At 66.6% G+C, this 115343-nt stretch carries 96 protein-coding genes (2 of these 96 cut by a window edge); 73 read left to right on the top strand and 23 right to left on the bottom strand.

What is annotated here, in order from left to right:
• From AB4079_RS01565 to AB4079_RS01510, 12 genes are all read left to right on the top strand, one after another.
• On the top strand, positions 1-625 hold the 3' portion of the coding sequence (locus AB4079_RS01565) for a carbohydrate ABC transporter permease (RefSeq protein ID WP_441785519.1). 308 nt of this gene lie to the left of the window's left edge; the window shows 625 of its 933 coding nt (coding positions 309-933); its start codon lies beyond the left edge, outside the window; the stop codon is at positions 623-625.
• Entirely contained in the window at positions 622-1554 is a 933-nt protein-coding gene (locus AB4079_RS01560; protein ID WP_441785518.1) for a carbohydrate ABC transporter permease, read from the top strand. Before AB4079_RS01565 ends, AB4079_RS01560 begins: the two co-directional genes overlap by 4 nt.
• A gap of 3 nt (positions 1555-1557) precedes the next feature.
• Entirely contained in the window at positions 1558-2526 is a 969-nt protein-coding gene (locus AB4079_RS01555) for a glycosyl hydrolase family 32 (RefSeq protein ID WP_441785517.1), read from the top strand.
• Between the two features lie 150 nt (positions 2527-2676).
• The gene (locus tag AB4079_RS01550) at positions 2677-3708 is read left to right on the top strand and encodes a 3-oxoacyl-ACP synthase III (protein ID WP_441785516.1); all 1032 of its coding nucleotides are present in this window, start codon (positions 2677-2679) and stop codon (positions 3706-3708) included.
• Between the two features lie 7 nt (positions 3709-3715).
• Positions 3716-6376 (top strand): alpha/beta fold hydrolase, encoded by a 2661-nt coding sequence (locus AB4079_RS01545; RefSeq protein WP_441785515.1) that lies wholly within the window; start codon positions 3716-3718, stop codon positions 6374-6376.
• Positions 6373-7344 carry an NAD-dependent epimerase/dehydratase family protein gene (locus tag AB4079_RS01540; RefSeq protein ID WP_441785514.1) on the top strand — a complete coding sequence of 324 codons (972 nt, stop codon included), beginning with the start codon at positions 6373-6375 and terminating at the stop codon, positions 7342-7344. The genes AB4079_RS01545 and AB4079_RS01540 overlap by 4 nt, the downstream gene beginning before the upstream one ends.
• A 114-nt stretch (positions 7345-7458) precedes the next feature.
• Positions 7459-8718, top strand: coding sequence for an ABC transporter substrate-binding protein (locus tag AB4079_RS01535; protein ID WP_441785513.1), 1260 nt, complete (start codon positions 7459-7461; stop codon positions 8716-8718).
• 68 nt (positions 8719-8786) lie between these two features.
• Positions 8787-9734: a carbohydrate ABC transporter permease gene (locus AB4079_RS01530; protein ID WP_441785512.1), complete on the top strand. Its 948-nt coding sequence runs from the start codon at positions 8787-8789 to the stop codon at positions 9732-9734.
• A complete protein-coding gene (locus tag AB4079_RS01525) occupies positions 9731-10612 on the top strand; it encodes a carbohydrate ABC transporter permease (protein ID WP_441785511.1) in 882 nt (293 codons plus the stop codon). Before AB4079_RS01530 ends, AB4079_RS01525 begins: the two co-directional genes overlap by 4 nt.
• Positions 10612-11886, top strand: a complete 1275-nt coding sequence (locus AB4079_RS01520) for a family 1 glycosylhydrolase (protein ID WP_441785899.1) — start codon at positions 10612-10614, stop codon at positions 11884-11886. Before AB4079_RS01525 ends, AB4079_RS01520 begins: the two co-directional genes overlap by 1 nt.
• Before the next feature lie 62 nt (positions 11887-11948).
• Positions 11949-13463 (top strand): arabinosylfuranosidase ArfA, encoded by a 1515-nt coding sequence (arfA, locus tag AB4079_RS01515; protein ID WP_441785510.1) that lies wholly within the window; start codon positions 11949-11951, stop codon positions 13461-13463.
• A 79-nt stretch (positions 13464-13542) separates the two neighbouring features.
• On the top strand, positions 13543-15657 hold the full coding sequence (locus AB4079_RS01510) for an RICIN domain-containing protein (protein ID WP_441785509.1): 2115 nt from the start codon (positions 13543-13545) through the stop codon (positions 15655-15657).
• A gap of 59 nt (positions 15658-15716) precedes the next feature.
• Here AB4079_RS01510 and AB4079_RS01505 read toward each other — a convergent pair whose 3' ends face one another.
• The 3 genes from AB4079_RS01505 to AB4079_RS01495 all read right to left on the bottom strand — a co-directional run bounded on the left by AB4079_RS01505 (position 15717) and on the right by AB4079_RS01495 (position 17659).
• The gene (locus AB4079_RS01505; protein ID WP_441785508.1) at positions 15717-16742 is read right to left on the bottom strand and encodes a formylglycine-generating enzyme family protein; all 1026 of its coding nucleotides are present in this window, start codon (positions 16740-16742) and stop codon (positions 15717-15719) included.
• On the bottom strand, positions 16720-17322 hold the full coding sequence (locus AB4079_RS01500; RefSeq protein ID WP_441785507.1) for a helix-turn-helix transcriptional regulator: 603 nt from the start codon (positions 17320-17322) through the stop codon (positions 16720-16722). The genes AB4079_RS01505 and AB4079_RS01500 overlap by 23 nt, the downstream gene beginning before the upstream one ends.
• 127 nt (positions 17323-17449) lie before the next feature.
• The gene (locus tag AB4079_RS01495; protein WP_441785506.1) at positions 17450-17659 is read right to left on the bottom strand and encodes a hypothetical protein; all 210 of its coding nucleotides are present in this window, start codon (positions 17657-17659) and stop codon (positions 17450-17452) included.
• Here AB4079_RS01495 and AB4079_RS01490 point away from each other — a divergent pair.
• Genes AB4079_RS01490 through AB4079_RS01460 form a run of 7 tightly spaced genes read left to right on the top strand, consistent with a single transcriptional unit; the run spans position 17649 to position 27773 of the window.
• On the top strand, positions 17649-19055 hold the full coding sequence (locus AB4079_RS01490; RefSeq protein ID WP_441785505.1) for an ABC transporter substrate-binding protein: 1407 nt from the start codon (positions 17649-17651) through the stop codon (positions 19053-19055). The two genes, AB4079_RS01495 and AB4079_RS01490, sit on opposite strands and share 11 nt — an antisense overlap.
• 57 nt (positions 19056-19112) lie before the next feature.
• Positions 19113-20054 (top strand): ABC transporter permease, encoded by a 942-nt coding sequence (locus AB4079_RS01485; protein WP_441785504.1) that lies wholly within the window; start codon positions 19113-19115, stop codon positions 20052-20054.
• Positions 20051-21910, top strand: a complete 1860-nt coding sequence (locus tag AB4079_RS01480; protein ID WP_441785503.1) for a dipeptide/oligopeptide/nickel ABC transporter permease/ATP-binding protein — start codon at positions 20051-20053, stop codon at positions 21908-21910. Before AB4079_RS01485 ends, AB4079_RS01480 begins: the two co-directional genes overlap by 4 nt.
• On the top strand, positions 21907-22776 hold the full coding sequence (locus AB4079_RS01475; RefSeq protein ID WP_441785502.1) for an ATP-binding cassette domain-containing protein: 870 nt from the start codon (positions 21907-21909) through the stop codon (positions 22774-22776). The genes AB4079_RS01480 and AB4079_RS01475 overlap by 4 nt, the downstream gene beginning before the upstream one ends.
• A 26-nt stretch (positions 22777-22802) precedes the next feature.
• Positions 22803-24563 (top strand): sulfatase, encoded by a 1761-nt coding sequence (locus AB4079_RS01470; protein ID WP_441785501.1) that lies wholly within the window; start codon positions 22803-22805, stop codon positions 24561-24563.
• A complete protein-coding gene (locus tag AB4079_RS01465) occupies positions 24560-26224 on the top strand; it encodes a sulfatase-like hydrolase/transferase (protein ID WP_441785500.1) in 1665 nt (554 codons plus the stop codon). Before AB4079_RS01470 ends, AB4079_RS01465 begins: the two co-directional genes overlap by 4 nt.
• Positions 26225-26264: 40 nt before the next feature.
• Positions 26265-27773, top strand: coding sequence for a sulfatase family protein (locus tag AB4079_RS01460; RefSeq protein ID WP_441785499.1), 1509 nt, complete (start codon positions 26265-26267; stop codon positions 27771-27773).
• 138 nt (positions 27774-27911) lie between these two features.
• Here AB4079_RS01460 and AB4079_RS01455 read toward each other — a convergent pair whose 3' ends face one another.
• From AB4079_RS01455 to AB4079_RS01435, 5 genes are all read right to left on the bottom strand, one after another.
• The gene (locus AB4079_RS01455; protein WP_441785498.1) at positions 27912-28700 is read right to left on the bottom strand and encodes an ATP-binding cassette domain-containing protein; all 789 of its coding nucleotides are present in this window, start codon (positions 28698-28700) and stop codon (positions 27912-27914) included.
• Positions 28697-29797, bottom strand: a complete 1101-nt coding sequence (locus AB4079_RS01450) for an ABC transporter permease (protein WP_441785497.1) — start codon at positions 29795-29797, stop codon at positions 28697-28699. The genes AB4079_RS01455 and AB4079_RS01450 overlap by 4 nt, the downstream gene beginning before the upstream one ends.
• A gap of 90 nt (positions 29798-29887) precedes the next feature.
• The gene (locus tag AB4079_RS01445) at positions 29888-30907 is read right to left on the bottom strand and encodes a substrate-binding domain-containing protein (protein WP_441785496.1); all 1020 of its coding nucleotides are present in this window, start codon (positions 30905-30907) and stop codon (positions 29888-29890) included.
• Positions 30908-31038: 131 nt separating this feature from the next.
• Entirely contained in the window at positions 31039-32133 is a 1095-nt protein-coding gene (locus AB4079_RS01440) for a transaldolase family protein (RefSeq protein WP_441785495.1), read from the bottom strand.
• Positions 32130-32543, bottom strand: coding sequence for a tautomerase family protein (locus tag AB4079_RS01435; protein WP_441785494.1), 414 nt, complete (start codon positions 32541-32543; stop codon positions 32130-32132). The genes AB4079_RS01440 and AB4079_RS01435 overlap by 4 nt, the downstream gene beginning before the upstream one ends.
• 133 nt (positions 32544-32676) lie before the next feature.
• Between AB4079_RS01435 and AB4079_RS01430 the strand changes: the two genes are divergently transcribed.
• From AB4079_RS01430 to AB4079_RS01390, 9 genes are all read left to right on the top strand, one after another.
• Complete coding sequence (locus AB4079_RS01430; RefSeq protein WP_441785493.1) at positions 32677-34119, top strand: sugar porter family MFS transporter; 1443 nt, start codon at positions 32677-32679, stop codon at positions 34117-34119.
• A gap of 76 nt (positions 34120-34195) precedes the next feature.
• A complete protein-coding gene (gene iolC, locus AB4079_RS01425) occupies positions 34196-35170 on the top strand; it encodes a 5-dehydro-2-deoxygluconokinase (RefSeq protein ID WP_441785898.1) in 975 nt (324 codons plus the stop codon).
• Positions 35157-36077, top strand: a complete 921-nt coding sequence (locus AB4079_RS01420; RefSeq protein ID WP_441785492.1) for a class I fructose-bisphosphate aldolase — start codon at positions 35157-35159, stop codon at positions 36075-36077. Before iolC ends, AB4079_RS01420 begins: the two co-directional genes overlap by 14 nt.
• A gap of 11 nt (positions 36078-36088) precedes the next feature.
• Positions 36089-37627 carry a CoA-acylating methylmalonate-semialdehyde dehydrogenase gene (locus AB4079_RS01415; protein WP_441785491.1) on the top strand — a complete coding sequence of 513 codons (1539 nt, stop codon included), beginning with the start codon at positions 36089-36091 and terminating at the stop codon, positions 37625-37627.
• A gap of 19 nt (positions 37628-37646) precedes the next feature.
• Positions 37647-38558: a 5-deoxy-glucuronate isomerase gene (gene iolB, locus AB4079_RS01410; protein ID WP_441785490.1), complete on the top strand. Its 912-nt coding sequence runs from the start codon at positions 37647-37649 to the stop codon at positions 38556-38558.
• Positions 38555-40465, top strand: coding sequence for a 3D-(3,5/4)-trihydroxycyclohexane-1,2-dione acylhydrolase (decyclizing) (gene iolD, locus AB4079_RS01405; protein ID WP_441785489.1), 1911 nt, complete (start codon positions 38555-38557; stop codon positions 40463-40465). The genes iolB and iolD overlap by 4 nt, the downstream gene beginning before the upstream one ends.
• Before the next feature lie 37 nt (positions 40466-40502).
• The gene (locus AB4079_RS01400) at positions 40503-41447 is read left to right on the top strand and encodes a sugar phosphate isomerase/epimerase family protein (protein ID WP_441785488.1); all 945 of its coding nucleotides are present in this window, start codon (positions 40503-40505) and stop codon (positions 41445-41447) included.
• A gap of 37 nt (positions 41448-41484) precedes the next feature.
• Positions 41485-42513 (top strand): Gfo/Idh/MocA family protein, encoded by a 1029-nt coding sequence (locus AB4079_RS01395; RefSeq protein ID WP_441785487.1) that lies wholly within the window; start codon positions 41485-41487, stop codon positions 42511-42513.
• 9 nt (positions 42514-42522) lie between these two features.
• On the top strand, positions 42523-43392 hold the full coding sequence (locus tag AB4079_RS01390) for a sugar phosphate isomerase/epimerase family protein (RefSeq protein WP_441785486.1): 870 nt from the start codon (positions 42523-42525) through the stop codon (positions 43390-43392).
• Positions 43393-43408: 16 nt separating this feature from the next.
• Here AB4079_RS01390 and AB4079_RS01385 read toward each other — a convergent pair whose 3' ends face one another.
• Positions 43409-44167 carry a GntR family transcriptional regulator gene (locus AB4079_RS01385; protein WP_441785897.1) on the bottom strand — a complete coding sequence of 253 codons (759 nt, stop codon included), beginning with the start codon at positions 44165-44167 and terminating at the stop codon, positions 43409-43411.
• A 217-nt stretch (positions 44168-44384) separates the two neighbouring features.
• Here AB4079_RS01385 and AB4079_RS01380 point away from each other — a divergent pair, with 217 nt between their 5' ends.
• From AB4079_RS01380 to AB4079_RS01355, 6 genes are all read left to right on the top strand, one after another.
• Positions 44385-46172: a family 43 glycosylhydrolase gene (locus AB4079_RS01380; protein WP_441785485.1), complete on the top strand. Its 1788-nt coding sequence runs from the start codon at positions 44385-44387 to the stop codon at positions 46170-46172.
• Positions 46173-46410: 238 nt separating this feature from the next.
• Positions 46411-47973 carry an ABC transporter substrate-binding protein gene (locus tag AB4079_RS01375; RefSeq protein WP_441785484.1) on the top strand — a complete coding sequence of 521 codons (1563 nt, stop codon included), beginning with the start codon at positions 46411-46413 and terminating at the stop codon, positions 47971-47973.
• Between the two features lie 54 nt (positions 47974-48027).
• A complete protein-coding gene (locus AB4079_RS01370) occupies positions 48028-48969 on the top strand; it encodes an ABC transporter permease (protein ID WP_441785483.1) in 942 nt (313 codons plus the stop codon).
• Between the two features lie 113 nt (positions 48970-49082).
• Positions 49083-50849: a dipeptide/oligopeptide/nickel ABC transporter permease/ATP-binding protein gene (locus AB4079_RS01365; RefSeq protein ID WP_441785482.1), complete on the top strand. Its 1767-nt coding sequence runs from the start codon at positions 49083-49085 to the stop codon at positions 50847-50849.
• Positions 50846-51676: an ATP-binding cassette domain-containing protein gene (locus AB4079_RS01360; RefSeq protein ID WP_441785481.1), complete on the top strand. Its 831-nt coding sequence runs from the start codon at positions 50846-50848 to the stop codon at positions 51674-51676. The genes AB4079_RS01365 and AB4079_RS01360 overlap by 4 nt, the downstream gene beginning before the upstream one ends.
• Before the next feature lie 25 nt (positions 51677-51701).
• Positions 51702-52694, top strand: a complete 993-nt coding sequence (locus tag AB4079_RS01355; protein ID WP_441785480.1) for a Gfo/Idh/MocA family protein — start codon at positions 51702-51704, stop codon at positions 52692-52694.
• A gap of 58 nt (positions 52695-52752) precedes the next feature.
• Here the strand turns inward: AB4079_RS01355 and AB4079_RS01350 are convergent, their stop codons facing one another.
• Positions 52753-53136, bottom strand: a complete 384-nt coding sequence (locus AB4079_RS01350) for a Rid family detoxifying hydrolase (protein WP_441785479.1) — start codon at positions 53134-53136, stop codon at positions 52753-52755.
• A gap of 111 nt (positions 53137-53247) precedes the next feature.
• Between AB4079_RS01350 and AB4079_RS01345 the strand changes: the two genes are divergently transcribed.
• Positions 53248-53592 (top strand): antibiotic biosynthesis monooxygenase family protein, encoded by a 345-nt coding sequence (locus tag AB4079_RS01345; RefSeq protein ID WP_441785478.1) that lies wholly within the window; start codon positions 53248-53250, stop codon positions 53590-53592.
• A 132-nt stretch (positions 53593-53724) separates the two neighbouring features.
• On the top strand, positions 53725-54996 hold the full coding sequence (locus AB4079_RS01340; RefSeq protein WP_441785477.1) for a Glu/Leu/Phe/Val family dehydrogenase: 1272 nt from the start codon (positions 53725-53727) through the stop codon (positions 54994-54996).
• A 16-nt stretch (positions 54997-55012) separates the two neighbouring features.
• Here the strand turns inward: AB4079_RS01340 and AB4079_RS01335 are convergent, their stop codons facing one another.
• The 3 genes from AB4079_RS01335 to AB4079_RS01325 all read right to left on the bottom strand — a co-directional run bounded on the left by AB4079_RS01335 (position 55013) and on the right by AB4079_RS01325 (position 59365).
• Positions 55013-56401 (bottom strand): APC family permease, encoded by a 1389-nt coding sequence (locus AB4079_RS01335; protein WP_441785476.1) that lies wholly within the window; start codon positions 56399-56401, stop codon positions 55013-55015.
• 144 nt (positions 56402-56545) lie between these two features.
• Positions 56546-58375 carry a hypothetical protein gene (locus AB4079_RS01330; protein ID WP_441785475.1) on the bottom strand — a complete coding sequence of 610 codons (1830 nt, stop codon included), beginning with the start codon at positions 58373-58375 and terminating at the stop codon, positions 56546-56548.
• A 102-nt stretch (positions 58376-58477) separates the two neighbouring features.
• The gene (locus AB4079_RS01325; RefSeq protein ID WP_441785474.1) at positions 58478-59365 is read right to left on the bottom strand and encodes a LysR family transcriptional regulator; all 888 of its coding nucleotides are present in this window, start codon (positions 59363-59365) and stop codon (positions 58478-58480) included.
• Between the two features lie 116 nt (positions 59366-59481).
• On the opposite strand from AB4079_RS01325, the gene AB4079_RS01320 reads away from it, so the two are divergent.
• The 6 genes from AB4079_RS01320 (at position 59482) to AB4079_RS01295 (ending at position 66111) form a co-directional block, all read left to right on the top strand.
• Positions 59482-61077, top strand: a complete 1596-nt coding sequence (locus AB4079_RS01320) for an ABC transporter substrate-binding protein (RefSeq protein ID WP_441785473.1) — start codon at positions 59482-59484, stop codon at positions 61075-61077.
• 70 nt (positions 61078-61147) lie between these two features.
• Entirely contained in the window at positions 61148-62164 is a 1017-nt protein-coding gene (locus AB4079_RS01315; RefSeq protein ID WP_441785472.1) for an ABC transporter permease, read from the top strand.
• On the top strand, positions 62161-63084 hold the full coding sequence (locus tag AB4079_RS01310; RefSeq protein WP_441785471.1) for an ABC transporter permease: 924 nt from the start codon (positions 62161-62163) through the stop codon (positions 63082-63084). The genes AB4079_RS01315 and AB4079_RS01310 overlap by 4 nt, the downstream gene beginning before the upstream one ends.
• Positions 63081-64064, top strand: a complete 984-nt coding sequence (locus AB4079_RS01305) for an ABC transporter ATP-binding protein (RefSeq protein ID WP_441785470.1) — start codon at positions 63081-63083, stop codon at positions 64062-64064. The genes AB4079_RS01310 and AB4079_RS01305 overlap by 4 nt, the downstream gene beginning before the upstream one ends.
• Positions 64061-64939 carry an ABC transporter ATP-binding protein gene (locus AB4079_RS01300; RefSeq protein WP_441785469.1) on the top strand — a complete coding sequence of 293 codons (879 nt, stop codon included), beginning with the start codon at positions 64061-64063 and terminating at the stop codon, positions 64937-64939. The genes AB4079_RS01305 and AB4079_RS01300 overlap by 4 nt, the downstream gene beginning before the upstream one ends.
• A complete protein-coding gene (locus AB4079_RS01295) occupies positions 64936-66111 on the top strand; it encodes a serine hydrolase domain-containing protein (RefSeq protein ID WP_441785468.1) in 1176 nt (391 codons plus the stop codon). Before AB4079_RS01300 ends, AB4079_RS01295 begins: the two co-directional genes overlap by 4 nt.
• Before the next feature lie 439 nt (positions 66112-66550).
• Here the strand turns inward: AB4079_RS01295 and AB4079_RS01290 are convergent, their stop codons facing one another.
• Positions 66551-67693, bottom strand: coding sequence for an ROK family protein (locus AB4079_RS01290; RefSeq protein ID WP_441785467.1), 1143 nt, complete (start codon positions 67691-67693; stop codon positions 66551-66553).
• A 276-nt stretch (positions 67694-67969) separates the two neighbouring features.
• Here AB4079_RS01290 and AB4079_RS01285 point away from each other — a divergent pair, with 276 nt between their 5' ends.
• From AB4079_RS01285 to AB4079_RS01250, 8 genes are read left to right on the top strand one after another with little or no spacing between them, the layout of a single operon-like run.
• Positions 67970-68386, top strand: a complete 417-nt coding sequence (locus AB4079_RS01285; protein ID WP_441785466.1) for a C-glycoside deglycosidase beta subunit domain-containing protein — start codon at positions 67970-67972, stop codon at positions 68384-68386.
• The gene (locus tag AB4079_RS01280; RefSeq protein ID WP_441785465.1) at positions 68386-69357 is read left to right on the top strand and encodes a sugar phosphate isomerase/epimerase family protein; all 972 of its coding nucleotides are present in this window, start codon (positions 68386-68388) and stop codon (positions 69355-69357) included. The genes AB4079_RS01285 and AB4079_RS01280 overlap by 1 nt, the downstream gene beginning before the upstream one ends.
• Entirely contained in the window at positions 69354-71054 is a 1701-nt protein-coding gene (locus AB4079_RS01275; RefSeq protein WP_441785464.1) for a GMC oxidoreductase, read from the top strand. The genes AB4079_RS01280 and AB4079_RS01275 overlap by 4 nt, the downstream gene beginning before the upstream one ends.
• 50 nt (positions 71055-71104) lie before the next feature.
• The gene (locus AB4079_RS01270; RefSeq protein WP_441785463.1) at positions 71105-72856 is read left to right on the top strand and encodes a CocE/NonD family hydrolase; all 1752 of its coding nucleotides are present in this window, start codon (positions 71105-71107) and stop codon (positions 72854-72856) included.
• 43 nt (positions 72857-72899) lie between these two features.
• On the top strand, positions 72900-74153 hold the full coding sequence (locus AB4079_RS01265; protein ID WP_441785462.1) for an alpha-hydroxy acid oxidase: 1254 nt from the start codon (positions 72900-72902) through the stop codon (positions 74151-74153).
• 21 nt (positions 74154-74174) lie between these two features.
• Positions 74175-75473, top strand: coding sequence for an ABC transporter substrate-binding protein (locus AB4079_RS01260; protein ID WP_441785461.1), 1299 nt, complete (start codon positions 74175-74177; stop codon positions 75471-75473).
• Positions 75474-75513: 40 nt separating this feature from the next.
• The gene (locus AB4079_RS01255) at positions 75514-76479 is read left to right on the top strand and encodes a carbohydrate ABC transporter permease (protein ID WP_441785460.1); all 966 of its coding nucleotides are present in this window, start codon (positions 75514-75516) and stop codon (positions 76477-76479) included.
• A gap of 1 nt (position 76480) precedes the next feature.
• On the top strand, positions 76481-77317 hold the full coding sequence (locus AB4079_RS01250; protein WP_441785459.1) for a carbohydrate ABC transporter permease: 837 nt from the start codon (positions 76481-76483) through the stop codon (positions 77315-77317).
• Here the strand turns inward: AB4079_RS01250 and AB4079_RS01245 are convergent.
• Positions 77307-78608: an isochorismatase family protein gene (locus AB4079_RS01245; protein WP_441785458.1), complete on the bottom strand. Its 1302-nt coding sequence runs from the start codon at positions 78606-78608 to the stop codon at positions 77307-77309. The genes AB4079_RS01250 and AB4079_RS01245 overlap by 11 nt on opposite strands.
• On the opposite strand from AB4079_RS01245, the gene AB4079_RS01240 reads away from it, so the two are divergent.
• Entirely contained in the window at positions 78598-79365 is a 768-nt protein-coding gene (locus AB4079_RS01240) for an LLM class flavin-dependent oxidoreductase (protein ID WP_441785457.1), read from the top strand. The two genes, AB4079_RS01245 and AB4079_RS01240, sit on opposite strands and share 11 nt — an antisense overlap.
• A 575-nt stretch (positions 79366-79940) precedes the next feature.
• On the opposite strand, the gene AB4079_RS01235 is transcribed toward AB4079_RS01240, so the two are convergent.
• Entirely contained in the window at positions 79941-80966 is a 1026-nt protein-coding gene (locus AB4079_RS01235; protein ID WP_441785456.1) for a LacI family DNA-binding transcriptional regulator, read from the bottom strand.
• A 179-nt stretch (positions 80967-81145) separates the two neighbouring features.
• Between AB4079_RS01235 and uxaC the strand changes: the two genes are divergently transcribed.
• The 3 genes from uxaC to AB4079_RS01220 are packed head-to-tail and all read left to right on the top strand — an operon-like array spanning position 81146 to position 85130.
• On the top strand, positions 81146-82534 hold the full coding sequence (gene uxaC / locus AB4079_RS01230; protein ID WP_441785455.1) for a glucuronate isomerase: 1389 nt from the start codon (positions 81146-81148) through the stop codon (positions 82532-82534).
• A complete protein-coding gene (locus tag AB4079_RS01225; RefSeq protein ID WP_441785454.1) occupies positions 82531-83916 on the top strand; it encodes a mannitol dehydrogenase family protein in 1386 nt (461 codons plus the stop codon). Before uxaC ends, AB4079_RS01225 begins: the two co-directional genes overlap by 4 nt.
• Positions 83913-85130, top strand: coding sequence for a glycoside hydrolase family 1 protein (locus tag AB4079_RS01220; protein WP_441785453.1), 1218 nt, complete (start codon positions 83913-83915; stop codon positions 85128-85130). The genes AB4079_RS01225 and AB4079_RS01220 overlap by 4 nt, the downstream gene beginning before the upstream one ends.
• A gap of 71 nt (positions 85131-85201) precedes the next feature.
• Here AB4079_RS01220 and AB4079_RS01215 read toward each other — a convergent pair whose 3' ends face one another.
• Positions 85202-87865, bottom strand: a complete 2664-nt coding sequence (locus AB4079_RS01215) for a family 78 glycoside hydrolase catalytic domain (RefSeq protein WP_441785452.1) — start codon at positions 87863-87865, stop codon at positions 85202-85204.
• A 127-nt stretch (positions 87866-87992) separates the two neighbouring features.
• Between AB4079_RS01215 and uidA the strand changes: the two genes are divergently transcribed.
• The 5 genes from uidA to AB4079_RS01190 are packed head-to-tail and all read left to right on the top strand — an operon-like array spanning position 87993 to position 94609.
• Positions 87993-89792, top strand: coding sequence for a beta-glucuronidase (gene uidA, locus AB4079_RS01210; protein ID WP_441785451.1), 1800 nt, complete (start codon positions 87993-87995; stop codon positions 89790-89792).
• Between the two features lie 32 nt (positions 89793-89824).
• A complete protein-coding gene (gene manD / locus AB4079_RS01205) occupies positions 89825-91063 on the top strand; it encodes a D-mannonate dehydratase ManD (RefSeq protein WP_441785450.1) in 1239 nt (412 codons plus the stop codon).
• Positions 91064-91108: 45 nt separating this feature from the next.
• Entirely contained in the window at positions 91109-92482 is a 1374-nt protein-coding gene (locus AB4079_RS01200; protein ID WP_441785449.1) for an MFS transporter, read from the top strand.
• A 1-nt stretch (position 92483) separates the two neighbouring features.
• On the top strand, positions 92484-93032 hold the full coding sequence (locus AB4079_RS01195) for a gluconokinase (protein WP_441785448.1): 549 nt from the start codon (positions 92484-92486) through the stop codon (positions 93030-93032).
• Positions 93029-94609 (top strand): hypothetical protein, encoded by a 1581-nt coding sequence (locus AB4079_RS01190; protein ID WP_441785447.1) that lies wholly within the window; start codon positions 93029-93031, stop codon positions 94607-94609. The genes AB4079_RS01195 and AB4079_RS01190 overlap by 4 nt, the downstream gene beginning before the upstream one ends.
• Positions 94610-94620: 11 nt before the next feature.
• Here the strand turns inward: AB4079_RS01190 and AB4079_RS01185 are convergent, their stop codons facing one another.
• Positions 94621-95238, bottom strand: a complete 618-nt coding sequence (locus AB4079_RS01185; protein WP_441785446.1) for an acyl-CoA-like ligand-binding transcription factor — start codon at positions 95236-95238, stop codon at positions 94621-94623.
• A gap of 83 nt (positions 95239-95321) precedes the next feature.
• Between AB4079_RS01185 and AB4079_RS01180 the strand changes: the two genes are divergently transcribed.
• Positions 95322-96155: an SDR family NAD(P)-dependent oxidoreductase gene (locus tag AB4079_RS01180; RefSeq protein WP_441785445.1), complete on the top strand. Its 834-nt coding sequence runs from the start codon at positions 95322-95324 to the stop codon at positions 96153-96155.
• A gap of 6 nt (positions 96156-96161) precedes the next feature.
• On the opposite strand, the gene AB4079_RS01175 is transcribed toward AB4079_RS01180, so the two are convergent.
• Positions 96162-96791: a TetR family transcriptional regulator gene (locus tag AB4079_RS01175; RefSeq protein WP_441785444.1), complete on the bottom strand. Its 630-nt coding sequence runs from the start codon at positions 96789-96791 to the stop codon at positions 96162-96164.
• 187 nt (positions 96792-96978) lie between these two features.
• Here AB4079_RS01175 and AB4079_RS01170 point away from each other — a divergent pair, with 187 nt between their 5' ends.
• From AB4079_RS01170 to AB4079_RS01155, 4 genes are read left to right on the top strand one after another with little or no spacing between them, the layout of a single operon-like run.
• Positions 96979-98295 carry a sugar ABC transporter substrate-binding protein gene (locus AB4079_RS01170; protein ID WP_441785443.1) on the top strand — a complete coding sequence of 439 codons (1317 nt, stop codon included), beginning with the start codon at positions 96979-96981 and terminating at the stop codon, positions 98293-98295.
• Positions 98292-99230 (top strand): carbohydrate ABC transporter permease, encoded by a 939-nt coding sequence (locus AB4079_RS01165; RefSeq protein WP_441785442.1) that lies wholly within the window; start codon positions 98292-98294, stop codon positions 99228-99230. The genes AB4079_RS01170 and AB4079_RS01165 overlap by 4 nt, the downstream gene beginning before the upstream one ends.
• Positions 99231-99249: 19 nt before the next feature.
• Positions 99250-100149, top strand: a complete 900-nt coding sequence (locus tag AB4079_RS01160; RefSeq protein ID WP_441785441.1) for a carbohydrate ABC transporter permease — start codon at positions 99250-99252, stop codon at positions 100147-100149.
• A gap of 38 nt (positions 100150-100187) precedes the next feature.
• On the top strand, positions 100188-102254 hold the full coding sequence (locus tag AB4079_RS01155) for a beta-galactosidase (RefSeq protein WP_441785440.1): 2067 nt from the start codon (positions 100188-100190) through the stop codon (positions 102252-102254).
• Here AB4079_RS01155 and AB4079_RS01150 read toward each other — a convergent pair.
• Positions 102233-102979 (bottom strand): GDSL-type esterase/lipase family protein, encoded by a 747-nt coding sequence (locus AB4079_RS01150; RefSeq protein WP_441785439.1) that lies wholly within the window; start codon positions 102977-102979, stop codon positions 102233-102235. The two genes, AB4079_RS01155 and AB4079_RS01150, sit on opposite strands and share 22 nt — an antisense overlap.
• Before the next feature lie 58 nt (positions 102980-103037).
• On the bottom strand, positions 103038-103187 hold the full coding sequence (locus tag AB4079_RS01145; protein WP_441785438.1) for a hypothetical protein: 150 nt from the start codon (positions 103185-103187) through the stop codon (positions 103038-103040).
• A gap of 214 nt (positions 103188-103401) precedes the next feature.
• Between AB4079_RS01145 and AB4079_RS01140 the strand changes: the two genes are divergently transcribed.
• The 4 genes from AB4079_RS01140 (at position 103402) to AB4079_RS01125 (ending at position 107426) form a co-directional block, all read left to right on the top strand.
• Complete coding sequence (locus AB4079_RS01140; protein ID WP_441785437.1) at positions 103402-104298, top strand: family 43 glycosylhydrolase; 897 nt, start codon at positions 103402-103404, stop codon at positions 104296-104298.
• Between the two features lie 16 nt (positions 104299-104314).
• Entirely contained in the window at positions 104315-105583 is a 1269-nt protein-coding gene (locus AB4079_RS01135; RefSeq protein ID WP_441785436.1) for an ABC transporter substrate-binding protein, read from the top strand.
• 116 nt (positions 105584-105699) lie between these two features.
• Positions 105700-106611: a carbohydrate ABC transporter permease gene (locus tag AB4079_RS01130; RefSeq protein ID WP_441785435.1), complete on the top strand. Its 912-nt coding sequence runs from the start codon at positions 105700-105702 to the stop codon at positions 106609-106611.
• Positions 106608-107426 carry a carbohydrate ABC transporter permease gene (locus AB4079_RS01125; protein WP_441785434.1) on the top strand — a complete coding sequence of 273 codons (819 nt, stop codon included), beginning with the start codon at positions 106608-106610 and terminating at the stop codon, positions 107424-107426. Before AB4079_RS01130 ends, AB4079_RS01125 begins: the two co-directional genes overlap by 4 nt.
• Before the next feature lie 29 nt (positions 107427-107455).
• On the opposite strand, the gene AB4079_RS01120 is transcribed toward AB4079_RS01125, so the two are convergent.
• Positions 107456-108460, bottom strand: coding sequence for a LacI family DNA-binding transcriptional regulator (locus AB4079_RS01120; RefSeq protein ID WP_441785433.1), 1005 nt, complete (start codon positions 108458-108460; stop codon positions 107456-107458).
• Between the two features lie 95 nt (positions 108461-108555).
• Between AB4079_RS01120 and AB4079_RS01115 the strand changes: the two genes are divergently transcribed.
• The 3 genes from AB4079_RS01115 (at position 108556) to AB4079_RS01105 (ending at position 112684) form a co-directional block, all read left to right on the top strand.
• Positions 108556-109539, top strand: a complete 984-nt coding sequence (locus AB4079_RS01115; RefSeq protein ID WP_441785432.1) for a glycoside hydrolase family 43 protein — start codon at positions 108556-108558, stop codon at positions 109537-109539.
• Positions 109512-111818: an alpha-L-arabinofuranosidase C-terminal domain-containing protein gene (locus AB4079_RS01110; RefSeq protein WP_441785431.1), complete on the top strand. Its 2307-nt coding sequence runs from the start codon at positions 109512-109514 to the stop codon at positions 111816-111818. The genes AB4079_RS01115 and AB4079_RS01110 overlap by 28 nt, the downstream gene beginning before the upstream one ends.
• Before the next feature lie 98 nt (positions 111819-111916).
• Positions 111917-112684, top strand: a complete 768-nt coding sequence (locus AB4079_RS01105; RefSeq protein ID WP_441785430.1) for an SDR family NAD(P)-dependent oxidoreductase — start codon at positions 111917-111919, stop codon at positions 112682-112684.
• A gap of 13 nt (positions 112685-112697) precedes the next feature.
• Here AB4079_RS01105 and AB4079_RS01100 read toward each other — a convergent pair whose 3' ends face one another.
• The gene (locus tag AB4079_RS01100; RefSeq protein ID WP_441785429.1) at positions 112698-113339 is read right to left on the bottom strand and encodes a hypothetical protein; all 642 of its coding nucleotides are present in this window, start codon (positions 113337-113339) and stop codon (positions 112698-112700) included.
• A 536-nt stretch (positions 113340-113875) separates the two neighbouring features.
• Here AB4079_RS01100 and AB4079_RS01095 point away from each other — a divergent pair.
• Together AB4079_RS01095 and AB4079_RS01090 are read left to right on the top strand one after the other, a co-directional pair.
• Entirely contained in the window at positions 113876-115075 is a 1200-nt protein-coding gene (locus tag AB4079_RS01095) for a hypothetical protein (protein WP_441785428.1), read from the top strand.
• Between the two features lie 110 nt (positions 115076-115185).
• A protein-coding gene (locus AB4079_RS01090; protein ID WP_441785427.1) for a hypothetical protein crosses the window boundary here: on the top strand, positions 115186-115343 show its start. Its footprint extends 664 nt past the window's final position; the window shows 158 of its 822 coding nt (coding positions 1-158); the start codon lies at positions 115186-115188; the stop codon falls past the right edge of the window.

The following is a 115343-nucleotide window of genomic DNA, read 5'->3' as shown; positions in this document are numbered from 1 at the left end:
GACCCTCGCCTTGATACTCGCCGTCCTGGTCAATAGCCGCACCCGGGGGACGACGTTCTTCCGCACCGTGTACTTCCTACCGGTCGTGACGTCGATCGTCGTCATCTCGATGCTGTGGCTGTTCATGTACCAGAAGGACGGCCTGATCAACGTCCTCCTCGCCAAGCTGGGCATCCAAGGTCCGGACTGGCTCGCCGACCCGCACTGGGCTCTGGTGGCGATCATCCTGATGTCCGCGTGGCAGGCGATGGGCTTCCACATGATCATCTGGCTCGCCGGCCTGCAGACCATCCCGGAAGAGCTGTACGAGGCGGCCGCCCTCGACGGGGCCACCCGCTGGCAGCAGTTCACCAACATCACCTGGCCGGGCCTCCGCCAGACCAGGACGTTCATCCTGATCACCATCACGATCGCCGCATTCGGACTGTTCTCGCAGGTCAACATCATGACCCAGGGCGGACCGATCAACTCCACGTCCACACTGGTGTTCCAAGCGGTACGGAGCGGCTTCCAGCAGCAGCAGACCGGCTACGCTTCCGCGATTTCGCTGGTGTTCTTCATCCTCGTGCTCGTGGTCACCCTGATCCAGCGCTACCTCACCCGCGACAAGGAGGCACAACGATGACCACCTCCGTCACCGACATCAGCCACGCACCGGTGGCGCCCGCCATTCCGGTAGAGCCCGAACGAAAGCCTCCCCGATCCGGCCGCGGTGTGCTCCTACTGGTCCTGAAGATCGCGTTGGCGCTCGTCTTCGGATTGCCGCTCGTCTTCATGATCGTGTCCAGTTTCAAACCGGATCAGCAGATCTTCGGCGACCTGGGAGGGATCCAGGCGTTCCTGCCCGTCGGGAACCTGAGCTTCAGCAACTATCTCGGGGTGTTCGACCGCGTCCCGTTCGCACAGTTCCTGCTGAACTCGATCATCATCTCCGTCTCCACCGTGGTGCTCGGCATCATCATCAACTCGATGGCAGCCTTCGCACTGTCACGGATGCGGATGCCCGGCCGCAAGTGGGCACTCGGGGTGGTGCTGGCGACGCTCATCGTGCCCTTCGAGGTGATGGCGCTTCCGCTGCTCTGGGAGGTCAACCAGCTGCCGTACTTCGACGGTACCCAGATCATCCAGGGATGGCTCGACACGTACACCGTGCAGATCGTGCCCTTCGTCGCGAGCGCGTTCTCGATCTTCCTCTTCTACCAGTACTTCGACTCCATCCCGCGGGAGCTGGACGAGGCGGCCCGCGTCGACGGCGCCGGGTGGTTCCGCATCTACCGGTCGATCATCATGCCCTTGGCCGGTCCGGCGATCGCCACCGTGGCGATCCTCACCTTCCTGCCGGCGTGGAACCAGTACCTCTGGCCGCTCATGGTCACGCAGAGCGAATCGGTCCGCCCCGCGATGGTCGGCATCGACTACTTCAAACAACTCAACACGTCGTGGGGTCAGATCATGGCCTACGCGACCATCATCACCGTCCCGGTGCTGGGACTGTTCATCGCGTTCCAGCGCTCGTTCGTCAACTCCATCGCCTCACAGGGCCTGAAAGGCTGATCCATGTTCACACTCCCCGACAGCTACGTCTGGGACTTCTGGCTCGTTGACGACGGGGACCAGTACCACCTCTTCTTCCTCTACGCCTCCGTGGCACTCCAGAACCCGGACGCGCGGCATCACCGTGCCTCGGTCGGTCATGCCGTGTCCCCGGACCTGCGTTCGTGGGAGCGGATCGAAGACGCGCTCGTACGGAGCGACGCGCCGGCGTTCGACGACCTCGCCACCTGGACCGGCAGCGTCGTGCGCGCCGATGACGGCACGTGGCACATGTTCTATACGGGAGCGACTCTGACATCCCTCGGGAACGTCCAGAGCGTGGGGGTCGCCACCTCGAGGGACCTCATCCGCTGGACCAAGGGCGGGTCCAACCCGGTGCTGGAGGCCGACTCGCGCTGGTACGAGGTGATCACCGATGGAACGTGGAACGATCAGGCGTTCCGGGACCCGTTCGTCTACCGGCAGAAGGACGGCACCTGGCGGATGCTGATCACCGCACGCTCCAACCACGGCCCCGTGGACGATCGAGGCGTCATCGGAACCGCGACGTCGACGGATCTGACGGACTGGAGGTTGGAACGACCGTTGACCGAGCCGGGTGCCGGCTTCGGGCAGCTGGAGGTCTTGAACACCGCAGAAATCGGCGGTCGGTCCGTGCTGTTCTTCTCCTGCCTTCGTGGCGAGCTCTCAGCGGAACGCCGCGCCTCGGGCTCCACCGGCGGCGTCTGGGCCGTCGTGGCCGACGGAGCCGGCGCATGGGACCCGAGTAACGCGCAGCAGATCACCGACGACGACCTCTACGTGGGCCGGGTCGTGGAGGACCGCGAGTCGGGTCAGCCGATGTTCCTCGCCTTTCGCAACAGCGCGTTGTCAGGCGACTGGCTCGGGGGCGTCATCGACCCGCAACCCATCCGAGTCGTTGACGGACGTGTCGTCGTCGAGCCGGCGGGTCTGATGACGATCACGCGATAAACCCGTCTCGCCTTCCTCCACCATGAGCCGGTCGCAGCCAGTTGACCCGGCGGCTCCGGAGGCGATCCCGGTCACCCCGTACCGGCACCCTCACTGGGCGCTGCTGGCAACCCCCCGGTCAAACTCGGTTTTCAGAACTATGGTGTGGAAATGGCCCACATTCCCGGAAACGCAACCACCCGGCATAGCAACGTTTCGTTGCTCTCGGTCGCGACCACTCTGGCGAAGCGCGTCACCACCTCCGAGGAGATCGAGCGGAACCTGGTGCCCGTGCTGGAGCGACTGAAATTACCGACGGGGCTGTTGGAGAGGGTCGCGGGGGTTCGCGAGCGCCGCAACTGGGAAGAGGGCGCGACGTTCGACTCGGCAGCCGTGGACGCCGGACGTCGTGCGCTCGCCGAGGTGGGCGTGCGACCGGACCAGGTCGGACTGCTCATCAATACGTCGATCACGCGCCCGCACCTCGAACCGTCGGTCGCGGTCCGCATCCACCACGGGCTCGGCCTGCCGTCGTCGGCCATCAACTTCGACATCACGAACGCCTGCCTCGGGTTCGTCAACGGGATGACCCTCGCCGCCGGCCTTGTCGACTCCGGGCAGATCGACTATGCGGTGGTGGTCGACGGCGAGGACGCCGACCAGGTGCAGCTCAACACGATCGAGCGCCTGAAGCGGGCGGGGATCGGACGTGCCGAGTTCATGAGCGAGTTCGCGAGCCTCACCCTGGGGTCGGGAGCGGCGGCCGCGGTGATCGGCCGGACGGACCAGCATCCCGACGGCCATCGCATGCTCGGCGGCGTCACACGAGCGGCCACACAATTCAACGCACTGTGCGTCGGGAGCGTCGACGGCATGTTCACGGACGCGAAAGCGCTCCTGAAGGGCGGCATGGACCTCGTGACCGCGGCATGGCGAGAAGCCCGCAAGCACTGGAACTGGGGCCAGATGGACCGGTACATCATGCACCAGGTCTCCGACGTGCACACCGACGCGATCGTGAAGGCCGTGAAGCTGGACCGCTCGCGCATCCCCCTGACGTATCCGACGCTCGGGAACATGGGTCCCGCCTCGATTCCGATCACCCTGGCGCAGGAGGCCGCTTCGCTGCGACGCGGCGACCGGGTGCTGCTGATGGGAGTGGGCTCCGGGCTCAACACCTCGATGCTCGAGATTGCCTGGTAGCGCGCGCGTGGGGGCAACCGTACCGCCGCCCGGCCTCCCCGGCCTCGGCGGGGACTTCTCGCGAATCGTCGCCGCCGCCGGCGCAGAATGGCACCTCCTCGACACGGGTCCGACGCTCGACGCGGCGGGTATCACCCCCGTCGGCACCCTGCTGTGCGTGCACGGCAACCCCACCTGGTCGTACTTGTGGCGCCGTCTGGTCGCGGAGGCGGCGGCGGCCGCCCTGGGCGCTCCCACCCGGGACGCGTGGCGGGTGATCGCCGTCGACCAGCTCGAGATGGGCTTCTCGGAGCGGACCGACCGCCTCCGACGTCTCGCCGACCGGGTCGCCGACCTCAGCGCCCTCACGGACACGCTGGGTCTCGCGGGTCCGGTCGTCACTGTCGGGCATGACTGGGGTGGGCCGGTGAGTCTGGGATGGGCGGTCGACCATCCGGAGTCGCTGTCCGGGGTCGTGCTGCTGAACACCGCGGTGCACCAGCCGGACGGTCGGCCGATTCCTGCGCCCCTGCGCGCCGCCCGTGCGCCGGGCGTGCTCGACGTCGCGACAGCGGCGACGCCGGCGTTCCTCGAGACGACGTTGTCGCTCGCGCGGCCGCGACTCGAGCCGGAGGTCGGCGACGCCTTCCGTTCGGCCTACCGGTCACCCGCACGCCGGCGCGGCATCCGCGATTTCGTCGCGGACATCCCCGTCGATGCGTCCCACCCGAGCTTCACCGAGCTCGACCGCATCGCGACGGGGGTCGCCGCTCTCACGGTCCCGGCGCTCATCCTCTGGGGTCCGCGGGATCCCGTGTTCGGCGAGGTCTACCTGCGCGACCTGCTCGAGCGGATGCCGCACGCCGACGTCCATCGCTTCGAAGGTGCGGGTCACCTCATCGCCGAGGAGGTCGACTACGCGCCGATCGTGCTGGATTGGCTGGATGCGAGAGTCCAACGGCCCGGTGCGGGCGCGGCGGAGACCGGCTCCACGGAGTGGTCGAGCGATCCCTTGTGGGCGGCGGTCGTGCGCAACGCCGGCAGCGACGCACCCGCGCTGATCGACATGGGTGCAGGCCCGTCGGGCGCAGCTCGCGTCATCCCCTGGTCGCAGCTCGCCCGACGGGTCGACGAGCTGGCGCAGGGCTTGCTCGCCGCGGGCGTGCGGCCCGGCGACCGGGTGAGCCTCCTCGTGCCGCCGTCGGCCGATCTCACGGCCGTGCTCTACGCGGCGGTGCGCATCGGCGCCGTCGTCGTCGTCGCGGATGCCGGTCTCGGACTGCGCGGCCTCGGGCGGGCGATCCGGGGCGCTCACCCGACCGTCATCGTCGGTACGCTCCCCGGGCTCGCCGCCGCGCGCGCTCTGGGGTGGCCCGGTCGCCGTATCTCGGTCGCCACCTTGTCACCCACGCTTGCCCGCTCCCTGGCTGTCGAACACTCGCTCGGCGACCTGCTGCGCCTGGGCAGAGCGCGGATGACAGCGTCCGATCGCCCGCCGCTGCCGACCCCGGCGCCGTCGGACCTTGCGGCCGTCCTCTTCACCTCCGGCTCGACCGGTCCCGCGAAGGGTGTGCGATACACGCATGCTCAACTCAGTGCTCTGCGGGACGCGCTCGCCGGCCACTACGACCTGGGCGCCGAGACGGGAATCGTCGCCGGTTTCGCGCCCTTCGCTCTTCTCGGGCCGGCGCTCGGCGCCCGGTCGGTGATCCCGGTCGGCGACGTCACCGCTCCGCGCACTCTCACCGCGGGAGCCGTCGCCGACGCCGCGGGAGCCGCCGACGCGACCGTCCTCTTCCTCTCGCCGGCCGCTCTCGCCAACGTGGTGGCGACGGCCGATGCTCTCGACGATGGACAGCGCGCTGCTCTGGCGCGCATCCGGACCGTGCTCTCGGCCGGGGCGCCGGTCCCGGCGCGGCTGCTCGAGCGCATCGTCGCGCTCATGCCCGGCGCCACCGCCCACACGCCCTACGGGATGACCGAAGGGCTTCTGATGACCGACATCACGCTGGAAGGCATCCGAGCTGCGGCGGGCGATGCGGCGGCGGATGCGGCGGAGGAACCGGCGGACGCGGGCGGAGTGTGCGTTGGCACGCCCGTCGCGGGTGTGACGGTCCGCATCAGCCCCCTCGACGCCGACGGCCGACCGCTCGGCCGGCTCACCGACGAACCGGCCGTCACCGGAGAGATCGTCGTCGAAGCGCCGCACCTGCGCGACGGGTACGACCGGCTCTGGGCGGTCGACCGCGTCGCGAAGGCGCACAGCGTGGCTGAGGCGCGGCGGCACAGCACCGGCGATGTCGGCCACCTGGACGCGAAGGGTCGTCTGTGGATCGAGGGACGGCTCCAGCACGTCGTGGTCACCGCCGACGGCGTCGTGACCCCGGTGGGCATCGAGCAGCGGATCGAGGGCGTCGGCGGTGTGCGCCGCGCTGCGCTCGTCGGCGTCGGCCCGCGCGGCACTCAGGCGCTGGTGGCGGTGGTCGAACTCGATGGGCCGGCGCGCTCGGGGCTCGCCCCCGCACCGCTCGCGGCCGCCGTGCGAGCGGCAGCTCCCCGGCCGCTCGCGGCCGTGCTCACCGTAGCGGCGCTGCCGACCGACATCCGTCACAACTCCAAGATCGACCGCACCGCGCTCGCGGCCTGGGCCGACGCGGTGCTGCGCGGAGAACGGGCGGGCCGTCCGTGAAGGTACTGGTCACCGGAGCGAGCGGCTTCCTCGGGGGCGCCGTTGCGTCGGCGCTCGTCGCCCGGGGGGACGAGGTGCGCACTCTTCAGCGCCGCCCATCGGGCGTCGCCGGAGCCGACGACGTGCGGGGAGACGTGACAGACGCCGTGCGCGTGCGTGCCGCGGTCGAGGGCGTCGACGCCGTCGTCCACCTCGCCGCGAAGGTCTCGTTGGCCGGGGCAGTGGCCGACTTCGATCGCGTGAACGTCGGCGGCACCCGGATCGTCCTGGGGGAAGCGCGTGCCGCGGGCGTGCGCCGCATCGTGCACGTCTCGTCGCCGTCCGTCGCGCACACGGGCGCATCGCTCATGGGCGACCCTGCCCTCCCCGCTGACCCTCTGCACGCTCGTGGCGACTATGCGCGTACGAAAGCCGAGGGGGAACGTCTGGCGCTCGCCGCCGACGCGCCGGGGTTCGCCGTCGTGGCCGTGCGACCCCACCTGGTGTGGGGACCGGGCGACCCGCAGCTCGTCGGCCGTATCGTCGAACGCGCCAGACGGCGGCGTCTGCCGCTCATCGGCAGCGGAGCCGCGCTGATCGACACGACCTACATCGACAACGCGGTGTCGGCCCTCATCGCCGCGCTCGACCGCGCCGAGTCGGTCCACGGCCGTTCGTACGTGGTGACGAACGGCGAGCCGCGCCCGGTGGCCGAACTCCTCGCGGGCATCTGCCTCGCGTGCGGTGTTCCGGCCCCATCCTGGCGGGTGCCAGCACCCGTCGCCCGTACAGCGGGCGGCGTCGTGGAGGCCGTCTGGCGGATTCGGCCTGGCCGGGACGAGCCGCCGATGACCCGCTTCCTCGCCGAGCAGCTCTCGACCGCGCACTGGTTCGACCAGCGCCGCATCCGCGCCGACTTCGACTGGTCGCCGACCGTCACGATCGACGAGGGCTTGGCCCGGCTCGGTGCGTGGGCACGATCGAACTGAATTTGGCGCTTGACGTCGCCCCGCCGTCTTCGTAAACTGCTTCTACAACGTTATAGTGCATCGTTGTAAACCCGATCCGATCGACGAAGCGGTCGGTCCCACGAGAGGCATTCAATGAAGAAACTGCTTACGACGCTCGCCGTCGTGGCCGGCGCTTCCCTGGCGCTGGCCGGCTGCTCCAGCTCCCCCGGCTCCAGCGACTCGGGCCCGGTGACCCTCACCTTCTGGCACGGCTACACGGAGGCCGACGGCAAGGTCCTCGACAAGATCGTGGACGACTTCAACAAGTCCCAGAAGAACATCACCATCAAGACCACCACCAAGACGTGGGCGGTCATCGGTGACACCCTCCTGCCCGCGCTCTCCGCGAAGAAGGGCCCGGACATCGTGGCCATGCCGGCCGAGAACCTGCCGGTGTACGCATCCAAGGGCGCCTTCGCGAAGCTCGACGACTTCTACGCGAGCGACGCGACGAAGAACGCGTCGCTCCGTCCGGCAGCCGTGGACATGGAGAAGATCGAGGGCTCGTATTACGGTGTTCCGACCGGGTTCGTGCCGCTCTCCGTCATCTACAACAAGGCGCTGTTCCAGAAGGCGGGCATCAGTTCCTTCCCGAAGACCTGGGATGAGTGGGTCGCCGACTCCAAGAAGCTCACGGTGGACGAGAACGGCGACGGCACGCCCGAGCAGTACGGCCTGGCCCTCCCGGACCACGCCACCGTCGGCAACGGCGTCTGGGCGAGCCTCTTCTACGGCAACGGCGGGAAGATCATCGACGGTTCCAAGTCGGCGCTCGACTCCTCGCAGAATGAGGAGACGCTCTCCTACTGGTCCAAGGCGGTCACCGCCGACAAGATCTCGCCCACCGGGCTGGACGGTGTCGCCAGCGACAAGCTGTTCTCGTCCGGCAAGGCCGCGATGGAGATCGGCGGCCCGTGGATGGCCGGTGTCGCCACCGACAACAAGATCGACTACGGCATCGCCGGCATCCCGGCAGGCCCGAAGGGCGCCGCGGCTTCTGCTATCGGAATCTCCGCCGCGGTGACCGCGCAGGCGGACTCCGCGAAGAAGGCTGCCGCCGAGAAGTTCTTCGACTACTTCTTCACCAAGGAGGTGGCGACCAAGTGGTCGCTCGGCTCCGGCTGGCCGCCGCTGCGAACGGACATCCCGTCCTCCGCGGTCTCGTCCAACCCCGTCGTCGCGTCGCTCACGGACCTCGTCGGTGACGCGCGGCCACTCCTCCCCGGCGTCGCGAACAGCACCGACGTGCTCGCCGCGGTCGATGAGGCGACCCAGAAGTCGCTTGCGGGCGGCGACCCTGCCGCACTGCTGAAGTCCGCCTCCACCCAGGTGCAGCAGGCCCTCGGCAAGTGACCCAGGTGGACCGCCCCCGCCCCCATCCCCCCAACCGGTGGCGGTCCACCACCTCCCCGAAAGCGATCATGACCACTCTCACTCGTTCCCGCACCGGGCGGCCGTACCGCCCGCCTGCGCCGCTCGGCGGCAGGCGCGGCCCCGCTCGCCGCCGCGGCCCGGTCGCCCTGCTCTTCCTGCTCCCGGCCATTGTCGTACTGATCGCCTTCGTCGGCTGGCCGATGCTCTCGGCCCTCCGGCTGTCGTTCACCAACGCCAGCGGGTTCGGGGTGGAGGAGTGGGTCGGCTTCGACAACTACGTGCGGGTCTTCACCGACCCGCGGGTGTTCGCGACGCTCGGCAACACCGCCCTCTACACCGTCCTCTTCACGCCGACGGCTTTGATCGCCGCGCTGCTGCTGGCCCTGCTGCTGACCAACCGGCGACTGATCGGGCGCGGCTTCTTCCGCACGGCGCTGTTCCTTCCGTTCATCGTGTCGCTCGCGGTCGCGGCGTTCGCCTGGACGTACCTCCTCGACCCGCAGGTCGGCCTGCTCAACTTCTGGTTGCGCAGCGTCGGTGTGCAGCTCGGCAACGTGCTGCAGGATCCGGCGCTCGCCATGCCGACCGTGGTGCTGGTGGCGATCTGGAAAAGCTTCGGGTTCTACATGGTGATCTTCATCGCCGGTCTGCAGGAGATCCCGGAGTCGCTGTACGAGGCGGCCAAGATCGACGGTGCCGGAGCGTGGCGGCGGTTCGTGAGCATCACCCTCCCTCAGCTCAGCAACACGCTGGCGTTCGTGGTCGTCTTCGCGATGATCGCTGCACTGCAGGCGTTCGACCAGATCTACGTGATGACCGGTGGTGGTCCGTACCGCTCGACCCAGACCGTCGTGATGGAGATCTACCAGGAGGGCTTCAAGAAGCTCGACCTGGGCCTCGCGACCGCTCTGTCGTATGTGCTGCTTGCCGCGACGCTCATCCTCAGCCTCATCCAGTTCCGCTTCTTCGGCCGACGTGAGAAGGACCTCGCATGACCGCCACGCTCGCCACCGCCGGAACCGCGCGGCGCCCCGCCGCCCCACGCCGCCGGCTGGGACGCTCGGCAGAGCGCTGGCTGCTCTTCGCCGCCGCCCTGGTGCTGACTCTGATCGTGCTGCTGCCGGTGATCGTCATCGTGCTCACCGCTTTCAAGCCCGCCTCGGAGATCAACGCCTACCCGCCGACGCTGCTGCCCGGCACATGGACCCTGGACAACTTCGGCAAGATCTTCAGCGATCTCCCGTTCGGCCGGCTGTTCGTCAACAGCCTCGTCTTCGCCGGCGGGGTCACGGTGTTCGCGCTGGTCTTCGACTCGCTGGCGGCGTACGCCCTCGCGCGGATCGACTTCCGCGGCAGCCGGGTCATCCTCATCGTCATCGTCGCGAGCCTGATGATCCCGTTCCAGGCGACACTGATCCCCGTCTACCAGCTGGTGGCCCAGCTCGGCTGGGTGAACACGTTCGCCGGGCTGATCATCCCGCGCGCGGCCGACGCCTTCGGCATCTTCTTCCTGCGGCAGTTCTTCATCGCGCTGCCGCGGGACCTCGACAACGCGGCCAGGATCGACGGGGCCGGCGAGTTCCGGATCTTCCGGAGCATCGTCCTCCCGAACGCCGTGCCCGCCCTGCTGACGCTCGCGATCTTCACGTTCGTGAACAACTGGAACGACCTGCTCTGGCCGCTGGTCTTCACGACCTCGCCGGAGATGGGCACGATCACGTCGGGCCTGACCCTCCTCACCGGACCGAGCGGCATCATCCCCTACGGCACCATGATGGCCGGGTCGCTGATCGCGGTCCTTCCGCTCGCCGTGATGTTCCTCATCATGCAGCGCCGCTTCATCGAGAGCGTCGCCACTACGGGACTGAAGTGATGGCGCCGCGCTGGTTCGAGGACGGCCGGCTGCACCTCGGCCTCGGCATCGAGGACACCTTCGTGCCGCAGGAGCGGCCCGGTGAGCGTGCGATCGACGAGTACGCGCTGACGGAGCACTACGAGCGCTGCCGCGACGACTTCGCGCTCGCCGCGGGCGTCGGTGCTGAGGTGCTGCGCTGGGGAGTGCCCTGGTATCGGGTGGCGCCCGAACCCGGCCGTTGGGACTGGGACTGGACCGACCGGGCCGTGGATGCGCTGCTCGAGGCGGGGCTGCGTCCCCTCATCGACCTGCTGCACTACGGGACCCCGCTGTGGCTGGACCGCCAGTTCGCCGCACCCGACTATCCGCAGCACGTCGCCGAGTTCGCCGACCGGTTCGGCGCCCGCTACGGCGACCGTGTTCTGGACTACACCCCGGTCAACGAGCCGGTCATCCACGCGCTGTTCTCCGGCGAGTACGGCTACTGGCCGCCCTACCTGACCGGCGCCGCGGGATTCGCCGCGATCGCCGCCAACCTCGCGCGCGGCTTCGTGCTGAGCCAGGAGGCGCTGGCCGCGCGGGTCGGCGATCGTGCGACGTTCGTCCACGTCGACGCGGCGATGAGCTTCGTGGGCGACGACGACGCACCGGAGCACCACGACGAAGCCCAGCGGTTGCGTCATCAGGTGCATCTGGTGGAGGACCTGGTCACCGGACGGGTGGATGCTGCGCACCCGCTGCGGCAGCGACTCGCCGGGGCGCTCACCGACGACGAGTTCGACTGGTTCCGCTCCCACGCCATCCGCCCCGACGTCATGGGCGTCAACTACTACCCCCGGCACTCGACGGAACTATTCGAGCGTGGCATCCACCACGGCGGCGGCTTCGCCGATCCGCGGCCCAGCGTCGACCGGGGCACGGACGGGCTCCGCGAAGCCCTCCACGCCTTCGCCGCGCGGTACGACGCGCCCGTCATGGTCACCGAGACGTGCGTGACCGGAACCGTGGCCGCGCGCATCGCCTGGCTGGACGACTCCCTCGCCCTGGTCGAGCGGATGCGCACCGAGGGCGCCCCGGTCGTCGGGTACGTCTGGTGGCCGCTCTTCGACATGTACGAGTGGACGTGGCGGCACAGCGACCGCCCGCGGGCGGAGCACCTGCTCACCATGGGCTTGCACGACCTCGTCGAGTCGCCTGACGGCCTCCTGAGGGTGCCGAACCCGGTCGCCGAACGCTACCGCCATCATGCCGAACGGCTGTCCTCCCTCCCCGACATCTCCCTGCGCGGCTGACGTCGCCCAGCGCGACTCCCGCCCGCCCGACCACGCCCGACCACTCACCGACGGAAGACCCGATGCACGAAGCGCACCTCACCCTCCACTCCTCTGCCACCATCGGCCAGATCGACCCGCGTCTCTACGGGTCGTTCATCGAGCACCTCGGGCGGGCGGTCTACGACGGCATCTACGAGCCGGGGCACCCCGCGGCGGATGCGGACGGTTTCCGCACCGACGTGATCGAGCTCGTGAAGGAGCTCGGCGTCACGACCGTGCGCTATCCGGGAGGCAATTTCGTCTCCGGCTTCCGCTGGGAGGACTCCGTCGGCCCGCGCGAGGAGCGGCCGGAACGGCTCGACCTGGCCTGGCACTCCACCGAGACGAACGAGGTGGGACTCCACGAGTTCCAGAACTGGCTGGACAAGGTCGGCAGTGAGCTGATGCTCGCGGTGAACCTCGGCACGCGCGGCGTCGCGGAGGCGCTCGACCTGCTGGAGTACGCCAACCACCGCGGCGGCTCCGCCCTGTCGAAGCGACGCGCCGCCAACGGGCGCAGCGAGCCGTTCGACGTGCGGATGTGGTGCCTCGGCAACGAGCTGGACGGCCCGTGGCAGCTGGGCCACAGCTCCGCCGAGGAGTACGGGCGGCTGGCCGCCAAGGCCGCGCAGGCCATGAAAATGTACGACCCCGACCTGCAGCTCGTGGTGTGCGGCTCCTCCAGCTCGTCGATGCCGACGTTCGGTGAATGGGAGCGGGTCACCCTCAGCCACACCTACGACGACGTCGAGTTCATCTCGTGCCACGCCTACTACGAGAACACCGGAGACCTCGGCAGCTTCCTCGCCTCCGGTGTGGACATGGACTACTTCATCCGCAGTGTCGTGGCGACGGCCGACAGCGTCAAGGCGGTGCGCGCCAGCTCGAAGACGATCAACCTCTCGTTCGACGAGTGGAACATCTGGTACAACACCCGCTTCGAGAACGTCGACCGGATCACCGGGACCGACAACTGGCCGATCGCCCCGCGCCTGCTGGAGGACACCTACACGGTCACCGACGCCGTCGTCTTCGGGAGTCTGCTGATCACCCTCCTGAAGCACGCAGACCGGGTGACCAGCGCCTCCCTCGCTCAGCTCGTCAACGTCATCGCCCCGATCATGACCGAGCCGGGCGGCCCGGTCTGGAAGCAGACCACCTTCTTCCCATTCGCCGCGACCTCGGCCCACGGCCGCGGTGTCGCGCTGAGCCTCGACGTCACGGTCGACAGCTACGAGACCGAGCGCTTCGGGGCGGTCCCCCTCGTGGATGCGGTGGCCACCCACGACCAGGAGGCCGGCCGCTACGCGATCTTCGCTGTGAACCGGGCGGTCGACCACCCGACCGAACTGGTGGTCGACCTCGCGGCCCTCGGCGGCAACGCCAGCGCGCTGACGGCGACCGCACGGACGCTCAGCGACCCCGATCCCGACGCCGCCAACACGCTCGAAGACCCTGAGCGCGTCGCGCTGCGCGACCTCGCAGTGCACCGCGACGGCTCGGAGCTGCGCATCGAGCTGCCGGCGATCTCCTGGACCGAGATCCTGCTGAGCTGACACTTCGTGACGACGCGCCCGACGTCGTGACCGCCCGCCCGCGACCGCGGACGGGTGACCACCGAGAGAGGAAACGAAGATGATTCCATCACGCATCATGTCGGGTACGTCGCCGCGGCGACGACTTCGAGCGCTCGCGGTCGCTGGTGCCGTCGCGGGCGCGCTCATCGCAGCGACGTTGACGGCGTCGCCCGCTTCGGCCGTCACGACCGGTAACGGGTCGCTCGTCTACTCGCCGGCGGCGGGCACCTCCTTCAACCCCGAGGGCGGCCGGCCGGCAGGCACCACCTACGCCAAGAACATCGTCCTGAAGAACAGCGGGTCGGCGAACGGGACACAGCTCGTCACCTACGACCAGCTCGTCCTCGTGAACGGCGTGCAGGTCTACCCGATCTACCGCAGCACCGACGACGGCACGAGCTGGACGCACGTGACGGATGTCGTCCCGAGTGCGACCTTCCCGACCCTGACCCGCACGTCGCAGCCTTTCCTCTTCGAAGTGCCGCAGGCGACCGGCGGTCTGGCGGCCGGCACCATCCTGCTCGCCGGGATGATCATGCCGCAGGATCGTTCCAGCAGCCGGCTCGTCGTCTACAAGAGCACGAACCAGGGGACGAGCTGGTCGTACCTGAGCACGATCGACACCGGAGGACCCGCGGTCTACGACCCGAGTCCCACCTCGACGACGTCGACTGTCTGGGAGCCCTCGCTCGCGGTCGACGGGCAGGGCGGTCTCACCGCCTACTTCTCGGACGAGCGTCAGAAGTCCTCCGGCGTGCTGCAGGCGGTCGCCTACCGGCGGTCCACGGACGGCGGAGCGACCTGGGGAGCCGAATCGAACGTCGCGGCCCCGAACAACCAGTCCGACCGCCCGGGCATGATCACGGTCACCAAGCTGCCGGACGGCCGCTACCTGGCGACCTTCGAGGTGGTCAACCGGCCTTCGCAGAGCAACAACACCGCCCCCGTCTACTTCAAGACATCGCCCGACGGCCTGAACTGGTCGCCGACCACCAGCATCGGCACACAGATCACCTTGGCGAACGGCCGCGGGATCGGGTCGTCCCCGTTCGTGAAGTGGGTGCCCGGCGGAGGACCCAAGGGCATGGTGGTCGTGGCCTCCAAGTGGTCGCTCGACGCCAGCGGCACCATCGACGGCGGCCAGAACTTCTACGTCAACTACAACCTGGGCGCGGGTCCCTGGGAGCGCCTGCCGATGGCGGTCACCTATGACGGTCCGGACGCGGAGGGCGGCACCTTCAGCGGCTTCGCGCAGAGCATCGACTACTCGGTGGACGGACGGACGCTGTACCAGGCGACGAACGTCGAGAACCTGACGACGACGTACAACGACATCCGGGTCGGCTCCATCCCGCTGGATGCCCAGCAGTACGAGGCCGAGAAGGCATCGCGCACCTCCGACACCTCTCTGGTCACCGACCCCGACGCGTCCAACGGCAGCAAGGTCGGGAACATCAACAACGCGACCAGTTCCGTCACGTTCACGGTCCATGTTCCGGCCGCCGGCTCGTACACCGTCAACGTCCGCTACGACAACGGGACGGGTGCCGCTTCGACGCACAACGTCAGCGTCAACGGCGGCGCGGCCTCCTCGATCAGCTACCCGGCGACGGTGAACTGGGGACGGTACGGCTGGGCGCAGAAGACCGTGACGCTGAACGCGGGGACGAACACCATCGCCTTCACGAAGGGCACCTCCTACGCCGAGCTCGACGCCATCCAGCTGTACCAGCCCGGCACCGCCCTCGACCCGCAGTTCCGGATCACGAACCGCAACAGCGGCAAGTACTTGGAGATCGCCGGCGCCTCGCTCGCCGACGGAGCTGGGGCGGGCCAGTGGGGTGACACCGGCAACGCCTGCCAGGTGTGGAACGTCCACCCGGTGTCGAACGGCCTGCAGCTGTTCAACGTGAACAGCGGAAAGCTACTCGAGATCCCCGGCGCCCAGACGGCGGACGGCGTACGCGCGTCCCAGTGGGGCCCGACCGGGAACGCCACCCAGGTGTGGGCGCCGAGCACGTCGGCGGGGTGGTGGACCCTGACCAACGCCAACAGCGGGAAGCCGCTCGAGATCGCCGGAGCATCCACCGCCGACGGTGCGTTCGCCCAGCAGCGCACGGCCGACGGCAGTGCCACTCAGCAGTGGCGGCTGATCCGCGAAGGGATCCAGTAGGTCATCAGGCCGGGGCGGCGGCGATCGGGCCGCCGCCGCCCCCTTTCACCGCTGAAGACTCACGCGGGGAGTGACGGTTCTTCCGGTGCGGGCTGCAGGAAGGCGCCCCGTCCGGGTGCGCAGCAATCGGGGATCGCCTGCTGGTTCTCTTCCTGTTCGCTCATTTGGAGTCCCTTCCCTGGTTCGATCTGCAGAGCAATGGTGCGGAAACCGGCGTTCGACATAGCGGAATCCGGGGTGTTCTGGGATCGCGCTGAGTTGCGGTACCGGTTGCAATACGAGTCATGGCAGAGGAAGGATCCTCCGCGCAGGACTCGCTGGGCTCCCTCGTCCGGCCCGTCTGGTGCCGTTCGAGGGGAGCGCGCGTAGTATCCCGGCTCGTACCAGTCCTGGCACCACTCCCAGACGTTGCCGACGGTCTGGTAGAGGCCATAGCCGTTGGGCTGGTAGTGGCGCGCGGGGGCGGTGGTGAGGTACCCGTCCTCCAGGTCGTTGCTGGTGGGGAAGACTCCCTGCCAGATGTTGCAGTTCCACTCCCCGTCGACGCGAAGGTCGTCGCCCCAGGGGTAGCGAGCGCCCTCCAGCCCTCCGCGCGAGGCGAATTCCCACTCCGCTTCGGTCGGGAGGCGCCGGTCGGCCCAGGCGCAGTAGGCCTGGGCGTCATTCCAACTCACGTGCACGACGGGATGATCGCCCAGACCCTCCAGGGTGCTGTGGCGTCCTCCGGGATGTCTCCAGTCCGCATCCTTCACGCCCAGCCACCAGGGGGTCTGCGGAGGACGGCCGAGGATGTCCGTGTCCTCGCCGGCGAAGGCGAGATGGAACACCGCCGAGTACCCGAAGACCTCCGACTCGGTCCGGTAGCCGGTCGCGTCGACGAACGCGGTGAAAGCGTCGTTGGTCACACTGTGCGCGTCGATCGAGAAGGCGGCAAGCTCCACGCTGTGCAGCGGGGTCTCGCCGTCGGAGACGCGGCCGTCTCCTGTCGAGTCACCCATGAGAAAGGTTCCGCCGGGTACGACGGCCTGGGGGATCGGGTGGCGCTCGGCCAGAGGCCGGGCATCAGGCTCGGAGGGCGCCGACATGCGTGCTCTCTTCGGCGAGCTGGCGCTGGCGCTTGCGCACCATTTCGCGCAGCTCTGTCAGGCGTTCCACCAGCCTGTCCATCGTTTCGGCCCCCAACTCGTGCTCGAAATCCTCGACCATCGTCGCGAGCTCCACCTTGAATCCTGAGCCGGGATCCGCGTCGATCGTGCGATCTCGGTAGCGGTACTTGGCGATCTGCTTCTTGCGCCCGTCGATTTCCCGGGTGAGCAGGTCGATGAGTGCCTCCTCGCCGAGGAAGGCCGAGAAGAACACGCGCGCACGGAACTCGTAGTTAACGGCGTCGACCGCCGGGTGGTACGTACTGTTCAGCCACCCCATGAACACCTCCCGCCCGAGCGCGGTCGTTCGGTAGATCTTGGCGTCGTGGGCCCCCGGCCGACTGCTGACCTCGTACGACACCCAACCGCGCTCGGCCATCTGGGTCAGGGACCGGTACACCTGGCTCATCTGGGTACGGGGCCGCATGAAGACGCCCTCCATGTCCATGTAGCGGGTGAGGTCGTATCCCGTTCGAGGCTTGACGAGGAGGATTCCGAGCAGAAGATGTTCAAGCTTCATGAGGCTCCTTTGCGTCGCGCTGCGGTCCGTTTCAGCGTAAGGCCCGCTTGCGATCATAAAGAAAAGTATTCCACAAATCGAGTTTTTTTACTCAACTTGTAGAATCCTTCGCGAAAAGCTGTTAGCGTCACCGGAAGGTCGGTCCAACGGTGGACCGCACGGCACCGGAAGAGACATCGATGTTCAACTTCAGGAAGCGAATAGTCACCGCGATCGCGGCGGCTGCGATCGCAGCACTTGCGCTGACAGGCTGCACGCCCGCAGCCTCATCGTCTGGCGCGTCATCCGCCGCATCTGCTGACGGCACCCTCACGATCGGAACGATCGTGGCTTCCACCACCTTCGCGGTCGACAATTCCGCCTGGGCCAACGAATCGCCCTATCTGCAGGCGGTCTACGACACGCTGTTGCACGCCGATCCCGACGGGACGGTGAAGCCGTGGCTCGCGACCAAGTGGTCGTACAACGCCGACAACACCGTCCTGACCATGAAACTGCGCAACGACGTGACGTTCACCGACGGAACGAAGTTCGACGCATCCGTCGCAGCGAAGAACCTCCTCCGCTTCCGGGACGGCACGTCTCCGCAGAAGGGCTACCTGGCCACTCTCGCCGACGCGAAGGCGAGCGACCCCACGACGCTCGTGCTCACCCTCAGCGCACCGAACCCCTCCCTGCTCGCGTTCCTGACGCAGAATCCCGGACTCCAGGAGAGCCCGTCGGCATTCGGAACCCCCGACGAGAAGACCAACCCGGTCGGATCCGGTCCCTACGTTCTCGACAAGGGGGCGACGGTCGTCGGGTCCACGTACGTCTTCACCAAGAACCCGAAGTACTGGGCGCCCCAGCAGCAGCACTACGCGAAGCTGGTCATGAACGTGTACTCGACCCCGACGGCGATCCTGAACGCCATCAAAGGCCGCCAGATCAACGGTGCGCCGTTGACCGACAATTCCGTCATCCCCCAGATCAAGGGGGCCGGCTTCACCGCCAACGGGCAGCAGCTCAACTTCTTCGGACTGTTGCTGTTCGATCGGGCGGGCGCACTTTCCCCGGCACTCGCCAACGTCAAGGTCCGCCAGGCCATCAACTACGCGTTCGACCGCAAGGCGATGCTCAAGGCGATCGGCCAGGGTTACGGCGATGTGACCTCGTCCATCTTCTCGCCGGACTCGTCCGGCTACGACAAGTCGCTCGACAGCTACTACTCGTTCGATCCCAAGAAGGCGAAGGCGCTGCTCAAAGAGGCGGGGTACTCCGACGGTGACATCACACTCACGATGCCCTCATCGTCGGGCTTCACCCCGGCGACCTACGCTCTGGTCCAGCAGTATCTCGGAGACGTCGGCATCAAGGTGAACCAGGTCAACGTCGCGCCCACGAGTTTCCTCGGTGACCTCCTCGCGGCGAAATACGGGAGCACGGTCATGCAGCTGAAGGCGGCGCCCACCACCTGGGAGACCCTGACCCTCGACGTGCTGCCCACGGCCGGCTGGAACCCGTTCCACACCAAAGACGACACGGTCGGTTCCCTCGCCAAGACCATCCAGTCGGGCTCCACGGCCGACGCTACTGCCGCCGCCAAGAAGCTGAACACGTACATCGTCCAGCAGGCCTGGTTCGCGCCGTGGTACCGCCCTCAGCAGACGTACGCCACGGACCCGAAGACGTCCGTCGAGACCCAGACGGGCAACGCCTACCCGTACCTCTGGAACTTCGTTCCGAAGAAGTGACGACGTCGGGGTGGGCCGGACCCCCGTCCCACCCCGACCGTTCAAAAGGACCCAACCATGCTCTCCTTCATCGCTCGGCGCGTCATCTCGGGCATCATCCTCGTGATCACGATCTCCGTGATCGCGTTCCTGCTCCTGTATGCCGGAGGCGGCGACATTGCGCGCCGGCTTCTCGGCGAAGACGCCTCGGCGCAGACGGTTGCCCAGAAATCGCACGAACTGGGCCTGGACCGGCCGCTGTTCGCCCAGTTCGGTTCCTGGATCTCCGGCGTCTTCCACGGTGATTTCGGTGCCTCCTGGTTCACCAGCCAGCCCGTCAGCGATGCCATCCTGAGCAGGCTCGCCGTCACGCTGTCCTTGGTATTCGGCGCGACCATCCTCATCGCGGTCGTTTCCGTCATCCTGGGTGTGCTCGCCGCGACCCGGGGCGGCTGGATCGACACGGTCGTCCAGGTCATCTCGCTGATCGGCACCGCCATCCCCGGGTTTCTCATCGCCCTGGGCCTCGTGGTGGTCTTCGCCATCAACCTCGGCTGGTTCGCCCCGACCGGGTACGTCCAGTTCACGGACTCTCCCCAAGGGTGGATCAGCTCCATCACGCTGCCTGTCATCGCTCTCTCGTTGGGAGGCATCGCGAGCGTGACCCAGCAGATCAGGGGATCGATGATCGATTCTCTTCGCCAGGACTACGTGCGCACCTTGAACAGTCGCGGACTCTCGACGAGGTCCGTCGTGTTCAAGCACGTTCTCCGGAACGCCGCTGGGCCCGCCCTGGCGGTTCTCGGCGTCCACTTCGTCGGGCTTCTCGGCGGCGCTGTGATCATCGAGCAGATCTTCGCCATCCCCGGTATCGGTCAGGTGGCGGTCACTGCGACATCGCAGGGCGACATCCCCTTGGTGATGGGTCTCGTCATCGCGACGGCGATCCTCGTCGTCCTCCTGAATCTCGTCGTCGACCTGGCACAAGGTTGGCTCAACCCGAAGGTGCGTCTCTCATGATCGACCCGCTCGCCGGTGATCTCACCGATGAGATCCACGCGGCCGTCACACGTCCGTCACGATCGTTGCTGCGTCGCCTCCTGAAGAAACCCATCGCCGTGGCGTCGCTGGCTTTCCTCGTCTTCATCGTGCTCGTCGCGATCTTCGGCCCGCTTCTGGCTCCCTACAGCCCGGATACCGCGTCGGCCGCCAACGTGCTGGGCCCGATCAGTCCTGAGCATCTCCTCGGCACCGACAGCGCCGGCCGCGACGTCCTCTCGCGGCTGCTGTACGCCACGCGCTTCAGCATCGCAGGTGCGGCGCTTGCGCTCGTCGTCGCCGCGCTGGTCGGCGTGACGGGCGGGCTCATCGCCGGGTACTACGGCCGATGGTTCGAAGGGGCGTCCGCCTGGGTCGTCGGGCTTCTGCAGGCTCTCCCGGGAATCGTCGTCCTCCTGGCCGCCCGTGCGGTCCTCGGGCCCTCGCTGTGGACGTCGATGGCCATCTTCGGGGTACTCCTCTCTCCGGCGTTCTATCGTCTCGTCTACTCGACCGTGTCCGCAGTGCGCGACGAGCTCTACGTGGACGCGGCCCGCGTCTCGGGTCTCACCGACGGCCGCATCATCTCCCGGCACATCCTGACTGTCGTCCGTGGTCCCGCGCTCGTTCAGGCGTCGTTCGTCGCCGGCGTCGCCATTTCGATCCAAGCCGGGCTGGAGTTCCTCGGCCTGGGCGACCTGTCCATTCCGACCTGGGGTTCGATGCTCAACGAGGGCTTCTCGAACATCTACACCGACCCGGTGCTGATGGTCTGGCCGAGCCTCGCGATCGGACTGACGTGCGTCTCTCTCGTCCTCCTCGCCAACGCCCTGCGCGACACGCTTGAGCGCAGTGGTTCACGGCGTCGTCGTGCCCGGCGGGACACCCCGCTGGTGGCACCGCAGATCGTCCGTGAGCCGGTCGTGGACCACGGCGAGGACCACCGCTTCGACGGATCGGAGGTGCTCCTCGAGGTCACGGAGCTCGCGGTCGGGTACGGCCAGGAAGACGGGTCCGTCACCACGGTCGTGGAAGACGTGTCGCTCACCGTCCACAGGGGAGAGGTGCACGGCCTGATCGGCGAGTCCGGATCGGGCAAGACCCAGACGGCGTGGTCCGTCCTCCGGCTTCTGCCGGAAGGCGGCCGGATCGTCGGCGGGTCCATCTCGTTCGAGGGTACGGATCTGGCCACTCAGACGCCCGCGCAGATGCGAGCGTTGCGGGGCCTCAAGATCGCGTACATCCCTCAGGAACCGATGTCGAACCTTGACGCGTCCTTCACCGTCGGCAGCCAACTGGTGGAGCCGATGAGAGCCAAGCTGAAGATCGGCAAGGCTGCTGCGAAGACCCGTGCGCTGGAATTGTTGAGGCGAGTCGGCATCCCGAACCCCGAGCGCACCTTCAACGCGTACCCGCATGAAATCTCCGGGGGTATGGCGCAGCGCGTCCTGATTGCCGGCGCCGTCTCGTGCGACCCGGATCTTCTGATCGCCGACGAACCGACCACGGCGCTGGATGTGACGGTGCAGGCCGACGTCCTGGACCTGCTGCGGGACCTGCAGAGCGAGCTGAACATGGGGATGATCCTGGTGACGCACAACTTCGGCGTCGTCGCCGACATCTGCGACACCGTGTCCGTGATGCGATCCGGGCGGATCGTCGAGACAGGACCCGTACGTGACCTGTTCGCCGAACCTCAGCACCCGTACACCCGGTCGCTCTTCGACGCTGTCCTCGAGGAGCCGGCGCCGTCCGGGTCCGGTGCGATCGACATGCCAGCCGTCGACACGCCAGCCGTGGACACGTCAGTCGTCGACACGAATGGAGCCCTCCGATGAACGAGACCCTGGTCGACATCCGCGATGTCGTCGTCGAATACCCGGCGAAAGGGCTGGGCAAGAAGCCGTTCCGCGCCCTGAAAGGCGTCTCGCTCGACATCAAGGCGGGCGAGACAGTGGGGCTGGTGGGGGAGTCCGGGTCCGGGAAGACGACCCTCGGTCGCGCCGTGCTCGGCCTGGCGCCCGTGACCGGCGGATCCATCTCCTACGACGGCCGCGATCTCGCGAAGCTGTCGAAGAAGAACCGGCGAGAGTTGGCCCACGAGATTCAGGTCGTCTTTCAGGACCCCTACACCTCGCTGAACCCGTCGATGACGATCGAGCAGATCCTGATGGAGCCGCTGACCGTGCGGGACCTGCCGGTGAAGGAGGCACGTGCGCGGGTTCGCAGCCTGCTGGACGAAGTGCGCCTTCCCAGCGACGCCGGCAGCCGACTCCCTCGCGAGTTCAGCGGTGGCCAGCGTCAGCGGGTCGCGATCGCCCGCGCCCTGGCCCTTCAACCGCGGCTGATCGTCTGCGATGAGCCGGTGTCCGCCCTGGACCTCTCCACCCAGGCGCGCGTGCTCGAACTCTTCAAGGAGATTCAGGAGCGCACCGGCGTCGCGTACCTGTTCGTTTCGCACGACCTCTCCGTCGTTCGTCACCTGAGCCACCGCGTGGCGGTGATGTATCACGGCGAGATCGTCGAGTGGGGCGACGCAGAGCAGGTCACCACCCGCCCCGAGCATCCCTACACCCAGCGGCTCTTCCTCGCGGCACCCGTTCCCGATCCTGTGCTGCAGCAGAAGCGGCGGTCGGAGCGGCACGAACTTCTCTCCAGACAAAACCGCGAATCGACCAGCACGGTCGCCCTCGCCGCTCTCTGATCTCGACTCGAGCAAGGACCTTCACCATGCGCGCCATCATTCTGATGTTCGACAGCCTGAACCGGCACATGCTGCCGCCCTACGCCGACACCTTCGTCGACGCACCCAATTTCGCTCGTCTGGCACAGAAAGCGGTCACCTTCGACAGCTTCTATGCGGGTTCGATGCCGTGCATGCCCGCGCGGCGCGAGCTGCACACCGGTCGGCACAACTTCCTGCACCGCAGCTGGGGCCCGCTCGAACCGTTCGACGACTCGATGCCGGAGATGCTGAAGAACGACGGTGTCCACACGCATCTCGTATCCGACCACCAGCACTACTGGGAGGACGGCGGGGGGACGTACCACACGCGCTACAACACGTGGGAGTTCTTCCGCGGCCAGGAGGGCGACAACTGGAAGGGTGATGCAGACGCACTCCGCGGGGCCCGTTTCCCGGCGACGCTCAAGACTCAGGACGCCGTCAACCGCCGCTACATGACCACGGAGGCCGAGCACACGCAAACGCGCACGGTCGATGCGGGCATCGAGTTCCTCGAGACCAACGTCGGCGCGGACCGGTGGTTGCTGCAGATCGAGCTCTTCGACCCGCACGAGCCGTTCTTCGTCCATCAGAAGTACCGCGAGCTGTATCCCGACGGGTACGACGGACCGGAGTTCGACTGGCCCGATTACGCGAAAGTCGTCGAGCCGGAGGATCAGGTCGAGCACGCGCGCACGCAGTACGCGGCTCTCGTGTCGATGTGCGACTTCTCCCTCGGCCGGGTGCTCGACTACATGGACGACAACGACATGTGGGACGACACGATGCTCATCGTCAACACCGACCACGGCTTCCTGCTCGGGGAGCACGGGTGGTGGGCGAAGTCGGTGCAGCCCTGGTTCAACGAACTCGTGCGCCTGCCGATGTTCCTGTGGGACCCGCGATCCGGAGCAGCCGACACCCGGAGGGGCGACCTCGCGCAGACTATCGACATCGCGCCCACCGTCCTCGGATTCTTCGGCATCGAACCGACGGCTGACATGCTCGGGCAGGACTTGGCGGTCAGCACGGGTAAGCCGGCGGCGCTGTTCGGCATCCACGGCGGTCACGTCAACGTCACCGACGGCCGCTACGTCTACATGCGTGCCAGCGTGGATGCCGGCAACGGGCCCATCGAGGACTACACCCTGATGCCGACCCACATGCGCAGCAGGTTCGCGGTCTCCGAACTGCTCGATTGGGAGCCCGCCGAGCCGTTCACCTTCACGAAGGGCCTGCGCACCATGCGGGTGGATGCTGTCTCCGGCTTCCGGATCAACTCCTGGCAGCACGGGACGCTTCTGTGGGACCTGGAAACCGACCCCGGCCAAACGGCGCCGATCGTCGACGACGAGGTGGAGTTGCGGATGATCGCCGTCCTTCTGGAGCTCCTTCGGGAGAACGACACCCCGGCGAGCGTGTTCACCCGCCTCGGCCTGCCTGTCGAGGGAGACGCCGGACCGGAGCACCTCCGCGCCGCAGCGGATGCGAGCAGGGCACGAGCCGTGGCAGAACCGCTGCCGGATGTCACGACGCTGCCCGCACTCCCGCTCCTGCAGACGCCCGTGCACGCCCTGCTCGCCGACGACTCCACCCGGGCGGTGCTGGAAAGGTACCTTCCGTGGCTCGGCACGACCGAACTCGTGGCCTCCACGCCGTGGGCGAGCATCCTGGGCATGGCGAAATCCGGCGCGATCGACGCCTCGACGCTCGTCGAGGTCGCGGACGGGCTGGCCCAGACCTCACTGTCGGTCGTCGCACCGTGAGATCCGGTCGCCGACGTCCCAACATCGTCTGGATCAGCACTCACGACATCAACCCCGATCTGGGCTGTTACACGGGTGTCTGGCCGGGAGCGGAGTATGCGGTCACGCCCCACCTCGATGCCCTGGCGTCGCGCGGAATCCGGTTCGACAACGCATTCGCTGCTGCACCGATCTGTGCGCCATCGCGGTCGGCGATCATCACCGGCTGCTTCCCCACTGCGATCGGAACCATGCACATGCGCTCGAAGGCGGTGCTTCCCCCGACGGTGCGACTCCTGCCCGAGATCTTCCGGCAGGCGGGCTACTACTGCACGAACAACTGGTTCACCGACTTCCAGATCGAGCTGCCGGACATCGCGTTCGACGACTGCAGCCCGACGGCCCACTGGCGGAACAGACCCGACGAGGAAACACCCTTCTTCGCCGTCTTCCACGGAATGGCCACCCACGAGTCCCAGCTCTACCTCGACGACGAGGCGTTCTCGGCGGCCACCTCGCACGTCTCCGAAGCCGATCGGCACGACCCGGCGGCCGCGCCTCTGCCGCCGTACTATCCGGACGAACCGGCCTTCCGGAACGCCTGGGCCCGATACTCCGACCTCATCACCGAGATGGACCACTGGGCCGGCGGGATCATCGCGCAACTCGAGGCGGACGGGTTGCTCGACGACACCATCGTGGTGTTCTGGAGCGACCACGGAAAGGGGATGCCGCGAGCCAAGCGGTGGCCCAACGAATCGGGTCTGCGCGAGCCGTTGATCGTGAGCTGGCCCGGCCGATTCCCCGCGGGAGTCTCCGCCACGGGGCTGGTTCACACCATGGATCTGGCGCCCACGATGCTGCGACTTGCCGGTCTTGACGTGCCGGCAGCCATGCACGGGGTCCCGCTGTTCGACTCGGACGACGCACTGATCGCCGAACCGAACGCCTACACCTACGGCGGACGGGACCGGCAGGGAGAGGCGGAAGACCGTTCGCGAACGGTACGTGACCGACGCTTCCGCTACATCCGGAACGACTTCCCCGACAAGCCGGCGATGATCCACACCGAATACCCCGACCATTTGGCGACGTGGGCCGCGTACCGCCGGCTCGCGTCGCACGAGACGCAGCAGCGCGCACGCGGGGAGCGTCCCTCACTGATGAGTCCGCTGCAACGCTCCGTCGTGGCGCAATCGAAACCCGCCGAAGAGCTGTACGACATCGTCGCCGACCCGCACGAGACGAACAACCTCGCAGCCGACCCGGCCTACGCCGCCGACCTCATCCGGCTTCGGGAGGCCCTTGCCGGCTGGATCGACCGGTTCGGGGACCTCGGCATGCAGCCCGAGGCCGAGCTCGAAGAGGCATGGCGCCCTGGCGGCGTGCGTCGGAGAACCGCCCAGCCGAACGCGAGCGTCGACAACGGTGTCCTGACGATGTGCTCCGAGACTCCTGGCGCGATCCTCGGCTGGACGACCGAGGAAGCGCGGGGGCCCGCAGAGACGGCGAGCCCGCTCAGCGAGATCGGCATCACTCAGACCGATGGGCGGTCGTGGCACCCGTACGACGAGCCGATCGCCGTTGACTCGCCGATCTGGGTGAAGGCCTGGCGTGTCGGCTATGAGCCCAGTCCGGAACTACTGGTCACCGCACGGGCAACCAACGAACCGTCACGGTGACCCTGTGACATCTGCAAGCACGACTCCAGGGGAGAACACCATGGCCCGGCCCAACATCATCTTCATCATGTCCGACGACCACGCCGCCCACGCGATCTCGGCCTACGGCAGTCGAGTGAACCGCACGCCGAACCTCGACCGGATCGCGGACGAGGGGATGCGCATGGACGCCGTCTACTGCACCAACTCGATCTGCAGCCCGTCGCGCGCCACCATCCTCACCGGCACCTACAGTCACGTGAACGGGGTGTCCTCGATCTGGACGGAATTCGATTACCGGGTTCCGACCTTCATCGACGTGCTGCAGGGGAGCGGCTACAAGACGGCGATGTTCGGAAAATGGCACCTCGGAGAGCACGGGAGGTCGTTGCCGAAAGGCTTCGACGCGTGGACGATCTTCCCCGGCCAGGGCGACTACGTCGATCCGGAGATGATCGACGAGAACGGCACGGTCACAGTGCCCGGGTATGCGACGGACATCGTCACCGACCTTTCGATCGACTGGATGGACGGGCTCGCGGACGACGAGCCGTTCTGCCTGATGGTCCACCACAAAGCACCGCACCGACCCTGGATCCCGGACGAGAAGCACAAGCACCTCTACGCGGACGGGCTCATCCCGGAGCCGGAGACGTTCTTCGACGACTACGAGACCCGGAGCAAGGCCGTGCGCGGTGTCCACATGACGATCGCCGACGACATGGGCGCAGATGACCTGAAAACCGAGGTGCCCGAACATCTGCGCGGTCCCGAGAACCGTGAAGCGCGCATGAGCTGGAAGTACCAGATCTACATGCGCGACTACCTCCAGTGCATCCAGTCCATCGACGACAACGTCGGACGCCTGCTCGACCACCTCGAGGAGACGGGCCGGGCAGAGAACACGCTGATCGTCTACACGTCGGATCAGGGATTCTTCCTCGGCGACCACGGCTGGTTCGACAAGCGGCTGATGTTCGACCAATCGCTCCAGATGCCCATGCTGGTCCGCTGGCCCACTGTGATCGAGGCGGGCAGCCGATGCGAGGCGACCATCACGAACGTGGACTTCGCGGCCACGTTCCTCGACGCGTGCGGAATCGACCCGTCGGCCGAACTCGCCACCTCGCAGGGGCGCAGCTTCCTGAAACTGCTTCGTGGCGAGACGGTGGAGGACTGGCCGGACGCGATGTATTACCGGTACTGGGAGCACGACGACCCGATCCATGCCGCCCCCGCTCACTACGGCATCCGCACAGCCGATCACAAGCTGATCTACTACTACGGAGCAGGCCTCGGTGTTCCCGGGTCCTCGGACCTGATTACCGAGCCCGAATGGGAGCTCTACGACCTCAACAGCGACCCGGCAGAAGTCAGGAACGTCGCTGACGATCCGGCCTACGCCGAGGTCAGACGGGGACTCGAGGCGAAGCTCGCGGAGTATCAGGATCGTTACCAGGACGAACCGTACGTCGGACCGCGCACTCCTCGGCCCGAATGGGGTCCGTACGATTTCGAACTCTTCGAACGCGTGCAGCAGTACGTCGAAACGGTCCGGTCGAGCAGCTGAGCCGCTCCTCGACGGGCCGGAAGCCTCGAAGGGCTGATCGAGGGGATCGTGTCCGAGTTCGGGCGCGCAGACATCCCGCTGAACAACACGCCGGCCTCTGCCGGGGCGGCGGCGATCGGGCCGCCGCCCTCCCGGCATCTACACCTCGGCCAGGCCCTCGCGATAGCTGCGCACTCCGTCCGCTCCGCCGACGACCGCGGCCGTGAGCTCGTCGACCGAGGTATCTTCCCGCCGGACGTCGAGGATCTTGCGCCCGTGGTTCATGACGATGTGCCGGTCGCAGACCTGGTAGGCGTGGTGCAGGTTGTGGGTGACCAGGACGCTGGACACCCCCTCCGATTTCAGCTGGCGGAGGTAGGCCAGCAGCGCCTCCGTCGCACGCACCGCCAGAGCGCTGGTCGGCTCGTCGAGGATGAGCAGTCGTCGCTTGAAGTGGACGGCTCGCGCGATCGCGACGGCCTGAGCCTGGCCACCGGACAGCGAGCTGACGAGCTGCTTGGAGCTCTTGATGCCCTCGATGGTGACGACCGAGTCGAGGATGTCCGTGGCGATGGCGTCCATCTGCTTGAGCTTCATGAAGCCGAGACGGTTGGTGACCTCGCGGCCCATGAAGATGTTGCGGGTGATCGACAGGGACGGGACGAGCGCCGAGTCCTGAAAGATCGTCTCCACCCCGTTCTCCTCGGTGACCCTGCGATCGACTCGCGGGATCGGGGCGCCGTCCCAGTAGTACGCGCCGCTCGAGTAGGGAACGACGCCGGACAGGATCTTGACGAGCGTCGACTTGCCGGCGCCGTTGTCGCCGAGAAGGCCGACGACTTCGCCCTTTCCGACGTCGAAGCTCACGTCGCGCAGGACGGTGTTGGCGCCGTAGGTCTTGGTGATCCCCTCGACGCGGAGCAGGTAGTCGTCGGTGTCCACGGTCACGATGCCTTTCCTTCGAAGAGCTTGTTGGCGACGGCCGCGACAACGATGAGCAGGCCCACGAAGAGCTGAACGTAGAAGCCTGGTGCGTTGGCGAGGATGAGGCCGTCCTGGATGAGCTGGATGAGCGCGGCGCCGATGACCATACCGATGATGGATCCGCGTCCGCCGTTGAGAGAGCACCCGCCGACGACAGCGCCGGCGACGGACATGAGGGTGTACGTGTCCGTCGTCCCCGGCTGGATGCTCGTGGTGCGGACGGCGGTGATGACCCCCGCGATCGCGACCAGTGCGCCGAGGAGCGCGAAGGAGAGGAGCTTGATTCTGGCCGGGTTGATCGAGATCGCTTTCGCGGCTGCGGCGTTTCCGCCGACGGCGAAGATGGCGTTTCCGGTCTTGTGCCGGTGGAGGAAGAGCCAGCCGGCGACGCCGATCACCGTCAGCCAGATCAGCTGCGACCGGACGAAGCCGAGGTCTCCGGCGAAGACGGTCGTCGTCGTCCCGTCTGCGGAGAGGATCGCGGGCATCGTCCCGTTGAAGACGAACGCCATACCGGTCCAGAAGAACCCGAGCCCGAGCGTTGCGATGAAGGACGGGATCTTGGTGATGACGACCACGAGCCCGTTGATGAGCGCGATCGCCGTCCCGGTGGCGAGTGCTGCGAAGAAGCCGGCGACCCAGCCGGCCGCATTCGCCGTGTGGACGAACACGATGGCCGAGAGGCCGAAGTTGGCGCCCAGGGAGAGGTCGAACTCTCCGGCGATCATGAGGATTCCGGTCCCGATGGCGAGGATCGCGTACACCGGTATCGACTGGAAGATCACGCCCTGCAGGTTGGCCGGGTCGAGGAAGGGGAACGAATCGGGCGCGACCACCGCGGCGATGCAGAAGCCGAGGGTCACGACGAGGGTGATCAGGCCGATCTCGAGGGCGCCGCGACCGCGGATGTAGCGGATGCTCTCGAAGAACTTGCCCGAGAGGGTGTCCGGGACGTTGTCGGCGAGCCGGGTCCGCGCGGCGGCTGAGATGGGGGCGGTTGCCGGTGCCGTGAGCACATGGGTAGTGCCGGGAGGCTCGGGAGTCGGGGTATGAGTCGACACGGTTTGTCCTTCGGAAGTGGCCTGCCGGCCAGTAGGTGAATGAGAAGCGGTGCACGGGAGGTCGGGGGCGCCTCCCGTGCACCGGGCCGGTCAGTAGCGAACGCCCTGGAGGTCTTTCGCCTCGAGGAAGGTGACGTTGTCCTTGGTGATGAGTCCGTTACCGCCGGAGTTGATGTCTGCGGCCGAGAGACCGAAGTCGATCTTGAGGACCCCCTGCATCACCGACTGGAAGCCCTGCACGTAGCCCTGCTGGTCGGCGGTCGCGAGTTCGCGTCCGCTCTTGATGGCGGCGATCACCTGGGGGGAGGTGTCGAAGCCGAGGATCGGCACCTTCACTCCGGCCGCGTCTTCCGCCGCGACGGCGTTCCGGTTCGGGGTTCCACCGAGCGGGACGATGGCCTTGACATCCTTGTGCGCGGTCAGCCAGGTGGTCATGGCGTCGAGCGCGTCGGAGTCGGTGCCGGAGGTACGGAGGTAGATCCCCTTGACGCCCTTGGCGTCGAGAGCCTGCTGTACGCCGCCACCGCGCTGGATCGCGTACGGCTGGCTCGGCTCTTCGGCGGGCAGGAGGACCGTGTCGCCGGAGGACAGGTTGGGGACGTCCTTCAGGAGCTGCTGGCCGAGGATCTTTCCGACCGCGGTGAAGTCCTGACCGACGAAGCCGTCGACGCAGGCTTTGCCGTCGTCGGGCGCCGGGACGTTGTAGGCGATGACACTGATGCCGGCTTGGTGGGCCTCGCACGCCTGCTTCACCCACTTCTCTCCCGAGTTGAATGGGATGAACATGAGGGAGGGCTTCTGGGCGATGGCCGCCTGGATGAGGTCGACCATTTTGCTGTCGTCGCCGGCAGCCGTTTGATTCACCATCTTCAGACCGCCGAGCTTGGCGGCGTCGTCCGCTCCTTTCTGGATCTGCGCCCAGAAGACGTCGCTTGCTGCGTTGTAGTAGGTGAAGAAGTACGCCTTGCGGTCGGCGGAGCGCTTTCCGAAGCCGTCGTCGAGACCGTTCGCGCTCGGCTTCGCAGTGGAGCTGCAGGCGGCCAGCAGGAGGGCTGCGGTGCTGGCGATCGCCAGGACCGCAAGCCCACGTCGGGTGTTGATGAGTTTCACTTCGCTGTGTCCCTTCTCACCGGTCGAGGGGGCGACCGGGTTCGCATCGTTGCTGAGGGAACCATAGGGCGCATTACATCCTGTCGTCAATATGTCCGGACAAACCTATTGAAGATTGCCGCCGTGCACCGTCACGGCGCGGGGATCAACACGTCTCGCACCAGCGCGTCCAGGGCCGCGTCGGCGTCGAGGAACTGCCTGAGCGTGATCCTCGTCGCTCCGAAGTCGTCGAATTCGTCGATCGTCATCCCGTCGGGCTCGTAGGCTCGGCGGAAGTCGGGGAATCGCCGGGTGAGAGTGTCCAGGATCTCCGGATCCACGGGTCGTTCGATACGGGATTCCACCGGAAGGTCATTGTCGTTGACCAGCCTCTGCCAGTCGAACGGGGGAGAGACGACGAGGTCGCCGCCCACGAGCTCCGACCACTGCAGCGCACTACGGAAGGCGGCGGACAGGATGCGCGAACGGTACCCGCGTTCGCCGAAGATCGCATAGGCCCGCTTGAGTGCCGCGACGCCCGCCCAGTCCAAATGGCCGGGATCGACGAGGATGCGCTCTCGTGCGGCCACGGTCTTCAGCCAGTCATCGAGTCGTCCACCCATGATCGTGACCACGGAGCCGAATTCCCGTTCGGGGAGGCCGTCGGTCGCGCGCCGATCAAGGCCGCGTTCGATGGCTTCCGCCGCCTGCACGGCCTGGGGGACGGTGAACGAGACGGTCACGTTGATGCTCACGCCGCGGTAGGTGGCCTCTTCGATCGCGCGAATACCGACCGCTGTGGCGGGGATCTTGACGATGATGTTCTCGGCGAGCGCCGAGAAACGGACGGCCTGTTCGACCAGAGCGTCGGCATCGCGGTGCAGGCGCGGGTCGGTCTGAATCGAGAGTCGACCATTCAGTCCTTCCGATGCGCGGAAGGTCGGAAGCAGCAGTTCTGCCGCCTCGATGGAGAGCTCCTCGACGACGCGCCAGCCGATCTGCGACTCGCCCCAGGTGGGGTTCTCGGCAGCGATCGCCGCGATCCGCGGCTGCCACCGCTGGAGGTTCGCCCTGACGACGGAGAGAGCGATCACGGGATTGCAGGTCGCGCCGACCGCGCCGAACTCGATCGACTGCCGGAGTTGCGCGACGTCGGCGGAGTCGTTCCAGAGCGCGGTCTGCGGGTACTGCTCGGCGGCGCGCCGCAAGGTGCTGGCGACAGCGACGGCGGGGGCGGTGGCCGTCATGCGCCTGCCGCCGACGGTACGGCGAGTTCGCCGGTGAGGTACTGCGAGCGGCCGAAGCCGAACGACCAGTCCTCTGGGCCGTTCTCCACGTACCCGATGAACACGTCCTCACCCCCTACGCCGACGCCCTCCAGGCGCTGCGCGATCTCGGCGAACAGGCTCTGCTTGGCCTCCACAGTGCGGCCCCGCTGTGTGAAGATCTGGATCATGACGACGCCGTCGCTGCGTTCGAAGCCCAAGCCCGCGTCCTCGGCGATGATCGAGCCGGCCGGGCGCTCGGCGACGATCTGGAATCGGTCGCGCGGGGGGATGCGGTATTGGGCGACGATCGCGTCGTGGATGGCGTCCGCGATCGCGCGGATCTCGGCCGGCGGCCGGCCTTCGTTGAGTTCGATTCTGACCAGGGGCATGCGTGTCTCCGATGTGGGTTTCGGCGGATAGTTGTTGCATCTACTCTGACACATTGATAGTTTGTCCTGTCAAGCGTACTAATTAGTTTCACAACGCCGCTCAAGGTCGAGACCGGAAAGGTGCCAGACGCACATGTCCCACATCCCCACCACCGCAACGGTGGCCAGCAAGGCCCTCCCGCCGCTCGGCGACGATCGTCGCTTCAACCGCCGCGTCGGTGTCATCGCGGTCATCGCCACGTTCGGCGGACTGCTGTTCGGATATGACACCGGCGTGCTGAACGGCGCGCTGAGCTTCATCGTCGATTACTTCCACCTCAATGCGGTGCAGGAGGGGCTCATCACCTTCCTGCTCCTGATCGGGGCGGCGCTCGGCGCCCTCGTCGGCGGTCGGATCGCCGACACGTTCGGCCGCAAGCGCACCATCATCGTGCTGGCTGTCATCTTCTTCATCGGTGCGGTCGCCAGCGCCTTCTCGCCCACTTACGGGATCTTCCTCGTCTCCCGGTTCATCCTCGGCCTCGCCGTGGGCGGCGCTTCGGTGACCGTCCCCGTGTACCTCGGCGAAGTCGCGCCGTTCGAGAAGCGCGGTGGGCTGGTCAGCCGCAACGAACTGATGATCGTCGGCGGCCAGTTCCTGGCCTTCCTCTGCAATGCGATCATCGGCAACATCTGGGGCGGTAACGCGGACGTCTGGCGCTACATGCTGACTATCGCGGCCCTCCCCGCGATCGCGTTGTTCGTCGGCATGCTGCGACTGCCGGAGAGCCCGCGATGGCTGGCATTGAAAGGCCGAAACGACGAGTCGCTGGCCGTCCTGAAAGACCTGCGCCGACCCGAGCGGGCGGTCGCGGAGCATGCCGAGATCGTGCAGCTGATCGAGGACGAACGGGAACTGACCGAGAATTACAGCGCGTGGGGCGAGATCAAGTCGCAGCCCTGGATCAAGCGGCTGATCGTCATCGGAATGGGCATCGCCGCCTTCCAGCAGCTGACCGGGATCAATTCCATGCAGTACTACGGCACCCAGGTGCTCGAACAGGCTGGTTTCACCCGGAACTCCGCGCTCATCTTCAATGTGCTCATCGGGCTGATCTCCGTCATCGCGATGCTCATCGCCCTGCCGCTGCTGAACAGGTTCAATCGGCGCGGAATGATGCTGTTCGGCTTCACCGGCATCCTGATCGCCCACCTGCTCGTCGGAATCTTCGGGATCGCGCTGCCGCAGCACAGCCCGATCCGCGCCTGGCTTCTCCTCATCTGCATCCTGCTCTTCGTGGGTCTGATGCAGGGCACCATCGGCCCGCTGGCCTGGCTGATGCTGTCGGAGATCTTCCCGCTGCGACTGCGTGGCGTGGCGATGGGCTTCGCGGTGCTGGTGCTGTGGGTGACCAACTCGATCATCTCCTTCGCGTTCCCCTCTCTGGTCGCCGCGCTGGGCTTCGGCACCTTCCTCTTGTTCGCCTTCGTCGCCGGGCTCGCGCTGCTCTTCGTCGGGGTGGCTGTGCCGGAGACCAAGGGAAAGACGCTGGAGAGCCTGGAGGAGCACTTCAAGCGCCTCTATGCATCGTTCTGACCTTGTAAGTTTGATAGAACATAGGATGAGACTCGTGACCGATCAGACCACCCCCTCGCCGAAGGAGCTGCACGCAATGACCGCACCACGCGCGTCGTCCTCCTTCGACCTCATCACCGTCGGCCGCATCGGAGTGGACATCTATCCGCTGCAGGACGGGGTGGGGCTCGAGGATGTCGACACCTTCGGCAAATACCTCGGCGGCAGCCCGACCAACGTCGCCATCGCTGCTGCCAAGCATGGCCTGCGCTCCGCCGTCATCACGGCGACGGGGGACGACCCGTTCGGCCGCTACGCCCACCGCGAGCTGCGTCGACTGGGTGTCGACGACCGGTTCGTCGCGACGGTCCCCACGCTGAAGACGCCGGTGACCTTCTGCGAGATCTTCCCGCCGGACGACTTCCCGTTGTACTTCTACCGGGACCCGCTGGCGCCGGACCTTGCTATCACCGGCAACCAGCTGGATCTCGACGCCATCAGCGGCGCCCGGATCTTCTGGTCCACGGTCACCGGGCTCTCCCGTGACCCCAGCCGCACGGCACATCACATCGCCTGGGAGGCGCGCGGCCGCAAGCCGCTGACCATCCTGGACCTCGACTACCGGCCGATGTTCTGGACGGATCCGAGGCTGGCGACAGCCGAAGTCGGGCGTGCGTTGGCCAACGTCACCGTGGCGGTGGGCAATCGCGAGGAATGCGAGATTGCGATCGGTGAGACCGACCCGCACCGCGCGGCGGACGCCTTGCTCGACCGCGGCGTCGAGCTCGCGATCGTGAAGCAGGGGCCGCGCGGAGTGCTGGCGAAGACGCGCGAGGAGACCGTCGAGGTGGCGCCCTACTTCGTCGAGGTCGTGAACGGTCTGGGCGCAGGCGACGGTTTCGGCGGGGCGCTGTGCTACGGCCTGCTGCAGGACTGGTCGCTGGAGCGAGTGGTCCGGTTCGCGAACGTCGCCGGCGCCATCGTGGCCACGCGACGTGAGTGCTCGACCGCGATGCCGTCCACCGCGGAGGTCGACGATGTGCTGAAGGAGCTCGAGAATGTCCACAGCTGACCTGGTCAACCGCACCCAGCGACTCCTCGATGAGCGGGCGTTCGCCCGGCTGCGCGAGCTGCGCTACACCGATCCTGGAGCCGTCCGGTCCGCACTCGACACGCGGAGGCGCCGACCCCTGGTGCGGGGCGACGGACGCCTGTTCATCGTCGCCGCCGACCATCCCGCCCGCGGAGCGCTGGGCGTGCGGAAGGATGGCATGGCGATGGCGGACCGCTACGGCCTCCTCGAGCGGTTGGCGCTCGCGCTCTCCCGCCCGGGCGTCGACGGGGTCCTGGGGACCCCGGACATCATCGACGACCTCGCGCTGCTCGGTGCGCTCGACGACAAGATCGCCGTCGGCTCGATGAACCGTGGAGGCCTGCGCGGCTCCGTGTTCGAGATGGACGACCGATACACGGGCTACGACGTGCCGGCGATGGTCCGGGATGGGGTAGACGCGGCGAAGCTGCTGGTCCGCGTCAACCTCGAAGACGCCGCAACCGTGCGAACGCTGGAGAAGACCGCGGACGCCGTGACCGCGTCCGCCGCCGCCGGGCTGCCGATTCTGGTGGAACCGTTCATGAGTCGCTGGCAGGAGGGACGCATCGTCAACGACCTCACGGCCGATGCAGTGATCAACTCCGTCGCGATCGCCTCGGGCCTCGGCGCCTCCTCCGCCTACACCTGGCTGAAGCTCCCGGTCGTCGATGACATGGAGCGGGTGATGGCGGCCACGACTCTTCCGACGCTGCTGCTCGGCGGCGACGCCGACGGCTCGCCCGATCAGACCTATGCCTCGTGGGATGCCGCCCTCGGCCTTCCCGGAGTGCACGGACTGGTCGTCGGCCGGACTCTCCTCTACCCCCAGGACGGCGACGTCGCCCAGGCGGTCGACATCGCCGCCGGCCTGGTACATGGCCGTTGAAAGGAACAAACATGACCACCACCACCCCCGACACCGCTGACACCGCCCGCGACTCCGACCTCCCGGTCGTCTCGCACTGGATCGACGGCGCCGAGTACCCGTCGAGCAGCGGCCGCACCTCACCGGTGTTCGATCCGGCGCTCGGCGTGCAGACCAAGCGTGTGGCGCTCGCCGACCGGGCGGACATCGACGCGGCCGTCGCTTCGGCGAAGGCGGCGTTCCCCGGCTGGGCGGACCTCTCGCTCGCCCGCAGGCAAGCCGTCCTCTTCAAATTCCGTGAACTCCTGGACGCACGCAAGGGCGAGCTCGCCGAGATCATCACGAGCGAGCACGGCAAGGTGCTCTCCGATGCGCTCGGTGAGATCACCCGCGGCCAGGAGGTGGTCGAGTTCGCGACCGGACTGGCTCACCACCTCAAAGGCGAATACTCCGAGCAGGTGTCGACAGGCGTGGACGTCTACTCGACGCGCCAGCCGCTGGGCGTGGTCGGGATCATCTCACCGTTCAACTTCCCGGCGATGGTTCCGGCGTGGTTCTTCCCGGTGGCGATCGCCGCCGGAAACTCCGTGGTGCTGAAGCCCTCGGAGAAGGATCCGTCCGCGGCGATCTGGATCGCGAAGCTGTGGCAGGAGGCCGGACTTCCGGACGGCGTCTTCACGGTGCTGAACGGCGACAAGGAGGCGGTCGACGGGTTGCTCACGCATCCCGATGTCGCGTCCATCTCGTTCGTCGGGTCGACCCCGATCGCCAAGTACGTGTACGAGACCGGCACGGCGCACGGCAAGCGCGTCCAGGCTCTCGGCGGTGCGAAGAACCACATGCTGGTGCTGCCCGACGCCGACCTCGACCTCACCGCCGACAGCGCGATCAACGCCGGCTTCGGCTCCGCGGGCGAGCGCTGCATGGCCATTTCGGTGGTCGTCGCGGTCGAGCCCGTCGCCGACGCCCTGATCGAGAAGATCGCCGAGCGGATCGCCGGCCTGCGGATCGGCGACGGACGCCGGGGCTGCGACATGGGCCCGCTGGTGACGGAGCAGCACCGCGACAAGGTCGCCTCCTACATCGACATCGCGAAAGAGGACGGCGCCACCGTCGTCGTGGACGGGCGCGACGTGAACCCGGACGGTGACGCCGGCGGCTTCTGGCTCGGCCCGACTCTGCTGGACAATGTGCCAACGACGTCCCGCGCCTACACGGAGGAGATCTTCGGCCCGGTGCTCGCGGTCGTCCGGGTGGCGAGCTATGACGAAGGAGTGGCGTTGATCAACTCGAGCGCCTTCGGCAACGGCACCGCCATCTTCACGAACGACGGCGGTGCGGCCCGGCGCTTCCAAAAGGAGATCCAAGTCGGAATGATCGGGATCAACGTGCCGATCCCCGTCCCGGTGGCGACCTTCTCGTTCGGCGGCTGGAAGGACTCGCTGTTCGGCGACACGAAGGCGCACGGCGTCGAAGGCGTGAAGTTCTTCACCCAGCTCAAGGCCGTCACCAGCCGCTGGCTCGACCCGTCGCACGGCGGAATCAACCTCGGCTTCCCCGAGAACGACTGAGACCGGAGGCGACGACCTGATGGCAGAGCGCAACGAGTGGTTCTTCCCCCGAGGCTCGCTCAGCGAGAGCTGGTGGGAGTCGGCGGTGGATGCGTCCATCGCCGGCTGGCAGCACACCGGCCTCCGGGTGGCCGAGCTGGCCGGCAACACCGTCCAGCTGCCGCCTGGAGACGTCGAACGGATCGTCGTGCCGCTGGCCGGGTCGTTCGCGGTGGCACACGAGGGACGCAGCACTCGGCTCACCGGACGTTCCAGCGTCTTCGATGGCCCGACCGACGTGCTCTACGTGGGTCGCGGCAAGGAGGTCGCTGTCACCGGCTTCGGCCGGGTGGCTGTGGCGGAGGCGCCGACCGGCGTCGACAAGCCGTCCGCCTACATCGCACGTGAGGATGTCCCCGTCGAGCTCCGCGGCGCCGGCCAGGACACCCGCCAGGTCCACAACTTCGGAACCCCGGCCGTGCTCGACGCCGCTTCGTTGATCGTGTGCGAGGTGATCACGCCGGCCGGGAACTGGTCATCGCATCCGGCCCACAAGCACGATGAGGAGGTGCCCGGGCACGAGTCGCAGCTGGAGGAGATCTACTACTTCGAGGCGGCCCCGGCACGTTCCGTTACGGCTCCGCCCACCGCCGACGCCTTCGGCAGCTTCGCCACCTACCGCTCCGCGGCCGGGGACATCGAGACCAATGCGCTCGTGCGCACCGGCGACATCGCCCTCGTCCCGTTCGGCTATCACGGTCCGGCCGTCGCGCCGCCGGAGTACGACCTCTACTACCTCAACGTCATGGCCGGCCCGGGCGAGGAGCGCGTCTGGCTGGTCTCCGACGACCCGCGGCAGGCGTGGCTCCGCGACACCTGGGCCGACCAGGACACCGACCAGCGCCTGCCGTACCGGCAGGACACGCCGACCACCCAAGGAGTCACCCGATGACCACCCGCAGGATGACCGTGAGCCAGGCGCTCGTCGAGTTCCTCGCCAACCAGTGGACGGTCGACGGCGACGTGCGCGAACGCACTGTTCCGGGGATGTTCGGCATCTTCGGGCATGGAAACGTCGCCGGGCTAGGCCAGGCGCTCAAGCAGGCGAACGTGCAGGACCCGCACCGCATGCCGTACTACCAGGCCCGCAACGAGCAGGCGATGGTGCACCAGGCCGTCGGCTTCGCCCGCATCCACCGGCGCCGCGCGACGCTGGCGTCCACCGCGTCCGTCGGTCCCGGCGCTGCGAACATGCTTACCGGCGCCGCCTTGGCCACCGCCAATCGCCTGCCCGCCCTGCTCCTGCCTTCGGACACCTTCGCGACGCGCGTGGCCGACCCGGTACTGCAGCAGCTCGAGCACCCGCACGACCTCGGTGTGCAGGTCACGGACGCCTTCCGCCCGCTCTCCCGGTTCTTCGATCGCGTCCAGCGGCCGGAGCAGCTGTTCTCGATCGCGCTGGCCGCGATGCGGGTCCTCACCGACCCGGCCGAGACCGGCGCGGTGACCATCGCACTGCCGGAAGATGTGCAGGCCGAGGCATTCGATGTGCCGGAGGAGTTCCTCCAACCGCGGGAGTGGCACATCCGCCGACCGCTTCCGGAGCGGTGGGCCGTGCAGGCTGCGGCTGAGGCCATCCGCTCGGCCAAGCGGCCATTCATCGTGGCGGGCGGCGGCGTGCTGTACTCGTCCGCTGAGGACTCGCTTCGTGCGTTCGTCGAGCAGACGGGGATCCCCGTCGGTACCAGTCAAGCGGGCGGCGGGGCCCTCGCCTGGGATCACCCGCTGTACCTCGGCGGCGTGGGCGCGACCGGGACTAGCGCCGCGAACCGCCTGGCGGGAGAGGCGGATGTCGTCATCGGTATCGGCACCCGCTACAGCGACTTCACGACGGCCAGCCGCACCGTGTTCCAGGATGCCGGCGTCACGTTCGTGAACATCAACGTCGCCGCATTCGACGCCTACAAGCACGGCACCCAGCTGCCCGTGATCGCCGACGCCCGGGAGGCGCTGGACGACTTGCGCGACGCCCTCGTGGGCGCCTCGGTCGCCGGGGAGTACCGCGACCGCATCGCGGCCGAGAAGCGCGGCTGGGACGAGGTCGCGGAGCAGGCGCTCGCCCCGACCGGTGCGGAGTTGCCCGGGCAGCCCGAGATCATCGGGGCGGTCCAGCGCGCCAGCGCCCCGCGCGACGTTGTCGTCCAGGCCGCCGGATCGCTCCCGGGCGACCTGCACAAGCTGTGGCGAGTCCGGGATGCGCTCGGCTACCACGTCGAGTACGCCTTCTCGACCATGGGCTACGAGATCGCCGGCGGGATGGGCGTCAAGCGCGGGCTCGAAGCGCTCGGCGACGACCGCGACGTGATCGTGATGGTCGGCGACGGCTCGTATCTGATGCTGCACACCGAACTCGTCACGGCCGTCGCCGAGGGCATCAAGATCGTCGTCGTGCTCATCCAGAACGACGGCTACGCCTCGATCGGACACCTCTCCGAGACGGTCGGCTCGGACAGGTATGGCACGCGTTACCGCTACCGCGACCCCGCCGAACTGAACTTCGAACGCGGCGACTTCCTCCCCGTCGACCTCGCCGCGAACGCGCGCAGCTACGGGATCGACGTGATCGAGATCGCGCCGGGACGCGACGCCGTCGACCGGCTCTCCGAGGCGGTCACCGCGGCGAAAGCGTCCCCGACCTCCACCCTGATCCACATCGAATCCGACCCGTTCGTGTACGCACCGGACGGCGGAGGCTGGTGGGATGTACCGGTCGCCGAGACCTCCGAACTGGAGAGCACGCAGCGCGCCCGCAACGAGTACGTCGAGCAGCAGAAGAAGCAGCGCCCACTCCTGGGCTGACAGCTTGCCCCCCGCACCACCACGATCAAGGATGATGATGACTGACAGCGCACCAGACCAGCGACCGGCGGCCGGAACCGCGCCCGGCCTCCGTATCGGGACCGCGCCCGACTCCTGGGGCGTGTGGTTCCCGGACCACCCTCGACAGACTCCCTGGGAGAGGTTCCTGGACGAGGTCCAGGCCGCCGGCTACCACTGGATCGAGCTCGGCCCGTACGGCTACCTGCCCACCGATCCGCAGCGACTGCTCGACGAATTGGCCAAGCGCGACCTCCAGATCAGCGGCGGAACCGTCTTCACGGGCTTCCACAAGGGCCCGGAGCAGTGGGACCGAGCACTCGAGCAGGTGGAGAAGGTCGCCACCCTCACCCGCGCCGTCGGTGGCGAACACATCGTCGTCATCCCCGACCTCTGGCGGTCGGATGCGACGGGGGAGACCTTGGAGGCCCGCACGCTGACCGACGAGCAGTGGGAGACCCTCGCGGCCGGCCACGACAGGCTCGGCCGGCTCCTCCTGGACGACTACGGTCTCCGGCAGCAGTTCCACTCCCACGCGGACTCCCACGTGGGCACCCACCGCGAGGTCGAGCGGCTGCTGGCGCTCACCGACCCGCGCTACCTGAACCTGTGCCTGGACACCGGACATTTCGCCTATTACGGCGGCGACAGCGTGGCACTCATCAAGGAGCACCCCGATCGCATCGGCTACCTCCACCTGAAACAGGTCGACCCCCAGCTGCTCTTCGAAGTGCTGAAGAACGATGTCGCCTTCGCCGATGCGGCCATCGACGTCATGGTGGAGCCGCCAGCCGGAAGCCCCGATTTCGCGCCGATCATCGAGGCGGTCGCCGCCATCGACCCGGAGATCTTCGCGATCGTCGAGCAGGATATGCCCGGCGTCGACATCGACGTGCCGCTCGGCATCGCCACCCGCACGCGGGAGCACATCTTCGGCTGCAGCCCGCTCACGCGCATCCGCTGAGCGACCCTATTCACGACACAGGAAGAGACCACAGCATATGAGCACCACCAGCACGCCCGACCTGCGGGTCGGCGTCGTCGGCGCCGGGATGATGGGCGCGGACCACATCCAGCGCATCACCCGCGTGATCAGCGGAGCCACCGTCTCGGCGATCGTCGAGCCGGACGCGAGCCGCGCCGAGGCCGCCGCCGCGACCGCGCCGGGGGCGCAGGCCTTCGCCAGCATCGAGGACGCGCTCGACGCAGGCGCCCTCGATGCGGTCGTCATCGCCACGCCCGGGCAGTTCCACGAGCCCGTGCTGCTCCCGGCCCTGGAGGCGGACCTGCCGATCCTCTGCGAGAAGCCCCTGACGCCGGACAGCGCATCCTCGCTGCGGATCGTCCAGCAGGAGCGGAAGCTCGACCGGCCGCACATCCAGCTCGGGTTCATGCGGCGCTTCGACGAGGAGTACCGGCAGCTGCGAGAGCTGATCGCCTCCGCGGACGCGGGCGAGCTGCTCATGCTGCGCGGGGTCCACCGCAACCCGACGGTCCCCGACACGTACACCGAGACGATGCTGATCACGGACTCGCTCGTGCACGAGTTCGACGTGATGCCCTGGCTCGCCGGCTCCCCGATTCGCAGCGTGGAGGTGAAGCACCCGCGACGGAACGCCCTCTCGCCGGAGCACCTGCAGGAGCCGATCCTGGCGCTCATCGAGCTGGAGAACGGGGTGCTGGTGGATGTCGAGATGAACGTCAGCGAGCAGTTCGGCTACCACGTCGGCACGGAGGCCGTCTTCCAGACGGGTTTCGCCCGCATCGGGCAGCCGTCCGGATTGCAGCGCTGGGCGGACGGGCGGTTCTCGATCGCAGAGCACACGTCCTTCAAGACCCGCTTCGCGCGCGCCTACGACGCGCAGGTGCAGGCATGGGTGAACGCTGTTCGCGACGGCTCGCTCGTGGCCGGCCCGACCGCCTGGGACGGGTACCTGGTGGCGCTCGCCTGCGAAGCGGGCGTGCAGGCCCTGACCCAAACCGGTGCGGTCGGCGTCGAGCCGACCGTCCGCCCCGCCTTTTACGCATAGGAGACCGACATGGTGAAGATCGCCTACGACCCGACGCCGCTGCACCACGACTTCGCGCTCCTGGAGTTCCCGGACGTGGTCGCCCGGCTCGGCTACGACCAGCTGCACCTGACGCCGCACCCGGACTTCGCACCGTTCTTCCGGCACCCGAAGGCCGACGACGAGCTGGTCGCCGGGCTGAAGAAGCGGGCGGCCGACGCCGGTGTCTCGATCGCCGCCCTGCTGCCCGTGCAGAGGATCAGCTGGCCTGGCGAAGCCGAGCGGCAAGCGGCCGTGCGGAACTTCGCGCGCGTGATCGAACTCGCGGCGGAGCTCGAGGTCCCCGTGGTCAACACCGAGTTCAGCGGCCGGCCTGAGGAGTCGGAAGCGAGCGAGGCGTCGTTCTACCGCTCGATGGAGGAGCTCCTCCCGCTGCTCCACCGGGAGGGGATACGCCTCAACATTGACCCGCATCCCGACGACTTCGTCGAAGACGGCCTGGAGGCCTGGCGGATCATCCGAGGACTCAACGACCCGTCCGTCGGATTCGTCTACGTCGGCTCGCACACGTTCCACTACGGCGATCGAGCGACATCGCTGATCCCCGAGCTGGGCGACCGCCTGGGCGCCGTGTACGCCGCCGACACGTTCGATCACGTTCGCTCGCACGGCCTCCGCTACATCACCAATCCGCCGGGAAATGCGGTGCGAGTGCACCAGCACCTGGACATCGGTGACGGCGATGTGGACTGGCAGGAGCTGTTCGGCGCTCTGCGCGCCAGCGGATTCCTCGACCGTGACGACGCGCTCATCGTCTCCAACGTCTTCGCCGAAGACGAACGGGCGGAGGAGTCGGCACGATCGCAGCTGGTCAAGCTGCGGGAACTGATCGGCGCGTAGGTCCGGCGGCGCCAGGTCAGCGGTCGACGAGCGTGATTTCGAAGGAGTACAGGTCGGGACGGTAGCAGTGCTGGCCGTACTCGACCGCCCGGCCGGTCGTATCGAAGGCCGTACGGGTCATCGTCAGTACAGCGGCTCTTTTTCCAATACCGAGCAGGTCGCTCTCACGGGTTGTGGCCTCGCGTGCACCGATTCTCTGGTTCGCGATGCGCATGTTGACGCCGCGTTCGCGGAGCAGCTGGTAGAGGCCGTGCTCCTCGAGGTCATCGCGGCTGATGGTCGTGAAGTCGGTCGGGAGCGTGTTGTCGAGGATGGCCAGGGGTACGCCGTCGGCGGAGCGCAACCGGATCAGATGAAGCACCGGGGCGCCGACCTCGAGGTTCAACTGCGCCGCTTCGTTGTCGTTGGCAGGGCGGATGTCGTGGCTGATCACCCGGGTTTCCGGCGTCTGCCCGGTGCGCGACAGGTCTTCGTACAAGCTGGTGAGGTCGACATTGCGGGTCACCCTGCCGTGGACGACCTGGGTGCCGACGCCACGGCGCCGGACGAGTAGGCCCTTGTCGACGAGGTCCTGGATTGCACGGCGTACTGTCGGCCGGGACAGCGAGAGCCGCTGGGCCAGCGCGATCTCGTTCTCCAGTCGCGCTCCGGGCGGAAGCACTTCGTCGTGGATCGCCTGCTCCAGCCTGGTCGCCAGCTGGTAGTACAGGGGGATGGGGCTGTTCTTGTCGAGGTCGGCGAAAAGATCGCGGGGGAGCGGATGCTCGCCTTGCATCTGAGCCACGCGCCACCTCCGTAGTTTGTAAGAACAACCATACACGAAGCGCGCTTGTCGCGGTTACTGGACGCCCCCCTCGCAACGAAACATTGCCGACCCCGGCGTCCAGTTGGCAATCGATTGTCAACGTGTCGTCACGGTGTTAGCGTGAGGAGGCAGCAGCGCCCTGGTGACACCGCGTTCCGGGCCGACCCTTCGACGATGAGACGGACGAATGACGCGCATCCTGTGCAACCCCATGGATCTTGCCTACCGCTACCAGGACATCCGGTTCACCGGGGTGGTCGGCGGCTACACGTTGGGGCAGCCCAACCGTAACGTCCACCGGGAAGCGGCCGACCCGTCGCTCGTCCTCTATCAAGATCGGTATTACCTCTTCGCGTCGATGTCGCGCGGGTTCTGGCATTCAGACGATCTGTTCGACTGGGTCTACCAGGCTACCGACAGGCTTCCTCCCTTCGACTACGCACCCGACGTGCGCGAGGTGGACGGCGCTCTGCTGATCAGCGCCTCCCGGAAGGGGTCGAACTCGCCGTTCTTCCGCAGCAGCGACCCGCTCGCAGACGACTTCGAACAGGTGTCCGGGGGGCCTTTCCCGTTCTGGGATCCGAGCGTGTTCCAGGACGACGACGGGCGCATCTACCTCTACTGGGGTTGCGACGACGTCGACCCGGTCCGGGGTGTCGAGCTCGACCGGGATCTCAAGCCGGTGGGCGAACCTGTCGAACTCATCCGCTCCGACACCTCCGTCCGCGGGTGGGAACGGCTGGGCGAGAACTACGTGGTGCCGGAACCGCGGACCGAGCAGGAGCGCATGATCGCCTCATTCTCGAGCGGGGCACCCTATGTCGAAGGCGCGTGGATGACCCGCCACGACGGTCGGTATTACCTGCAATACGCCGCGCCCGCGACCCAGAACAACACCTACGCCGACGGCTACTACGTGGGCGAGCATCCGCTCGGCCCCTTCACCTACTCGACGAGCAGCCCCTTCTCTTCGAAACCCGGTGGATTCGCACCGGGCGCCGGCCACGGCAGCACGATCCAGGACAAGCACGGCAACTGGTGGCACGCAGCGACGATGCGCATCAGCGTGAACGGCGTGTTCGAGCGACGCTTGGGCCTGTTCCCCGCCGGCTTCGATGCCGACGGGGTCCTGACGTGCAACCAGAACTTCGGCGACTACCCGTTCGCAATCGAAGACGGCCCGTTCGACCCCTGGGCCAGGATCACCCCCGACTGGATGCTCTTGTCCTACCGGGCGCCGGTGACCGCCTCGTCGTCGGCCCCCGGCCACCAGCCGGCGCTGGCCGCTGACGAGGAAATCCGTACCTGGTGGGCGTCGGCAGGAGCTGGTCTCGGCGAGTGGGTGTCGGTCGACCTGGGCGATGTCTGCTCGGTTGCCGTGGTGCAAGTGAACCTTGCCGACCACGAATTGGCGCCGCTGGCGGAGCCGCTCGAGGAGGGAACGGATGGCGGCCACACTTGGCGGGGGATCTACCGGGAACACGTCCCTGCCCTCCTCCTCGTGGAGGGATCAGCCGACGGGAAGATCTGGGAGACGCTCCACGACGGGCGGAGAGACGGGGCCGATAGGCCGCATGCATGCATCACGCTCGATTCTCCGCGCGATCTCCGCCACGTCCGTGCCACCGCCGTGAGCCTGCCGTTCAACGGCGCGTTCGCGGTGAGCGGACTGCGCGTGTTCGGCCGGGCGGACATCGAGCTTCCGCCAGCAGCCTCGCCGACGGCGGTGCGCCTCGAGGCGCGAACTGCCCGCTTGACCTGGCCGGCGGTCGATGACGCTGTCGGTTACAACGTCCGCTACGGGGCGTCGCCGGACGCGCTCTACCGCAGCTGGCTGGTCTATGACCGCAACGATCTGGATATCCCCTCGTTGAACGCCGAGGAGGACACGTGGTTCGTTGTTGATTCCTTCAACAGCGCGGGCGTCACGCTGGGCGAGGCGGTCCGCGCGGTTTCCGCGCCTGACCGGCCCTGACATCGGGGTACCGGACGCGGGGTCGGTGCGTCCGATCGAAACTGACGACCTGGCGACTGGCAAGCGATTGCGTTGAACGGCCAGGCCATGCCGTACTGCACGGCACCGGATGCGGAGTGTCACAATTTTGGCAATCGGTTGACAGGCCATATCGACCGATGTTTTACTGCGAGTAGCAGAGATCGTCGGCCCTGGCAAGTAAGGGGTTGTCTCGGCCCCTCATCCAAAGGAGTATGAAGTGAAGTCGTTCCCCCCTCGGCGCCTGAAGGGCGTCGCCGTCATCGGAGCCCTGGCGGCCAGTGCCATGCTCCTCGTCGGCTGCACAGGTGGTACCACCGCAGCCCCCACCTCCACATCAGGCGCGAAGTCCGCCCCCGCTCCCGACATCAAGATCGCGGCCGTCTCGGCGCCCAACTCACTGGACCCCGCCCAGCTGGTCGACGGTCAGCAGATGTACGTGTGGTCCTCGATCTACGACACGCTGTTGGCACGCGACAGCAAGACCGGGAAGCTCATCCCGAACGCCGCCGAGAGCTGGAAATACAACAAGGACGGCACCGAGCTCACGCTGAAGCTGCACAAGGGAATGACGTTCAGCAATGGTGACCCGGTAACCGCGAAGTCCGTCGCCGCGACGATGCTGCGCGACAAGAACACCCCTGGCATCGTGCAGCCCCGGTACAGCCTCGTATCCGATGTGAAGGCCGTGGACGACCTCACCGTCAAGGTGTCATTCACGAGCTATGACGCCCAGTTCCTCGACCTGTTGCCCCAGGGCGCCGGGGCAATCGCCGACGCTGCCACCCTGAATGACCGCACCATCGCCACCAACCCGGTCGGCTCGGGGCCGTACACCCTCGACGTTGCGAACTCGGTGCCCGGTACGTCGTACGTGTTGAAGAAGCGCAAGGACTACTGGAACTCCGCCGCGTACCCGTTCCCGACCGTCACCGTGCGCGTTCTCCAGGATCCCACGGCGGCGTTCAATGCTCTGCAGGCCGGTGAGATCAACGTGGGGACCGTTCAACAGCAGGTCATCCCGCAGCTCGATAAGAGCAAGTTCACCATCAACAACATCCCGGCGCAGGCGGTCGCCTACCTCGACATCCTCGATCGGGGCGGCAAGAAGATCCCCGCGCTCGGCAATCTGAAGGTTCGTCAGGCGATCAACTACGCCATCGACCGTCCAGGCGTCCTGAAGGGCATCTACTCCGGCGTCGGAGTGGTCACCGAGCAGGTCTTCAACCCGGCGGGCGCGGTATATGACAAGTCGCTCAACAACACGTACAAGTACGACCCGAAGCTGGGCAAGAAGCTCGTGGAAGAGGCCGGGTTCGCTGGAACGACCCTGAAGATCCCCAGCACCTTCCTCACGACATCTATCGAGCCGACGCTGTCGCAGGCGTTCTCGGATATCGGCCTCAAGCTTCAGTGGGTGGCTGTACCGCCGCAACAGGCCCAGTCCGCGCTCCAGTCAGGTGAATACGGCTTGACGTTCCAGATCACGGGGTTCAACTCGGACGCCGCCGACGCCTTCACCCACTACAGCGTCAATGGCGACCGCAATCCGCAGCACTTCACGGACGCCAAGCTCGATGGCTTCTTCAAGACCATCAACTCGACGGTCGACCCGGCTGCAGCCGTTCCCGCATACAAGGAACTGAACAAGTACGCGGTCGAGCAGGCCTGGGAAGCGCCGATCGTGTTCGTCGGAGGGACGTACGCGACCGCTGACGGGATCAAGGTCGTGAATTACGGTGGGGCGCCGCCCACCGTGCGGACCTTCTCTTTCGGCGGCTGATTCGACCACGGGGGGCGGGATCACAGCCCGCCCCCCGCACTCGATAGGAATCACATGATCCTCTACATCGCTAAGCGACTGAGTGCAGGAATCGTCCTCGCCGTTCTGGTCACCTTCCTGACCTTTCTTCTTCTCAGCACCTCCTTCCAGGACGTCGTGCGGACCATCCTCGGTCCCTCGGCGACGCCGGAGACCGTCCGCGGCATGATGGCCGCAAAGGGCTGGGACCGCCCTGTCGTCGTCCAGTACCTCGACTGGCTCTCCCATGCGGTGCGCGGTGACTTCGGCGTATCGGTCTACACCTCGCTTCCCGTCGGGCCGTCCGTGCTGCAGCATCTCGCCGTCACGCTGTCGATCATCATCCCCGCCCTCGTGTTGACCGGGATCATCGCCACCCTCCTGGGGGTATGGGCGGCTTCGCGCGGCGGAGCGGCCGACCGTTTCGCCCAGGGCATCTCGCTCGTCGGCTACCTGGTTCCGGGGCTTCTGCTAGCAATCGGACTCGTCGTCATCTTCGCGGTGCAGCTGAAGTGGCTGCCGGCCACCGGCTTCACACCTCTCACAGAGGACCCGTCGGCGTGGCTTCGAAGCATCACCATTCCGGTCATCGTGCTCATGATCGGCGGGATCGCCAACATGGCCGCGCAAGTCCGCGGACGGATGATCGACGAGCTCCGTCAGGACTACGTCCGAACCCTCCGCACGCGAGGGATCTCCACGCGGGCGATCGTCTTCAAGCACGCGCTCCGCAACGCCGGTAGCCCAGCGCTCACCGTGTTCTCGCTCGAGTTCATCCAGATGTTCGGCGCGGCACTCATCATCGAGAACGTCTTCGCGCTGCCGGGCTACGGAAGCTACGCGTTCAACGCGTCGCTGCAGGGCGACATCCCGGTCATCCTCGGCATCACGGCCTTCGGGGTGCTGCTGGTGGTGGTCGTCAATCTGCTCACCGATCTTGTCAACGGCTGGCTCAATCCGAAAGCGAGGGTCCGATGACCCTTCCGAACGATCCTTCGATCGATCCAGAACCTCCCCTGCAGGCGACCACGGCAACTTCCCAGGCGGCGGAGTCGAACGTACGGCGGAGCACTCCGCCGAGCACGGAATTCATGCAGGCCGTCGATGCCTCGGCACGCTCGGGCCGCATCTCGGTGCGGCGAAAGCTGCTGAGAGATCCGCAGGCGGTCATCACCATCGTGATCCTGGCTGTGATGCTTCTGCTCGGCATCCTCGCGACGGTCATCGCGCCGCATGGACCGAACCAATCCGACTTGCACCTGGTCAACGCGCCCGTCGGGACGCCGGGCTACCCGCTGGGCGGCGACGAATCCGGCCGGGACATCTTCAGCAGACTGCTGTACTCCATACAGACGGCCGCCATCGCAGGAATGATCGGAACCGGGGTCGCCCTCGTGGTCGGAGTCACCGCCGGTCTCATCGGCGGATACTTCGGCCGCGTCACGCAGGCGTCGACGGAATGGATCTTCAGCCTCATCATGACCTTCCCGGGCCTGTTGCTGCTGATCATCCTCATGCCTGTCACCGGCGGCGACTACCGCGCGACCATGCTCATCTTCGGAGTGCTCCTGGCGCCAGGGATATATCGGATCGTGCGAAACCTTGTCTTGGGCGTGAAGAACGAGCTCTATGTCGACGCCGCACGGGTCGCTGGGCTCGGCAACCTTCGCATTCTCGGGCGGCACGTGCTCTTCGTCGTGCGGGGACCCATCATCATCGCTGCCGCGTTCCTGGTGGGATCCACGATTGCGGTGCAGTCCGGCCTTGCTTTCCTCGGCGTCGGCTCCCTCGAGGTACCGAGCTTCGGCGCCATGATCGCCTCCGGGTTCCGCAACCTCTACATTGCGCCGACGCAGTTCCTCTGGCCGAGTCTCACCCTGGGACTGATCACCGCCTCTCTGGTGCTGCTCGGCAATTCTCTGCGAGACGCCCTGGAGGGCGCCAAACCGAAACCCTCCAAGATCGGCGCCGGGCAGCGCGTGGCGGCCGACGAAATCGAGAATCGCGATCGGGGTGCTCGTTCTCTGCTCGATATCCGCGATCTCGTGATCGCCTACCCGCGACCTGACGGCCAACTGAACGAGGTCGTCCGCGGAGTCTCGTTGACAGTGCCCCGCGGCAAAGTGATGGGACTGGTGGGCGAGTCGGGCTCCGGCAAATCGCAGACCGCTTTCGCGACGCTCGGGGTGCTGCCGAACGAAGCGGTGATCGTACGCGGCTCGATCTTGTTCGATGGTGAAGAACTGGTCGGACGCACAGATGCGCAGATGCGGCCGTTGAGGGGCACGTCCATTGCGTACATCCCGCAGGAGCCCATGTCGAACCTCGACCCGTCGTTCACGGTCGGCGCGCAACTCGTAGAGGGGGTCCGGGCGGCGCTGGGAACCTCCAAGAAGGAGGCGAAAGATCGCGTGTTGGCTCTCCTGAAGCGCGTGGGCATCAATGATCCCGCGCGAACCTTCGGCTCCTATCCCCATCAGATCTCGGGTGGCATGGCGCAACGCGTTCTGATCGCCGGCGCAGTCGCGAGCCGCCCGAAGCTGCTCATCGCGGACGAACCCACCACTGCCCTCGATGTCACGGTGCAGGCGGAGATCCTCGATCTGTTGCGTGACCTGCAGTCGGAGCTGAACATGGCCGTGCTGCTCGTCACGCACAACTTCGGAGTCGTGGCGGACGTGTGCGATCAGATAGCCGTCATGCAGAAGGGCGAGATCGTCGAGCAGGGTGAGACACAGGCGATTTTCGAGACGCCCCAACACCGGTACACGAAAATGCTCCTCTCGTCGATCCTCGACGAGGACACGGTGCGGACGGATCCGCCGGCGCCGGTAACCAAACTAGGGGGTGTGGTGTGAGCCTTCTCGAGATCCGCGACCTTCGCGTCGCCTTCCCCGGCCGCGGGCTCCGGGGCAAGCCCGTCGAGGTGCTCCACGGCGTGAGTCTCGATGTCGAAGCGGGCGAGACGGTCGGCCTGGTCGGAGAATCGGGTTCGGGCAAGACCACCATCGGTCGCGCCGTGCTCGGCCTCGTGCGTCCATCGGGGGGCAGCATCCGCTTCGAAGGCCGAGAGATCGGGGGACTGCAGGGCAAGGCACGCCGGGGGCTGTCCGACCAGCTGCAAGTGGTGTTCCAAGACCCGTACACCTCTCTCAACCCGTCGATGACCATCGGCGAAATCCTCGCCGAACCACTCATCGTTCAGGGAGCCACGGGAAGAGACGCCCGATCGAGAGTGCGCGGCCTGCTCGATCAGGTCGGCTTGCCGACGGACTCCGTCGATCGCCTGCCCCGCGAGTTCTCCGGCGGTCAGCGACAGCGCGTCGCCATTGCCCGATCGCTCGCGCCCGAACCGAAGCTCATCGTCTGCGATGAGCCGGTTTCGGCGCTCGACCTGTCGACCCAGGCCACGGTCATGCAGCTGTTCACGGAGATCCAGCGCGCGACCGGTGTGGCGTACCTCTTCATCTCGCATGATCTGTCGGTCATCCGCCACATCAGCCACCGCGTGGCCGTCCTATACCGCGGAGACCTGGTTGAGACCGGCGATGCTCCGACAGTGACGTCCACTCCCTCGCATTCCTATACCAGGCGTCTCCTGTTAGCCGCACCGGTGGCCAACCCGGCCTTACAGCGCCAACGTCGCGAGGAGCGCAAGAAGGTGCTGGCGGGGGGAGAGCTGTGAGGTTCATGGGCGCCGGGAGCCGCCAGTGAGCACAGACGCGATGATTCTGAGGTGGGGCGTCCTGGGAACGGGACGCATTTGCGAGACATTCGTCCCCGACATCCAGGCTGCGGGTGGTGTGGTCACCGCGGTTTGGGGGCGCGGTGCTGACAAGGCCGATGGATTCGCGCAGCGACACGGGATCGCCTTCGCTACGTCAGAGATCGACGCGCTCCTCGCGAGCGACGACGTCGACGTCGTGTACGTTGCGACCCCGCCGGCGACCCACCTCGAGCTTGCCGTTCGAGCGCTTGAGGCGGGCAAACACGTCCTGGTCGAAAAGCCGATGGCAATGACGGCCGCAGAGGTGGAGAGACTCTTCGAGGTGGCGACTGCGAACGACCGTTTCGCCATGGAGGCGATGTGGATGAAGTTCAATCCCCTCCATGTCGACGTCGTCAGCCGCATCCGCAACGGTCTCATCGGGGACCCGAGACATGTCCGGGCGGCCTTCGGCATGCCGTTCCCAGCCGGTGGCAGCCGATGGAGCGCTCAGCTCGGCGGCAGCACGGTGCTCGACCAGGGGATCTACCCCGTCACGCTCGCCCACTGGGTACTCGGCGAGGTCGTCGACGTGTCGGCAACGGGCACGATTCGAGACGGCGTCGATGTCACCGCTCAGATCTCACTCGGGCACGTCGGGGGTCGTTTTTCGCAGCTCGCCTGTTCGATCCTCGAATTCGTCGATCCGTCCGCGTCGATGAGCGGGTCCGCCGGCTGGATCGAAATCCCGGCCATGTTCTGGGCGACGGACGTCGCGCGGTTGCATGCGGGGTCTCCGGAGGCGTTGTTCCGCGAGCCGATCCACCTGTCTCGACCGCGCGAGGGCAACGGCTACGTCCCGATGATCCGATCGGTGGCGAAGGCCATCGTCGCAGGGCGGCGTCAGCATCCCGTGCACGACGCCGTCGCCACTGTGTCGGTCGCCCGAGTGCTCGACGAGATCCGCGCCCAGGTCTTCCAGCGCAATCTGGAATAGTGCGGCCGATCTACCTGAAGAGGCGCCCAGAGCCGAGGTCGACTAGGCCACGTGCTGATCAGGGCTGTGCGACGAGTTCGATTTCCACGCGGGCGCCCAGGGGAAGGCCAGCCACAGCCACCGTTGTCCTGGCTGGATACGGTGCAGTGAAAACGGTCGCGTAGATATCATTCATCGCGGCGAAGTCGCGCATGTCGATCAAGTAGACGTTCACCTTGACGACGTCATCGAAGGTTCGGCCAGCGGCGGCCAGTACGGATTTCAGGTTCGTGAAGACTTGCGCGGTCTGGGCCGCGACGTCGCCGCCGACCAGCGCTCCGTTCGATGGGTCGATCGGCGTCTGGCCGGAGAGGAACAGCGCGCCGCCGGCTCCGATCACTGCGTGCGAGTATGGGCCCACCGGCTCTGGAGCGTTCGGGTCCGAGATGGAGGTTCGAGTCACCACAGGAGTTTAGGCGACCGGGGCCGTAGCGCCGTCCCCTGGCGGCCGAATCGACACGGATTTCGGGCGAAATGTCACCCTCGGCGTTGTTAGCATGATCGCGACAAAGGAGTGACCGTGTTCACGTCGACTTTCATATTCGAGGCGAAGCCCTACGATGACGAGTTCCACCGTCTGAACGACGAGATCGCTGAGCGCGCTCGTGCCATCCCGGGGTTCCTCGGCGAGGAGTCATGGTCAAACGAAGAGACCGGACTGTATGCCGAGGTCTACTACTGGGAGAGCCGCGAAGCACTCCACAAACTCATCGGCATGGACACCCACCGAGAGGCGAAGCGACTGCACGATCGGTGGATCGGCGCGTACCGCATCGTGATTTCTGAGGTCCTCAGCACGTATGGTCAAGCGGGGCTCGGCCTGGAACACATTCCTGCCGCGAGCCCGGGCCACGCCTGACCTCATCCTGCTTCGGCGTTCGTTCTGGACGTCGTGTCTATATCAAGCCTCCGTTATCGACGGCATGTCCACTGGGCCGGCTGCGTCACAACCGTACCGTGAGACGCATTCGACCCCTGAGGAGGACCCGCGATGCTCTCGATGGAGACGGCACGACGGACCGCTGCCAACCCGCTCACCGACGCAATCGCCCAACTGGACGCCGCAATCGCGACCCTGGGCTTTGACTCGGGTATCCGAGACATGCTGGCGATGCCACGTCGCGAGATGACCGTGTCGGTGCCTCTGCGCGCCGACGACGGCAGCATCAGAGTTTTCACCGGTCACCGGGTTCAGCACAACCTTTCGCGAGGGCCGGCCAAGGGAGGACTCCGCTACAGCCCTGAGGTCACACTTGACGAAGTCCGCGCACTCGCAATGTGGATGACGTGGAAATGCGCCCTCGTCGACATCCCGTACGGCGGAGCAAAAGGCGGGATCACCATCGACCCCCGCGTCCACTCCGAAGCAGAACTCGAACGCGTCACGCGGCGTTACACCAGCGAGATCCTCCCCATCATCGGCCCGGAACGGGATATCCCCGCTCCCGACATCGGAACCTCCGAGAAGACCATGGCCTGGATCATGGACACATATTCTGTCGCGACCGGGTACACCGTCCCCGGCGTCGTGACGGGAAAGCCACTTGCTCTCGGGGGCTCCCTCGGCCGGCCGAGCGCGACGTCGCGCGGCGTCGCTCACGTCGCTCTCGCCGCTCTTCCGCACCGCGGCATCTCTCCCATCGGGGCCACCGCCGTCGTGCAAGGGTTCGGCAAGGTCGGCCGTGATACCACCCGTTTCCTGCGCGAGGCCGGTACGTGCGTGGTCGCTATCGCCGACCAATACGGCGCGATCTACAATTCTGCAGGGCTCGATCCTGACCGTCTCGGCGCACATGTGGACGCGACCGGATCGGTCGTAGGCTTCGACGGTTCCGAACCGATCAACGCCGGCGCGGCGCTCGAGCTACCTGTCGACCTCTTGGTCCCGGCCGCGGTTGAAGGCGTTCTCACCGCTGAGAATGCACCACGGGTCACCGCCCGCGTCATTGTCGAAGGAGCGAATGGGCCGACGACCACGGCCGCAGACCGAATTTTCGCCGCCAACGATCAGTTGGTGGTCCCCGACATCCTCGCCAATTCGGGCGGAGTGATCGTCTCCTACTTCGAGTGGGTCCAGGCCAACCAGGCCTACTGGTGGGGAGTGGAAGAAGTCGAATCCCGGCTGCGATCGCGAATGCTCTCGACCTGGCGCAATGTCCTCGACTACTCCGATAAGCGCCGGCTGACCCTGCGCGAAGCTGCGACCGCGCTCGCCGTCGAGCGGGTCGCCGAAGCACACCGTCTTCGCGGCATGTACCCGTGAGGGCCTGAAGTCCGGGCTACTCCAATTCGACGGCTCTGACGGGCCGCGTGCGGATGTCCTCGATCTCGCCGCCGGTCTCATCGACCGACATCGCGGGCGTAGGGCGCCGGAACCCGCGGGTGAGCCAGAGCAGCCATAGGAAACCTGCGGCCAGCCAGGTGAACCCGATGATCAGCGCGGTCGGGCTCAGGCGGGTGAGCATGTAGAGGGTGATGCAGGCGCCCACGGCGGGGAGAATCACGTACCCGACAACGCCGAGCGGTGTGGTCTTTCGTTTCCGGACATAGAACGCGATCACGCAGATGTTCACGACGGTGAAACCGGTGAAGGCACCGAAGTTGATGAAGGAGTAGGCGATGTCGGTTGTCAGGAACATGCCGACGACGCACATCAGCCCGGTGAACCCGATCGCCCAGATCGGTGTCTTGGTGATGGGGCTGACCCAGCCGAACAATCGTTTCGACAGCACCCCGTCGCGTCCCATGAAGTACAGCAACCTGCTGGAGCTGAGCTGCACGGCGAGGCCCGATGCGAACCCCGCGACGACGCCGGCGAGGTTGGTCCAGTCGGCGAAGGTCTGCCCGCCGACCTGAATGGAAAGGATGTAGCCGCCCACTTGCTCTTCCCCCGGTCCGCCGAAGTCGAAGCCGGGGTGAACCAGCTGCATGACGTAGGCGACGCTCACGAACAGAAGACCGCCGATTACGATCACCAGGATGACGGCGCGGGGGATCGTCTTGGAGGCGTCCTTGGTCTCTTCCGACAACGTTGTGACCGCGTCGAATCCCAGGTATGAGTATGCGGCGATCGCAGCGGCCGCGGTCACTCCGCCGAGGCTGGTCTGGCTGTTCCAGACGGGGGTGATGTATTCGCGAGCGGGATGGTGCACCAGAAAGACCAGGCAGTACGCCACGAACAGCAGCACAAGGAAGACGGAGAACGCAGTGAGCACCATATTGACGCGGTCGCTGAGGACGAGTCCGATGATGTTGATGGCGGTGGTGAGACCGGCGTTGATGAGCATCCATGCCCACACAGGGATCTCCGGGAATTGGGCGTTGAGGTAGACCGATTGCACCAGCCAGGCGACCATGGGTAGGAAAAGATAGTCCAGCAGGATGCTCCAGCCGACCAGGAATCCGATGGGGGAGTTCAGGAGCCGGCGCGCGTAGAAGTAGGCGGAGCCGGACACTGGGTAGTGCTTGGAGAGTTTGGAGTAGCTGATGGCTGTCAAAAGCATGGCCAACGTGGCGATCAGGAAGGCGGTCGGGGCGGTTCCGGCGCTGGCGACGGCGATGACACCGAAGATCACCATCACCAGGCTCGGTGCCATGTAGGCCAGGCCGAATGCGACGACGGATGGCAGCCCGAGCCGCTTTTCGAGGTGGCCCTCTCGCTGACTCATTTCGCGTCTCGGGCGACACAGTAGCGGGCACGCATGGGATCCTCCTCGATCGATGGTGCTCCTCAGTATCGACCGTCAGTTGATGCCCGTCAAAGATTCGAAGTGCGTCGCCCCAATGCCTCGGAGGTATCGGATGGGCGCTCGTCAGTGGTGTCCCGAAGCAGTGGGGCTGGGGGTCGGGGTGCCGCCTCCCGTCATCGGGGCCAGCTTCGCAGACTGAGAGACCGCGGAGGCCCACACGAATTCATCGTTATCGCTGAAGACGTAGTACGTTGAGCCGTTCGGCATCAGGGCAACGGTGATGCCGCCGAAGCCTGACATGAACGGGACGGTGAACGGCGTTGTGAAGGCGGGGTCGTTCGCGGAGCTGTAGTCGATCGCCCAGACGCCCGCGTTGTACCGCAGAACGGTGCTCCCGGTCACCGGCAGCCCGCGATCGGCGGGGTTGCGCTGCAGCGCCGCATCGAGGAGCCCGGGGTGGAGCAGCTGAACGCCATGGACGGCCCCGTGCTGCGGGCCCATGAGTCGGGCGACTTTCGCGATCGAATCCTGGGTCCAGAACATTCCGTACCCGCCGAACGGTGCGCCTGTCGCTGAGTTGTCTGTGCGTAAGGTGGTGAGGGAATCCGGACCGACGCCGGCCGGGATCAGTACTTCGTTGCACAGCATGCTGAAGATGTCGGCATGGGGACCCTCGTGTTGGCGAAGCAGGGCGTTCATGGCCTGCACGGCGAGGTACGAGTCGGACGTGTGGTAGACCCACGTGCTTCCCGGCGTGACCGAGCGGGGGAAGGACAGCGCCGTTGCGGTTTTCTGCGTCTCGCTCTCGGCGGCGAAGAATGCGCCCATGGTGCTTCCACCCTCATCGACTTCGTAGCCGGCCGAGGTGTAGTTTCCCGTGGCCATGTCGACCGCATCGCGGATTGTGACACCCTTCCACGCGGGCATCACCGCGGCCTGTGGAATCAGCGCGGAGATCAACTCGTCTGCCACCGACGGCCCGTACTTCTGCGCCAGCCGCAGCAGCGCCAGGGTGCCGAACGCAGTCTTTGCCGTCGAGTACGAGGGCATCAGGACCTCGCTGCAGAACGGGTGCGGGCCTTGCCTGGTCGGGCAGTCGCCGACATAGTTCACACCGCCGTAGACGAAACCGAGCGTCGTGCGCGCCGACGGTGTGATGCCTGCGCCGAATGCCGAGGTGTCGATCCCCGCGGCAGGGTAGTCCGTTGCGAGCTGGGCGATGGGCCGCGTGGGGATTCGTGCCGCGAGCTCGGTGGCGAACGCGCCGCGGATCCGCTGTGCGTTCGCGACCTTCCCCTGGGTGAGGGTCGCGTGCAGCTGCCCCCACATGTCGAACTGGAAGTACTCGCAGGTCTCGCTCGTGATCTGGTACCGCAGGAGGGAGGTCTGGTTGCGTGAGAACAGGAAGGTGATCAGCCCGTTGTGCACGCAGTTCGCGTTGCGCTCGATGAGGGAGAACGGGAGGGCGGCCCGGGTCAGTCTGCCGTCGCCGTTCTCCTGCCAGGCTCGGCCGACGCCGAGCGCGATGTTCCATGCGTCGTTCCCGGTGATCCGCACTCCGCGCTCAGTGGGAATCAGGTAGCTTCCGTTCTGCACGAGGGCGGCGGAGAAGTCGGGAAGATGCTTCACGGCGGCGATCGAAGCGTAATCGTAGGGATCCCTGATCGCGCTGAAGCCTCCGACCTCTCCCGCGTGCGAGACGGTCAGTGTGCCCTCAAAGGAGTTCCGAGGGTTCGCCGCACCAGCGGGCAACCCGAATGCGCTGCTTGCGACGGTTTCCGTGGCGTCACCACTCTGCAGCTGCGCGGCTGTGAGCACGGTGCGGGAGACGGCGCCGTTCCCGCGCAGGTCGCCGAGTCCCCGCGCCTCCGCTGCTGTCGCGCCTGTCGCGATCACGAGACTTGACCCGATGATGATCGCCGCCAGGCCGGCGAAAAGTTGACGCACACGCATGTGATCCTCCTCGATCGATGTGTGGGCCTCAGCATGGGCGGTGGAGGGGATGCGCGTCCAAGACCTGTACTCTCTCTCCTCGATGCTTCCGCGGCATCAGACTCAGTGCCGGCTCTGCGGATAGAGCTCAGCGACGAAGGCGCCGAGGTCGGAGAGGCAGCGCTGGATGCGGGCGCCGGCGTAGTGCTTGTCATCCCAGACGCCGTAGAGAGTGATGGCGAGATCGCCGTCGGCAGTGCGGATCGGGGCCGTGTGCAACCCGTAGCGGGAATCGTCCGAGAGAATGCAGACACCGCGGCCGGCCGCTGCCAGGGCGAGGGCGAGGGAGAGCGAGGTCGTCTCAATGGTCGGCGTGTACGACAGGCCGGCGCTCGTGACCGCGTTGTCGAACATCTGACGCACACCGTGCGCGCGGCTCATCACGATGAGCGGCTCCTGGACGAGCAGTTCGAGCGGCACGTTCGGCATGTCCGCGAGCGGATGCTCAGGGTGCATCTGTGCCCAGAGGTAGGCGTACCCGACGACCTCTGAGCGGAACTCTGCCGGAGGCACTCGAGTGCCGACCGCGAAATCGGCGTCTCCTCCGGCGAGTACGCCGTACACGTCTTGAGGTAGTGACTCCACGACATTCTGGATGGCGCCTCGCGCGCCTTGGGAGACGATGAATGGCGCGATAATGTCTGTCACCGTGGTCGTAGCCGAGGCGACCGTGAGGCCTGCGCCGCTTCCGGCGGCGATGGCCTTGGCCGTGGAGGATGCGCGGGCTGCGTGCGTCAGAAGATCGCGCGCGATCGGAAGGAACGCCTGTCCGGCCGCCGTGAGGAGAACCCCCCGAGGCACCCGCTCGAACAGTGTGAATCCGAGATCCCGCTCGAGCCCGCGGATCTGTCGGCTCAGTGAGGGTTGTGCAACTCGCAGCTCGTCGGCTGCCGCATGCACGGTGCCGTGCTCGCACACGGCGACGAAATAACGCAACAGGCGCAGATCCAAGTGATACCTCCGGAGCATCGTTTTGGTGATAGTCAAGTATTGGCGAGTCTCGCTCGCATGTCCATACACTGTCCGTACTCCGCACCCCGGCGGAACATCTTCACAGTGAGGTGGACATGGACGTCACCCGAATCAAACGCGGTCGGCTCGCTGCCTTGGGCATCGCGGCTGCCGTCAGCCTCGCAGCCTTGTCCGGCTGCTCTCCCGCATCCAGCGGCACCGGCGCGGACGGCGGCGTGCTCACCGTCGCCGCCTCGGCTGCCGTCACGACCTGGGATCCGGTCGCATCGTTCTCGACGGAAGCCCTTTATCTGGGCAACCTCTACGAGCCGCTGCTCTGGAAGAACCCGGAGGGCTCAGCCGAAGCATTCACTCCCGCGATCGCGGAGAAGTGGGAGACCAGCGCCGACGGCCTCACCTGGACCTTCCACATCCGCAAGGGCGTCACGTTCCACGATGGCGAGAAGGTCGACGCGGACGCGGTCGTCGGCAGTATCGAGGCCGCACGCAAACGCGCCGGCGCCGCGTTCATCTGGGCTCCGCTGGACACGGTTACGGCCACAGACGCCTCAACGGTGGTGATGAAGCTGAAGTACTCGGCACCCATGGACCTTGTGGCCGCCTCCACCTACGGCGCGTGGATCGTGGCGCCCAAAGCGCTCGCGGCGTCCGCCTCCGATGACAAGTACTTCGAAAAGGGCATCGAGGCCGGTACGGGTCCGTTCACGCTCAAGGATTACGAACCAGGGAAGAAGGTCGTGCTCCAGGCGTACAACAAGTACTGGAACAAGAGCAAAGCCCCGCACTACAAGATCGTCGACATCTCGATCACACCCGACGCTGTCACTGCACAGCAGATGCTCACGGCGAAGGAGGTCGACTTCGCCACCACGCTTCCGCTGGACAACGTCGACTCCGTTGCCAAGCAGGTGGGTGGAGAGGTGCGGGCGGCGAACTCGCCGTTCGACTACCTCGCCTATTTCAACACGACCCGCGCTCCGCTCAACGATCCGAAGGTACGACAGGCGCTCAGTTACGCGGTGCCGTACAAGGACCTCATCGACGTCGGCGTGCAGGGCTACGGCACCCAGTCGCACGGGCCTGTGCCGAAGGGCATCTTCCCTTACAGCGACCAGGTCCCGCAGTACAAACAGGACCTGGAAAAGGCGAAGGCGCTGCTCGCCGAGTCCGGGCACGCCAGCGGCTTGACTCTGAACCTGACGTACGCGTCGGAGAACCCTGCCGAGGCCCGCTTCGTGCCGCTGATCAAGGACGCCTTCGCCAAGATCGGCGTCACCCTGAACGTCACGGCCGAGCTGTTCAACCAGCAATGGGAGAAGGCCAAGGCCGATCCGGCGAACGCGCAGGACATCTTCGTCGTCTACTACTGGCCGACATACAGCGATGCCGGGTCCGACAACCTGAACTCGCTGTTCCACTCCTCGGACAAGCCGTTCTTCAACCTCAGCTACTGGAAGAACGCCGAGTACGACGCGCTGGTCGACAAGGCCGGCACCCTCACCGGAAGCGACCGGGCCGCGGCCCAGGCCACCTACCAGAAAGCGATGGACCTGCTCGTGAAGCAGGCGCCCGGACTGTTCCTGTTCGACGCCCAATCGGTCACGATCGTCCCGAAAGACCTGAAGGTCCAGAAGTTCAACGAGAACTATCCCTTCACGACCTTCTTCGCTCCGATCGCTCCGGCCGCCTGACCAGAACGGACCGGTGGGGGCGGGTATGTCCCGCCCCCACCGTCGCACACCCCTGGAAGGAGGTGCTCCCATGACACGTCTCATCATCCGCCGAGTCGGATCTGCGCTGCTCGTGCTCCTCGTGATCACGCTGGTGGTCTTCATCCTCTCCCGCGTCATCCCTTCCGACCCGGCTGTCGTCTACGCCGGCCCCAAGGCTCCGCCGGAGGAGCTCGCCCGCATCCGCACCCGACTCGGCTTCGACCGCCCCCTGCCCATCCAGTACCTGGACTACCTGTGGGGTCTCGTCACTGGGAACTGGGGCGACTCGCTCTCGACCAAGCGCCCCGTGCTCGAGGAGCTCGCCACGCGGCTGCCGGCCACCCTCGAGCTGCTGTTCGCGGCCATGCTCTTCGCAACGGTCTTCGGCATCGTGCTCGGTGTGCTCGCCTCCAAGCGCCCCGGGGGTGCGGCTGACGGCGCCATCCGCATCCTCTCGATCGGAGGCGTCTCGATGCCGGCCTTCTGGCTCGGACTGCTGCTCCAGGTCCTCTTCGTGGGCCAGCTGCACCTCCTCCCGGCGACCGGTGCGTTCTCGACCCAAACGCAATACCTCCACCCGATCGCGAACGTCACCGGCTTTCCGATCTTCGACAGCCTCATCACGGGCAACTTCGTGGCTTGGGGCGACGGCATGACGCACCTCATCCTGCCGGCGCTCACGCTCGCCGCCTACCCGCTCGGCCTCATCGCGCGGATGACCCGGGCATCGATGCTCGAGGTGCTCGGCCAGGACTACGTCTTCACTGCCAACGCGTACGGGGTGCGCTCGTTCATGGTGCGCTGGCGGCTCGCCCTGAAGAACGCATTGCCGCCGTCGATGACGATCATCGGGCTCGCTGCGGCCTACGCGCTGACCGGCACCTTCTTCGTCGAGGTGGTCTTCAACTGGCCCGGTATCGGACAGTTCGCCAGCACCGCGATGCTGTCGGTCGACTATCCGTCGATCATGGCGATCACCCTGCTCGGCGCGTTCGGGTACCTCGTTGCCAACCTCGCCGTGGATCTCGTGCAGGCACGACTCGACCCGAGAGTGAGGGCGTCATGACCGCGACCCCGACCCCGACCATGACCACGGCCACGGCCGCACTCCGCCCAGCCGCCTTCTCCGCACGCGATACCGGGCTTCGCCGCTTGATCCGGGTGCTCCGCACCGACTGGCTCGCTGCGGTCGGCCTCGCCATCGTCCTTCTCGTGATCGCCTTGGCCGTGTTCGGTCAGTGGATAGCGCCCTTCCCCGCCCAGGGCCTCGGCGAGACCAGTGCTGCCACCCGCAACCTCGCCCCCAGCGTCGCTCATGTCCTCGGCACGGATCAGCTCGGCCGCGACGTGCTCAGCCGCATCATCATGGGCGCGCGGCCCGCGCTCGTCATCTCGCTCGTGGTCGTGTTCATCGCAGCCGTGATCGGCATCCCTCTCGGCGCCATCGCCGGCTACCGCGGAGGCTGGCTCGACGACGTCCTGATGCGCGTCACTGAGGTGTTCCAGGCGTTCCCGCCGCTGCTGCTGGCGATGGTGACCGTCGCCATCCTCGGCCCCAGCCTGTTCAACGCCGGCCTCGCGCTCGCCATCGCGTGGTGGCCCTGGTATGCCCGGCTCGTACGGGCGGAGGCGCGCTCCCTGCGCGATCGCCCGTTCGTGGAGGCCGCACGGGCGATCGGTGTCCCGGCCTGGCGCATCGTCAGCGTCCACATCTTGCGCAACTGCATGACACCGGTACTGGTTCAGGCGACCGTCGACATCGGCGCCGTTGTGCTCGCCGCCGGGTCGCTGGCCTTTCTCGGCCTCGGCGCGCAGCCGCCATCTCCGGACTGGGGGCTAATGGTGGCTGAAGGTCGCGGGCAGATCTTCACGTACTGGTGGATCTCGACGTTCCCCGGCCTCGCGATCTTCGCCACGGTCCTGGGTTTCAACCTGATCGGCGACGCGCTGCGCGACCTGTTCGACCCTCGGCAGGTGAAGCGATGAGTGAAACGATCAGTGAAGCGATGACCGACCTGCTTCTCGTGGAAGACCTGGAGATCGCGTTCGCAGAGCGAGGCCGTCTCACGAACCGCCCGGTCCGCGGTGTCACCTTCTCGATCGCTCCGGGGGAGATCCTGGGTGTTGTCGGCGAGACCGGCTGCGGCAAGAGCCTGACCGGTCTGGCCGTGCTCGGCATGCTGCCTGACGGCGCGCGCCCGTCCGGGCGGATCGTGCTCGACGGCACCGAGCAGGACTTCTCCGCCCCGTCCGCGGCACGCGGCGATGTCGTCTCGATCGTGTTCCAGAACCCCGGCACGGCCTTCAACCCCGTCTTCACCCTCGGGGACCAGTTGCGTGGTGTGCTCCGCCGCCACCGTCGGATGAGCCGGGCCCAGGCCAAGCAGCGGATCCTCGACTACCTCGGCCTGGTCGGACTGCCGGACCCCGGCCGGGTGTATGACAGCCACCCGCACGAGCTCTCCGGTGGAATGCTGCAGCGTGTCATGATCGCGATGGCGCTTCTCTGCGAACCGCGCCTGCTCATCCTCGACGAGCCGACGACGGCACTGGATGTGACCATCGCACGACAGATCCTGCAACTCGTGCTCTCACTGCGCGAACGCTTCGGGTTCGGCGTGCTGCTGATCACCCATAATCTGGGCGTGGTGCAGGAGATCTGCGATTCCGTCGCCGTCTTGTACGCAGGCCGCGTGATCGAACAGGGACCTGCGGCAGAGGTGCTGCGCAACCCGGCGCACCCCTACACCCGCGGTCTGATCGGGGCGCTGCCGTCGCGCCGTCAACCAGGCCAGATGCTCGATGCGATCGCCGGATCCGTGCCGGCGAACCTGCTCGGCATCACGGGCTGCGCCTTCGCCGATCGCTGTCCGGCCGTGCAAGACCGCTGCCGAGCGACGGATCCGGCCCTGGAGCCCGTCGCCTCGATGCACGAGGCGGCATGCCTGAGAGTTGGAGAGCTGTGAGCACCACCACGAAAACCCCGGACGTCGACGCGCTCGTCGTCGAGCACATCGTCAAGGTCTACCGCACACGCAAGTCAGAAACCCGCGCCGTTGACGATGTGAGCTTCCGCATTCGCAGCGGGACCACATTCGGCCTCGTCGGCGAGTCAGGGTCGGGCAAGAGCACCATCGCCCGCTGCGCCCTAAACCTTATCGCGCCGACGTCCGGTCGGTCCCTGATCTCGGGGGAAGATCCCGTGAAGCTCCACCGGGGCGCGTTGCGACGACTCCGGGCACAGACGGGGATGGTCTTCCAGAACCCCATCATGGCGCTCGATCCGCGCATGCGCATCCGCGACATCGTGGCCGAGCCGCTGCGCACCCACACCCAGCTCAGCCGTGCGGAGATCCGGCAGAAGGTCGACGAGCTCCTCGACGAGGTGGGACTTGCAGCGGTGCACGGCGATCGGCTACCGCATCAGCTCTCCGGGGGCCAGTGCCAGCGCGTCGGTGTCGCGCGGGCGATCGCGACAGGCCCGCGATTGGTGGTGCTCGACGAGCCGACAAGCGCGCTGGACGTGTCGGTGCAGGCGCAGGTGCTGAACCTCCTGCAGCGGCTCAAACGCGAGCGCGACCTGAGCTACCTGCTCATCTCCCACGACCTCGACGTCGTGCAATACATGAGCGACGACGTCGGCGTGATGCGCCGGGGTTGCCTCGTGGAGACGGGCCGTGCGGCGGACGTGCTGACCTCACCGACCCACGACTACACCCGCCGCCTGCTGGCCGCCATGCCCGCAGCTCCCGGGATCGCAGAACAGCAGCGGGAGGGCGTCCCCCCAGATCCGGGCACCACGGCCCCCACTGTCCGAAACGAGATGAGAGTGCTGCGATGACCCGCCTCACCATTGAACAGAGCACGACCCGCCCGCCTCGCTACCCCGGGGTCGTGGAGGACCTCGACCTCGACAGCTGGCAGGATGCGCCGCACAGCCAGTGGGCTTTCGCACACGTGAGCGAGCTGGTTCCCACCGCCACCATCGGCCACCGCCCCCGTACAGACTCCGGGGTGGACAGGCTCACCGCTCTGGATGACGTGGCCGATCTGCGGGCCCTGCTCGCGGATTCCTGGACCGACGCCTTCCTGGTGCAGCGGGACGGCAGAACGATCGCCGAATACTACCGTCCCGGCTTCGCGCCCGACGATCGTCACCTGCTGCAAAGCGTGTCGAAGTCGATTTGCGGGATCCTCGTCGGAACGCTCGTCGACGACGACCTGATCGACGTCGGACGAACCATGGCGTCGTACATTCCCGAACTCGACGGCTCCGCGTACGGTGACGCCACCGTGCAGCAAGTGCTCGACATGACCGTCGCCGTCGAGTACGAAGAGGACTACCGCAACCCCGAGTCGCATATGCAGGCTCAGGACCGCATCGCCGGTTGGCGTCCACGCCGCGACGCCGATCCGTCGGACACCTACGAGTTCCTGCGAGGGTTGAAGGCCAACGGCACGCACGGCCGGCGCTTCCAGTACTGCTCCGCCGACACCGACGCCCTGGCGTGGTTGGTGGAGGCGGTGACCGGTGAGCGCTACCCAGCCGTTCTCGCGGCGCGCGTCTGGGAACGCCTGCGTTGCGCGCAGGACGCCACGATCACCGTGGACCCGTCGGGATTCGCTTCCGCCAACGGCGGCATCTCGTGCACGGCTGGCGACCTCGCCCGTGTGGGCTGGTTGATGCTCGGCGGCGGCACGATCGACGGCAGGCGCATCGTGTCCGAGGAGTGGGTGCGGCAGACCATGGCGGGGGGAGACCGCGAGGTCGCGCGCAACCTCCTGATCCAGCGCGAATACGCACGGGTCTCGTACCGCAATCAATGGTGGTCGACCGGCAACGACCGCGGGAACGTCTATGCGGTCGGCATCCACGGGCAGTACGTCTGGCTGGATCCGCAGACCGGGACGGTCATCGTGAAGTTCTCGTCGGCGCCGGATCCGGTCTCGGCGGCGGGCAACGAGATCCATGCGCGACTGTTCAGCGAGGTGTGTTCTGCATTGCAGGACTGAATGACTCGATTTTCACCGGTCATCTCCTCTGTAGGTCGGCGGATCTTTATGCCGGCGCTGGTTACGAAGGTGGCCATTCGCGGGGCGGTGGGCGGGGCCGCATTTCCAGTCGTCAGGGCGAGGAGATCCTTTGCGTATAAAGCAACACGCAGCGAGTACGTGGATGAGGGTCTTCGCTGCCTGTTCGGGTGCGAGGTTCCGGCGGAGGACGACGGTGTGCCGGTCGGGGTCGGTGTAACCGTTGGCATGCGTGAGGGGCTCTTGTGTGACGGTCCATCCGTTCCCCTCGAGATGGGCGGTTGGCGGGTCGAGCACTCCGTGATCGTGATCGCCGGGTGAGCGGCTGGTGGGGATTTACAGGCACGATGGCACCCTCGATGGGGTCGGTTTGGGTGATGTCGAACAGGGACAGAACAGGGAAGTAGTGCACGGTGCCGCCTCAGCCCAGCCGGTCGGGTGCAAGCGCACGCTCCATACCGAGCACCAGTCCCCCTCCGACGCCTGAGTCGACCCCGAGTGCGGGCCGCACGAGAGTCAGTTCCCTCGTGGAGATCGGGAGTGCCTGCTGATACACGATGCTTCGCGCGGTAGCCAGCAATTCGTCGTCCGCGTCCACCAGCGAGCCGCCGAGCACGATTCGGTGGGGATTGATCATGTGGACGAGGTTGGCGATGGCCTCTCCCAGGTACTGGCCTGCTCGACGAACGCTGGCCCTGACGGCGGGGTCGCCGTCGCGGAGACGGCTGAAGAACAGGTCCCGCTCCTCCTGAGTCGTCGGTGTCGCAGGTGCGGCTCCCACCATCAGGCGGGTGAGCGCTCCTACGGAAGCGACCGTCTCGAGGCAACCGCGACTGCCGCAGACACAGATCTCGTCATGCCCGGTGACCTTGAGGTGGGCGATCTCGCCGGACGAGCCGTCGGCGCCTCGCATCAGGACGCCGTCGCTCGTGACGATCCCCACTCCGATCCCGGTACCCGCCTTGACGTACAACAGCGGGCCGGAGAACTCCGGCATGGCGCGCGCCTCGCCGAGGGCTCGAAGATTCACGTCGTTCTCGAGGATCACTTCGCAGCCGAGTCCATCGCGGATGTAGTGCGTGACCGGGAACCGGTCCCAGCCGGGCATGAACGGAGGCCGCACGACCGATCCATCGCGGTGGTCCACCGGCGCCGGCACTCCGACCACCGCGACCACGGCAGGATGAGGAAGGTCGGAGAGCGCGCTTCGAAACCACGCCACGATCGCTTCCAGAACGACCTCCGGTCCGTGGGAGAACTCGATCCGGATGCGTGTCTCCGCGACGGGCCGCTGGTGTACGTCGAAGATCTTCAAGTACGCCGAGTGGCGCCCGCAGTCGGCGACGAGGACGTATCCATAGTTCGGGTCGAGCTCGAGGATGGCGGCAGCCCGTCCGCGGCCACCCGGTTGCTGGTAGCCCGTCGTCCGCACGACTCCACGCTCGAGCAGCTCCTGCACGCCGGCATCGACCGTGGAACGAGCCAGGCCGCTGGCGCGCACCAGTTCGGGCTTCGACGAGGCAGCCCCACTGGCGAGGAGTCGCGCGAGCGTACTCGAGAGCACGTCACCGGCTATCCGCGCCGAGAGTGTGGGAGCAGCAATTCTGAGCGATTGCACCTATCTACTTCCTTCTTGACCATTAGTCACCGCCGGACAAGAGCGACTTTAGCCCGAATTGTGCACTAGAAAAGCGCAGAAACGGCATTGAACATGTCTTCCGGAGGCGATTTAGTCGCTACCAAGCAACCGGTGCAGGTGCCGCCGGGATATCGCATTCGAAGAGGAGTGTCCGGTGAGCGAACAGTTGACGAACCCGGTGGATCGAACGGAGGGCCGGGCGTGTTCGACGAACTGATGCTTCCCGCTCGAGGGGATCTGGGCGGCCATCTCCGCGAGGGAACCGCGACCGTGGCGCTCCGGCTTCCGTGGTACCGCTCACTTCCGCTCTCCTGCGTAGAGGGAGTCGCCATCACCATCGACGACGCGCCTGTGACGACCGAGGGTATGACCATCAGCGTCGGGGACACGGAGCACGCGATCGCCGAGGTGGGAGAACTCGCCGCTGTCGAATGGTTCGTGCTCGACCAGGCGACCGTCCGCTTCACCGCGCCGAACGGGCTGCGCCCGGGCGGGCATCACGTCGCGATCACGCTGACCCTACGCATTCCCTATGCGGAGCCGGAGTACTGGCCCATCGATTTCACCCAGACCGCCACGCACGAGCGAGCCGTCGAGTTCCTCGGGAGGGACAGCTGATGAGCCTCAAACTCGGTGTCACCCTGTACAGCTTCAACGTCGACTACTACACGTACCGGTATTCACTGCAGGACTGCTTCGCCGCCGCCGGATCCCTGGGTGAGGGGCAAGGAGTCGAGATCGTCGCGCCGCAGATGATCCGGCGCTTCCCCGAGCTCACGCCGGAATTCGAGTACACCTTCCGCAAGCTCGTCGACCAGTACGGTCTTCAGCCGAGCGCGTACGGCGCCTATGCGGACCGGCAGCGCTTCCGGGGCAGGCTCGCGAACCGCGACGAGCAGATCGACTACCTGCGTCTGCAGATCCGCGCCGCCGCCCGGTTAGGTTTCCCGGTCATCCGGACCCAGGTCGCCGAATCCGTGATCAACGACCTCCTGCCATACGCGGAGAAGTACGACGTACGGATGGGGATGGAGATCCATGCGCCGATGACGGTGGACGCGCTCGCGCCCGCGATCGAGATGGTCCAGAAGATCGACTCCCCGTATCTGGGCTTCACGCCCGACAGCGGCGCATTCTGCCACTCGCCGGCGGCGATCTACGTGCAACGGTTCACCGAGCAGGGAGTACCGCGCGAGGTGATCGACCATGTTCTCGCTGCCTGGAGGGAACGGACGCCGGTGGAACAGGTGCGTCATGAGGTGGCCACGCTCGGCGGTGGTGCGCTCGGCGACCTCATGGCTGTCGAGAGCGAGGTCTACTTCGGTCACGGCGATCCTTCGGACCTCGTGCCGCTCCTGCCTCACATCGTCCACGTGCACGGCAAGTTCTACGGCATCGACGAGTCCGGCACCGACTCTGCCGTCCGTTTCCCGGAGATCGTCTCCGTCCTGCTCGACGGAGACTACGACGGCTTCCTCTCCTGCGAGTACGAGGGGCACCACTGGGACACCGAGCTGAGCGCCCTCGATCAACTGCGAACCGTACAAGGATTCCTCCGCCGGGAGATCGACGCCGAGGCGGCAGCATGAGCGCCGACCTCTCACGCCGCTACGACGCGATCGTCGTCGGCTCCGGTGCGACAGGGAGCATCGCCGTGAAGGAGCTCACCGAACGCGGTCTTGAGGTGCTCCTGCTCGAAGCCGGGCCAGACATCACGGACGCGGACTTCACGCCGCCGCCGCCCGAGCCGATACGACCGATGGGCATCGGTCTCTATCCCCGTGCCAAGGCGGCCGTTCTCCGCCGTCAGCCCATCCAGGTACGGCGCGCGTTCTTCAGTGAGAAAACCACCCCGTTCCTGGTGGACGACCTGAAGAACCCGTACTCGGTGAAAGGACAGGACTTCCTGTGGGTTCGCGGGCGCCAGCTCGGAGGCCGGTTGCACTCGTACGGGCGGGTTCTCCTCAGAAGCTCCGACTACGACTTCGACGGAGGAGCGGGGCGCGAACGCGGCTCCCAGCGCTGGCCGGTCCGCTATTCCGACGTCGAGCCTTGGTACGACCGGGTCGAGGAGTTCCTCGGGCTGTACGGCAATCGTGACGGTCTACCGATCCTTCCCGACGGCACCTATGTCGGTGCCGCATCCCTCACGAAGGCAGAACGTCATTTCGCCGAGAGGACGCACGAACGGTGGCCGGAGCGACAGGGCATCGCCTGGCGATATGCCGCACCGAATCCGCAACGCGTCCCTCTCGGCGTGCTAGCTGCGCGGAAAACCGGCAGGCTGGCCACCCGGACCGATGCCGTGGTCCGCCGGATCACGATCGACGACCGCACCGGACTGGCCGACGGTGCCGTCTTCATCGATCGGTTGACGAAACGAGAGCATCAGGTACTCGCCGACGTGGTGATGCTGTGCGCGTCCACGATCGAATCCGTGCGGCTGCTCGCCAACTCCGGCAGCGCCCGCCACCCGGACGGCCTGGCCAATTCGTCCGGGCTTGTTGGCCGCTACTTCATGGACCAGACACCGGCGCTGCTGTTCGGCGACATGCCCGACTTCCCGGGCTGGGAGGACGACACATCGGCGCCGCGTGACGAATACTTCTCGCCGGCCGGTGGCCTCTACGTTCCCATGATCGACGCCTTCGGCACAGGCTCCGAGTTCGTGGGCGGGTATGCGGTGCAAGGCGTGATGGGCCGGATACCCGTGCCACCCCGACACCCCGGCGCCGTCGGAATGATGGGCTTCGGCGAGATGCTCCCGCATCGCGAGAACCGCATCACGGTCCATCCCCGCCGCACAGACGCCTGGGGCGTTCCCATCCCGCGGATTCACATCGCGCTCACCGACAATGAGCGGGCATTGCTGCGAGAACAAGTCAGAGGGATGCGCGAAATGGCCGAGAATGCCGACGTCCGGGTCAACTTCGCCGGCTCTACGCTCGGCTTGGACTCCAGGCGGGTCTTCCCCGACGCGGACCCGGTGAGCCGCGCCATCTTCCGGGCGTCCTTCACCAAGAGCCTCGCGATCGGCGCCGCAATCCACGAATGCGGCGGCGCCCGCATGGGCGACGACCCGGCGACGTCGGTGCTCAATCCGTTCAACCAGGCCTGGGATGTCCCCAACCTCTTCGTCACCGACGCCAGCTGCTATGTCACCAACGGGATCGTCGGACCGACGCTCACCATCATGGCGCTCACGGCACGGGCCTGCGAACACGTGGCATCCGAGCACGCCGCAGGCAATCTCACCCGACGACGCGCCGGCACCCTCGGCGAGTAAACGCGCACCCCGACCTCCCCTGTCATCCACACCCGAAAGCGAACCAGCTGATGAACATCCTGTACCGGCCGGGCAACCCGCTCTCGCTGTCCACGCCGCCCATCCCCGAGTTCTCTCCCGGAATACGTCTGCTCCCCGCCGGCTCGGTGCACGCGGAGGGAGGGCGACCGCTCCCGGTGGACATCGAGGTCATGGATGACGTCGCCATCACGCTTCGCGACGGGACGACGCTCTCTGCCGACGTATACAGACGACACGGCTCCGGCCCCGTCCCCGCGATCCTCGCGTACACCGTCTACAGCAAGCGCGGCGGCTATTGGAACGCGAACGTCAACGCCACGCGCTTCGGCGTGCCCCCGGGGGACCTTTCCGGACTTCAGCCCTTCGAGGCCCTCGACCCGGCGGAATGGTGTCCGCACGACTATGCCGTCGTCGTCGTGGACGCTCGCGGAACCGGGCACTCCGGCGGAGATTTCCGGTTCCTCGGCTCCACCACGGCGCACGATGTCGCGGACACGGTCGAGTGGATCGCCGCCCAATCCTGGTGCGCAGGTCGGGTCGCCATGGCAGGCAACTCCTACCTCGCGATGGTCCAGTGGGCCGGCGCTGCGGAACGCCCGCCTCACCTCGCGGCGATCGCGCCGTGGGAAGGCACCACCGATGTCTTCCGCGACATCCTGATGCGCGGCGGCATCCCCGATCTGGCATTCCACGACGAGGACATCGTCGGCCACCTGTACGGCAACGGCCGCTTCGAAGACGTCACCCGCTCCCTGCTGAACGATCCACACGAGGGCGAGTACTGGGCCGACAAGCGCGCCGATCTGCGATCGATCGATGTGCCGGCGTACGTGGTTGCGAGTTGGACCAATTCCCTCCACACCCGCGCGACACTCGATGCATACGAGCGGCTGGGCTCCGAACACAAATGGCTGCGCATCCACAACACTCACGAATGGGTGGACATCGCCGACCGTGAGCACCTGGCCGATCTCCGGCGGTTCTTCGACCACTACCTCAAAGACGAGCCGAACGGCTGGGAGACCACACCACCGGTGAGATATTCGATCCTGGAGCTCGAAGCGACCGATCGGGTCGACATTCCGGCGGAGAAGTACCCGCCGGCCGATCTATCCGTGACCGCTCTCCACCTGGATGCGAACACCGGCTCCCTGCTCGACAGCCCGCCCCTTCAGGCTGGCGCCTCGGGCTATGACACTGCCGGTCCGAACGCCGTCGCCCGGTTCGAGTTCCCCGTGGAGGACGAGAGCCTGCTTCTCGGACCGCTCAATGCGCGCCTCCGGGTGGAGACCAGCCGTGGCGACGACCTGGACCTGTTCGCCACCGTCTACGTGGTAGACCCGGATGGAACGCTGCGCTACCACGTCCCCTATCCGGCGCGGCAGGAGGCGATCGACACGCTCGGGCGTGACGGCCGGCTCACCGCCTCCGACGTGTATGTCGGGCCGAACGGCCGGATCCGGGCATCACGTCGCTCCCTCGACGCTCAGCGGTCCACACTCCTGGCCCCGTACCTTGCACACGACCGGGACGAGCCGGTCACGCCGGGCGAACCGGTCACCGTCGACATCGGCCTCTGGCCGACCGCGCTCCACCTGCGGCCCGGACAACGGCTGGTGCTTGAGATCGCGAGCCGCCCCGGAGGTCCGCTGCTCCCGTCTTCCACTGTCACGGGGCTTCCCCCCGCCGAATTGCCCACCCGCAATGAGGGACGGCACACCATCCACACGGGGGCCGATCACGGCTCCACCCTCTTCCTCTCCCTTATCGCCGCGCGATGACCGAGACGGCCGGAGCGATCGCAGCGAACGGAGGCGACGACACATGAAGCGACAGCTGCCGACAGCATCGCAACTCAGTCAGGTGCTCAGTGTCCGCCGGCCCGTGCTCGACGGCACCACCCGGCGCCTCCGGTCGGCTTTGACCATCGCAGATCTGCGCGCCGTCGCCCAGCGGAGGACCCCTCGGGCGGCATTCGACTACACGGACGGCGCTGCCGAGCGCGAGATCTCGATCGCGCGAGCCCGTCGCGCCTTCGACGACATCGTGTTCTCGCCCGACATCCTCCGCGGACTGCCGAACCAGGTCACGACCTCCTCCCGGATCCTCGGCGCGCGATCCGAACTGCCGTTCGCCATCGCACCCACCGGATTCACCCGGCTGATGCACACCGAGGGCGAACTCGCCGGGGCCGGCGCTGCCGGAGCGGCGGGCATCCCGTTCACGCTGTCCACTCTCGGCACCGCATCCATCGAAGAGGTCAGAGCGGCCAACCCCGGCGGCCGCAACTGGTTCCAGCTCTATGTGATGAAAGACCGCGAGGTCACATACGAACTGGTCCGCCGCGCAGCCGCGGCCGGGTACGACACCCTGCACTTCACGGTCGACACGCCGATCTCCGGATCGCGCCTGAGGGACCGGCGCAACGGATTCTCCATCCCTCCCCAATTGACGATGCGCACCATCGCCAACACCATCACCCGACCCTGGTGGTGGTTCGACCTCCTGACCACGGCACCCCTCGAGTTCTCCTCCCTCACCGGTCTCGGCGCAGGCATCGGCGAACTCGTCGACGCCGCCATGGACCCCTCGATCTCGTACACCGACCTCGATGCCGTCCGGAGGCTCTGGCCCGGCAAGCTGGTCGTCAAAGGCGTGCAGAGCCTCTCCGATGCGCGGAAGCTGGCCGACCACGGGGTCGACGGAATAGTCCTTTCGAACCATGGCGGGCGCCAACTGGACCGGGCGCCCGTCCCGCTGCACCTCCTCCCGGCCGCGGTGCGCGAAGTCGGTCAGGACGTCGAGATCGGGATCGACACCGGAATCATGTCCGGCGGCGACATCGTCGCAGCGGTCGCACTCGGTGCCCGCTTCACGCTGATCGGCCGTGCGTACCTGTACGGGCTCATGGCCGGCGGGCGTCGGGGGGTCGACCGCGCGATCGAGATACTGCGCGATGAGATCGTCCGCACCATGAAACTGCTCGGTGTCCAAGATCTCGCCGAACTGGGCCCACGGCACGTCGCCCAGCTCCAGCGGCTCCCGCCGACCGGCACCACTCCACCGATAAGACGATGACGTCAGAAGGGAACCAACATCATGAAAACGAGGACACCCATCCGCCGACGGCTGCTCCCATTCGCCGTCCCACTCGTTGCCGCCCTGGCTCTTGCAGGGTGCAGCCCATCCGGAACCGGAAACGGAAGCTCCAGCGGCCCCGTCACCCTCACTCTCGCGACCGAGACGCGATTCGGGAAGACCAGCGCCTACGAGGAGATCATCAAGAAGTTCAACGAGAGCAACCATCAAGGGATCACGGTCCGCCTCCAGGAGATCCCGACCGACAGCTACTTCCAGACCATCCGCACGCAGTTTCAGGCCGGAAGCGCGCCCGACGTCGTATGGGGTTCGCCGGGCACGGGGTCGGGAAACTCGCTCGGCGTCTTCGCCAAGGCGGGACAACTGGTCGACCTCTCCAAGGACGACTGGGCCACCAAGACCGTCCCGAAGAGCGCACACGACCTCTATTACACGGGCAATGCGCTCAGCTCTGTCCCGGTTGACATCGCGCCGATCTCCGAGGTAGTCAACTCAACAGCGTTCACCTCCACCGGCATCGCACCCGCGTCGACCTTCGCCGAACTGTTGAAGCAGTGCAGCGCTGTCACCGCCGCCGGAGGAACATCGCTGTTCGGACTCGCCGGCTCACAGTCCAGCAACACAGGCCTGGCAGCCCTCGAACTCGCCGCATCCCGCGTCTATGCAAAGCAGCCGGACTGGAATGCACAACGAGCCGCCGGCAAGGTAACCTTCGCGGACTCGGCGGGCTGGAAGGCGACACTGGAGTCCTTCCTGAAAATGAAGGACTCAGGATGCTTCCAGCCGGGATCGGAGGGCGGTGCACCGGAGACGGTCACCCCGGTCTTCGCCTCCGGCAAGATCCTCTCGATCTTCGCCCCTGCAGGAATCGCCGCCCAGCTAGCCCAACTCGCACCGAAGGCCACGATCTCCGTCGCCGCACTTCCCGGTGCGAAAGCCACTGACACCTTCCTGTTCGCATCGCCGACCAACGCGCTGGCCATCAATGCGGGCAGCAAGCACATCGACGCGGCGAAGACGCTGCTGAAATTCTGGACCCGGCCGGAGAACCTGGACGCCTTCGCGAAGGCGAACGGGAACCTCTCCCTCACCACAGTGCTGAACGGGTCGCACGTGCCCGACCAGTACGCGAGTCTGGAACCGTATCTGACCGATCCCAAGCGCAACGCCCCACTGCCCAACCTGGTGTGGCCCGACGCCTCCGTTTACGATGCGCTCGGCACCGGTGTTCAGGGCCTCCTGACCGGCCAGACGACCGTCGATCAGGTCCTCGCGTCCATGGACTCGGCCTGGGGATGATTCTGGACATGTTCAGCCCCTGCAACCTCCAGCCGTCATCATGACGACCTCGACGAAACGTGTCGAACGTCACGCGGTGCGCCCGGCCGGGTCTCGCGAACTCGGCCGGGCGGTGAGTGACAGTCGACGGGCTCCCCGATCAGGCGCCGCCCGCCGCCCGGCCACCTGGTGGTGGGCCGTGCCCGCCGTCATCCTCACGATCGGGATCCAGTATCTCGGCGTCGGTGCCGGATCCGTTTTCGCCTTCACCGACTGGAGCGGCCTCGGCACCTTCAACTTCGTCGGCTTCGACAACTTCGCGACAGCCTTCCGTTCGCCGGAGATTATCCAAGCCCTCTGGAACACTCTTCTGCTGGCCGTCTGCTTCGTCGTCTTCACGAACGTGTTCGGCCTCGGACTGGCGGTGGTACTCAACCGGACGCTGAAGAGCCGCTATTTCCTTCGGGTGCTGATCTTCTTGCCCGTCGTGCTCAGCCCCCTAGGCGTCGCATACGTATGGAAGTTCATCTTTCAGCCGAACGGACCCCTGAACGAGGTGCTCCGCGCGATGGGCCGTGACTCGTGGGCTGTGGCCTGGCTCGGGGACCCTCATACCGCTCTCTGGACCATCGCCGTCGTCGTGGTGTGGCAGAACATCGGTCTGACGATGGTGATCTACCTCGCCGGGCTGGCGACCGTCCCCCCCGAGCTCGAAGAAGCCGCAGCCGTCGACGGCGCGTCCGCCTGGTCACGATTCCGTCGGATCGTGTTGCCGCTCCTCCGCCCGACGATCGTCATCGCTTCTGCGCTCACTCTGATCCAGGGGCTTCGGATCTTCGACCAGGTGCTGGCGCTGACCGGTGGCGGACCATTCAACTCCACCCAGACATTGGCGACCCTGGTCTACAAGGAGACCTTCGTCAACGGCCGGTTCGGTTACGGCTCGGCCCTCTCTCTGATCCTGACCCTCCTGATCATCGTCGCAGCGATCCTGCAAGTCACCCTGCTGCGCCAGCGAGAGGACTGACATGCACCGCTACGGACGCCGCGGCTTCGCGGTCGAGATCGTCACCATCCTGATCGCGATGGTGCTGATGATCCCGTTCTACTTCCTCGTCAATGTCGCCTTCAAAGGCAACTCAGACGCGTTCCTCTCATCAGCGATCGCGCTGCCTCAGCCTCCGACCGTCTCCGCGTTCGCCGACGCGTGGATGGGCTCGGCCACCGGCAGCATCCCTCAGGGTCTGCTCAGCAGCGCCATTGTGACGGCGGGAAGCCTGATCGTGCTCATCGGGCTCGGATCGATCGCCGCCTACACCATGGCCAGACTGCCGGGACGGCTCAGCAATGCCCTCTACGTGCTCTTTCTCATCGGCATCATCCTTCCCTTCCAGCTGGGGATGGTGCCGGTCTACGTTGTCCTACGTTCGGTGGGCCTCGTCGGAAGCCAGCTCGGGCTCATCGTCCTGTACAGCGGGCTCCTCATGCCGCTGGTCGTCTTCCTCTATACCGGCTTCGCGCGGTCCCTGCCGAGGGAATACGAGGAGGCCGCGCAAATGGATGGTTCCTCGCGATTTCAGACATTCCGACGGATCATCTTCCCCCTGCTTGCACCCGCGACCGGAACCGTCGCCATCCTTGCCGGCCTGATCATCTGGAACGACTTCTTCACGCAGCTGATCTTCCTGTCGGGGTCGGCGAATGCCACGCTTCCCGTCGTCATCTACGGATTCGTGGGCGCGAACGTCTCAGCCTGGAACATCGTCTTCGCCGGCATCATCGTTTCGATGATCCCCGTTCTCCTCTTCTACATCTTCGCCCAACGGAAGTTCATCCAGGGGTTCGCCGGAGGCATCAAGAGCTAGCTGTAGTCCTCTGCATGCTCTGAGTAATCATTTCGTCTGTCGTTGCGAGGGTGACCATCGGAGACAAGAGGTCAAGCAGGCTGATTGCTTGTTGATGAGCCTCATCGGTCACCCCGGCGCACGCGTCGGTGACGACGGTGACCGACTTGCCGGCGTCAATCGCACCGAACACTGTCGAAAGCACACAACAGTCGGTGGCGACCCCACATACGATGATGTGGTCTTCGCCGGCGGTGATGGCAGCCAGCTCTGCGCCCCACTTCGAGAAGGTCGGGAGTGAAAGCAAGTGATCTTCCGCACGAATGGGGAGGGTGAGGTCCCAGTCGGTCGATTCAGGCGCCGATCGGCATTTGTTCCAGCGGTCGTAGTATTCGCGCCAGCCGCCCAGTTCTTGCGGGTCGCGCACGAAGCGGGTCCACACGACGGTACTTGGCTCACCGCCGTCGTGGAAGCGGCCGGCCTTGTAGACCATTGGGTCCACGTCGGAGACCTCCGCGTGGGTAACCCGGGCGACGAAGACGGTGTGCGTCCGTGCCTGGAACCGTTCTTTGATTTCCGCTTCGATGGACGCTGCAGATCCGTCGATGAGGGGGCTGCCGTCAGGGCCGACGTGCCACTTGACGTGTGCGAATTTGTCCGGGATCTTCGCTGCGAACGCGCTGACAACGTCACGTTGCGCGTTGCTCACGATGTTGATTCCGAGGTGCGTGGAACTGAACAACGCCCCGTACGTACCGGCGGTCTTTTGAACGCAAACCAGCACAAGCGGCGGTTCCAACGAGACGGAAGCGTAGGAGTTCGCCGCCAATCCACGCGGATTGCCTCGGCTGTCAATCGTCGTGACGACAGTCACCCCGGTCACGAACTGCCGGTTGAATCCCTTGATCGAGTCCGGGTGGAGGGTCGCTCCAGGCACGTCGACAACGACCTTCTCAGAGTCTGGTTCGAACGCGGATTTCAGCGACGGAATGCCGAGGTCGGCCAAGAGTTCAGCGTGATCCCAGGTGACGCTCTCGTGGGTGATCAGGCCGTCTTTCAGTGTCAGAAGATTGGACCCTCGTGTCTCGACCCGGCGACCCGTGGCCGGAACGTTCTGCAGTTCGCCCAAGAAGCTGCCGCTCGAATGCCAGAAGACGGCCGCGCTTGCCCCGTCGGCACTGACGATGAGCTTGTCGACGATGGTGAGAAGGTCCGGGAACGCCGCACGTACTTCCAGAATCTCCTGCTTGTACTGCTCGAGGCCGGAGGTTCTTTGAGACCGTGCGCTTTGGCGGACGTACGTGGGATGCACGATCGGCCGCGCGGAGATCGGCGTCGCGCGAGGGGCATACCAGTTCGAATTCGATCGCCTTGCGGGCGGGATGCCGGCGGCCGACGGGGGCGAGCACCTGCGCGAAATCGTCCCCGCGATCCGCAAGCTATGGGAGGGCGATTATGCGCACGAGGGCGAAGTCTGGCAGTTCCCCACGTCCACGAGCGTCCCCAAGCCCGTCCAGAAACCACACCCCCCGATCTGGGTCGCCGCTCGGAGTCCAGAGTCCCACGACTTTGCTGTGGCGAATGGATGCAACGTCATGGTCACGCCCTTGATGAAAGGAGACGAGGAGGTCGAGGACCTCATCCAGAAATTCGAGACAGCAATCGCCGCTCACCCAGAGGTTGCCCGGCGGCCCGACATCATGGTGCTGCGTCACACCTACGTGCATGACGAAGCAGATCCCGACGGGTGGAAAGTGGGCGCGGCGGGCATTCAGAAGTACTACCGCACATTCGACGCCTGGTTCGGCAACAAGACAACGCCGGTCGATGGGTTCCTCGATCCAAGCCCCCTCGAGAAATTCGCGGGGCGACCGGAGTTCGAGCTCGAGTCGCTCCATCGCACCGCGATGGTCGGAACGCCGGCCGAAGTCATCGAACGGCTACGCCACTATGAAGCGCTCGGCGTAACCGAATTCAGCTTCTGGAGCGACAACAGTCTGACCCACGCGCAGAAAAAGCGCTCGCTCGAGCTCTTCATCGAGCATGTTGTTCCGACTTTCCTGGATTAGACCGCATGCACTTGTTCTCTCGAAACGATCCGTCAGCTGTTTGGAACGGCGACTAGGCGTAATGCCCAGGGAGTTCGTTTGATCTGGTTCTCGCGTCTCACGATCATGCCCCTCTGACGCTGCACCAACCCTGCGCGTTGCGCGACTTGCCGTTGATGACGGGTGGACAGCCGCTGCGGCGGACCACTACTCCCGGGTCTGGTGGCAGACTTCGGCGGAGTGGGCGTGCTGTTATGTCGATCTCGGTTCCGAGGGGACGGCGGATCGGGACGTTGGACGAAACGCGACCTGGGGTTCGAGCAGGTCTGATAGATCAGAGCCGACGGAAGGGGGGTGCCTCCTCGGCACTCGGGTGACGTTCAGCGGATGGTGACGTTAAGGTTGGCCGTTGCTAGGCGAGTGCATGAGGCGCCCGCTGAGTGGCCATCCGGCTGCGAAGACCGCTGCGCAAAGCTAGAGGGAGGCGACGCCACGGCGTGTGGAGCCGTCTCTGGTGTGGCTGTCAACGGCGCTGCACCTCCTAGTTTCCAACGACGAACGATTCACGAAGCGCTCTTGTCCGCATCGCGCAGTAGTCATCTGAGGTCGGCGACCGACTCTCGGCTGACGAACTTCGTCGGCAGCGACGGGGCGTACTCCTCGTCCCGCTCATCGATCTCGACGAGGAGCCGGTGCGCTGCCGCCTCGCCCAGCTCCCGCAGCGGGCTCTTGATGGTGCTGAGGGCTGGGGTGGGCAGATCCGCACCGAAGATGTCGTCGAAGCCCACGATGCTGAGCCGGCTCGGCACCTCGATGCCCTGGTGCTGCGCCTCGCGCAGGAGGCCGAGCGCGAGAAGGTCGTTGTAGGCGAAAACGGCACTCACGTCCGCCGCGAGCACGCGCGGCAGCGCCTCCGCGCCGCCCTCGCGGGTCGGCGTCACCGAGGCGATCTCGACGATCGACATGCCGCGCTCGACGGCATACGCGAAGAGGGTGCGCCAACGGACGCCGTTCATCCAGGAGGCCTCCGGTCCCGAAAGGTAGGCGATGCGGTGGTGGCCGAATTCGTGGAGTTGGTCCAGGGCGGCGCCGATCCCGGGACGCGGATCCGGGACCACCGCCGTCACGCCCGGCACCAGCCGGTTGGCGACGATGAGGGGCTTGACGGACGCGAGCTCGGCGATCTGGTCGTCCGTGAGTCGGGAGGCGACGAGGAACAGCCCGTCGACGGAGGTCTGCAGACGCTGCGCCGTCGCGAGCTCGAGTTCGGGGGACTCCTGGGACTCGGCGAAAACCAGGGTCTGGTCGTTCGCGGTAGCGACGCGTTCCGCGCCACGGACCACGTCGAAGTAGACGGGGTTGGTGATGTCCGAGACGAGGAGCGCCAAGGTGCCGGTCTTACCGGTCGGCAGCGCCCGCGCCATCGGGTTGATGCGATACCCGAGCTGGTCTGCGGCGTCGCGGATGCGGCGCTCGGTGGCTTCCTTGAGGCGCCCCGGCTTGTTCAATGCTCGCGAAACGGTCGACGGGCTCACACCGGTCGCCTTGGCGACATCGTAGATCGTCGCGGGCGGCTTTCGCGCGCCCGTGCGGACCGGCGCCAATGCCTCTGATTCGCTCACGGGGCTCCCTCTACGATGCGTCGTCGCTATTCGGCAAGCGGTTGGCACAGTCTATCGGAACTGAGCTGCGTGAGGGTGAAGCTTGCTCCGCAAAATACCCTGCAAACTGCGCGATCGGCGAGCTACGACCGATTCGGCAACCGGTTGACAAAATCCGCTGAACGCGGTGGAATGGGCCAATGCACCAGCCGCGACGTCGCGACCCCGACCGACTCCTCCCCGCGGATCCGCGCACCCGGAACATCGCGCGTGACCTGTATCTGCGCGTGGCGGACGCTCCGATCGTCTCGCCGCACGGTCACGTCCCGGTGGAATGGCTGGCCGATGATCAGCGATTCCGGGACCCGGCCGACCTTCTGATCACGCACGACCATTACGTGACCCGATTGCTGCACGCACACGGCGTCGGCCTCGAGCAACTCGGTGTCGGCGGTACAGCCGATCCACGCGCGGTGTGGCGAATCCTTGCCCAGAAGTGGCATCTCTTCGCGGGCACTGCCTCCGGCTACTGGCTGAACGAGGCGCTGACGTCGGTGCTGGGAGTCGGTGAGGAACTCGGCCCCGAGACCGCAGAGCGGATCTACGACCAGGTCGCTATCCGGCTGGCCGAGCCGGAGTTCAGGCCGCGCGTCCTGTTCGAGCGCTTCGGCATCGAGGTGCTCGCCACGACGGACGACCCGCTCGCCGATCTCACCCACCACGACGCCCTCCGGGATTCCGGGCTGAGGGTCGTCCCGACGTTCCGCCCGGACGGGTACCTGGATCCCGATGCGCGCGGGTTCCAGGAGAACGTCGACCGCCTGCTGGCGGCCACGGGACAGCCGGCGACCTTCGCCGGTTACCTGACGGCCCTCGAGGAACGTCGCCGCCACTTCATCGACCACGGAGCCGTGTCCGCGGACCACGGAGTCGAAGAGCCGCTCGCGCTCGATCTCCCGCCCGAGGAAGCCCAGCGGCTCTTCGGGGAGGTCACGTCGGGGACGGCGGACGAGCACAGCAGGAGGGCTTTCCGGGCTCACATGCTGTTCCAGATGGCCCGGATGAGCGTGGAGGACGGCCTCGTGATGACCATCCACGCCGGCGTGCTCCGCAACCACCACACCGAGACGTTCGAACGCTTCGGTCCGGACACCGGCCACGACATCCCGGTGCGCACCGATTTCGTCCGGGGACTCCGTCCGGTTCTGGAGCGGTTCGGAAACGCGGACGGCTTCCACCTGGTGCTGTTCGCCGTCGACGAGACGGTGTACTCCCGGGAGCTGGCGCCTCTGGCCGGCTTCTATCGCAGCGTGTACATCGGGGCGCCGTGGTGGTTCCTCGACGCGCCGGATGCGATGGGCCGGTTCCGCTCGGCCGTGACCGAGACGGCGGGGTTCTTCCGCGGGTCCGGCTTCGTCGACGATACCCGCGCATTCCTCTCCATCCCCGCACGCCACGACACGGCCAGACGGGCGGATGCCGCCTTCCTCGCCCGCTACGTCGCCGAGGGCAGAATCGCCCTCAGCGCGGCCGAGCAGATCGCCGACGAGCTGGTCGGCCCGTTGCCCAAGAGGGTCTTCAAACTGTGACCACCGCATCCACCGCCCCGCTGCTGTCCCACCACGCGCTCTCAGACCAGGAGAGCGTCCCGCCGGTGCGGATCGTGCACCTCGGACTCGGGGCATTCCACCGCTCCCACCAGGCCTGGTACACCGCGCACGCCGCGGACGCCGACCAGTGGGGGATCGCCGCCTTCACCGGGCGGCGGCCGGACGCAGCCGAAGTCCTCGCCGCGCAGGGGTGCGTCTACACACTGATCGAGCGCGGCCCCGCGGAGGACCGTTTCGAGCTGATCGGGAGCATCGTCCGAGCGTCGGCAGGCGACGACATCGCGGGGTTCGTCGCGACGTTCGCGTCGCCGGAGGTCGCGGTCGTCACGCTGACCGTCACCGAAGCGGGATACAGGGTGGATGCGGGCGGCGAACTCGACCTCGACGACCCGGACATCCAGTCGGACATCCGGCTCCTCCGCGGCGTGATCGAGCAGGGAAAGTCCGCAACGCCATCCGCAGTCGACGGACCGCGCACCGTCGGCGGCCGCCTGCTGCTCGGCCTGCACGCCCGAAGGCTGGCCGGCGCGCCGCCGATCGCGATCGTCCCGTGCGACAACCTCCCGGAGAACGGGCCGCTGGTCCGCCGCGCCCTCGACCGCCTGGCCAGGGAGGTCGACGCGGACCTGGCGGAGTGGCTGCCGCGCGGCGCGTCCTTCGTCTCGACCTCGGTCGATCGCATCACGCCGCGCCTCGACCCGGAGGACCGCGCGCTCGTGGCCGCCGCCACCGGGTGGTTCGACGAGACGCCGGTCGTCACCGAGCCGTTCGCCGACTGGGTCCTTGCGGGCGACTTCCCGTCCGGCCGGCCGCAGTGGGAGACCGCCGGCGCCCGCTTCGTCGACGACATCACCCCGTGGGAAGCGCGGAAGCTGTGGATGCTGAACGGCGCCCACACGCTGCTCGCGTCCTCCGGGCGGTTGCGCGGCCACGCGACCGTCGCCGAGGCGTTCGCCGATCCGGTGTGCCGCGATCAGGTCGACGAGCTGTGGGAGGAAGCGGCGAGGAACCTCCCGACCGTGGAGACCGTCACGTACTGCCACGCTCTGGCGGAGCGGTTCGCGAACCCGCGGATCGTCCACCGGCTCGCTCAGATCGGCGAGGGGTCCCGCACCAAGCTGCGGCTTCGAATCGTCCCGATCGCGCTGGCGGAGCGGGCCGCAGGGCGCAGTGCTGTCGGCTGCGCCACCGCCGTCGCCGTGTGGATCCGTCAGGAGGCACCGGGCGTGGACCCGCGCGCCGTGCTTCGCGAGCTCGCTCCCGAACTGGCGGATGACGACGAATTCGCGACGACCGTTCACACCATCCTGTCGGCCATGGAGGCCGACCGCACACCCGAGAGAGTAGGAACCAACCGATGACCACCTTCCCCGACGGCTTCCTCTGGGGCGCCTCGACCGCGCCGCACCAGATCGAGGGCAACAACCTCAACAGCGACTTCTGGGCCAACGAGGGCCGCGTCCCCGGCATGGAGCGCAGCGGCGACGCCTGCGACAGCTACCACCGCTACCGGGAGGACATGCGACTGCTCGCAGACGCGGGATTGAACGCGTACCGGTTCGGGATCGAGTGGGCGCGCATAGAGCCGGAGCCCGGCCTGATCTCGCGCGCCGAGCTTGCGCACTACCGGCGGATGATCGACACGGCGAACGAGCTCGGGCTGACCCCGTTCGTGACCCTGCACCACTTCACCAACCCGCGGTGGTTCGCGGAGCAGGGCGGCTGGATGGCGCCGAGCGCCATCGACCGGTTCCGCTCGTACGTCGAGACAGCGACGACCATCCTCGACGGCGTGGAGTGGATCGCCACGATGAATGAGCCGAACATGCTCGCCATGATGACCGGCATGGCGGCGCTCATGCAGCAGACGCAGGAGAAGGGCGAGGGCTGGCAGAGCCCGACCGTCGACACGGACGGTCCGCGCCCGGCGCTGCCGGCACCGAGCCCCGAGATCGGCCGGATCTTCGTCGAGGCGCATCACGCGGTCCGCGACATCGTGCGCGAGCGCACCGGAGCCAAGGTCGGCTGGACGGTGGCCAACCGCGCCTTCGAGACCCGCCCGGGCGGCGAGGAGAAGCGCCGCGAACTCGAGTACATCTGGGAGGACCTCTACCTCGAGGGTTCGCGCGGCGACGACTTCGTCGGCGTGCAGTCGTACTCCGCTCAGTGGGTGAATGCGGACGGCATCGAGCCCCACGTGCAGCACCCCGACAACACCCTCGTTGGCACCGCCTACCGACCGGATGCCCTCGGAATCGCGGTCCGGCACACCGCAGAGGTCACCGGCGGCGTGCCGATCGTCGTCACAGAGAACGGCATCGCCACCCACGACGACTCCCGCCGCATCGCCTACACGGACGAAGCGCTGCACCACCTCGGCCTGGCCATCGCCGACGGCGTGGACGTGCGCGGCTACCTCCACTGGACCCTCCTCGACAACTACGAGTGGGGGCACTGGGAGCCCACGTTCGGGCTGATCGAGGTCGACCGCGAGACCTTCGTCCGCACGCCGAAGCCGAGCCTGGGCTGGCTGGGCGACGTCGCCATCCGCAATGGGCGAGCGGCCGCGGCCTGACGCGAGATCTGTCAGCACGACGAGGGCCCGGCAGCATCGCTGCCGGGCCCTTTCGGTCGTCGGTGTGAGGATCAGGCGGCGCTGACCACGGAGAACCCGCCTGTTCGCACGGTCATGGTGGTGCCGTTCGGGAGGACGACCTTCCCGGTCGTCGCCGGCGGCACCGTCCCGGACACCGTGATCTGCCCATCCTGAACGCGCCAGGACGCCTTGAGCGTTCCCTGCGGTGTGGTGTACGACCCCTCGGCCCAGGTCACGCCGCCGCCCAGGACAGGTCGCAGGACGAACGACTCCCACGCGACGGAGCCGGGGGCCTGGTCGAGACCGAGCAGGTGCGTGTGAAGGAAGCGGATCACCGCGCCCTTGGAGTAGTGGTTGAGCGAATCGTGGGCGACGCCGTTCTCATCGACACCGTCCCAGTCCTCCCAGATGGTCGTCGCGCCGCGGTCGAGCATGCCCAGCCAGGACGGCGTGGTCCGCTGGAACAGCAGCTCGTAGGCGAGGTCGGCGTGACCGGTCTCGACCAGGACGGGCAGCAGGTCGGCAGTCGAGAGGAATCCGGTGCCGAGATGCGTGCCAGCCGAGCGGATCAGCTCCACCAGCCGGTTTGCCGATGATGCACGGAGGTCGCCGGGGATGAGCCCGAAGTCGAGCGCACGCACGTAGGCGGCCTGGGTGTCTTTGGTCGTCCGGCCGTCCGGCCGGAGGAACTCCGTCCGCCATGCGGCCAGGATGTCAGCGGCGAGTGCCTCGTAGCGCTCAGCCGCGTCGTCGTGACCGATGACCCGGGCGATCCGCGCCAGCTCCGACGAGGAGCGGTAGAAGAAGGCTGTGCCGATCTCGCCCTTGTCCTCCGTGAACCAGGCCATCGGGTCCGCCTTGAGCGGGTCGATGAGCTCGCCCTCCGGTGTGCGAAGTTTCGGCTCGCACCACTCGCCCCAGTGGAAGGAGCCGTCCCAGAGGAACTGCTCGTGGGGGAGGGGCTCGGCCGAGCGTTGCACGCGGCTCGGATGCCGACGGGTGCGAGCGGTCTCGGCGACCCACTCCACCCAACGGGTCATGGCGTCCCAGTTCGCGGCGAGCTCCTCCCGGTCGCCGTAGGTCTCGTAGAGCACCCACGGGACGTGGACGATGGCGTCGCCCCAGCCGGCGGAACCGGTCATCTGTGCGACCTGGAGCTCCGGGTGATGCTTGACCTGACGGCCGTCGGGCGAGAAGTTCGCGATCCGTCCGTCGTCCAACTGGTCGTCGCGCACCGACTGCAGCCACTTCCGGGTGAAGCCGTGAACGTCGAAGAGCCGGACGGCCGTGGACGCGAACACCTGGTAGTCCCCGGTCCACCCGATGCGCTCACGCTGGGGGCAGTCGGTCGGGATGTCGACGGCGTTGCCGAGGAAGCTCCACTCTGCGACGTGGTGGAGCCGGTTGAGGTCCTCGTCGCTGCACCGGAAGGTGCCAGTCGCCGCGAGGTCGGTGTTGACGACTTGCATCCGGATCGAGTCGGAGCTCAGAGGGACGTCGCCGCGGCTGATCCGCGCGTATTGGAAACCGTGGATGGTGTGCCTCGGTTCGAAGGCCGCGCCCTCGATCCCGGCGGAGACGACCTCGTCCCTCTGGTCGAGGACGACGAGGCCGTCGCCTTCGCGCTCCGAGTCGAGGTGCGACATGTCGAGGGTGCCGCCCGGGTCGAGGTGCTCGCCGTGCTCGATCACGGTCCGGCTGCCGCGCGGCCCGAGATCGGTCAGGCGCGTCCAGCCGGAGGCGTTCTGCCCGAAGTCGGCGATCCACTCGCCGGAGGGGAGCTGAGTGAGGGAGACGGGCGCGCGCTCCTCGACCCGGCGCACCGGCGGGGCGGGCGACCACGAAACTGGTGGGGCAGACACCTGTCCGACGCGGGCCGGCCCCACCTCGGTCGGTTCGACGGTCAGGTCGGTGGCGTGGCCGTCCATGAGGCCGGCGCGGACGACGGTGGAGGTCCAGCTGGTCCAGCTGTCGTCGGTGCGCAGGATCTCCCTGGTGCCGTCGTCGAAGCGCAGATGGAGTTCTGCCCGTGCGGCGACCCGCTCGGCGCCCCAGGCCGCCGGGGCATGGAACGCTCCGACCTGGCCCAGCCACCAGCCGTCGGTGACCAGCAGCTCCACCGTGTTGCCGCCCATGCGAAGAAGCGGCATGACGTCTGCCGCTTGCGCGTACACGGTCTTGTCGTACGAGGTGGACCCCGGTGAGAGTTCGGCGGTGCCGACGCGCTCGCCGTTGACGAAGGCCTCGTAGACGCCGAGAGCGGTCGAATACAGGCGCGCGCTTACCAGCGTGCGGTCGAGGCGGATGTCCCGGCGGAACACGTGGCCGGGACGCTTGCCGTACGCGCCTTCGCCGCTCGCCGACGCATCCGCCGGCTCGGCGGGTGAGATCCACTCGGCGGTCCAGTCGTCATTGAGCAGCCCGGCTTCGAAGACGTGCTCGTCACTCCAGGCCGCTCCGGCCGCGCGCACCCGCCAGCGCACGCGCTCGCCGCTGCGCAACGGTCGCCAGGGCCAGACGTTGAGGCGATGGCCGCTGGCCTGGGCGGGTGCTTGCCGCTCATCGTCGATCGTGGCATCGAGCTCATAGCCGCCGGTGGTGCCGACGCTGTCGCTGTCCACCGGCAGCCACGAGAGTCGGGGGCGGGGACCGGAGACCGGGAACTGGTCTCCTCCTGCATCGATCCGGAGTCCTGTCGGGGCCGTCTCGGTCATCGGCGTCATCGCCTCCAATATGCGTGAGTTGCGGGGTTCGCATCCCCATTATGGCAATCGCTTGCCGAATTGCCAAAAACCTGCTGTACTAGGTCCACTGTCCCCCGCAGTGCCGCGTAGGAGAATCATGCTCAGCACCCGAACCACCCCCACCCGCGACGTCGTCGGCCTCGACGGCCTCTGGCGTTTCGCGCTCGACACGACCGCCGGCGCCCAGCCGTGGACCGCTCGCCTCGACACCGACCTGGAGGCACCGGTCCCCGCCAGCTACAACGACCTGTTCGTCGACTCCACCGTCCGCGATCACGTCGGGGTCGTCTGGTACCAGCGCGACGCCCGCGTGCCGCGCGGCTGGGAGGGAGAGCGGATTGTCCTACGGTTCGGCTCGGTGACTCACGCGGCGAAGGTGTACGTCGACGACCGTCTTGTCGCCGAGCACGTCGGCGGCTACACGCCGTTCGACGCGGACCTCACCGATGTTCTGAACGCGGGGCAGGAGTTCCGCCTCACCGTCGCCGTGGACAACCGGCTCACCAACGTCACCATCCCGCCGGGATCCGTGACCGCCGGGCCGGATGGCCGCGAACGCCAGGCCTACTTCCACGACTTCTACAACTACGCGGGCATCGCGCGCTCGGTGAAGCTTTACAGCACGCCGCTCTCGTATGTCGACGACATCACGGTGACCACCGGCATCGACGGCGCCGCGGGCGTTGTGGAGTACACCGTGCGTGCCGGCGGCACGGACGGCTCCGCGATACGCGTCCGGGTGCTCGATGAGACCGGCGCACAGGTGGCGGCGAGCCACGGCGCCGCCGGCACGCTCCGGATCGACGACGTACGGTTGTGGAAGCCGGGCGCTGCCTACCTCTACGACCTCGTGGTCGAGGTGGTCCGCGGCGACGACCTCGTCGACAGCTACACGCTCCCGTTCGGCGTGCGGACGGTCGAGGTGCGCGGCACCGAGTTCCTCATCAACGGCGATCCGTTCTACTTCACCGGCTTCGGCAAGCATGAGGACACGCCCGTCCGCGGCAAGGGACACGACGACGCCTACCTCGTCCACGACTTCCAGTTGCTGGAGTGGACGGGCGCCAACAGCTTCCGCACCAGCCACTACCCGTACGCGGAGGAAGTGCTCGACTTCGCGGACCGGCACGGGATCGTCGTGGTCGACGAGACCGCCGCCGTCGGGCTCAACCTCGGTGTCCAGGGCGGCCTCACGGGCATCCCGCCGACACCCACCTTCGCCGAGGAGAACTTCGGCGGCGAGACGGGCAACGTCCACGCACAGCACCTCCGTGAGCTCATCGAGCGCGACAAGAACCACCCGAGCGTGGTCATGTGGAGCATCGCCAACGAGCCGGCCTCGAACGAGGAGGGCTCGCGGGAGTACTTCGAGCCCCTCGTGAATCTCGCCCGCGAACTCGACCCCACGCGTCCCCTCACCTATGCGGCCGTCATGTTCGCGACACCGGCGAACGACAAGATCGGCGACCTCTTCGACGTACTGTCGATCAACCGCTACTACGGCTGGTATGTGTTCACCGGCGATCTGGCCACCGCCGAGACGGTACTCGAGCAGGAACTTCGCGGCTGGGTGCAGCGCTTCGGCAAGCCGATCATGATGTCGGAGTACGGTGCTGACACCCAGCCCGGACTCCATTCGGTGTGGGACATGCCGTGGACGGAGGAGTACCAGACCGACCTGCTCGCCACCTACCACCGGGTCTTCGACCGCATCCCCGAATTCGTGGGTGAGCACATCTGGAACTTCGCCGACTTCATGACAGGTCCCGGCATCCACCGTGTGGACGGGAACAAGAAGGGCGTCTTCACCCGCGACCGCAAGCCGAAGGGCGCCGCGTTCTCGCTGCAGAGCAGGTGGCGCGGCTTGGACGGCCGCAAGCCCGGCAGCGAATCCTGAACCGCACCCGCCACGATTTCGAGGAACACCCCATGCGCATCGACAAAGCCGAGGTCATCGTCACCAGTCCCGACCGGAACTTCGTGACGCTGAAGCTCACCACGGATGAGGGCCTGACCGGGCTCGGCGACGCGACCCTGAACGGTCGCGAGCAGGCAGTCGTCGCCTACCTCGCCGAGCACGTCGTCCCGTTGCTCATCGGCCGCGACGCCTCCCGGATCGAAGACACCTGGCAATTCCTGTACCGCAGCGCATACTGGCGACGGGGTCCGGTGACGATGGCCTCGATCGCCGCCGTGGACATGGCGTTGTGGGACATCAAGGGCAAGGCGGCCGGGATGCCGGTGTACCAACTGCTCGGCGGCGCATCGCGCACGGGGCTGCTCGCGTACGGCCACGCCTCGGGCCGCGACCTGCCGGAGCTCTTCGACAGTGTGCGCGAGCACCAGGAGAAGGGATACCGGGCGATCCGCATCCAGTCGGCGGTGCCGGGTCTGAAGTCCATCTACGGCATCGCGTCGAACGCGACCTACGAGGCCAACCAGGGTGTGCGCTACGACCACGAGCCCGCCCAGCGCGGCGGCCTGCCGAACGAGGAGGACTGGGACACCCGCTCCTACCTCCGGCACATGCCGACCGTGTTCGAGGCCGTGCGGAACGAGTTCGGGCCCGAATTGCCGCTGCTGCACGACGGGCACCACCGGATGACGCCCATTCAAGCGGCGCAGCTCGGCAAGTCGCTGGAGCCGTACGACCTGTTCTGGCTGGAGGACTGCACTCCGGCCGAGAACCAGGAAGCGCTCCGGCTGGTCCGGCAGCACACCACGACGCCGATCGCGATCGGCGAGATCTTCAACACCGTCTGGGACTACCAGCAGATCATCCGCGAGCAGCTGATCGACTACGTGCGGAGCGCTGTCACGCACACCGGCGGCATCACCCACCTGAAGAAGGTGCTGGACTACGCCTCGCAGTACCAGATCAAGTCCGGCATGCACGGACCGACCGACATCTCGCCGGTCGGGATGGCCGCCGCGATGCACCTCGGTCTCGCCATCCACAACTTCGGCATCCAGGAGTACATGCAGCACGGCGAGAAGACCGACGCGGTGTTCCAGCAGTCGTACACCTGGCACGACGGCTTCCTGCATCCGGGAGAAAAGCCCGGCCTGGGCGTCGAGCTCGACGTGGATGAGGCGGGCAAGTACCCGTACATCCGCGCCTACCTCCCCTACAACCGGCTCGCCGACGGCACCGTCCACGATTGGTAAACGGTCTCCCCGAACACTGTTCACTTGACGAAGGAGTCAAAAGCAATGCGAAAGTACAGCAACCTCGACACCAAATCCTCCCGCGCCGTGCGAGTGGAGGCGACGACGGTGCTACCCACTACGGCAGGTCCCGCCGCAGGACCGCAGAACCAGGAAGTGAACGGGCCGGACCTCGTCGCTCCGCCTCTGAAGCGGGTTAGCGCCAGCTTCCTGTTCTGGATCACGGTGGCGAACTTCGGTGCCAGCCTCGCACTGATGGTGCCGCTGACCTACTCGCTCGCTGTGCGCGTCACCCAACTGGCACCTGGCCACGAGGAAGTGCTCGGCTACGTCACCGGTACCGCCCAACTGATCTATCTCGTCCTCAGCCCCCTGCTGGGCGTGTGGAGTGACCGGCTGCGTTCGCCGTTCGGCCGACGGACCCCCTTCATCGTCGTCGGCTCGCTCGTTGGTCTGGTGGCGGTCGCGTTCATCGCCGTCGCTCCCAATATCTTCCTGGTCGGCGTCGGCTGGGTGGTCGGCCTAATGGGTTGGGCGACGGCCGGTCAGGGCATCCAGACAATACTCGCCGACAAGGTGCCGGAGGAGCAGCGTGGGCGCGCCTCCGCCCTCACCGGGGTCACGACACAGATCGCCCCGGTGTTCGGAATCGGCATCGCCTACGCGGTCGTTTCCTCCACGCTGATGATCTTCGTGCTTCCCGCGATCATCGGACTGGTTCTGATCCTCGCGTTCGTGATCATCAAGCGGGAGGGCAGCTCGCGGGCGATCGTCCGCAACGACACGGTCGGCGTCAAGACGTTGTTCAGCTCGTACGTGTTCAACCCGCGCAAGTACCCGGACTTCGGCTGGAACTGGCTCGGCCGCTTCATCTTCTTCATGGGGCTGTACTTCAACACCACGTTCGGTACCTTCTTCTACGCGCAGCGCCTCCACATCCCCGTGATACAGGTCGCCGGTGTGGTGGCCGCGATCGGCATCATCGGGGTCGTCGCGGCGGCAGGTGGCGCACTCCTGGGCGGCTTCCTCTCCGACAAGCTCGGGCGGCGCAAGCTCTTCACACTGATCGGCTCGCTGCTCTTCGTCGCGGGCGCCTGCGTCGAGGCGTTCGCCCACTCGCTCCTCCCGTTGATCGTCGGCTCGGTGATCATGCAGCTCGCGATCGCGGCCTTCAGTGTCGTCGACCAGGCGATCGTGTTCGCCGTGCTGCCGAGCCGGGCAGAGGCGGGCCGGTACCTCGCCGTCGTGGCGTTCGCCCAGAAGATCCCGAGCGCGATCGCGCCACTCATCGCACCGTTGATCATCACGATCGGGGCGGTCGGCGCCGACAAGAACTACACCGCCCTCTATCTCATCGGAGCCGTCTTCGCCCTGATCGGCGGACTCATCATCTTCACCAAGGTGAAGAGCGTCCGCTGAGATGACTTCGGACCTGAAGGACCTGCCCGCCATCGTCGTGATGGGAGTTTCGGGATCGGGAAAGACCACTATCGGGCGGCAGCTCGCAGAGCGCCTGGGCGTCGTGTTCGTCGACGCCGACGACCTCCACCCGGAGTCCAACCGTCAGAAGATGGCCGGCGGGACGCCGCTCACCGACGACGACCGCTGGCCCTGGCTGGACGCGGTCGCCCGGACGATGACCGCAGAGCTCAGCGCGGGTCGCGGAATCGTCGTGGCCTGCTCCGCACTCCGCCGGCGCTATCGGGACGCGCTGCGCGGCGGAACGGGAGGGGCGGCCGTCTTCGCCCACCTGTCGGGGTCGGCCGACCTCCTGCATGCGCGCATGGCGGCTCGCCCTGGGCACTTCATGCCGCCGGCTCTACTCGCATCGCAATTGGAGACTCTCGAGCGGCTGGAGCCCGACGAAGAGGGGATGGCGTTCCCTGTCGAGGATGATCCGGAGTCGATCGCGGGTGCCATTCAGGAATGGTTCGTGTCGCACGAGAAGCACGAGAAGGTGGTCGTATGACAGGATCGCTGGGTCGCATCCGGATCGCGAACGTCCCTCTGCCCGAGAAGGTGCGTGCGCCCTCGGCCACCTACCTGCCGTCGGGCAAGGTCTTCGTGCTCTATCGCACGGACCAGCACGACCCGGCTGAGGACTGGTATCACGCCGCCGTCGTCGAGGACGACGGTTCCGGATTCACCGAAGTCTTCTCCGGTCGCATCCCGCAGAAGCCGACCGCGAACGGCATCCGGCACATGCCGTTCGCCGACAACCGGCGCGTTCTCCTGGGCGACTACGTGCTCGAGGTGACGCCCGACCTCGACACTCCCGCCTCGGCATCCCTGATCGGCGTCGACTACCCGTGGGATCTCACCTCCGATCCGCTGACCTCCCACCACTGGTCGGAGATCATCGTGTCGCAGGACGACGAGCACATCGCCTGGACGATCCTTCGCACCGACCTGTCGGCCGTCGTCGCGCTCGGGAGGCTGCACCGTGGACCCGACCGGTACACGATCGAGGATCCGGCCATCATCAGCAGCCCGAGCCTGCTGACGCCTGATCCGCGACGCGAGGGCTACTACACGACGCGGCCCCTGCTGGGCGGCGAGGTGAAGCAGTTCGTCCGCGGCGGATCGGCCATCGCCTCCGTCGGCGACGGCGGAGCGGCGCTGACCGACTCCGTCGTGCAGGACCTCCGCACGGAGACCATCGAAGCCGTCACCCGCACACCCGGCTACGACGAGACGACCATCTTGTCTCCGGATGAGCGACTCGGGATCGTAATGTCTGCTCGGGCGTCGCCGGCGACCGACCCGACCTTCCTAGGCCTGCTGCCGCGACCGCACGGGCAGCTGGTGACGATGGAGCTCTCCTGGGTGATCTACCTCTACGTCGTCGAGGGTGTGCGCAGGTTCCGGACGGGCAACATCGGTCCCGTTCTGGTCGACCTCGAACGGTCGAAGGAAGAACGCGACTACGCGGGCGTTCCGTTGAACAGCACAGATCCGGCTTGGGTGTACGTCTCGCCCATGTCGTGGCACCCGGGTGGCCGGAAGGCGATGTGGATGGAGATGCTGCGCGGGACGTTCGGCGAGCGCGGCCCGATGCTGCGCATCCAGACCGCCGAACTCCGCGACTACACGCCCGGAGAGCCGGTCGCGACCGTTCCCACTCCGTCCCCTCCGTACGGTATCCGCGGCGATGCCGCCCGCGAGCTGTTGTCGCGGCCCGCTCCGGTCTTCCCGTCGGGACGGATCGCGGGAGCGTCGTCGGGCTATGTGGAATTCGAACGGACGTCGGACGGGCGCGGGAGCTTCGCGGCATCCGCCCGGTATGTCGACTACAGCGACGACGGGCTCAATGTCTACAACGGATTCGAGAGGTCCAGCGGCTCACTGGCCGGCGGCGCGGTCTACGAGGCGGAGTTGGAGTTGCAGGGAGAGCCCAGCGGAGAGATGCGCCTCCGCGCCACCTGGTCGGGGGCTGAGGATGGAACGCGGCTGCTGTTCGGGGCGGGGGAGGACGGCGCGGCGCTCAGTCACGGATTCGCCCGCTACGGTGGGGCGACGGTACGGGTCGACGATCTGACGGAGTAGGACTCCTGCCGTCAGGTGGGCCGCTCGGGGCTCTCTCCTCGCGCGACGGAGCCCAGGCCCCGGAGCGCTCGCGCCACGGCGTACCCCGGCGCGAGCGAATCGTCGTCCTGCACGGCCCACCAGGCGAGGCCGGCCATGATCGCTGATTGCAGGGCAGCGCCGGCCGCTTGGGGAACGACGTCATCGTTGGGCAGCCCGAGTCGGCGTGCGAAGAACGCGACGGTCTCGTCATGCCATTGCCGGTACGTTTCCGGTCGGGTCGTCTCGAGCTCCGGCTCGGTGGCGATCAGACGCATGCGAGCGCGGCCCACTGCGAACGCGTCGGCGTCCTGCGCGAACACCGAGACGATCGCCGCTGCGATCGCCTCCAAGGGCGGGAGGTCGTCGTCGGCGTCGGCGAGCATCCGGCGCAGAGCATCGAGCGCTCCCTCGATGCCGCCCCAGACGATGTCGGACTTCGCAGGGAAGTAGCGGTGCAGGGTCCGCACGCTGACGCCCAGTTCGACGGCGATGCGCCCCATCGTCACGTTCCGGTATCCGTGGCGCTGCAGGAGTTCGATCGCGCGCGTGCGCAGGTCGTCCTCGTCGCCGGCGGGAGGGCGTCCACGATTCCGAGCAGTCGCGACCATGATCCGACCGTAGCCGATTGCCGGACGGCTATTTATGACATAGTCTGCCAATAATTGTTTCCGTGCAGCCATGGAGGTCTGACATGCCATTTCCCTTCCCCGACGTCTCCGCCGCTTCGATCGCCCAGCTCGTCTCCCTGGCCGGGCGACGCGCGGTCATCACGGGTGGGGCGCAAGGGCTCGGCAAGGCGATCGCCGCACGTCTGGCCGAGGCAGGCGCCGACCTCCTCATCGTCGACATCAACGAAGCGCCGGCCCGCGAGGCCGCCGCTGAGCTGGCGGCCCGTTACGGTGTGAGCGCGATCGGCACCGGCGCCGATGTGTCGGATACTGCATCGGTGGTCGCTGCCGCCGATCTCGCCGTGTCGGAACTCGGCGGCCTCGACATCTGGGTGAACAACGCCGGTCTCTTCCCCAACGCCCCTGTGCTCGAGATGCCGGACGAGATGTGGGACCGGGTCTTCGCCGTCAACGCTCGCGGTGTCTTCCTCGGGTCCCGCGAAGCGGCCCGTCGGATGGCGGCGGACGGTTCCGGGGGCGTGATCGTCAACATCATTTCGACCGCCGGGTTCCAGGTCGCGTTCCCCGGGATGGCGGCCTACGTCAGTTCCAAGCACGCTGCGCTGGGGCTCACCAAGTCGCTCGCCGTCGATCTGGCGCCGCTCGGCGTGCGCGTGCTGGGCGTCGCGCCCAGCTTCGTCCCCACCGAAGGGAACCTCGCCGCGGCCAAGGCCGGCGCCGAGCAAGCAGCGGCGGCCGGAATCGAGATGCCGCCTCTCGACGTCATGAGTCAGAGCAGGATCGGACGACTGGGTACGCCGGACGACATCGCGCGCGTCGTGCTCTTCGCGGCCAGCGACCTCTCCCTGATCATGACGGGCAGCACCCTGCTGGCCGACGCGGGGGAGACCCTGTAAGCGACGTCAGCCGCGGGGCGCGCTCGCCTGGTCGATCTCGGCCATCGTCACGCCGAGGACGCGTTCGATCAGCGATTGGAGCTCCGTCGCGATGTCGAAGTCCTGCTCCGCCAGCCACTGCAATTGCAGGCCCTCCCACGCGGTGTGGATCCAGCGCGAAGCCCGGTACGGCTCGATAGCATCGTCGACCACACCGGCCGCCTGGAGGCGTTCGATGCTCTGCACCATGCGCTCGTCACCGGCCCGCCAACGCTCTTTGAAGTACTCGTGCGCGGGATGCGTTGGGTCGCTGGACTCGCCGAACATCGCCGTGTGGAGTCGCACAACGTTGATGCGGCTCAGGCTCTCGGCGGCCCGTGCGGGGGCCCGCCGGACGGACTCGCCCAAGGGCATCGTCGACCACTCGTGCTCGTCGGAGAGCCGGAGGGCCGCCAGCAGCAGATCGTCTTTGGTGGGGTAGTGGTAGAGCACGCCCGGCTCGCTCAGGCCCGCGCGCTGGGCCACCTCTGCCGTGATCAGGGAACGATGGCCTTTCTCGAGCACGATCTCGAGCGCGGCTTCCGCGATGGCGCGGCGACGCTCCTTGGTCTTGGCATAGCTGCCGCGCGGTCCCCGCACGCCGACGGTATTCGTCATGCAGAAACCATAGACCAGATTTCTTAAAACTATTGACCACTAAGAATTGACTTTCGCCGCCCGGTCTGGTTACCATCCAAATGCGAACTCTATGAGCGACTCAGAGTTAGCGTTTCTGCACTTCCATTCCATCGACCGGCGCACCCGCTCCGGTGTCTTTCAAAGGTGAGGACGAATGCTTCCACGCATGTTGAATCGATACAAAGCCCGTCGTGGCGCTGCCACTGCGGTAGGCGCGACCGTCGCGGTCGCCGCCTTGCTGCTCACCGGCTGCACAGCGAACAGCCCGGCAGCCACCCCGACCGCGACCGCTGAGAAGGATGTCCACCTGACGTTCCTCAACCAGTCGCGGGGTCAAGAGATCGTGCTGAACGAACTCGCCAAAAAGTACGGCGAGGACACTGGCGTCACGGTCACCATCGACACTCCGGGCCCGGTGGACTACCTGCCGAAGCTCCAGTCGGACGCACAGTCGAAGCAGATGCCCGACATCTACTCCTCGTTCAACCCGGTCTCCATGGCACCCTTCTACAAGGCCGGCTGGGCGCTCGACCTGACCAAGGAACTCAAGGACGGGTGGAGCAAGAACTTCACCCCAGAAGTGATCAAGCTCGCGACGTTCGCCAAGGGCAACAACCTCGGGGTCAAGCCCGGCATCTACACCGTCCACTGGGAGAACCAGGCGTACGGCCTCATCTCAGATTCAGCGAACTCGGGCATCGACGCGACGAAACCCCCCAAAACGGTCGCGGATCTCATCAAGCAGCTGGCGGCCAGCAACAAGAACCCGAACGGCGGCTTCTCGGTCGCCGCGTCCCTCACGCCCCAGTTCGTGCAGTACCTCGCATCGAACTGGCTGACGGACAAGCAGATCAACGACACCTTCGCGGGCGACTACAAGTGGACGTCCGACGGCTGGGCGAAGGCCTTTCAAGTGATCGCGGACCTTAAGAAGGCGGGAGCCATCCAGGGTGACGCCATCCCAGGCGGCCAGACCGACAACCCCACCGTCGAGACGAACTTCTTCACCAAGCACAGCGTCGGTACCATCTTCGACGCCTCGCCCGGCGTCTCGGTCGCGCACAAGACGGCTCCGGACTACACCGCGTTCTTCTCGATGGCACTGCCGAAGGCGTCCGACGCCAAGTACACGCCCCGCTCTCCGGGTGTTCCCGGAAAGGGCGCAGTCATCAACCCGCGGGGCCAGCATGTCCAGGCCTCGCTGGCCTTCGTGAAGTGGCTCACCGAGCCGGCCCAGCAGGAGGTGTTCGCCAAGGAGGCGTACATCATCCCGACCAGCCCGTCGCTGCTGAAGAGCGCGAAGCTGCCCGACACCCTCACCGGCTTCGCGGAGGGCACGAAGAACCAGCAGGTCATCCCCAACACGTTCAGCGCCCAGGTGACGGATGCGATCAACCGTGACGTACAGAGCCTCGTGCTCGGCCAGATGACCGTGAAGGACCTGCTCGCCGACGTCCAGAGCGCGCAGGACGCCAGCCAGTGACCACCCTCAGCACCACACCTGCGCGGCGCTCCCTCGGAGCGCCGCGCAGGCGGCGCAGGATCGGCGGACGCAAGGCGCTCACCGGATACCTCTTCCTGGCACCCGCGATCGCCCTGATCGCAGTCTTCACGCTGGTGCCTTTCGTCGAGTCGATCGTGCTCAGCTTCCAGTCGTGGGACGGTGTCAGCCCGGACACGCCCTGGGTCGGCGTCCTCAACTACCAGGCCGCCTTCCGCAACGTCGCGTTCTGGACATCGATGAAGAACGTGGTCATCTTCGGCGTCGTCGGCTTCGTCGTCGGGAACGGCGTCGCCATGATCATGGCGCTCGCCGTCAACGCGATCCGCAAGGGCCGCACCTTCTTCCGTACGGTCTACTACCTGCCGAGCGTGCTCTCGGTGGTCGTCGTCGGCATGGTCTTCTCGGCCATGCTCGACCCGCGCTCCGGCATCGTGAACAAGATCCTCGGGTGGGCGGGACTCGGGTTCCTCCGGCACGACTGGCTGAACGACCCCAACGTCGCCATGCTCGCCGTCATCGCCGTTTTCCTGTGGCTGCACTGGGGGTTCGGCTTCATTCTGTTCCTCGCCGGCCTCCAGGACATCCCCAAGTACCTCTACGAGGCGGCCGAACTCGACGGCGCCCGCGGCTGGGCCAAGTTCCGGTACATCACCTGGCCTCAACTCGCCCCCGTGACCACAGTGGTCAGCCTGCTCACCTTGCTCGCAGCGTTGCAGATCTTCGGCACCGTGCAGGTCCTCACCAACGGCGGCCCCGGCTATACGACCATGGTGCCCACCCTCCAGATCTTCACGCAGGCCTTCACGTACAACAACTACGGCGCGGCTGCCGCCATGTCGGTGATTTTCGGCGGTGCCCTCATCCTGTTGTCGCTGCTCCAGCTCGGCATCTCGCGCCGTCGAGCGAACGTCTGAGCGGGAAAGGAAGACGATCATGACGACGACAACGAATGCACCCGAGTACGTCGGACTCCCCGAGAAGACGGCGACGGCCAAGGCCCGCGCGGGCCGTCGGCCTGTGCGCCCGGGACGCGTGGCGCTGTACGCGCTACTGGTCTCCGCGGCGCTGAGCGCTCTGTTCCCCATTCTCTGGATGATCTCCGGGTCGATGCAGAGCCTGCCCGAACTCCTCAAGGGCGACGCGCTCCTCCCGGCAGTGCCGCAATGGCAGAACTTCACCACGGCTTGGGTCAAGGGCAACCTCGGTGTGTACATGACGAACAGCGTCATCTACACGTTGTGCGCGGTCGCCGGCATCCTGTTGGTGTCGAGCCTGGCCGGGTACGCGCTGGCGCGGCTCGACTTCAAGGGAAAGGGCGTGTTCACCGCCCTCATCCTCGCTGTGATGATCATCCCGGCGCCCGCGATGTTCCTCGCCCAGTACAAGGTGCTGCTCGCGCTCGACCTGGCGAACACCCGCCAGGGCTACATCTTCATCCTGATCACCACGGGCATTCCGATCTCGACGCTGATCATGCGGAGCTTCTTCGCCTCGCAACCGAAGGATCTCGAGGAGGCGGCTGCGCTCGACGGCGCCTCGGCCTTGGGGACGTTCTTCCGGATCATGCTGCCGCTCGCCAAGCCCGGGCTTGCCGCGGTCGCCGTGATCCAGGCGTTCGCCGTCTGGAACGAGTATCTGATGGCTCTCGTGATCTTCAACGACAACGCGCTGATGCCGGTGCAGCGGGGACTCACCAGCTTCGTGTCGGCCGAGACCCCGCAGCCCCAGGTCCTGCTGGCCGCGACTCTGATCTCCATCGTCCCTGTCGTCGTCTTCTACCTCTTCGCCCAGCGTCAGATCGTCGACGGCATCAGCGCCGGCGCGATCAAGTAGGTCCGCGTCCAGCGCGACCGAAAGGAACCCAGCACCTCATGCGTCCTCTTTTCAGCGATACCCCCTGGTTCGGCGGCGACTACAACCCCGAGCAGTGGCCCGAGGCGGTGTGGGATGAGGATGTCGAGCTCATGCGTCGGGCCGGCGTGAACCTGGTGACCGTCGGCGTCTTCGCCTGGTCGCTGCTGGAGCCGGAAGAGGGCCGGTACGAGTTCGGCTGGCTGGACAGCGTGCTCGACCTGCTTCACGACAACGGAGTGAAGGTCGACCTCGCGACGGCGACTGCTGCGCCGCCGCCGTGGCTCTCGCGCCGCTACCCCGAGTCGCTGCCCGTGACCGTGGACGGTGTCCGGCTGTCGCCGGGCTCGCGTCAGGGCTACTGCCCGAGTTCTCCCGTCTACCGGCGGAGCGCGGCCCGGCTGACGCGCGTGCTGGCCGAGCGCTATGGCTCGCATCCGGCCGTCGTGATGTGGCACGTCAACAATGAGTACGGATGCCATGTCGCGCGATGCTACTGCGACGAGTCGGCCGCCGCCTTCCGACGGTGGCTGACCGCGAAGTACGACACGATCGGGGCACTGAACGAGGCGTGGGGGACCGCCTTCTGGTCCCAGTCCTACTCGAGCTTCGACGAGATCCTGCCGCCGCGCGCCACTGCCGCATACCCGAACCCGACGCAGTCCCTCGACTTCGAGCGGTTCAGCTCGGACGAGATGCTCGCCTGCTTCCTCGAGGAGAAAGCGATCCTCCGCGAGGTCACCCCGGACATCCCGGTGACGACGAACTTCATGGGACTGTTCCGCGGTGCCGACTACTGGCGTTGGGCGGAACACGTCGATGTCATCTCCGACGACCTCTACCCGGACCCCGCCGACCCGGACGCCGCCCGCGGGTCGGCCCTGGCACGGGATCTGATGCGTTCACTCGGCCGCGGCCGGCCGTGGATCCTGATGGAGCAGTCACCGAGCGCCGTGAACACCCGGCCGTCGAACGCGCCGAAGCCGCCGGGGCAGATGCGCGCGCTGTCCTATCAGGCTCTCGCCCGCGGAGCGGATGGCATCCTGTTCTTCCAGTGGCGGCAGTCGGCCTCCGGGGCCGAGAAGTTCCACTCCGCGATGGTCCCTCACGCCGGCACGGACACACGGATCTGGAGGGAGATCGAGCAACTGGGGTCGGAGCTCAAGAGCCTCGGAGAGGTGATGGGCGCGCGAGTCCAGGCCCAGGCAGCGCTGGTGTTCGACTGGGACAGCTGGTGGGCGATCGAGCAGCAAGGACTCCCGGCCACCTCGAGCTACAGGGCGCTGGTCGCCCGCTGGCACGCCGCACTCACGGAGGCGGGGCTCACCGTCGACCTGACGCGGGGCGACGAGGACCTGACGGGTTACCCGATCGTGATCGTCCCGAGCCTGTTCGTCACGACGGATGCGCAGGCGGCGGCCATCGATGCGGCTGCGCGCGCCGGGTCGAGCGTGCTGGTCACCGATCAGACCGGAATCGTCGACGAGAACCTCCGGGTGCGCCTCGGCGGGTACCTGGGCGAGCTGCAGTCGACGCTCGGGGTGTGGATAGAGGAGTTCTGGCCGCTGGCCGGCGCGTGGGTGCGCCCGGGCGCCATCCCCGTCTCGCCGGAGTCGACCGTGCCGCCGACCGTGTCGGTCTGCGGATCACTCTTCGCGGATGGTTCGGCAACCGGTGTCGAGTGGAGCGAAACCGTTCACGTCCGGCAGGCCGAGGTCGTCGCGGCGTTCGACGGTGGACCACTCGACGGCTGGCCCGCGCTCACCAGAAACGTTCGCGGCAACGGCTCGGCGTGGTATCTCGCCACTCGGCTCGGACAGGACGATATGGCGGCCATCGTTCGACAGCTGATCGCCGAGAGCGGCCTCGAGGTTCGCAGGCCGGACAGCGGCCGTGACGGAGGATTCGTGGAGTCGGTCCAGCGGGGCGACACCCTCTTCGTGATCAACCACGGGACCGCTGCGGTCACACTTGCGATCCCCGGGACCGACGTGCTGAGCGGTGGGGCTGCGTCCGGCATGACCCTCGAACCGAACGGAGTCGCTGCGGTGGTGGCAGAGGTCGTTCAGGCTTCGTCGGCGAGCTGAGAGTACTCAGGTTCCAGCCCCTGGCGCACGGCCGACGCGAACACCCGGTAGCCTCGCTCGTTGAAATGCAGCCGGTCGGGGCCGAAAAGGTCGCGGTTCATGGACCCGTCGGCCCGAAGCAGCGCCTGTGAGGTGTCGATGAACCGGAAGCCGCCCGACTGGCTCTCCGCGGCCAGGCGACGATTGGCCTTCTGGATCTCGGAACGTACCCGCGCCCGTTGTGGGGCTTCGGTAATCGCTACGTAATAGATCCGCGTCTCCGGCAGGGCCCGCTGAACCCGTTGGATGTACTCCATGATCAGGTCGACGGTCCGATCGGCCGACTTCGTGAAGAACGGGGCGCCGCTGATGTCGTTGGACCCGATGTACAGCACCAGCACTCGCGGCCGTCGGGGCAACACCATTCGGTCGAGGTAGGCGATGTGGTCTCCGGCCCTCGTTCCGCCGATCCCGATGTTGGCGGTGATCAGCGGCGCCAGATCGTCGCCCGACGTCGTCCAGCGTTCGAAGAACGAACTCCCGGACAGGAGGATGCCGTCCCGCTCGGGGTCGGCAGCGAAACGACGCTGGAGTTCGCGGACGTCGTGTTCGTAGCGTGACGGGTCGTCCCGAGCCCACAGGACATATCGGATGGCCGCTCCCATCGCCAGGGTGGCGGCTAGAGCAGCCGCGCCACCGAGCGTTGCCAACGCCGTGCTGCGATCGGGTCGTTTCAGGGTGCTCACGCGGATCCTCCTCTTCTCCAGTGTGGCCGACATCACTGACCGACGAGTGCACAAATCCTCAGCGAAGGATGAGATCGGGGGCGAACCGGGCGGCCGCTGCTCCAAGCGCGCCACCGGCGCCGAGCAGTACGAGCAGCGGAAGTCGGTCCGCTGGCCGGGCGAGCACAGCATGTCGTGTCGCAGCGGTCGCCACCGCGGCGTTCACCATGGCCCGAAGGTACTGAGGTTGTCGACGGTGGCGTGGACGTTGGTCTTTTCGTCCGTGTCGTCGCTCAGCAGATAGAGCGCCGGCGCGACGACCAGACGCAGACAGAGGTGTTCAGTTGCGCTTTCCGAGGGAATATGTGACGATACAGGACATCCGAACATGTATCGATATAAATCGAGTGTCGGGAATCAGCGGAAGAAGGGAGAGCACGGACGTGAGCCGGTCGAAGGAGGACGGAGAGCGCTACTACGCGGACCCCGCGTTGACCGCGTTCGCGGGTCGCTACTTCCTCTATCCCACCACTGACGGGTCGGACGACTGGTCTTCCGACTCCTTCCATGTGCTCGCCTCGGACGACCTCCACAACTGGAGCGACCAGGGCGAGATCCTTCGCCTGGGCAGGGACGTGTCCTGGGCGACCGCCCACGCCTGGGCTCCGGCGGCGACCGAGAGGAACGGTCTCTACTACTTCTACTTCACCGCCGACGACAACATCGGTGTGGCGGTCGGGACGTCGCCGACGGGACCGTTCCGCGATTCAGGGGCTCCGATCGTCGCCGACGGCCAGTACTCCGGGCGTGCGATCGACCCCGCCGTGTTCACGGACGACGATGGAACCTCGTACCTCCTCTGGGGCAACGGGGTCGCCCACATCGCCCGGCTGAACGACGACATGGTCTCCATCGACACCGACCACGTCACCGAATGGACGCACCCCACCTTCCGTGAGGCGGCGCATCTGCACAGGAGAGGCGCGCTCTACTACCTCACCTGGTCGGAAAACGACACGCGTGACCCTGAGTACCGGGTTCGTTGGGCGACCGGAAGCACTCCGGTCGGCCCGTGGACGGACCGAGGCGTCTTGCTGGAACAGGAGCCGGGGGAGGGCATCTTCGCCACCGGACACCACTCGATCCTCCGCGTTCCGGAGACGGATGACTGGCTGATCGCGTATCACCGCTTCGCCGTGCCGGACGGTGACGGCTTCCATCGCGAGATCGTCATCGACCCCGTGATCCACCTGCCGTCGGGCGACCTCGCCCGCGTACGACCGGGCAGCCCCTCGATCCGGTTGACACACCCAGCAATACCCGAAACCCTCGACACCTGAGAGAAAGAAGAAAGCAATGTCGCTTCACCTCCGATCCGTCTCGCGACCACGAGCTGTGGCCAGGACGCTGATGGCCGTCTCCGTGATCGCCGCGGCTGCTGCCGCCCTCACCGCCTGCTCCGCCGGCTCGGGCGGCGCCGAATCGAAGACCGTCACGTTCCTCTCCTGGGACAACCAGCAGACCATCAAGCCGGTGCTCGATGAATTCCAGAAAGAGAACCCCGGCTACACCGTCAAGGCGTCCTATGCGCCGCCCGTCCCGCAGTACATCCAGAAGCTGCAGACCCTGCTCGGTTCCGGCACCGCACCCGACGTCTTCATCATCACCGCCGAGAACAAGACCCAGATCATGGACGGCGGCTTCGCGAAAGACCTCAGCGGCGAATCGTGGATCTCCAACATCGCGCCCGCGGCGAAGGCCACCTACACCAAGGACGGCAAGGTCTATGGGGCGGCCACGGCCTCCTGGGGCGGCGGCATCCTCGTCAACAAGGACCTCCTGGCAAAAGTCGGCTACACCGGAGCGCCGAAGACCTGGCAGGACTTCCTCGACCTGGGGCTCAAGCTGAAGGATGCGGGAATCACCCCGTTCTATGAGGCAGGCGACGGCATCCCGGTGACGATCGCGGCGCTGGTCGGGCTGCAGAACCAGGGCATGGGCGGCAAGCTGGACGCGGACATCTGGGCGGGAAAGACCACGTTCCAGAAGACCTGGACGCAACCGTTGAAGACGTGGAACGAGCTCTTCGAGAAGGGGATCGAACCACGAAGCGTCGCGGGCCTGACCGGAGACCAGGTGCTGCAGCAGTTCGAGCAAGGGAAGGTAGCGATGATCGCCACCGGTTCCTGGGCGCTCGGCGGGATCCAGCAGGCGGCACCGGACCTCAAACTGCAGTATCTCCCGGTCCCGACCGCCGACGGCACGCCCTACTGGGCCGGCGCGGTCTCGCCCGGGTACGCGATCAATGCCAAGGCCAAGAACCCCGACGCCGCCGAGAAGTTCGTCGAGTTCCTCCAGAGCAAGAAGGGCGTCCAGATCTACCAGAAGACGACGCAGTCCATCACCACGACGAAGGACTTCACCCCTACTCTGGACCCCGCGCTCTCCGCCATGACCGAGGCCGTCCGTGCCGGACAGTTCTACCTTCCGCAGGTGAGCTGGCCGACCCACAGTGATGTGATGAACAGTGAAGCGGTCGCCCTCATGCAGCAGACCATCTCCGGCAGCATCTCGCCGGACCAGTTCGCCAAAGGCATGGACGAGAAGCTCAAGTCGCTTCAGTGAGCTCCGGGGGCGGCGGCCGGTTCCCCCGGCCGGCTGCCGCCCTCGGGTCATACCGAACAGGAAGTGCCATGATGGCCAGCGCAACAACCGTAGAACGGCCGGAAACCGGCCGCGACGTGCGAACAGTCGAGTTCACGAGACGACGATTCCGGCGGGCGAGGGAAGGCTTCGCCGCCTACTGGTTCACCCTCCCGATCCTCATCGTGTTCGTCGTCCTGTACCTCATCCCGATGGCGCAGTCGGTGTACTACTCCTTCACCGACTACAACGGGTACGTCGCGACGCCTACATTCGTGGGGTTCTCCAACTACGTGCGGATCTGGTCGGACTCGTCCATGCTCTCGGCGCTGGGGTTCACCCTCTTCTATGCGGTCGCCACCACCATCCTCGTGACGGTGCTCGCGATCCCGCTCGCGCTCGTCCTGAATCGTCGCTTCGTCGGTCGGGGCTTCGTCCGCTCCATTTTCTTCTTCCCGGCCGTTCCGAGTGTCGCGATTCTCGGACTGGTGTGGGCGTTCATCCTCAGCCCGCTCGGGTCGGGTGTCATCAACTCGATCATCGGATACCTCGGCGTCGCACCGATCCCGTGGTTGTCCGATCCGACGCTGGCGCAGCTCAGTGTCATCCTGGTCGCCATCTGGGCGCAGACGGGCTGGCACGCCATGCTCTATCTGGCCTACCTCCAGGCGCTGCCGTCGGACATCTTCGAAGCAGCGAAGATCGACGGTGCCAGCAGGTGGCAGGAGTTCAAGAGCCTCACGCTTCCCCTCCTCACCCCTGCGATCACGGTCAGCCAGCTGCTCTTGCTCACCGGAGGGCTCAAGGTCTACGACCTGCCGTTCACCCTCACCAAGGGCGGTCCCGGTTTCGCCACCAGGACGCTGACCCAGACCATCATCGAGAACGGCATCGCCCAGTCCGATATCGGTAAGGCATCGGCACTCAGCGTGCTCTTCCTGATTGCCGTCGGGGTCATCATCCTCGGCCAGCTGGCTCTCTCCCGTCGTCTCGAGGAGCGTTACTCATGAAACAGAGTCGTGGGCTCATCCGGAGCATCGTGATGGTCCCGATCGCGTGCATCGTGGCCGTCCCCTTCTACTACATCGTGGTCAACACGCTGAAGACGCAACCCGAGACCGCTGCGAACCCGCTCGCCCTGCCGTCGAGCCTCTACCTCGGCAACTACCTGCACGTGTTCGAGACCACCCCGATCGTGCAGGCGTTCGCGAACACGCTGTACGTGACCGTGATCTCCATCGTGCTGATGCTGGTGATCGGCTCGATGGCCGCGTTCGGAGTCCTCATCGGCAAGGGCCGCTTCGCGACCGTGCTCGGCGTGATCCTGGTCATCGCGTTCCTCATCCCCGGGCAGTCGACGCTGATCCCGCTCTACCGGATGCTCGCGGGCGTCCAGCTCGTGGACTCCCTCAACGGGCTCATCGTCATGTACTCGTGCGGCTCGATCTTCTGCTATTTCCTGATCATCGGTTACATGAGGACCATTCCGATCGAGCTGTTCGAGGCGGCGCGGATCGATGGCGCCGGCGCGTTCCGCGTCTACTGGTCGGTGACGCTGCCCTTGATCCGGCCGATTCTGGTGACCGTCGGCGTGTTCCAGACGATGTGGGTGTGGAACGACTTCATCACACCCAACGTGTTCATCAACTCGCCGGAGAAGCAGACGCTGGTGCTGCAGGTGTACTCCGCCGTCGGGCAGTTCACCACCGACTGGCCCGCCTTCATGACGCTGAGCGTCATCGTCCTGATCCCGATGGTGATCTTCTTCATCGTCGCGCAGCGTCAGATCGTCAGCGGCCTCGTCAGCGGCAGCGTCAAGGGATGACCGGCCGCCCCCTGGAGTGCCGCGCTGGCTTACACGACCCCGGTCGACTCGCGTTCCATGACCTGGAACGGGCTGATGAACTCGACCGGGTCACCGGCTTCGCGGCTGATCCGGGCGGCGAGAAGGTCCACGGCTTTCGCCGCCATGAGATCGTGCGAGGGGTTCACGCTCGACAGCGACGGGGTCAGGAAGCGGCTGCTCTCGACGTCGTCGAAGCCGATCACCTTGACGTCCGTCGGGACGGACAGCCCGGCGTCCGCCAGGCCACGGATCGCCCCGAGCGCGACATAATCGGTGACGCAGAAGAGTCCGTCGAAGCGCACACCACCGGCCAGCGCCTCACGGACCGCCTTCACCGCGCTGGCCGGCGAGAAGTCGTCCAGCACCAGGGTCAGGGCAGGGTCCTCGTCCATCCCGTGATCCTGCAGGGCACGCCGGTACCCGTCGTGACGCAGGCTCGACACGTCCGTGTCGCTTCCCAACGGCCCATGCAGAGCTGCGATGCGCCGGCATCCTCGATCGATGAGGTGCGACACCGCGGCGCGCGCGCCCTCGACATTCGGCATCGCCACATGGTCGACCGGACCTTGGAAGATGCGCTCACCCAGGATGATCACCGGGAAGTCGACGCGCAGCATGTCGACGTCCGCTTCCCCCAGCCCGACAGTGCTCAGGATGAGGCCGTCGTACAGGCGGACCCTCGACAGCGCCAGCGCGGTGAGCTCGTTCTCCTTCGAGCGGCCGGTCTGTTCGATGACGACGTGGAGGTCGTGGCGGTTGCCGTGCTCGATCACGGCAGCCGCGAGCTGACCGAAATAGGGCCGGTCGATCTCCGGCACGGCCAGGCCGATCGTGTGCGTCCGACCGCGCCGAAGGTTCCGCGCCGCGACGTTGACCCGGTAGTCCAGGTCCTCGATCGTCTGGAGGACCTTCGCCCGGGTGGTGTCCTTTACGTGGGGGCGCCGGTTGATGACGTTCGAGACCGTCATCGGGGAGACCCCTGCCGCCTTCGCGATGTCGTTGATGGTCACCATGGATGCTCTTCCCTCTCCCCGCGAAACCGTGTCACGGCAGCGCGTCCTATAACGTTACATCTAACCTCACGCCGACGGGTTTCGGGAGGGGCACGGTGACCGCGTCGTACGACGGCTTCCTGCTCGCGCACTTCGTCAACGGGAACACCCCGGATGCCGAACAGATCAGATTCGCCCTGACGCCCAGCCGGGAACCGGACAGCTGGAGGGAGCTCAACGGGGGGCGGCCGGTGCTGAGGTCGGCGGTCGGCGAGTGTGGCGTGCGCGATCCGTTCATCGTCCGCGACGATGCACGGGGCACGTTCGTGGTGCTCGCGACGGACCTGCGCACCTATCCTGACGAGGACTGGGCGCGCGCGGTTCGGTGGGGGAGTCGATCGATCGTGGTCTGGGAGAGCCACGACCTGATCGAGTGGTCAGCCGGACGACTCGCGGAGGTCGCGCCCGCCGGCGCAGGCAACACCTGGGCGCCGAAGGCATTCTGGTCGCCGGAGCGCAGCACCTGGCTCGTGTTCTTCGCGAGCGCGCTGTATGCGGACGGCGCTGCTCGCCTCGATCAGACCCATCAGCGAATCCTCGTGAGCGAGACGCGCGACTTCACCTCCTTCACGCCGGCGCAGACCTACCTCGACCCGGGTCATGACGTCATCGATGTGACGTTCCTGGCCTGGCGGGGAGGTCTCGCCCGATTCTCGGCGGACTCTCTGTCGGCCGATCCCGCCTTCCGTTCGCAGTTCGTCCGCCAGGAGATCGGGCAGTCGATGCTGTCAACGGATTTCGCGGTCGTCGCCGCCGATCTCGGTACCGGGACTCAGTCGCGCGCCGAAGGACCGGCCGCGTTCTCGTCTGCGGACGGGACGGCGGCGTACCTCCTGCTCGACGAATTCGGGGAGCGGGGCTACCAGCTCTACCGCAGCGAGACGCCGCACTCGGGCGACTGGCAGCACCTCTCCGCCACTCGACTTCCGCACGGAGCCCGCCACGGTTCCGTGATCCCGATCACCGCAACCGAACGCGCCCGCTTGGAGCGCGCATATCTGGAGACCTCATCATGGCACCAGCCGAACCCGTCCGCTTGACCGTCCACATCGACGATGAGAACCCGAGACCGATCAGCACGGACCTGTGGGGAGTCTTCTTCGAAGACATCAACTATGCCGCCGACGGCGGGCTGTATGCGGAACTGATCCGCAACCGCTCCTTCTCCTTCAGTGCCGTCGATCGACCGGACTGGCATGCGTTGACCGGATGGGAGACCCTCGGTCACGTCGAACACCAGAACGGCGCTCTCCTGCCGATACTGCTGGACGCCACGACGGGACCGGCGTCGATCACGAATCAGGGATTCGACGGCATATCGGTCCGCGCCGGCGCTCGCTACATCCTCCGCCTGAGGGCGACCGCACCGGCACCGGGTGCCGAGCTCGACATCGAACTCCTCGGACCAGGCGATACGCCCTTGGCGACGGCCTCGATCGCACTGGGGCCGGAAGAGGTGGCTCATCGAATCGTCATGACCTCCGCCGCAACCCAACCGGGAAGCAGCCTGCGTGTCTCGCTCCCTCACGGCCGCGCAGCAGTCGGGCTCGTGTCCCTTTTCCCCGAGGAGACCTTCGGCGGCGACAACGGTCTTCGGCCGGACCTCGCGAGCGCCATCGCCGACCTCCGGCCGCGCTTCGTCCGCTTCCCGGGAGGCTGTATCGCCCACGGGATGGGGCTGCAGAATCTGTACAACTGGAAAGAGACGCTGGGACCGGTAGAGGGCCGCACGCAGAACTTCAATCTGTGGGGCTACCACCAGTCGATGGGTCTCGGCTACTACGAGTACTTCCGGTTCTGCGCGCAGATCGGTGCGAAGCCTCTCCCGGTCGTGGCTGCGGGTGTGTGCTGCCAGAACGTCCTCGGCGGGCAACAGGCGATCCCCGACGACGAGTTCGACGCCTACATTCAAGATGTCCTCGATCTGATCGAATACGCGAACGGCCCGGTGAGCAGCCGCTGGGGGAGCCGGCGGGCCGAAGCCGGGCATCCGGAGCCCTTCGGGCTCGAGTACCTCGGGATCGGGAACGAAGACGAGATCACGGACCAGTTCACCGACCGATTCCAGCGGCTGTTCGAGGCGGTCGGGGTCGCACATCCCGAGATCACCGTGATCGGCACCGCGGGTCCGTTCCCGTTCGGCAGCGACTACGAGCGGGGGTGGGAGCTCGCGCGCCGGCTGGCCGTCCCGATCGTCGACGAGCACTCGTACAAGGCCCCCAGCTGGTATTTCCAGCACCTGGATCGCTTCGACGGCTATGACCGGTCGGGGCCGGCCGTGTACATCGGCGAGTACGGTTCACGAGGCAACAGCCTGCTCTGCGCGCTCGCCGAAGCCGCCTACATGATGGGGATGGAGCGAAACGGCGATATCGTCCGGCTGGCCTCGTACGCGCCCCTGCTGGCGAAGATCGACAGGACGCAGTGGGTGCCGGACCTGATCTACTTCGACAACGAACGCGTGCTCCCGACTTTCAACTACCATGTGCAGCGCATGCACGCGATGGCCGCCGGGGATGCCTCCCTCCCGGTCACAACGTCGGGCGTACCGGAGTTCACCCGGGGCGTCGTGCCGGGCTCCAGTGTGGCCGTCAAGGCGCAGACCGGAACGCTGGCGATTCAGGGCGCACGCATCACAGGTTCCGACATCGTGACGGTGAGTGCCGAGGGCTCCGACCGCTTCACCGCTCTCCCGCTCAGCACGGATCTCCCCGACTACACGATCCAGCTGCGGGTGGAGCTCGTCAACGGCTGCAACGGCTTCATCGTGGCCTTCGGCGCCGTCGACTCGGACAACGACGCCTTCGAGTGGCACCTCGGCACCTGGGGGAATCGGTTCCACATGCTGCAACGTCGAACGGACGGCATCACCGACGACGTGCTCGAGCCGGTTCCCATGCTCCCGAAGGACAGCGCGGGCGGTGACCTCGAGATCCGGGTGACAGGGCGAGGCGAGCGGGTCGTCTGCGTTTTCAACGGAGTGACGATCTTCGACTTCACAGACTCCGGTCTGCCGGAGCGGCGGATCTCGGTGGCAGCCGTGTCGCGTTCCACCGACCGCGCTGTTTTCGTCAAAGCCGTGAACGCTACGGGGCAACCGGCGGTCCTCGACGTGACCCGTGCGTCGGGCGAGCCGGTACGACAGGGCGACACCGTCTCGCTGTCCGCCGAGCCGGACGCGGGAGAGCCGTTCCAGGAAGCGCCGGCTGAGCCGGTGAGTGTGGTCGGCGTTGATCACAGCCGGGGGATCCCCCTCCCGCCCTTCTCGTTCACCATCGTCCGGCTCGATCCGGCGGACTCGTCCACGACACTCCAGTGACGCGCCCGAAGTCGTGAGCTACAGCCAGTCGGGAATCGAGGAGTGTCTCGAGCCAGGAGGCTTCCTCCATCCCTCTGCGCTGCGTACTCTGAGGCACCATGAACGTTCTTGACCAGTTCGACCTGTCCGGTCGGACGGCGGTGGTGACGGGATCCACACGGGGCCTGGGTCGCGCTTTCGCCCAGGCACTCATCGAAGCCGGCGCGAACGTCGTGGTCGTCGGTCGCGACAGCGGCGAGGCTGAGGCGGTCAGCGCCGAACTGGCGGATCGCGGCGGCCGGACCATCGGAGTGGCAGCCGACGTGACGTCGCGCCCGGACATCGAAAGGCTGCTCGAGCGGACCGTGTCCGAGTTCGGGCGTGCAGACATCCTGGTCAACAACGCCGGCGTCTGCATCCACAGGCCGGCGGTCGATGTGAAGGACGAGGAGTGGCGCCACGTGATGGGCGTGAACGTCGACGGGCTCTGGATGGCCAGCCAAGTGTTCGGCCGGCACATGATCGCCGAGGGCGGCGGCTCCATCATCAACGTGGGGTCGATGTCGGCGTCGATCGTCAACCGTCCGCAGTGGCAGCCGGCGTACAACGCGTCCAAGGCGGCGGTCCACCACCTCACCCGCAGCCTCGCGGCGGAGTGGGCGCCGCACAACGTCCGCGTCAACGCGCTCGCACCGGGCTACATGCACACCGAGATGTCTCCGATCGATGACCCGAAGTTCCACCGCTACTGGATCGAGGACACTCCGCAGCAGCGTGCGGGCGAACCGGAAGAACTCGGCGGCGCCATCGTGTTCCTCGCCAGTGCGGCGTCCAGCTTCATGACGGGTTCCGTGCTCACGGTCGACGGCGGATACAGCGTCTTCTGAGGGGTGCGCAGCGCTACTGACGGGGAGCGGGAAGGTCCAGGTTCCAGTGGCGTGAGACGAGCAGGACCCAGTCCTGCTCGTGATCGCCCTGCCCGGGTGGGCCGTGCGAGACGTAGAACCGGGAGATCACACGCTGCGACCCCTCCGCATCCCCGCACAGCACGTCGACCGAGAACCCATCCCCGAGGGACCCCTCCCGCGCCGCCTGGTAGTCGGCCGACTGCGGGTCCCTGATGGCGACCTGGCAGAAGCCGGGATCGCTCGTCGGCACGTAGACGTCGCGGGTCAGCCGATGGAACTCCTCGGGCCGCGGGAGGGGTGCCCGGGGATCCGTGGAGAGGCGCCAGCCGTGCAGGATCGCGACTCCGGCTCCTGCGTTGCGCACGGACATCACGAGGTAGACCGCTTCATCGGTGATCTCGAGGGCGGCACGACCGCCGAGTGCGGTCATCCATCTGCCGTCCGTGAACCGCACCTTCTGCGGAGCGTCGGACCAGTTGGAGGGGAGCAGGATGGGCCGGATCCCCTCGAGCAGCGCCCGCTCGGCGACCCGCGCCGACCGGTTGGCGGACCGTGTCGAGACGAACGTCGCGACGGCCAGCACGGTGGTGCCCACGGCGGTGCCGAGGTCGGCGACGAGGACCCAATCGAACACAGGCGACATTCAACGCCACCAGGAGGCGCCTGCGGTAGGGGCGAGTTCAGAAGCGCATGGGGACCGCAACTGCCGAGCCGTAGCCCGAATTCCAGCACGCGTTCGCCTTGATCGTTCTCTAGAGAAAACTGGTTTCCGCCGACCGTTGTGCTGTGACGTCTGACCGCACCAGGCTCGATGCTCCCCTGCCCGTCGGCGTTGCGCTGCCAAACATCGTCTGGGCATCGTCCCACGGCGGGATTGGAAGCGGTCTTCCGGCTTCATCACCGCAGGCTGGCAGGTTCGCCAGTCCGGTGGAGATGCAGCCGTCGGCCTGTTGATCAGGCCTCACCAAAGTTGGTCCAGGCCTCGTATTCGCATCGAATGGGAAGAGGCCGGCATCAGTTGGACATAACGTTGAATATCAATAGTTGGTAGTGGAGGCCACCTTCTATCGGGACTATCATCTGCCGATTTTGCCGGGATGGAACGGATCGGGGTTCTACTGTCGTAGGTAAGGCATGAGCACATCAGCTATATCGACGGGGGAAGCCCGCATGGACCGCGACGCAACCGCCGGAGGAGACTGGCGTCGAGACGACTTTCTGATTCCTCGGGAAGAAGTCGAGCCAGGGATGTACCCGCGACTAACCAACATGTCGGCGGCGTTCCTCTATGACGGGATCGTGCGGGCGACCGTTCCGGCGCCGCCGGAGTATGCGGCCATCTGGCTACGTCGGAGCGATGTGAAGACGGCCGTGGCCGTCTCGCAATGGAACATGCTGTGGGAGTCGGCGCAGTTTCGGCGCCGCTACTTTGATGAGGACGAGCTTCCGGCCCCGATGCGTCGGATCGCGGAGCTCGGCGATGTGAACGTGACACTCGTTCCGCGAACTCCGTCCCGGTACTACGAATATGCGCCTTTGGTGCATCTTCTTCCCTTGAAAGCATTGGACGCGTTCGGATTGCCGTTGATGCGTGCTGGACAGTGGCCGTTCCTAGTCGAGCGCGTTGACCCTGAGCCGTATCTTCCTTCCGATTTTTCGGACAGACTCCGTCGGGCGTGGGCTGCGAGGATCTGGCCGCAACTTGTGTCCGGGTCGCCGATGCGTGCCTTTTCCAAAGACGATCCGATTCGGATGCTGTCCCACAATCTCGACTTCTGGCTGCCCGCGGTCACCCAGGTGATGCAGGCGCGTCTGGCCGAGTACGGGCGTGTGGACAAAGGGTTCGCCGGGGCGGGACAGCCAGTGACCCTGGAGGATGGTTCGGTGCTCGATGGGGCGCTTGGCGTGCATCCCTTGCGGGGCGGTGACATCTGGACCGGCGAAGAGGACGCCGCGGACGTCGTCGCAGAGACCGCCGAAGCGGCGGATAGGGATGGGCGGCTTCGAGGGATCCTGGAGGCAGTCCGCGCCAATCGCGTGGAGGACGATTTCTCCTCGACGTGGTCGTTCGCGCGCGAAGATTTCGAACGCAAGCTCTACCGGAAGCGATCGAAGGTGAAGGTGCGGTTCGTCGAGCTGACCGACACAATCCCTGTGCAGGGGCCGCAAAGCGATATCGATGGGGCTTTGGTGACCAACGACTTTCTGTCGCTTCTCGATCGCCGCAATCGTGAGATCGTGGTTCTTTTGAGCAGCGGATACTCCACCTCAGAGGTTGCCCGGCAACTTGGGTATGCCAACCACAGCCCCGTCTCAAAACGACTAACTCAGATTCGCCGGGAGGCCGCAAAGTACTTCGACGAGGACTAGGAGCGTCGGCGCAAAAGAAAAACCCCGGTCGCTTCATGGCTCATGTCCAGAGAGGCGAAATCCGGGGACTTCTGTTTTATTAGTCTAAGGCGTGTTCGGGAAGGAGTCCAGTGTCAGACGACGCAGCGCTGATAGGCGAGAGTGCGACGGGGGCAGGGGAACTTGAGGCAACCGCCGCAGCGGTCCGACTCGCACGAGAAGAGTCGGCTCTCGACCAGGCCATCTCCGCCGACCGCCTCGCAACCTACCTCGCCGCGGCGAATGGTGA

This window comes from Leifsonia sp. 2MCAF36 (genome assembly GCF_052115525.1).
In the GTDB taxonomy this organism is placed as follows: domain Bacteria; phylum Actinomycetota; class Actinomycetes; order Actinomycetales; family Microbacteriaceae; genus Leifsonia.
Note: the sequence above shows the minus strand (reverse complement) of the source record. Positions and strands in the feature narration are given on the sequence as shown.

Coding starts and splice junctions, on each gene's coding strand:
- AB4079_RS01560 (WP_441785518.1), top strand. CDS start 622: ATGACCACCTCCGTCACCGACATCAGCCACGCACCGGTGGCGCCCGCC.
- AB4079_RS01555 (WP_441785517.1), top strand. CDS start 1,558: ATGTTCACACTCCCCGACAGCTACGTCTGGGACTTCTGGCTCGTTGAC.
- AB4079_RS01550 (WP_441785516.1), top strand. CDS start 2,677: ATGGCCCACATTCCCGGAAACGCAACCACCCGGCATAGCAACGTTTCG.
- AB4079_RS01535 (WP_441785513.1), top strand. CDS start 7,459: ATGAAGAAACTGCTTACGACGCTCGCCGTCGTGGCCGGCGCTTCCCTG.
- AB4079_RS01530 (WP_441785512.1), top strand. CDS start 8,787: ATGACCACTCTCACTCGTTCCCGCACCGGGCGGCCGTACCGCCCGCCT.
- AB4079_RS01525 (WP_441785511.1), top strand. CDS start 9,731: ATGACCGCCACGCTCGCCACCGCCGGAACCGCGCGGCGCCCCGCCGCC.
- AB4079_RS01520 (WP_441785899.1), top strand. CDS start 10,612: ATGGCGCCGCGCTGGTTCGAGGACGGCCGGCTGCACCTCGGCCTCGGC.
- arfA (WP_441785510.1), top strand. CDS start 11,949: ATGCACGAAGCGCACCTCACCCTCCACTCCTCTGCCACCATCGGCCAG.
- AB4079_RS01510 (WP_441785509.1), top strand. CDS start 13,543: ATGATTCCATCACGCATCATGTCGGGTACGTCGCCGCGGCGACGACTT.
- AB4079_RS01505 (WP_441785508.1), bottom strand. CDS start 16,742: ATGTCGGCGCCCTCCGAGCCTGATGCCCGGCCTCTGGCCGAGCGCCAC.
- AB4079_RS01500 (WP_441785507.1), bottom strand. CDS start 17,322: ATGAAGCTTGAACATCTTCTGCTCGGAATCCTCCTCGTCAAGCCTCGA.
- AB4079_RS01485 (WP_441785504.1), top strand. CDS start 19,113: ATGCTCTCCTTCATCGCTCGGCGCGTCATCTCGGGCATCATCCTCGTG.
- AB4079_RS01480 (WP_441785503.1), top strand. CDS start 20,051: ATGATCGACCCGCTCGCCGGTGATCTCACCGATGAGATCCACGCGGCC.
- AB4079_RS01475 (WP_441785502.1), top strand. CDS start 21,907: ATGAACGAGACCCTGGTCGACATCCGCGATGTCGTCGTCGAATACCCG.
- AB4079_RS01470 (WP_441785501.1), top strand. CDS start 22,803: ATGCGCGCCATCATTCTGATGTTCGACAGCCTGAACCGGCACATGCTG.
- AB4079_RS01460 (WP_441785499.1), top strand. CDS start 26,265: ATGGCCCGGCCCAACATCATCTTCATCATGTCCGACGACCACGCCGCC.
- AB4079_RS01440 (WP_441785495.1), bottom strand. CDS start 32,133: ATGACGGCCACCGCCCCCGCCGTCGCTGTCGCCAGCACCTTGCGGCGC.
- AB4079_RS01435 (WP_441785494.1), bottom strand. CDS start 32,543: ATGCCCCTGGTCAGAATCGAACTCAACGAAGGCCGGCCGCCGGCCGAG.
- AB4079_RS01430 (WP_441785493.1), top strand. CDS start 32,677: ATGTCCCACATCCCCACCACCGCAACGGTGGCCAGCAAGGCCCTCCCG.
- iolC (WP_441785898.1), top strand. CDS start 34,196: ATGACCGCACCACGCGCGTCGTCCTCCTTCGACCTCATCACCGTCGGC.
- AB4079_RS01420 (WP_441785492.1), top strand. CDS start 35,157: ATGTCCACAGCTGACCTGGTCAACCGCACCCAGCGACTCCTCGATGAG.
- AB4079_RS01415 (WP_441785491.1), top strand. CDS start 36,089: ATGACCACCACCACCCCCGACACCGCTGACACCGCCCGCGACTCCGAC.
- iolB (WP_441785490.1), top strand. CDS start 37,647: ATGGCAGAGCGCAACGAGTGGTTCTTCCCCCGAGGCTCGCTCAGCGAG.
- iolD (WP_441785489.1), top strand. CDS start 38,555: ATGACCACCCGCAGGATGACCGTGAGCCAGGCGCTCGTCGAGTTCCTC.
- AB4079_RS01400 (WP_441785488.1), top strand. CDS start 40,503: ATGACTGACAGCGCACCAGACCAGCGACCGGCGGCCGGAACCGCGCCC.
- AB4079_RS01395 (WP_441785487.1), top strand. CDS start 41,485: ATGAGCACCACCAGCACGCCCGACCTGCGGGTCGGCGTCGTCGGCGCC.
- AB4079_RS01390 (WP_441785486.1), top strand. CDS start 42,523: ATGGTGAAGATCGCCTACGACCCGACGCCGCTGCACCACGACTTCGCG.
- AB4079_RS01385 (WP_441785897.1), bottom strand. CDS start 44,167: ATGCAAGGCGAGCATCCGCTCCCCCGCGATCTTTTCGCCGACCTCGAC.
- AB4079_RS01380 (WP_441785485.1), top strand. CDS start 44,385: ATGACGCGCATCCTGTGCAACCCCATGGATCTTGCCTACCGCTACCAG.
- AB4079_RS01370 (WP_441785483.1), top strand. CDS start 48,028: ATGATCCTCTACATCGCTAAGCGACTGAGTGCAGGAATCGTCCTCGCC.
- AB4079_RS01365 (WP_441785482.1), top strand. CDS start 49,083: ATGCAGGCCGTCGATGCCTCGGCACGCTCGGGCCGCATCTCGGTGCGG.
- AB4079_RS01340 (WP_441785477.1), top strand. CDS start 53,725: ATGCTCTCGATGGAGACGGCACGACGGACCGCTGCCAACCCGCTCACC.
- AB4079_RS01335 (WP_441785476.1), bottom strand. CDS start 56,401: ATGAGTCAGCGAGAGGGCCACCTCGAAAAGCGGCTCGGGCTGCCATCC.
- AB4079_RS01330 (WP_441785475.1), bottom strand. CDS start 58,375: ATGCGTGTGCGTCAACTTTTCGCCGGCCTGGCGGCGATCATCATCGGG.
- AB4079_RS01320 (WP_441785473.1), top strand. CDS start 59,482: ATGGACGTCACCCGAATCAAACGCGGTCGGCTCGCTGCCTTGGGCATC.
- AB4079_RS01315 (WP_441785472.1), top strand. CDS start 61,148: ATGACACGTCTCATCATCCGCCGAGTCGGATCTGCGCTGCTCGTGCTC.
- AB4079_RS01310 (WP_441785471.1), top strand. CDS start 62,161: ATGACCGCGACCCCGACCCCGACCATGACCACGGCCACGGCCGCACTC.
- AB4079_RS01305 (WP_441785470.1), top strand. CDS start 63,081: ATGAGTGAAACGATCAGTGAAGCGATGACCGACCTGCTTCTCGTGGAA.
- AB4079_RS01295 (WP_441785468.1), top strand. CDS start 64,936: ATGACCCGCCTCACCATTGAACAGAGCACGACCCGCCCGCCTCGCTAC.
- AB4079_RS01280 (WP_441785465.1), top strand. CDS start 68,386: ATGAGCCTCAAACTCGGTGTCACCCTGTACAGCTTCAACGTCGACTAC.
- AB4079_RS01275 (WP_441785464.1), top strand. CDS start 69,354: ATGAGCGCCGACCTCTCACGCCGCTACGACGCGATCGTCGTCGGCTCC.
- AB4079_RS01270 (WP_441785463.1), top strand. CDS start 71,105: ATGAACATCCTGTACCGGCCGGGCAACCCGCTCTCGCTGTCCACGCCG.
- AB4079_RS01265 (WP_441785462.1), top strand. CDS start 72,900: ATGAAGCGACAGCTGCCGACAGCATCGCAACTCAGTCAGGTGCTCAGT.
- AB4079_RS01260 (WP_441785461.1), top strand. CDS start 74,175: ATGAAAACGAGGACACCCATCCGCCGACGGCTGCTCCCATTCGCCGTC.
- AB4079_RS01255 (WP_441785460.1), top strand. CDS start 75,514: ATGACGACCTCGACGAAACGTGTCGAACGTCACGCGGTGCGCCCGGCC.
- AB4079_RS01250 (WP_441785459.1), top strand. CDS start 76,481: ATGCACCGCTACGGACGCCGCGGCTTCGCGGTCGAGATCGTCACCATC.
- uxaC (WP_441785455.1), top strand. CDS start 81,146: ATGCACCAGCCGCGACGTCGCGACCCCGACCGACTCCTCCCCGCGGAT.
- AB4079_RS01220 (WP_441785453.1), top strand. CDS start 83,913: ATGACCACCTTCCCCGACGGCTTCCTCTGGGGCGCCTCGACCGCGCCG.
- AB4079_RS01215 (WP_441785452.1), bottom strand. CDS start 87,865: ATGACCGAGACGGCCCCGACAGGACTCCGGATCGATGCAGGAGGAGAC.
- uidA (WP_441785451.1), top strand. CDS start 87,993: ATGCTCAGCACCCGAACCACCCCCACCCGCGACGTCGTCGGCCTCGAC.
- manD (WP_441785450.1), top strand. CDS start 89,825: ATGCGCATCGACAAAGCCGAGGTCATCGTCACCAGTCCCGACCGGAAC.
- AB4079_RS01200 (WP_441785449.1), top strand. CDS start 91,109: ATGCGAAAGTACAGCAACCTCGACACCAAATCCTCCCGCGCCGTGCGA.
- AB4079_RS01195 (WP_441785448.1), top strand. CDS start 92,484: ATGACTTCGGACCTGAAGGACCTGCCCGCCATCGTCGTGATGGGAGTT.
- AB4079_RS01190 (WP_441785447.1), top strand. CDS start 93,029: ATGACAGGATCGCTGGGTCGCATCCGGATCGCGAACGTCCCTCTGCCC.
- AB4079_RS01185 (WP_441785446.1), bottom strand. CDS start 95,238: ATGGTCGCGACTGCTCGGAATCGTGGACGCCCTCCCGCCGGCGACGAG.
- AB4079_RS01180 (WP_441785445.1), top strand. CDS start 95,322: ATGCCATTTCCCTTCCCCGACGTCTCCGCCGCTTCGATCGCCCAGCTC.
- AB4079_RS01175 (WP_441785444.1), bottom strand. CDS start 96,791: ATGACGAATACCGTCGGCGTGCGGGGACCGCGCGGCAGCTATGCCAAG.
- AB4079_RS01170 (WP_441785443.1), top strand. CDS start 96,979: ATGTTGAATCGATACAAAGCCCGTCGTGGCGCTGCCACTGCGGTAGGC.
- AB4079_RS01160 (WP_441785441.1), top strand. CDS start 99,250: ATGACGACGACAACGAATGCACCCGAGTACGTCGGACTCCCCGAGAAG.
- AB4079_RS01155 (WP_441785440.1), top strand. CDS start 100,188: ATGCGTCCTCTTTTCAGCGATACCCCCTGGTTCGGCGGCGACTACAAC.
- AB4079_RS01145 (WP_441785438.1), bottom strand. CDS start 103,187: ATGGTGAACGCCGCGGTGGCGACCGCTGCGACACGACATGCTGTGCTC.
- AB4079_RS01135 (WP_441785436.1), top strand. CDS start 104,315: ATGTCGCTTCACCTCCGATCCGTCTCGCGACCACGAGCTGTGGCCAGG.
- AB4079_RS01125 (WP_441785434.1), top strand. CDS start 106,608: ATGAAACAGAGTCGTGGGCTCATCCGGAGCATCGTGATGGTCCCGATC.
- AB4079_RS01120 (WP_441785433.1), bottom strand. CDS start 108,460: ATGGTGACCATCAACGACATCGCGAAGGCGGCAGGGGTCTCCCCGATG.
- AB4079_RS01110 (WP_441785431.1), top strand. CDS start 109,512: ATGGCACCAGCCGAACCCGTCCGCTTGACCGTCCACATCGACGATGAG.
- AB4079_RS01105 (WP_441785430.1), top strand. CDS start 111,917: ATGAACGTTCTTGACCAGTTCGACCTGTCCGGTCGGACGGCGGTGGTG.
- AB4079_RS01095 (WP_441785428.1), top strand. CDS start 113,876: ATGGACCGCGACGCAACCGCCGGAGGAGACTGGCGTCGAGACGACTTT.